Origin of the sequence: Nocardioides sp. PD653-B2, from assembly GCF_002117935.1 — a bacterium.
In the GTDB taxonomy this organism is placed as follows: domain Bacteria; phylum Actinomycetota; class Actinomycetes; order Propionibacteriales; family Nocardioidaceae; genus Nocardioides.
In genome coordinates this window covers 1-105,123 of record NZ_BDJE01000040.1, presented here as the reverse complement: position 1 = coordinate 105,123, position 105,123 = coordinate 1, and the positions used below count along the sequence as shown (strand labels likewise).

The window sequence follows — 105,123 nt, the reverse complement described above, 5'->3', positions numbered from 1 at the left end:
AACCGAAGGCGCGCCTTCCTCCACCACCGGGGGTGGTCTGGACTCTCAGCGAGATCTCAGGGGTCGGGTGCAACGTGGCGTCGAGTGGGTGCGTCTCACTGCTGGGCCGAGACACGGCCGGATGAGGAGGGTTCCGATGAGGATCGTTCAAGCGCTGCTCGGGTGCGTGGCCACCGGCCTGGTCGTGGCGGGGGTGCTGGTGGCCGTGCCGGCGACCGCCGACGGGCGGGACCGGGCGGTGGGGGAGTGCACCAACGCGGAGCTGACCGCGTCGTACCACGCCCGGGACGCCGCGATGAGCCACCGGTACGGGCGGATCGTGCTGAGGAACACCTCGGACCACGCCTGCCGCACGGGTGGGTACGGCGGGCTGTCGTACGTCGGCGGCGGGGACGGCACCCAGATCGGTGCCCCGGCCGACCGGACGAGGAGCCGGGTGCGCGAGCTGGTGGTGCGGCCCGGTCAGCGCGTGGTGAGCCCGGTCGTGGAGGTGGTCGCGGGCGCGTACGGCCCGCACCGGTGCCGCCCGGCGGAGGTCGACGGCTTCCGGGTCTACCTGCCCGACGAGACGCGCTCGCAGTTCGTCGAGCACCGCACCACGGGCTGTCGCAACCACGCCGTCCACCTGCTCTCGCACCGGGCCCTCCGTCGGCCCTGACCGGCCCTGGGTGCCTGATTCACGGCCGCGTGCCGCCGCCTGAGAGAATCGCGGGGTGAGCATCCCCGCGCAGACCGACGTCCTCGTCGTGGGCGCCGGCCCCGCGGGGTCGGCGGCTGCTGCGTGGGCGGCGCGCGCCGGGCTGGACGTCGTCCTGGCCGACGCCGCGGTGTTCCCGCGCGACAAGACCTGCGGTGACGGCCTGACCCCCCGCGCGATCGGCGAGATGCAGCGACTCGGGCTCGAGGACTGGCTGCGCGCCCACACCGTCAACCAGGGGCTGCGCGCCCACGGGTTCGGCCAGACGCTGCTGCTGCCGTGGCCCGGCGGCTCGCTGCCCGACTGGGGCTCCGCCGTCGCCCGCACCGAGCTCGACGACCACCTGCGCACGACGGCGATCAAGGCCGGAGCGGTGGCCGTCGACGGTGCCCGGGCGGTGGACGTACGGCGCGAGGGCGACCGGGTCGGCGCGGTGGTCTTCAAGACCGAGGCCGGACCCGTGGAGATCGCGTGCAAGCGGCTCGTGGTGGCCGACGGGGTGCGCTCGCCGCTCGGCAAGGTGCTCGGTCGGGAGTGGCACCGCGACACGGTGTACGGCGTGGCCGGCCGCTCCTACATCGCCTCGGAGATGTCCGACGACCCGTGGATCAGCTCGCACCTCGAGCTGCGCGGCGAGGGCGGCCCCGACGGCAAGGGACCGGTCCTGTCCGGCTACGGGTGGATCTTCCCGCTCGGCACCGGTGAGGTGAACATCGGCGTCGGCACCCTCGCCACCTCGAAGCGACCCGCGAACGTGGCGATCAAGCCGCTGATGGCGTTCTACGCCGAGCAGCGCCGCGAGGAGTTCAAGCTGTCCGGTGAGCTGCGGATGCCCACCTCGGCGCTGCTGCCGATGGGCGGTGCGGTGTCGCACGTCGCCGGGCCCAACTGGGCGCTGATCGGTGACGCGGCGGCCTGCGTGAACCCGCTCAACGGGGAGGGCATCGACTACGGCCTCGAGACCGGCCGGCTGGTGGCGGAGGTGCTGGCCGAGGGGGACGACCTCGCCCAGGTGTGGCCCGCGCTGCTGCGCGACCACTACGGCGAGGGCTTCTCGATCGCGCGGCGGCTGGCCGGCCTGGTGACCGTGCCGCGGCTGCTGCCCGCGCTCGGCCCGGCCGGCATGCGGTCCGACTGGCTGATGACGCTCGCCCTGCGGTGGATGGGCAACCTGGTCACCGACGAGGACCGCGACCGCGCCGCGCGGGTGTGGCGCTGGGCAGGCCGGCGCTCGCTCGCCCTCGACAACCGTCCGCCGTTCAGCTGATGGCCGGGGGGCTCCCGAAGCGCCAGCGGGTCGCGGCGTACGCCGTGATCCTGCGCGACGGGCGGATCCTGCTCAGCCGGCTCGCCCCGACGGTGACGTCCGAGGAGCTCTGGACGCTCCCGGGTGGCGGCCTCGACCACGGCGAGGACCCCCGCGACGCCGTGGTCCGCGAGATCCGCGAGGAGACCGGGCTGGACGCGGTCGTCGGTGAGACCGCGCGCGTCTACTCGGCGCACCTGCCGGGCGTGTGGCGCGACGGACGCCGGGTCGACGCCCACGCGTTGCGGATCGTGTACGACGGGTGGGTGCCGGTGGACGCGCCCGAGCCCCGGGTGCTCGAGGTCGACGGCTCCACGATGGAGGCGGCCTGGCTGACGGTCCAGGACGTCGTCGACGGCGGCGTCCCGGTGGTGCCGCTGGTGCTCGAGGCGATCGCCGACCACCAGCCGTTCCGCCACCAACGCCTGGGCGCCTACGCGCTCGCCGTCCGCGACGACAGCGTGCTCCTGGTGCGCATCTCGGCCCGCGGCTTCCACACCGGGTCGTGGACGCTGCCCGGCGGCGGCGTCGACCACGGCGAACCGCCGCGGGCGACCGTCATCCGCGAGGTCCGGGAGGAGTGCGGGGTCGACTGCACGGTCGGCGAGCTGGTCACCGCCCACGACGAGCATTTCAGCGGGACGGCGCCGTCGGGTCGCTACGAGGACTTCCACGCGGTCAGCCTGGTGTACGACGTGACCCTGGCCGACGGCGCCGAGCCCCACCTGGCCGAGGTCGACGGCACCACCGACGCGGTGGCGTGGGTGCCGATCGCGGAGGTCGAGTCCGGTGCTCGGCCGGTGCTCGACGTGGTCCGCCAGGCCCTGGGCCGCTGACGACCGGCTACGGGAGTCGCGCGGCCGCGACCTCGCAGGTGTTGAGGTAGGGCTTGGCGTCGTTGTTCGTGACCATGTAGGACGAGAGCACGTAGCCGATCTTGGGGCCGTCGGTGCCCTGCGGCGCGAACCACAGCCGCATCATCCCGTTGCGCGGCAGGTCCACGGGACCGATCAGGCCGGTCACCGGGTCGACGTCGAGGTCGTAGTAGCGCGAGATGTGGTCCGGGTCCGTGGTCCGGCCCTCGCCCTGGTTGTACTCGTAGTCCATGTAGGGCTCGGCGCTGCCGTCCGGGTCGGCGCCCGGGTCGTACGCCGGCGGGCGCAGGGCCACGCTCCGCTCACCGTTGCGCCCGGTCTCGCAGGTCACCAGCGCGTCGCCCAGCCCCGGGATCGAGGTGCTGCTGGTCGAGGTCGTCGCGGCCTCGTCGCTGCCGTGCCAGTTCAGCCCGAACTGCTGGTCGGTGTCGGTCTTCAGCGCGAGCGTCATCTTGCAGTACTGGCTGCCGGGATAGGCCATCCGCTCCCAGTACCAGGTCAGCTTGTAGGCCGCCGCGGGCACCGTGAGCGCGCCGCCGCCGGGCTGGTTGCGGCCCGGGCGCTGGCTGATCACGCCGTACGCCGAGCCCTTGGCGTAGTCCTCGATGCCGTGGGCGCCCTGGTTGAGGCCCTCGTGGGCCTGGGGACCGGTGCCGCCGGTGCCGTCGTCGGCGGCCGTGGCGTAGGTGTAGATGCGGACGTTCTTGACCGCGATCCGGTCGGTCCCGTCCTTCGTCTCGTACTTCGCCATCCACATCTGCGTCTCGGCCCGCCGGTCGTTGGCGCGGATCCGGAGCATCGTGTTGTTGGGTCGGCACATCAGCTCGATCTGGCCGATCCCGGGCAGGTCCGCGACCTTCTGGTACTTCGGGTACTTCTGGTAGCCCTCCCACTTCACGACGATCCGCTTCGACTGCTGGACGGACCTCTTCGCGGCCTGCCCGCCGGCGTACGTCGGAGCCACGCCGACCGCCGCGAGGGCGAGCAGCAGGGGCACGACGAGCGCCAGGACCCGGGCGGACCGCGATGTCATCGGGCAGGCTTCTCGCTCGCCACCGGCTCGGCCGGCGCGGTCACGTCGTCGTCGGGGGCGTAGAGCAGCGGTGCCTGCTCGCCGCTGAGCCAGGACTGCTCGAGGGCCACGGTCTCGGCCGGCAGCGCGACGAGGCGCGCGTTGGCGGCGGCCTCCTGCGCGTTGGCGAGGTAGTGGCTCATGAAGTCCCGGACCTCGGCCCGTGCCAGCGAGCGGGTGGTCGTGGTGATCAGCAGCTGGCGGGCCAGCGGGTATTCACCGCTGGTGATCGTGCGCTGGCTCGGGAAGATGCAGTTCATCTGGCCGTCGGTGGTGGTGATCTCGAACGGGCGCAGCTGGTCCTCGAACAGCTCGTAGTAGCTGAAGCGGAAGTAGGCGACGTGACCGCGGTAGGCCTCGTAGAGGCGACGGGCGCCGTCGGTGTTGCGGTAGAGCTCGTCGACCCTCTTGTAGCGGAGCTCGACGGCGTTCAGCCGGGTGCGGGCGGCGGCGCGGCGGTCGAACGCCTTGTCGACGCGCCGCTGGTCCTTGGCCTTGTCGGCCGGGCTCCGCTGGTCGCGGATGCCCTTCGCGCGCTCGGCCAGCGCCGTCGCCAGCTCCTGGCGCGCGGCCTGCATCTCGGTACGGGCGTCCTGGAGCGCCTGGTTGGCCTGCGTACGACGCCGGGTCACGTCCTCGAACCGGGCGGAGCGGAGCTCGAGGCGGCGCGTGCCGACCACGAACTGGCGGGCGAGCTCGTCGGTCCCGGCCTGGAAGTAGTCGGAGCGCAGGTCGACCTGGGACGGCTCGGGAGCACCGAGGACGTAGCGGCCGAAGAAGCCGAAGCCGTTGGCGTCGATGTTCGGGCCGCCGACCTTGAGCGGCACGTCGTCCATGCCGACCTGGCTCCAGTTGGTGACGGGCGAACCGGCGCGGTAGATGTCGCGCACCTGGTCGACACGCAGGCAGTCGCCGCCGACGTCGGTCTCGGACTTGATCGCGAGCACGATCGCCTCGGCGGCGACCTGGAACTGGACGACGTCGAGGCCGACCGCCTGGCAGGCCTCCCACTCGGCCCGGCTGATCGGTCGCGCGGAGTCGACCAGGTCGATCCGGCCGGCGCAGAGCTCCTGGAAGGCCTGGTCCTCGCCGTTGTTGCCGACGTTGATCTGCGCCGCGTTGGAGGTGCCGCCGTACAGCACCGCCTCCGTCGGGGTCAGCGAGCCGTCGGTCGAGCCGTCGACGTCGACCACGCCCGCGGGGCGTGTCGGCAGGTTGGCGTTCGCCTTGTCGATCTCCTTCTGGTCGGCGACCTCCTGGCGGTACTGGTCGGCCTGGCCCTGGCTGACCGAGTCGGTTGCCTCCTGGGACGGGTCGGAGCAGGCACTGAGCAGGCTGAGCGCGACCGTGGCGGTCACCACCGCCCCGATCAGGCTGGTGCGTCGGGTGTTCACTGCGCCTCCCCGGCGTCGGGCGAGCTGGACGGCGAGGCCGTCGGGCTCGCGCTCGGGTCGACCGTGATGTCGTCGGTCTCCGGGGGGTAGCGGTGCTTCTGGCCGAGGGGCATGACCTCGAAGTCGTCGAGACGGAGGCCCTGGAGCTCGTTGCCCTGGATCAGGCCGTCGGTGACGTCGCGCTGGGCGTAGAGGGTCGGGACCGCGGCCCGGTCGACGACGATGGCGCCGTAGGTGCGCAGGCAGGCCACGATCGCGTCGGCCAGGCGCTGCTGCTGCTTGGTGAGCTTGATCTTCCTGCCGGTGCGCGGGTCGACCGGCGCCGGCAGGATGACGTCGCGCTTGAGGCGGATCCGCGCACCCTCGGGGATCGAGCCGGAGCGGCCGGTGCCGTCGGTGGACGACGCAGGCTGCACGAACACGCCCGCCGCCGGGCCGGGCAGGCTGATGGCCAGCGCGTGCTGGATCTCGCCCGACTCGAGCTCGCCGGGGCGGATCAGGCCGGCGAAGAGCGGGAGCCCGGATCCCCGGGCGCCCTCGCGGTAGAGGTCGCTGAACCCGGGACCGTTGAGGTCCCACTTGCGCATGTAGTTGTAGGAGATCGTGTCGTCGTCCTCGCGGCGCGCGCGCCACAGGTCGTAGGCGACCGACGCCGAGGTGTCGAAGACGGTGTACCAGCCGTCGTAGCGCGGGTCCGGGTCGACGTCGTCGGGGATGTTGAGCACCGTGGTGTCGGCGCCGTCGCCGCAGACGAGCTGACGGCAGACCAGCGAGGTCGGCCGGCCGCCGGCCACGACCGGGACGGTCCACCGGGTGGTGTTGATGTAGAGGCCCTCGTCGACCATGTTGCGCGTGATCGTCGGGTTACCGCTGCCGGGCAGCTCGACGACGCCGACGCGCTCGTGGGCGAGCTCGATCATCCGGTTCGACTGGGGGTCGACCCGGGCGGTGTCGATCCGCTTGTTCCACGGTGAGCTGTCGTTGAAGAAGCGCCGCTCGGGCACCGGGATCGTGGTGGCTGCGGTGTCCGGGTTGACGGTGACGACGGCGTCCGGGGAGCGCCCGCTCCCACCGTCGCCCCCGCCGCAACCGGCGAGCAGCACGGCAGACGCGGTGACGAGGACCGCCAGGCACTGGGACCGGCGCAGACGAGTGGTGGACATGACCTTCACGACCCCGACGGGTGTTCGGGAGTCCGCCGGCGGGTGGCCAGCAGGGACTCGGTGGAGTCGGCGACACGGGAGACCGCGTCACCGAAGACGGCGAGCCGGTGACCGGTGTCGCCGGGATCGTCGTGGGGGTCGTCGATCTCGCCCGCGCGCATCCGCGCCGCGGTGACGATCGCGTGCGCCTCGCGGCGCGACTGCAGGCGGATCAGCTCCGCGTCCAGCTCGGCCTGGGCGGTGACCAGCTCGTAGCGGCGGGTGGCCTCGGTCTGCATCGCCTCGAGGTGGCGCAGGGTGGCCTCCTCGGCGGCGTGCATCCGGGCGATCACCCCGTCGGCGATCTGCTCGACCTCGCGGGCGACGTCGAGCTTCGGCGCGGCGGCAGGGACGGGTGCCGGAGCGGGAGCGGGGCCGGGAGCGGGGACCGGGTCAGGGGTCGCCACCACCACGGCCTCGACCGGGGCGGGTGCCGGCTCGGGCTCGGCGACGACGCGGGCCTCGGGCTCCGGCTCGGGCTCGGGCTCGGGCTCGGGGTCGGGCTCCGGCTCGACGGCGGCTGCGGACGCCTTGGTGACCTTGGGCAGCCGCACCTTCTTCGGCTTCGCGGGTGCCGGGGCGGGCTCCGCCTCGACGACGGGCTCCGCCGCGACGGGCTCCTCGACGACCTCGCCGATGACCACGTCCTCGACGGGCTCCTCGACGACGGGCTCCTCCGCGACGACCTCGGCCTCGACCGGCTCCTCGACCACGGGGGCCGGCGCGGGCTCCGGCGCGCTGGTGGTGTGGGAGGTACGGCGGGTGGTGGCGGTGCGTGCGCGGGCGTTGTCCGGGCGGTTCGCGCGCACGTCGTCCTTCGCCGCCGCCGAGGGTGGGTCCGGGGCCAGTGCGACGCTGAAGTCGACCTGGCCGATGCGGGACTCCTCGGTCAGCGACGAGAGCACGTCGTCGACCGAGGGCGGCGGCGTGATCCGCGGCTTCTGGTCGCCGATCACGACGACGTCCCCTGGACCTGGTCGAGCGTCGTCCCCACGGGACGGTAGCCGGAGGGCACGCTGACCAGGACGTAGCGCGGCGTGCGGTAGACGACCTGCAGCTGGGCGTCGGAGCCCGCCGCGGCGTCCGGGTAGAGCTTGGTGAGCAGGTCGCCGTTGTCGCTGGTCGACATGAGCAGGTAGTCGACGCTCTCGGCCGGGTTGCGTGCGGCTTCCTTCCACGGGCCGTCGCTCTTGTCGATCCGGTCGAAGAAGAACTCCGGGTGCCCGGTCAGCATCATCACGGCGTAGGTCTGGGCGTTGTCGGTGAGGATGGAGTTCGGGCGCGACACGTTGTTGTCGATGTACTCCGCCATGGCCTGCTCGGAGACGATGCCGACCTTCTCCCGGTTGAGGGTCTCGGCGCCCTCCTGGGACTCGCCGGTCGTCACCGCGGCCGCGAACGGCGCCTCGAGGTTCTGGTAGCGGTAGGTCTTCATCGCCTCGAGCGTCCACGGGATGCTCAGGAGAAGCCCGACGATCACCAACGCGGCCACGATCGTGCTGCCCTCGTCCGCAGATCGCGCCAACCAGACGGCGCCGATCATCGCGATCAGCAGGATCGGCAGCGCGTTGCGCATCAACATCGGCGAGTCGGTCAGCCGGAACGCGACCGCCATCGCCGGCGTCAGGATCGCGGCACCCAGGAGGACGCCGAGCCACAGCGCGAACGGGTTGCTCCGCGCGATGCCGGAGAAGAGCAGCGCCGGCAGCACGATGATCGCGATCGGTGCGCCGTACAGGACCAGCTCGCCGGTGCCGCGGAGCAGCTCGACGGCGGAGAACTGGTCGAGGCCCCCGGACGCGGCGGCGTCACTGCTGCGGGTGATCCACGCGAACGGGCGCAGCAGCAGGACCAGGTTGAAGACGGTCCACAGGGCGATCACGTAGACCGTGGGTGCGGCGAACCCGACCACGGTGCCCTCGACCTCGGTGCCGTCGGCGCCGAGGCGGGCCAGGATCGCGCCGACCATGATGGCGCTGAGCACGAAGAAGGTCAGGCTCGTGTAGCCGGACAGCGCGGCGACGGAGTAGGCGATGCCGCCGAGCATCACGAAGCGCACGTCGGCGGTGATGTACCAGGCGAAGAGCGCACCGAGCCCGGTGATCACGAAGGCGATCCACACGAAGTGGCGGGTGCCGGTCGACGCGTAGAGCAGCACGAGCGGGTTCGCCCCGAGGGCGAGCAGCAGGCCGAAGCGGAGCGGCGCGGCGATCAACGCCCGGCGCATCATGGTGTTGAACGCGACCATCGTGATGGCGGCGAAGATCGCGGACGCCACCGGCACCACGGCCATGGAGGTCACCGGGCCGCGGAGGATCGCCAGTGGGGTGATCAGCAGGGTGGCCAGCGGCGGGTAGTCGAACCCGATCGCGGACAGCTTGGCCGGGTCGTTGTGCCAGACCATGAGGGCACGGTTCAGCCGGTCGAGCGTCTCGAAGCCGACGACGTGCTTGTCGACGACCAGCCAGTAGCCGAACCAGCTGTAGGCGACGACGAAGAACAAGAAGACCCCGAGGGTCTCCCACGGGCGGCGCGGGACGTCACTCGGGCGTCGGCCGACGGACTGGACGATGCCGCTCAGACGGTCCTTCGTGTGGAGGACGGTGGTGGTGGTCATGAGTCACCGTGGTCGAGACCGTGTTCGGTCTTCTCCCAGTAGAAGGGGTTCGTGAAGAGCTGGATGAAGCCCTTCCAGGCGGCCATGCTCATCAGGCCCCAGTAGAGCGGGGACAGGAGCGCCGTCCGGGTGAGCCCGAACTCGCCGCGTTGGAGGCTGCCGGCGACGCTCAGGTAGACGAACACGAAGTTGCCGACGAAGAGCAGGAAGCTCGCGGCGTAGAAGATGATGCCCGGGAACAGCTGCTGGATGAAGCCCGCCTGGGTCAGCACGTAGAGCGTCGTCAGGCCCCAGAAGATCGGGTTGAGCAGCAGCACGAACGCGCTGCCCATCGTCAGGTTGAAGCTCATGAAGCCGTTGATGCCGGTCTGCGAGAGCAGCGTGAACGGGTGCCGCATGTGCACCAGCCAGGTCTGGATGTAGCCCTTGTTCCAGCGGCTGCGCTGGCGGATCCAGTTCGGGACCTGGGAGTTGGCCTCCTCGAGCGTGGTCGAGTCGATCATCGCCGTCCGGTAGCCCTCGCGGTGGAGGCGGATGCCGAGGTCGGCGTCCTCGGTCACGTTGAACGGGTCCCAGGCGCCGAGGTCGCGGAGCTTCGAGGTGACGAAGTGGTTGGACGTGCCGCCCAACGGGATCGGCGACTCGGCCGCGCCCATGGCGGGCAGCACGAGCTCGAAGTGCATGGAGTACTCGTTGGCGAACCAGGCCGTGAGCATGTTCTGGTCCTGGTTGAAGTGGTTGAGCTTCGCCTGGACGCAGACCACGTTGTTGGCGACCCGGCTGAAGGCGATGACGGCCTTCTTCAGCTGGTCGGGGTCGGGCCGGTCCTCGGCGTCGAAGATGACGCAGAAGGCGCCCGAGGCGAGCTGGAGGCCGTAGTTGCAGGCCTTCGGCTTGGTCTTGGGCTGGCTGTCCGGCACGACCACGAGGTGGAAGTGCGGCGGCAGGTCCATCGAGCGGATCTTGGCGACCGTCTCCTCGTCGTCCTCCTCGCAGAGCAGCTTCACGTCGAGGCGGGTCCGCGGGTAGTCCAGCGCGTTGATGTCGCGGACCAGGCGCGGCACGATGCCGGCTTCCTTGTAGAGCGGCACCAGGATCGTGTACACGGGCAGGTGCCGCTCGTCGAGGGAGGCGATCTCCTCGTCGGTGACGTCGGTCTCGAGGTGGGTGCCGAGAGCACGCAGGGTGAGGCGGAACTTGTAGAACGAGACGACGAGGTAGAGCACGCTGCAGGCCGCGACCAGGCCGATCAGCGTCGGCATCGGCCAGATCACACAGCAGACGACGACGAAGATCGACGCGATGACCAGGGCGGCCTTCTGCCCGCCCGAGACGACGACGTGTGCGGACTCCTCGGGGCGGGTCTCCATCAGCAGCCGGGTCGACACCTCGGCGTAGTGGCGGCTGTGGACCCGCTGGATCAGCTGGTCGAGCTCGGTGCGGTTGGCCAGGAGCTGGCGGAACGGCGAGCCGAGCGCCTCCTCGATCTGCGCCGACTGCTCGGCGTCGAGCGGGCGGGCGACGGCGAGCAGGACCAGGTCCTCGGTCGCCGCGACCGGCACCGTCTGGAAGGCCTGGGCCAGCGGCTCGGGCAGCCGCCGGGCGACCTCGATGTCCGGGGTGAACTCCGCGAGACCGACGCGCTGCATCTGGTACATCTCGGAGAGGGCCGCGACGAGGACGTCCTCGGAGATCGCCTCGTGCGAGACCAGGATGTCGCCGAGCGGGTCGCCCGTGCGGGAGTACTCGAGCATCGCGCGCTGCAGCTGGTCGTCGGTGATCAGACCGCTGCGGGTGAGCATCTGGGCCATCTGCATCCGGGACCGGCGGCCCTCGGGCGTCTCGACCTCGGTCTCCTGCGGCGGGTAGACCGAGTCGATGGCGGCGACGATCTCGTTGACCGTGTGGCGCACGAGCAGCACCGGGCGGTCGATCCGCTCGGCCACGACGTGGGCGGTGATGGTGTCGTCGGCGTCGGCCGCGGCGACCAGGACGGTGCCGTCGACGGAGGCGTAGGGCATCACCCGGAACGTGCGGCAGATGCCCTCGGGGATCAGGTGGCGCAGGTCCTGGTCGACACCGTCGGTCAGCCGCGGGTTGTGGCGGGTCTGGATGGCAGTCATGAAGTCCCTGCTCCGAAGCCGTGGGCGGCCGTGTCAGTCGCGCCGGCGCGGGGCGCGGAGCCGGTCCGCTTCTTCGCACGCGGTCGCATCGCGGCGTAGCAGAGGTAGGCGACCCCGAGCGCGAGCAACGGGGCGATGAGGAAGGCGAGGAAGGTGACCACCAAGATCACCAGCGTCAGGACCAGGTCGACGACTGCGGCGCCGATCGACTTCGTTGCCGGACGCGACGTACTCGCCTGCACCGACATGACGCATCCCCCCTGCTCAGGCACCGGTGTGTGCCGTTCACCCAATGATGGCCCGTGATCTGGTAAAAGACGGGCACTCTTCCCCAGTTGTGGATCCGGTCTGGTCCAGGGCGCCAAGTTGTTGATTTCGTGTAGCCCGGCTGTTGCCCACGTGTGGGGCGGATGTGGATTTGCAACGGCCGCCGAGGACGGTCAGCCGGCCGCCGGAAGATGCCCGGAGAGCCACTTGCGGGCTCTCAGGCCGTACGCCGTGGGCGTGCCCCGGTCGTCGGCGACCAGCGCCATCGGGTCGCCCGGGTGGTCGGCCCAGACCCAGAAGAGCGCGCCCTCGTGGTGCTGGTCGGCCCAGGCGAGGAAGGTGTCGACGTACCCGTCGCCGGGCTTCTGGGCGCCGAGCTCGGAGGCGAGCACCGGCACGCTGTCGGCGATCTCCCCGAGCACGTCGTTCCAGCAGGTCGCGTCGTTGCACTCCTTGAAGTCGTAGGAGTGGAACGACGCGATGAGCTGGTCGTCGTCGGGCGCGAACTCGAGCCAGTGGCGGAGGTCGTTGGCGTAGTCGAGGCCACCGAGCAGGATCGGCTGCGTCGCGCCGGCGCCGCGGATCGCGCCGACGACCGCGTCCATGCCGATGACCGGGTAGGTGACCCGGCCGACCGATGCCGTCTGGTCGTCCTCGACGGGCGCCTCGCAGCCGCCGTCGCGCCAGCACTTCCACGTCAGGTCGAAGAGGTAGCGGGTGCCGCTGGAGTTGTAGCGCGAGTACGGCTCGTTGAAGGCGTCGAACATCACCGACGGGTTGTCCTCGTACGCCGAGGCGACCGAGGTCCAGAAGGCGAGCGACTCGCCGTCGGGCATCGCCAGGTTGCCGAACTCCGGCTGGCCGATCCGCTTGCGGCTGTGGAGGTCGAGGATGACCACCATGCCGGCCCGGTTCAGGGCCGTGACGAACGAGTGGACGTCGTCGCGGTAGGTCTCGACGGTGCGTTCGTCGTACTGGTCGCTCACCGGGGCGCCGCGGGTGCCGAGCCAGCAGTCCTGGTTGAGTGGCAGGCGCACGGTGTTCGCGCCCCAGTCGGCGATCATCGCCGCTTCCGAGCCGTACGGGTCGCGGGCCACCATGGTGTCGAGCGCGGAGGTGCCCCAGCCCTGGGCGCAGGCGTACTCGAAGCTGCTCCAGTTGACCCCGCGCGGCACGAACTCGCGGCCGCTGCGGGCATCGACGATCCGGTTGCCGTCGACCACGGGGTGCGCCGCGCCGGTGTCGACCTCGCTGCCGGAGGCCAGGGGCGAGCGCTTCTGGGCATAGATCGCCCCGCCGGACAGCAGCACGACTGCTGCAGCCAGCGCGATCCAGCGCGCGTACCGCATGGAAGCCCCCCTCTTCGCTGGGAGAATCGTACGGGCCAGCGGGGCGGTTATGTTGGCCGAATGAGTGAGACCGTCTTCACCTACGCCGCGCCCGCGCTCAAGTTCGGGGCCGGCGCCTCCGCCGAGGTCGGGTACGACCTGCTGAACCTCGGCGCCCGGCGGGTGCTGCTGGTCACCGACGCCGGCGTCGCCGCCACCGGTCATCCGGCGCGGATCGCCGAGCAGGTCTCGGCTCGGGGCCTGCACGTCACGACGTACGACGGAGCGCGGGTCGAGCCGACCGACGAGTCGATGGCGGAGGCCGTCGCGTTCGCCCGCGACGCCGGCCCGTTCGACGCGATCCTGGCCGTCGGAGGTGGGTCGTCGATCGACACCGCCAAGGCCGTCAACCTGCTGACCACCAACCCGGGCGAGCTGATGGACTACATCAACGCGCCGGTCGGCAGGGCGCAGGCCCCGACACAGCCCCTGCTGCCGCTCGTCGCGATCCCGACGACCACCGGCACCGGCGCGGAGAGCACCACCATCTGCGTCCTCGACGTGCTCGCGCTGAAGGTCAAGACCGGGATCAGCCACCCGCGGCTGCGTCCGATCCTGGCGATCGTCGATCCCGTGCTCACCGCATCGCAGCCGGCGATGGTCACCGCGGCGTCCGGGATGGACATCCTCTGCCACGCGCTGGAGAGCTACACGGCGCGCTGGTACGCCGACTTCGACGCGAAGCAGCCCGAGCAGCGGGTGCCCTACTGCGGCGCCAACCCGATCGCCGACATGTGGTCGGAGAAGGCGATGTCGCTGCTCGCCGGCGCCTTCCGCGCGGCGGTCCGGGACGGCTCGGACGGGGTCGCGCGCGAGCAGATGGCGATGGCCGCGACGTTCGCCGGGCTCGGCTTCGGCAACGCCGGCGTGCACATCCCGCACGCCAACGCCTACCCGATCGCCGGCCGGGTCCGCGACTACCGTCCGGAGGGCTATCCGGCACGAGAACCCATCGTCCCGCACGGGATGGCCGTCTCGCTGACCGCGCCGGAGGCGTTCCGGTTCACGTTCGAGGCGGCCCCCGAACGACACCTGCACGCGGCCCGGCTGCTGGACCCGTCGGCGTCCGGCGACGGCCCCGACGTGCTGCCGACCGTGCTGGCGCAGCTGATGCGCGACGTCGGGATCCCGAACGGCCTGGCCGAGGTCGGCTACGGCGACGCCGACGTGGGGGACCTCGTCGACGGCGCCCTGAAGCAGCAGCGGCTGCTCGCGACGGCGCCGCGCAGTCCCACGGAGGAGGACCTCGCGTCGGTCTTCCGTGCGTCGATGGAACACTGGTGACGTGTCGGACACGTCCCGCCCACTGGTGGCAGCGCTGCGCCGGCGGGGCATCTCGGACGTCGACGACTCCACGCTGACCCGGGCGCTGTACTCGTCGGACGCCTCCCTCTACCGCGTCGTCCCGCAGGTGGTGGTCCGGCCGCGGCACCCCGACGAGCTGCTCGCCGTCCTCGACGCGTCCTGCGAGACCGGTGCGCCGGTCACGATGCGCGGCGCGGGCACGTCGATCGCGGGCAACGCGGTCGGCACCGGCATCGTCGTCGACACCCTCAAGCACCTCAACCACGTCGTCTCGATCGACGCCGAGGCGCGCACCGCCGTCGTCCAGCCCGGCGTCGTCCACGCCGACCTCCAGCGCGCGGCCGCGCCGTACGGGCTGCGCTTCGGGCCGGACCCCTCGACGCACACCCGCTGCACGATCGGCGGGATGATCGGCAACAACGCCTGCGGCTCGCGAGCGCTCGGCTACGGCCGCACCGTCGACAACGTGGTGGCACTCGACGTGGCGCACGGGCCCGGCGCGACCGACGTCGAGGCGCAGCTGGCCGCCCTCGCCGACCAGCACCTGGGGCACCTCCGGACGACGTTCGGGCGCTTCTCCCGCCAGGTCAGCGGCTACTCGCTCGAGCACCTGCTGCCCGAGAAGGGCCGGAGCCTGGACCGCTTCCTGGTCGGCTCGGAGGGCACGCTCGGCGTCGTCCTCGGCGCGACCGTCCGGCTGGTCGAGGACGAGGCGGACCGCCGGCTGGTCGTGCTCGGCTACCCCTCGATGATCGAGGCCGCCGACGCCGTGCCGACCCTGCTTGCCGCGACCGACGGCCGGATGATCGCCTGCGAGGGGCTCGACGCCCGGATCGTCGACCTGGTCCGGGCCAAGGGCAACGCCGTGCCGGAGCTGCCCCGCGGCGCCGGCTGGCTGTTCGTCGAGCTGGCCGGTGCGGACGCTGCGTCGCTGCTGGCCCGGGTGGTCTCCGAGGCGGGTGCACTCGGCCACCGGATCGTCACCGACGAGCGCGAGGCGGCCGCGCTGTGGCGGATCCGCGAGGACGGCGCCGGCCTGGCCGCGCGCAGCCTGTCGCGCCCGGCGTACTCCGGCTGGGAGGACGCGGCCGTGCCGCCCGAGCGGCTCGGCGCCTGGCTGCGCGACTTCGACGAGCTCCTGCGGGAGCACGACCTCGACGGGGTGCCGTACGGCCACTTCGGGGACGGCTGCGTGCACGTGCGGATCGACTTCCCGTTCGCCGAGCCCGACGGCGGTCAGGTCTTCCGTGACTTCCTCACCGCGTGCGCACACAAGCTGCGCGAGCACGGCGGCTCGCTGTCGGGAGAGCACGGTGACGGGCGGGCCCGGTCGGAGCTGCTGTCGGTGATGTACGACGAGGAGTCGATCCGGCTGTTCGGCGCGGTCAAGGCGATCTGCGACCCCGCCAACCTCCTCAACCCCGGCAACATCGTCGACCCGGTGCCGTTCGACGCCGACCTCCGGCCGACCCGCCCCCGGCAGCAGGTGCGCACCGCGCTCAAGCTGGTCCACGACGGCGGCTCGCTCGGCAACGCCGTGCACCGCTGCACCGGCGTCGGCAAGTGCGTCGCGCCGACCACGAACGGCGTGATGTGCCCGTCCTACCTCGCCACCCGCGACGAGAAGGACTCGACCCGGGGCCGCGCGCGGACCCTGCAGGAGGCCCTCGACGGGTCGCTCGTCGGGGGTCTCGGCGACCCGGCCGTCTCCGAGGCGCTCGATCTCTGCCTGGCCTGCAAGGGCTGCGCGTCGGACTGCCCCACGGGCGTGGACATGGCGACCTACAAGGCCGAGGCGCTCTACCAGAAGTACGACGGGCCCGACGCCACCGCGCGTCGACCCCGCAGCCACCGGCTGCTCGGCCAGCTCCCGAAGTGGGCCGCGCTGGCCGCTCCGATGGCGCCGGTCGCCAACCGGATGATGAGGCTCGGCCCGGTCGCCCGGCTCGCGAAGGCCACGGCGGGCATCGACCAGCGGCGCTCCATCCCGGCCTTCGCGCCGCGCACGCTCCGTCGGACGACGGGCGTCCCGGACGTCGTGCCGGACGTGTGGATCTGGGCCGACTCGTTCACCGACCACTTCTTCCCGGCCAACGCGCTGGCGGCGATGCGCTTCCTCGAGTCGGTGGGCGTCACGGCGCGGGTGATCGCCGACGACGCGTGCTGCGGCCTGACGTGGATCACCACGGGGCAGCTCGACCAGGCGCGCTCGATCATGGAGCGCACGGTGGCCACGCTGACGCCGTACATCGAGTCGGGCGTGCCGGTCGTCGGCCTGGAGCCGTCGTGCCTCGCGACGCTGCGCAGCGATGCGGCCGAGCTCACCGGGGCGAACCTCGACGTGCTGTCGTTCGCCGAGCTGCTCGAGCGGCTCGACGTGGAGCTGCCCTCGCTCGCGGGGGTCGAGGTCGTCGCGCAGCCGCACTGCCACCAGTCCGCGATCGTCGGCTGGGCAGCCGACAAGCGGCTGCTGGAGAAGGCCGGCGCGACCGTCACGCAGGTCGCGGGCTGCTGCGGCCTGGCCGGCAACTTCGGCATGGAGAAGGGGCACTACGAGGTGTCCGTCGCCGTCGCCGAGACGCACCTGCTGCCCGCCGTGCGCGCCAACCCGGGCGCGGTCGTGCTCGCCGACGGGATGTCCTGCCGGGTGCAGCTCGCCGACCTCACCGAGACCCCGACGATGCACCTCGCGGAACTCCTCGCATCTAAAGTGGAGCGGTGAATCCCCGCCATCGCCGTCTCGTCATCCCCGTCGCGCTGGTGGCGCTCCTGCTCGTGGTCGTGATCGCCGCGGTGGTCGGGAGATGAACGAGCCCCTGCTCCGCGCGCTGAACCGGATGCGCGGCCTCATCCTCGACCCCGACGTCCTCGTGAAGGCGGTCGGCTCGGGGCGCCAGAAGGGCGAGGTCCCGACGTGGAAGCGCGTCGAGATGCGGTACGTCGACCTCAAGGCCGGCCGGCACCTGCAGATCACGTCGTACGACCAGACGCAGGCGCACACCGAGAACCACGCGGTCGCCCCCTCTGATGGGTCGAGTGCGGCGCGCGACGCTGTCGACGCGCTGCTCGACGAGCCGTTCGGCAACTGGCACGTCGACACCACCACGCAGAGCCACCAGGTGCGGGTGACCAAGAAGCTGGAGGCGGTCGTGCACACGACCGACCGCGCCACCGAGGTCGAGGTCGAGCGCGGCCACGACCGCGACAAGGCCCGGCTGCTGCCCGAGTCCGACCCGGTGTTCGCCGCGCTGGGGCTCACGGACGCCGAGGGACGGCTGAAGCCGAGCCGGCAGGCGAAGTACCGCCAGGTCGAGGAGTTCCTCCGGCTGCTCGACTCGTCGATCACCGACGCACTCGACAAGGGCCACCTGCGCAGGCCCACGGCCGAGGAGCCGCTGCGGATCGCCGACCTCGGCTGCGGCAACGCCTACCTCACCTTCGCCGCGCAGCGCTATCTCTCCGGCGTCCGCGGGCTGCACGTGCAGCTCACCGGGGTCGACGTGAAGGAGCAGTCGCGCGAGCACAACGCGTCGGTGGCGGCCGAGCTCGGGGTGAGCGCCGAGTTCGTCGTCGGCACCATCGGCGGGGTGTCCCTGGACCCCGCCCCCGAGGTGGTCCTCGCGCTGCACGCCTGTGACACCGCGACCGACGAGGCCCTCGCCCAGGCCGTCGCCTGGGGAGCCCAGCTGGTGCTGGCCGCGCCCTGCTGCCACCACGACATCGCCGCCCAGCTGCGCCGGTCGCCGACCCCCGCGCCGTACGCCATGCTCACCCGGCACGGCATCCTCCGCGAGCGGCTGGCCGACACCCTGACCGACGGCCTGCGGGCCTCGCTGATGCGGCAGCAGGGCTACCGCGTCGACGTCGTGCAGTTCGTCGAGAGCCAGCACACCCCGCGCAACACGATGCTGCGTGCGGTGCTGACCGGCGGCAAGGTCAAGGGCGGCTCGGTGCGCAAGGAGTACGACGACCTCGTCGACACCTGGGGCATCTCACCTCGGCTCGCCCAGCTGCTCGACGCCTGATCGTGCTCGACCGGATCGTCGGCCTGGTCGCCGTGGTGCCGTTTGCGGTCGGCACGCTCGCCGGGGCGCCCGGACCGCACGCCGCCGTCGAGTTCTCCTACCGCGACCCGGCGATCGTCGAGTCCAGCGCGCTCGTGGTCGTCGACGACCTCTTCGTGACCGTGAACGACTCCGGTGACTCCGGCCGGGTGTTCGTCGTCGACCGCTCCGGCGCCACCGTCGGCGTGACGTCGTGGGACGGCGACCCCGTCGACGACGAGGCGTTGGCGCCGGCGGGCTCCGGATCGGTGTGGGTCGGCGACATCGGCGACAACGGCGGGTCCCGGGACTCGGTGGACGTCTTGAAGGTCCCGGTCGGGCGCGAGGACCAGCACGTCGACCCGGAGCGCTACGAGCTCGTCTACCCCGGGGGAGGCCGCGACGCCGAGACGCTGATGGCGAACCCGCGGACGGGCCAGCTCTTCGTGGTGTCGAAGAACCTCTTCGGCGGCACCGTGTACGCCGCGCCGCGGCACCTCTCGACCACCCACCCGAACCGGTTGCGGCCGGTCGCCGACAGCCTGGCCTTCGCGACCGACGGTTCCTTCTTCCCGGACGGGCGGCACTACGTCGTGCGTGACTACGCAGGCGCCACGGTCTACACGTTCCCCGGTCACGAGGAGGTCGGCTCCTTCACGCTGCCGAAGCAGAGGCAGGGGGAGGGCATCGCCGTCGACGGCGACGGCGCGGTCTTCGTCGGCACCGAGGGACAGTTCTCCGACGTGCTCCGGGTGCGCCTGCCGCGGGCCGTCGAGCAGGCGTTGGCGCCGCCGCCGTCCCCGTCGCCCACCGGTGGTGCCTACTCCTCGACGCTCACGCTCGACCAGGACGACGACGGGGCCGCGCCGCTGTGGCCGTGGCTGCTCGGCGGGGTGGTCGTCGTCGGGTTTGCCGCGGGCGCCGTGCGGCTACTGACCCGGCATGGTTCGGCTTCGTAGGACGTCTCCCGACCAGCCGGGCTGGACCCGGCGCCGGGCGGGCAAGGGGTTCGTCTACCTCGACGAGGCGGGCAACCGGCTGCCTGCCGACGACGCGCAGCGGGTGCGCGACCTCGTCATCCCCCCGGCGTGGGTCGACGTGTGGGTGACGCCGTACGCCAACGGGCACCTGCAGGCCGTCGGCACCGACGAGGCCGGGCGCCGGCAGTACCTCTACCACCCCGATTGGCGGACCCGGCGCGACGCCGAGAAGTTCGACCGGATGCTGGAGTTCGGCAAGGCGCTGGCCCGGGCGCGTGAGCTGGTGCTCACCGACCTGGGGCGCGAGGGCATGCCGCTCGAGCGGGCGTGCGCGGCGTCGGTCCGGCTCCTGGACCTCGGGTACTTCCGGATCGGCAACGACGTGTATGCCGACGAGAACGGCAGCTTCGGCCTGACCACGCTCGAGCGACGGCACGTGAAGCGACGTCAGGACCGCCTCGTCTTCGCCTTCACCGGCAAGTCCGGAGTCGAGCACGAGATCGAGATCGACGACGCCGTCGTCATCGAGGCGATCGAGATCATGCGCCGCCGGCGGGGTCAGGACCTGCGGCTGCTCTCCTACAAGGACGGCCGGTCGTGGCGTGCCGTGCTGCCCGACCTCGTCAACACCTACGTCCGCGCCTCCACCGGGCTCGAGGCCACCGCGAAGGACTTCCGCACGTGGCACGCCACCGTGCTCGCCGCCGCTGCGCTCGCCGAGACGCCCGAGCCGGGGGAGACGGCGGCCTCGCGCAAGCGCGCGGTCTCCGGCGCCATGAAGGAGGTCGCGTCGTTCCTCGGCAACACCCCGACGCTGGCGCGCTCGTCGTACGTCGACCCGCGGGTGATCGAGGCCTACGAGAACGGCCGGACCATCGCGCGCACCACCCGCCGTACCTTCGACAACCCCGACGAGCGCCAGGCCGCCCTGGAGCGTGCGACCCTGCGGCTGATCCGCGACACTTGAGCCGTGGACATCACCGTCGTCCAGGGCGACATCACCGCGCAGGACGTCGACGCCGTCGTCAATGCCGCCAACCGCGCCATGCGTGGCGGTGGTGGGGTGGACGGCGCCATCCACCGGGCCGGCGGGCCGGCCGTCCTCGAGGACTGCATCGCGCGGTTTCCCGACGGCCTCTCCACCGGTGACGCCGGCTGGACCACCGCGGGCCGCATGCCCGCCCGCTGGGTGATCCACGTCGTCGGGCCCAACCGCAACGCCGGTCAGACGGACCGCTCGCTGCTGCTCTCCTGCTACGCGCGGGCGCTCGAGGTGGCCGACGAGCTCGGCGCCGCCTCGGTCGCCTTCCCGCTGGTCTCCGCTGGCGTCTACGGGTGGCCCAAGGACGACGCCATCGCATGTGCGCTCGAGGTCTTCCGGTCCGCGGCGACCTCGGTCGCGCAAGCGCGGCTGGTGGCTTTCGACGGTCCGACGTACGAGCTGATCGGCTCGATGCTGTGAGGCTCCTGCTGGTGGCCCTGTTGCTCTCCCTCGTGGGGTGCTCGTCGCCCTCCGACGCGCCGGTCGCCGAGCCCATCGCGCCGCGCTCGTGGCTCGGGCTGGACCCCGGTGACGCCCGGGCCTTCCACGGACCCGCCGGCGAGCTGGTGCTCATCCCCGTGGACGAGACCTATGCGATCGACGGGGTCAATGCTTCCGCCGTCACCTGGGAGCTCGGCGACGACTACACCACCGACTACTACGTCGAGGACGCGGACGGCACGGTGTGGTGGTACGGGCGCCGGGGTTCCTGGCGCGCCGGCCGGCACGGCGAGACGCCCCGGGAGCTGCCGATCGTCGACCACCGGATCCGCTTCGGGGATCGCGTGATCACCCTGTCGGACGACGGCGGTCCCGTGCAGCTCGAGACGCCGGAAGGCGTCTTCACGCCCTGATCCACCCACGCTCCACCCACGAGAGGGACAGCCATGTACTTCGACAACCGGCCGTGTGACGTCTGCGGTTCCGAGGTCGAGCTCCGGCCCCACACCACGCTGAGCAAGGGCGAGGCCGACAGCGGTCCCGACGAGCGGGTCTGCACCAACGCCGAGTGCGAGACGAACACCTCCGACGACGTACAGCCCTGATCTGTTCCGCCACGCGGGGTGCTCGTATCCACGTCGCTCGTGGCGGCGAGCGGCGACCGATGCCTCCTCCTGCATGGCGACGAGATCGATCAGGTCGGCCTCGGTCGTTCGTCGGAAGCGCATGGCTCGACCATGCCGCTCGTGCCGCATGGCGTGACGGCATACCTACGGCCGTGGGGGCTGGTCCAGGTGTAGGTGCCGTCGGGTTCCCGGGTGTAGGACCAGATGCCTCGGGTCTTGTTGCGGTGGTGTCTTCGGCATGTCGGGGCGAGGTTGCCGGGGTTGGTCTGACCAGGCGGGCCACCCTTGTCGAGCGGGAGGTAGGGGGTGATGTGGTCGAGGTCGCAGGAGCGGGCGTCGGTGTGACACCAGGGGAAGACGCAGTGCTGGTCGCGCAGGATGACGTGTTCGCGCATCCAGGTGGGTGGGTCGTGGCGGTCGACGGCGTCGCACCTGTCCATCCGGAGCACGGGGAGGACGGTGACGTGGGAGTGGTCGACCCAGTCCTTGATCCTCGCCATCGACACGGGGCCGAGGCGTTCGACGGAGCCGGTGCCGATGGTCTCGTCGCTGAGAGCACTGAGGTCGGCGTGCACGATCAGCTTCGTCCGCGCGGGTCGCCCACCTCCGCTGCTGGTGGCGAGGTCGTGGATCGCGGCACCCAGGTCAGCGCTTCGAGTGAGCTGGTCGTGGATGCGGGTGAGGTCGTGGGTGTCGCCGGTGATCTCGAGGATGGAGGTGCCGGTCCAGCGGCCGGGGCCGGTGTGGGGTCCGTGGAAGATCCGGACCTCCCAGTTCTCCTTCGACAACTCCTCGTCGGCCTGCGGGGCCTCGGGGTCGGTGGCGGCGATGACCTGGGCGATGGTGCGGTCGATGAGGACGGTGCCGCAGGTCGCGGCCCGGTGTGCGAGCTCGCGGTCCACGAGGGCGGCTTGTTCTTGGGTGAGGTGGGCGGTGGCTTGGGCGATGCGCCGGGCGCGCCAGGCGGGGACGTTGAGGGACTCCACCCCGGCCCAGACCATCGGGAGGCGGTGACGGAGGTTCCAGGCGTCGGACATCAGCTGCCGGGCCGCATGCGTGGTGGTCTGCAGGGCGGCGCCGAGGGGTTCGGCGGCGAACACCGCCACCGGCGGGGTGCCGTGCCCGCCGATCGGGGCGTCCTCTTCGTCGTCGTGGGACTCGACGAGGTGCAGGCGGCACCACTGGGCGGCGTAGCGGAGCTTGCGGCGCTCCGCGATGCGGGACTGGGTCTCGGAGTCCTCGATCAGGGACAGCAGCCAGTCGGCGTCCAGGTCGTCGACCTGGATCGCGAACCCTCGGGTGTCTGTCTCGATCATGCTCACTCACCCAGCACAGCACGCAGGAACAGGGTCTGCACCTGGCCAGCCGATGACTGTGGACAGGGCTGCGCGATGCCGGCCCTGTGGATGCTGAGTGGGCTGGCTGCGGGGGTTTCGACACGGTCGCAGCGCGACCTGCTCGACCAACAGAGGGTGGTTTCGAGGCTCAGGCGCAGGGCGCCTTCGCACCTCAACCACCGTGGTGGTCACGGTCCTGCGTGGGCTGCGGGGTCCGTTGGTTTCGAGGCTCAGGCGCTGGGCGCCTTCGCACCTCAACCACCGTGGTGGTCACGGCCCGTCGTACGCCGGTGGTGGTTTCGAGGCTCAGGCGCTGGGCGCCTTCGCACCTCAACCACCGTGGTGGTCACGGCCCGTCGTACGCCGGTGGTGGTTTCGAGGCTCAGGCGCAGGGCGCCTTCGCACCTCAACCACCGTGGTGGTCACGGCCCGTCGTACGCCGGGGGTGGTTTCGAGGCTCAGGCGCAGAGCGCCTTCGCACCTCAACCACCGTGGTGGTCACGGTCCTGCGTGGGCTGCGGGGTCCGTTGGTTTCGAGGCTCAGGCGCTGGGCGCCTTCGCACCTCAACCACCGTGGTGGTCACCGAGACAGGACATCGCCCTTCCTCGACCGACGGGGGCCGCTGGTCAGAGGTGCTCGACCACGTAGTCGATCGAGGCGGTGAGGGCCTCGATGTCGGAGGGGTCGATGGCGGGGTACATCGCGATGCGGAGCTGGTTGCGGCCGAGCTTGCGGTAGGGCTCGGTGTCGACGATGCCGTTGGCGCGCAGGGTGGCCGCGATGGCCGACGCGTCGATGCCGTCCTCGAAGTCGATGGTGCCGATGACGAGGGAACGGTCGGCGGGGTCGGCGACGTACGGGAAGGTGTAGGACGTCTTCTCGGCCCACCCGTAGAGCGCGTCCGAGGACGCGGTGGTCCGCTCGACCATGGCGGACAGCCCGCCGGAGCCGTTCATCCAGTCCAGCTGCTCGGCCATGAGGAAGAGCGTGGCGAGCGAGGGGGTGTTGTAGGTCTGGTTGAGGGCCGAGTTGGAGATCGCCGTCGGCAGGTCGAAGAACGCCGGGATGTGTCGGTCGGAGGCCGCGATCGACGCGGCGCGCGCCAGGGCGGCCGGGGACATGATCGCGATCCACAGCCCGCCGTCGGAGGCGAAGCACTTCTGAGGAGCGAAGTAGTAGACGTCGGTCTCGAGCAGGTCGACGGGCAGTCCGCCGGCGCCCGAGGTGGCGTCGATCAGGACGAGCGAGTCGGCGGAGGCGCCGGCGGGGCGTACGACGGGCGCCATCACCGCAGTGGAGGTCTCGTTCTGTGCCCAGGCGTAGACGTCGATGCCGTCCTCGGCCACGGACACCGGCCGGGAGCCGGGCTCGGACTTGATCACCGACGGGTCGGCGAGCCAGGGCGCGGCGGCCGCGGCCGCGGCGAACTTCGACGAGAACTCGCCGAAGGACAGGTGCTGGCTCTTCTGCTCGATCAGGCCGCACGTCGCGACGTCCCAGAAGGCGGTCGCGCCGCCGTTGCCGAGCACGACCTCGTAGCCGTCCGGCAGCGAGAAGAGGTCGGCGAGACCCGAGCGGACACGGCCGACGAGCGAGCGCACCGGCGCCTGGCGGTGCGACGTGCCCATCAGCGACGTGCCGGTCGCGGCGAGCGCGTCCAGGTGGCTGGTCTGGATCTTGGAGGGTCCCGCGCCGAAGCGGCCGTCGGCCGGGAGGAGGTCAGCGGGAATCTTCAGGGCGTCGGTCATGAAAACCTTCCGAACGGGGTAGGTGGTGCTCCCTGACCACGCTGTCAGCGGTGCCCATTCTGGCATCGCTGTCCAACGACATTCTCGAGGAGTCCACGATGGCCGTCACTCCGGGTTTCGCCCGCCAGGCGCAGTACCGAACCGCCTTCCGTGTCCTCGGCGTCGTGCTGGCGATCGCCGGGCTCGCGGTCTTCGTCTGGGGCATCAAGTCGTTCATGGGCGCGACGGACATGCCCAGCTCGCTGTCGGTCGTCGCGTTCCTGGGCGGCTTCCTGGTCTTCGGCATCGGGTTGATGTGCCTCCAGATCGGCTTCGTGGGCGCGGCGGCCCGGTACGGCGCCGGCGAGACGATGCCGGTCGTGAAGGACTCGCTCGACTACCTGAAGTCGGGCCCCTTCTGCTCGAAGTGCGGCGAGCGCAACGACGCCGACGCGAAGTTCTGCGACTCCTGCGGGGCCACCCTCGGCTGAGCCGTCAAGCGACGACGACGTACCGCTCGTCCTCGATCCGCCTGCCCCAGTAGGCCGGGTCCGAGAGCGACGTGACCGTGCCCGGCCGCCCGGCCTGCTCCAGCAGTGCCAGCGTCTCGGCAGCGGTCAGCCCGGCACCGGTCGACCAGCTGCCCTCGATGAGCACCAGCCGGCCGGTCGGCGTGAGCAGGTCGACCCAGCGGGCCAGGGCCGCGGCCGGGTCGGGGAGCGCCCAGAGCACGTGCCGGCACAGGACGACCTCGTACGACGCGGCCGGCAGCCGCGGCTCGGCGGCGTCACCGACCACGAAGCTGGTGTCGGGGAACGACCCGACCTTCGCGACCGCGCGGCGCACCATCTCGGGGGAGAAGTCGACGCCGTCGACGGCGTGACCCTCCTGCACGAGCAGCAACGAGAGCGTGCCGGTGCCGCAGCCGAGGTCGGCGATCCGGGACGGGATCGGCGGGACGACCGACAGGAGCAGGGAGCGCCACGCCTCGTGCACGAGGGGGTCGTGCAGGCCGTGGTCGGGCTCGTCGTCGAACGAGGCGGCCTCCGTGTCCCAGAGTTCGCTCTCCCGAGGTGTCATCCCCCGACTCTAGGGGGGTCGGTGCTGCGGCCACCCGAGGTCGCCCGCGGCCTGGCCTATCCGGAGCGCACGCAACGGACGTCAGGTCCCCGCGGTCCTGGCGGCGGCGTGTCCCGCGACGTCGGCTGCGGTCACCCCGCCCACTCGTCGCGCCAGCCGTCGACGTCGGACGCCGGCCGCGCGGCCGGGCCGGTGTAGACGGCGGACGGCCGGATCAGGCGGCCCGTGCGCTTCTGCTCGAGGATGTGCGCCGACCAGCCGCCGGTGCGCGCGCAGGTGAACATCGACGTGAAGAGGTTCGCCGGCACCTCGGCGTAGTCGAGGACGATCGCGGCCCAGAACTCCACGTTGGTCTCGAGCACCCGGTCGGGACGGCGCTCGCGGAGCTCGGCCAGCGCGGCCTGCTCGAGCGCCTCGGCGACCTCGTAGCGCGGGGCGTCGAGCTCGCGCGCCGTACGGCGCAGCACCCGGGCGCGCGGGTCCTCGGCCCGGTAGACGCGGTGCCCGAAGCCCATCAGGCGCTCGCCGTTGTCGAGCAGCTCCTTGACGTACGACGCGGCGTCGCCGTCGCGCCTCTCGACCTCCTCGATCATGCCGAGGACGCGCGACGGGGCGCCGCCGTGCAGCGGGCCGCTCATCGCGCCGATCGCGCCGGAGAAGGCCGCGGCGACGTCGGCGCCGGTGCTGGTGATGACGCGGGCGGTGAACGTCGAGGCGTTCATGCCGTGCTCGGCCGCCGAGCTCCAGTAGGCGTCGATGGCCTTGACGTGCTTGGGGTCGGCCTCGCCCTTCCAGCGGATCATGAACCGCTCGGCGAGGGTCGTGCCCTCGTCGACGGCGCGCTGCGAGACGATCGGCTGGTTCAGGCCGCGGGCCGACTGGGCGGCGTACGACAGCACCATCACCGCCACCCGCGCGAGATCGTCGCGGGCCTGCTCGTCGGTGATGTCGTAGGTCTGCCGGAAGCCGAACGCCGGTGCGAGCATCGCGATCGCGGCCTGGACGTCGACGCGGACGTCCCCGGTGTGGACCGGCAGCGTGTAGGCCTCGGCCGGCGGCAGGCCCGGGTCGTAGGTGCCGTCGATGAGCAGGCCCCAGATGTTCTCGAAGGGCACCCGCCCGACGATGTCCTCGATGTCCACGCCGCGGTAGCGCAGCGCCGAACCCTCTTTGTCGGGTTCGGCGATCTCGGTCTCGAAGGCGACGACGCCTTCGAGTCCGTGGTGTACCTCGGTCATGGAGCTCCTTCGAACGGGGCGGGTCGGCGCGAGATGCGCCCGACGCATTCTGCACCGGGTCCCGACTAGGGTCGAGACCATGCCGCCCCTTGACCTCGCCGCGCTGCGCGAGGAGTACGCCCGTGCCGGCCTCGACGAGGCCGATCTCGCCGCCGATCCGGTCACCATGTTCGACCGCTGGATGGCCGAGGCGCACGACGCGATCCGCCACGACGCCAACGCGATGGTGGTCAGCACGGTCGACGCCGGCGGCCAGCCGTCCTCGCGGATGGTGCTGCTCAAGGGGGTGTCGGCCGACGGGTTCGTCTTCTTCACCAACGCCGGCTCGCGCAAGGGCGCCGAGCTCGCCGCCAACCCCCGCTGTGCCCTGCTCTTCCCGTGGCACGTGCTCGAGCGCCAGGTGCGCGTCGAGGGGACGGCCACCTCGCTGCCGCGCGCCGAGGTGGAGGCCTACTTCTCCAGCCGGCCGCACGGCTCCCAGCTGGGTGCGTGGGCCTCGCACCAGTCGCAGGTGGTGTCCGGGCGTGCCGAGCTCGAGGACGCGTACGCCGACGCCGCGGCGCGCTTCCCGGACGCCGTCCCGGTGCCGGACGAGTGGGGTGGCTACGTCGTACGCCCCGAGGTCGTGGAGTTCTGGCAGGGCCGGACGTCGCGCATGCACGACCGGCTGGTCTACCGGCGCTCCGTCACGGGTGGGGGCTCGACCTGGGTCACCGAGCGACTGGCTCCGTGAAACCAGTTGTGAGTGAGTGCTCACTCACTTAGGCTCGTGGGCATGTCCCCTCGCGCCCGCCCGATGTCACCCGAGGAGCGCCGCTCCGAGCTGACCGACGTCACCCTCCGACTGCTGCGGGTCCACGGCCGGGCCGTGACGACCCGCCACATCGCCGAGGCGGCCGGGATCGCCGAGGGCACGATCTTCCGGGCCTTCGTCTCCAAGGACGAGCTGATCGACGCAGCCATCGCCCGCGCCTTCGAGCCCGGCGACCTGGTCGCGCGGATCCAGGAGATCGACCGGGACCAGCCCCTGGGCGCCCGGCTCCTCAAGGTCGTCGCCATCCTCCAGCAGCGGTTCCGGGCCACCTTCGGGCTGATGCAGAAGATGGAGCTCGTCGGCCCGCCGACCCACGTGCACGACTCCGACGCCGTCATCGAGTGGCGGGCCCACCTCGGTGCGCTGCTCGCCGAGGTCGTGGGCGACGACGCCGACCAGCTGACGGTGCCGGTCGACCAGTTCATCCACGTGCTCCGGCTGCTCACCTTCGCCGGGAGCCACGACAAGATCGCCGACGGGCGGCTGATGACCCCCGAGCAGATCGTCGACACGGTCCTGCTCGGCCTCCAGAGGAGAGACTGATGCTGCTCCGCATGCTCCGCGAGCGACTCGCGCCCTACCGCGCCTGGCTGACGATCGTGGTCGTCCTCCAGTTCGTCGCGGTCGTCGCGATGCTCTACCTGCCGAGCCTCAACGCCCAGATCATCGACCAGGGCGTCGCGACCGGTGACACCGGCTACATCGTCCGCACCGGCGCACTCATGCTCGGGGTGTCGTTCGTCCAGATCATCTGCTCGGTGATCGCGGTCTGGTTCGGTGCCCGCACCGCGATGAGCCTCGGCCGCGACATGCGAGCCGCGCTGTTCCACCGGGTCGGCACCTTCTCGACCCGCGAGGTGCAGCACTTCGGCGCCCCGTCCCTGATCACCCGCAGCACGAACGACGTCCAGCAGGTGCAGATGCTGGTGCTGATGGCCTGCACCATCGCGGTCTCCTCGCCGATCATGATGGTCGGCGGCGTGATCATGGCGCTGCGCGAGGACATGGGCCTGGGCTGGATCCTCGCCGTCGTCGTGCCGGCGCTCTTCGTCTCGGTCGGCTTCGTGGTCAGCAAGATGGTGCCGAACTTCCGCAAGATGCAGGCCCGCATCGACGAGGTCAACCGGGTGCTGCGCGAGCAGATCACCGGCATCCGCGTGGTTCGCGCGTTCGTGCGCGAGCCGCACGAGGAGAAGCGGTTCGCGACCGCGAACGACGAGCTCACCGACGTGGCGGTCCGCGCCGGTCGCTGGATGGCGACCATGTTCCCGCTGGTGATGCTGGTCGTGAACGTCTCGAGCGTCGGCGTGATCTGGTTCGGCGGACACCGCGTCGACAGCGGCCAGATGGAGGTCGGCGCCCTGAGCGCCTTCCTGTCCTACCTGATGCAGATCCTGATGTCGGTGATGATGGCGACGTTCATGCTGATGATGATCCCGCGGGCCTCGGTCTGCGGTGACCGCATCGCCGAGGTGCTCGGCACCGACACCTCGGTGGTGCTCCCGGAGGACCCGATCGCTCCCGACCCGGCGCTGCGCGGGCACCTCGACCTCGAGCACGTCACGTTCTCGTACCCGGGCGCCGAGTCGCCCGTCCTGTCCGACGTCTCGTTCTCGGCGCGGCCCGGCCAGACCGTGGCGGTGATCGGCTCGACCGGCGCCGGCAAGTCCACGCTGGTCAACCTGGTGCCGCGGCTCTTCGACGCGACCGAGGGCGCCGTGCGTGTCGGCGGGCACGACGTACGACGCGTCGACCCGGACCTGCTCTGGGAGCAGATCGGGCTGGTGCCGCAGAAGGCCTACCTCTTCAGCGGCACGGTGCGCAGCAACCTGAGGTACGGCAAGCCGGACGCGACCGACGAGGAGATGTGGGCCGCCCTCGACGTGGCTCAGGGACGTGACTTCGTCGAGGCCCTCCCCGACGGCCTCGACAGCGCCGTCGTGCAGGGCGGCACCAACTTCTCGGGCGGTCAGCGGCAGCGGCTCGCGATCGCGAGGGCGCTGATCCGCAAGCCCGGGATCTACCTCTTCGACGACTCGTTCTCGGCGCTCGACCTGACCACCGATGCCCGGCTCCGCGCGGCCCTCCGGCCGACGACCCGTGACGCCACGGTGGTGATCGTGGCCCAACGGGTCTCCACGATCATCGACGCCGACCTGATCCTCGTGCTCGAGGACGGCCGGGTCGTCGGCCGCGGCACCCACCACGAGCTGCTCGAGAGCTCGCAGACCTACCGGGAGATCGTCACCTCGCAGATGACCGCGGAAGAGGCAGTCGCATGACGACCACCCCGGCACCGAAGAAGCAGGAGTTCGAGGCCACGGAGCGGATCGAGGCGCCCCAGGGCGGCCCCGGGCGCGGCCCGATGGGCGGCGGCATGGTCGGGCAGAAGGCGATGACCTTCGTCCCGTCCGGGAAGCGGCTGGTCGCCCGGATGCGCCCCGAACGCGTCCGGGCCGTCGCGGTCGTCGTCCTCGGCGTCGTCAGCGTCGCGCTGATGTCGGTCGGCCCGCGGATCCTCGGGCACGCGACCGACCTGGTGTTCGACGGCTTCATCGGCCGCAAGTTCCCGCCGGGCACGCCCGACTCCGCCCTGCCCGCCGCGGTCCAGGGCCGCGACGTCGTGCCGGGCGTCGGCGTGGACTTCGGCGCCGTCGGCCACGTGCTGCTGATCGTGCTGGCGATCTACGCTGCCGCGTCGCTGCTTGCCTGGCTCCAGGGCTTCATCCTCAACACGGTCGTGCAGAACACCGTCCGCCGGATGCGCGACGACGTCGAGGAGAAGATCAACCGGCTGCCGCTCGGCTACTTCGACCGGTCTCCCCGCGGCGAGCTGCTGAGCCGGGTCACCAACGACATCGACAACGTCAGCCAGACCCTCCAGCAGACGATGAGCCAGCTGCTCACCTCCTTGATGACCGTGATCGCGGTGCTCGCGATGATGTTCTGGATCTCGCCCCTGCTGGCGCTGGTCGCACTGGGGTCGGTGCCGATCTCGCTGCTCGTCACGAGCCAGATCATGAAGCGCTCGCAGGGCCAGTTCGTCGCGCAGTGGCGTCGTACGGGCAAGCTCAACGCGCAGATCGAGGAGGCCTACTCCGGCCACGCCCTGGTCAAGGTCTTCGGCCGCCAGGCCGAGGTCGAGCGGGCCTTCGCCGAGGAGAACGACGAGCTCTACGAGGTCAGCTTCGGCGCGCAGTTCGTCAGCGGGCTGATCATGCCGGCGATGATGTTCCTCGGGAACCTGAACTACGTCGTGATCGCCGTGATCGGCGCCCTCCGGGTCGCCAACGGCGCGCTCTCGCTGGGCGACGTGCAGGCCTTCATCCAGTACACGCGCCAGTTCACCCAGCCGCTCACCACGGTGGCCTCGATGACGAACCTGCTGCAGTCCGGGGTGGCCTCGGCCGAGCGGGTCTTCGAGCTGCTCGACGCCGACGAGGAGCCGGAGGACGCCGACGAGACGGCCACGCCCGCGGTACGCCGCGGGGAGGTCGCGTTCGAGCACGTGTCGTTCCGCTACGACGCGGACCGGCCGCTCATCACCGACCTGTCGCTGGTCGCCCGCCCGGGCCAGACGGTCGCGATCGTCGGCCCGACCGGCGCGGGCAAGACGACCCTCGTCAACCTGGTGATGCGGTTCTACGAGCTGGACGACGGCCGGATCACGATCGACGGGGTCGACATCACCGCCATGCCCCGGGCCGCGCTGCGCGGCCAGATCGGGATGGTCCTCCAGGACACCTGGCTCTTCGAGGGCACGATCCGCGACAACATCGCGTACGGCCGGCCGGACGCCACGGAGGAACAGGTCCTCGAGGCCGCGCGCGCGACGTTCGTGGACCGCTTCGTGCACTCGCTGCCCGAGGGCTACGACACGGTGATCGACGAGGAGGGCTCCAACCTCTCCGCGGGCGAGCGCCAGCTGGTGACGATCGCGCGGGCGTTCCTGACCGACCCGGCACTGCTGATCCTCGACGAGGCGACGAGCTCGGTCGACACCCGCACCGAGCTGCTGCTGCAGAAGGCGATGGCGGCCCTGCGCACCGACCGCACCAGCTTCGTGATCGCCCACCGGCTCAGCACCATCCGCGACGCCGACCTGATCCTCGTCATGGAGGACGGCGCGATCGTCGAGCAGGGCACCCACGACGGCCTGCTCGCGTCCGGCGGCGCCTACGCCCGGCTCTACAACGCCCAGTTCGCGGCCGCGATCGAGTGACGACGGATATCCCCTTGAACGGCCCTGCGCCTCGGCATACCGTGATCGGACACGGGAAAGGAGGTGGTCCGAAGAATGATCGATTCTTGGATGCGTGAGGTGGCTGCCCGCTAGCAGCCCCAGCAACATCGCGGGTGGAAGTGCCCGTGAAGGCTGCTGGTGAATCCATCGCAGTCACCCGACCCGCAGGCGATCCGGTCTTCACATCCACCGGAGCGGTCTCCCCGGAGGCCAGCGCCTGCGGGTCGCTGCATGTCAGGGCAGGTCGGTCGGGTCCTCGACCGGGATCTCCTCCGGCACGACGTTCGACCGGCTCGCGCTCTCCGCGAGCTCGACGACGAGCGAGACCGCGACCCAGACGCCGACCGCGCAGACGAGCAGCCGCACCAGGGCCACGTCCGGCGACAGCGTGCCCTCGACCTGGGCCGCCCACAGTGCGGGGGACCCGACCAGCAGGGTCCCGACCAGCACCGGCCACGACAGGGGGTTCACGCCCCGACCGCCATCCGCTGCTCAGCGCCGATCACGCCCTCGGACCGGATCTGCTCGGCGCCGGTGAGCTCCTGGTAGGACAGCACGGCCAGTCGCGGCACGATCGGGTGCACGAGCCGGTGCACCGCGGCCCGCACCTGCGGCGCGCAGACGAGCACCGGGCGGATGTTGCGGTTCTCGACCGAGGTGACGACGTGTGCCAGGTTCGACATCAGCGCCTGGCTCGTCTCCGGGTCGAGCGCGATCGAGTGCCCGAACTCCGAGGGCCGCAGCGACTCGAGGATCCGCTGCTCGAGCCGGGGCTCGAGCGTGATGGCGTGCAGTGCCTTGTCGACGAGGTACGGCGCGGCGATGGCCGGTCCGAGCGCCAGCCGCGCGGCCTCGACGAGCGGGTCGAGCTCCTTGGTCCTCGACGCCCGGAGCGACAGTGCCTCGAAGATGCGGACCAGGTCACGGATGGAGACGCCCTCGTCGAGCAGCGTCTGGAGGACCCGCTGGATCTCACCCAGGCTGAGCTGGGCCGGGGTGAGCTCCTCGACGACGACCGGGTGGGTGCGCTTCACGACGTCGGCGAGCATCCGGACGTCCTCGCGGCCCAGGAGGCGGGCGGCGTGCTGGGTGATCACCTCGGCCAGGTGCGTGGTGATGACCGAGGCGCGGTCGACCACGGTCGCGCCGCTCAGCTCGGCCTGGCTGCGCAGCTCGGCCGGGATCCACTTGGCCTCGAGGCCGTACACCGGCTCCTGGGTGGGCTCTCCCGGCAGCGACCCGAGGTAGTCGCCGATCGCGAGCACCGTGCCCGGGGGCGCCTCACCGCGGGCGACCTCGATGCCGAACAGCATGATCGCGTAGGTGCGGGTCGGCAGCTGCAGGTTGTCGCGGGTGCGCACCGGGGGCGCGACGATGCCGAGGTCGGTGGCGATCTTGCGGCGCAGCGCCTTGACCCGGTCGAGGAGGTCGCCGCCGCTGGAGGCGTCGACCAGATCGATCAGGTCGGCGGACAGCTCGAGGCCGAGCGGGTCGACCTGGATCTCGGCGGCCAGCAGCTCGGGGGTGTCGGGCGCGTTGCTCAGCGCTGCCGTCGCGGTCGCGTCGACCACCCCGTCGTCCTCGTCCTTGACCCGCGACGACGCCACCAGCATCAGGCCGCCCGCGATGATGAAGGGGATCTTCGGCAGGCCGGGGATCAGGCACAGCGTGAGGGCCGCGAAGCCGGCGATCCGCAGGGGCACCTTGTTGGCCGTGACCTGGCGCATGATGTCGGAGCCCATGTCGTCGTCACCGGTCGCCCGGGTCACGATCAGGCCGGTCGCGACCGACAGCAGCAGCGCCGGGATCTGGGAGACCAGGCCGTCGCCGACGGACAGGAGGCTGTACGTCGTCACCGCCTCGCTGAACGGCATGCCCAGCTGGCCGACGCCGACGGCGAAGCCACCGACCAGGTTGACCAACGTGATGATGATGGCCGCGATCGCGTCACCCTTGACGAACTTCGACGCACCGTCCATCGCGCCGTAGAAGTCGGCCTCCGCGTGCACGTCGGCGCGCCGGCGCCGGGCCTCGTCCTCGTCGATCAGCCCCGAGTTGAGGTCGGCGTCGATCGCCATCTGCTTGCCGGGCATGGCGTCGAGCGTGAACCGCGCGCCGACCTCGGCCACCCGCTCGGCGCCCTTGGTGATCACGACGAACTGGATGATGAGCAGGATCGCGAAGACGATGAGTCCCACGATCAGCGAGCCACCGACGACGAAGTGGCCGAACGTGTCGATCACCTTGCCGGCGAACCCGTCGAGGAGGACGAGCCGGGTGGCGCTCACGTTGAGCGCGAGGCGGAAGAGCGTCATCACCAGGATGACCGCGGGGAAGGCGGCGAAGTCGAGCGGCCGGCGGACGAACATCGCGACCATCAGCACGAGCAGGGCGCCGGTGATGTTCAGCGCGATCAGCAGGTCGAGCACCATCGCCGGCAGCGGGACGACCAGCATCACGATGATGCCGACCACGCCGACGGGCACGGCGAGCTGGCTCAGTCGCTTGAGGTCCACGGACGTCTCCCGGGGGTCGCAGGGGTGGGCGCCGTCCGTGGCACCGCGTTCCGACCCCGTCCTGGCGTCAGGGCCCTCATCGGCTGGCCGGGACCGGACCTGAGAGGTTGCGCCGGCGACGGCCGGCGACGGGCACGTCGGGGAGCTCGGTCTCGGGGCGCGGGCTCCGGTGCTCGCCGCCGCTCTGGCCCCGGCTCCGGCGGCTGATGACGTAGGCGAGCACCTGGGCGACCGCCGCGAACAGCTCGGCCGGGATCTCCTGACCCACCGTCGTCGACGAGTAGAGGGCGCGGGCGAGCGGTACGTCGCGCACCAGCGGGACCCGCGCCTCGCCGGCCCGCTCCCGGATCGAGGCCGCGATCACCCCCGCTCCGCGCGCCACCACCCGCGGCGCGCCGCGCTCGGCGTCGTACCGCAACGCCACGGCGACGTGGGTCGGGTTCACCAGCACGACGTCGGCGGTCATGACGTCGGCCATCATCCGGTTGCGGGAGGCCGCGAGCTGGCGGGACCTGATCGCGCCCTTGAGCTGCGGGTCGCCCTCGGACTGCTTGTGCTCCTGCTTGACCTCGTCCTTGGACATCCTGGTCTGCTTGCCGACCCGGTGCCGCTGCACGACGTAGTCGGCCGCGGCGAGCACGACGCCGGCGATCGCGACGTTGCGGACCAGCGCGAGGGCGTGTGCGCCGACGGCCTGGAGGACGACGTCCATCGGCACCAGCCCGCCGAGCAGGGGCATCATCGACTGCACGGCTGCCCAGACGAGCAGGGCGACGATGCCGCTGCGCAGCAGCATCTTGGCGCCCTCCCAGAGCACCTGGGGACCGAAGATCCGCTTGAAGCCGGGCAGCGGGTTGATCTTGGAGAGCTTGGGCTTGACCGACTTGCTCGCGACGTAGAAGCCGCCCTGGGCGAGCGCACCGGCGACGCCGATCACGGCCACCCCGGAGCCGAGCACGACCAGGGACAGCAGCACGTGCCAGAGCCCCTCGCCGAGCAGGTTCGTCGCGAGCCCGAGGTCGGCCTCCGGCGCGGAGCTCAGGCTGGTGGCCATCAGCTCCTGCAGGGACTGCAGCTCGCGGCCGAGCAGCTTCGGGAGCGCCAGCGACACCAGCGCCAGGGCCGACCAGGCGCCGAGCTCCTGGGTCCTCGGGACCTGGCCCTGCTTGCGGTTCTCCTTGCGTCGCTTGGGCGTCGCCTTCTCGGTCTTCTCCCCGGTCATCGGCTGCTCACCCCGCCCCGGACATCGTGGACATCGCCTGGGTGGAGAGGTCGACCAGCCGGTCGACCGCCTGGGGGAGGACCGGGAAGGACAGGCCGACGAGCAGCAGGGTGAGGCCGATCTTGACCGGGAACATCACGTTGATCGCGTTGAGCTGCGGCGCGACCTTGGTCAGCAGCGCGAGCCCGAGGTCGGAGATGAAGAGGACCGCGATCATCGGGAGCGCGATCTGCACCGCGGTGGTGAAGAACAGGCCGAACGCCGTCATCAGCACGTCGGGGAAGCTGCCCCACTCGGGCGAGGTGCCGAGGGGCAGGAAGTGGAACGTGCGGAGCAGGCCGCCGATCACCAGCAGGTGGCCGCCGCTGACGAACAGCAGCACCGTCGCCAGCATCTGGTGGAACTTGCCGAACACCGTGTTGGAGTTCATCGACAGCGGGTCGAAGCCCTGGGCCAGTGAGAAGCCACCGAAGACGTCGATCAGGGCGCCGGCGGCGGCGATGGCGCCGAGCAGCAGCTGCGTGATGAAGCCCATCGCGAGCCCGATGAGGACCTGGGTGCCGACGTTGAGCACCAGGCTGATCGTGTCGACCGGGATCGTGCCGCTGTCGGGCACGGCGGCGAACGCGAGACCGAGCCCGAGGACGACCTTGGCCATCGTCGGCACGGTCCGGCCGGAGAACGGCGGGACGACCGCGAGCCAGGCCACGATCCGGACCGAGGCCAGCAGGTAGGCGACGAGCGGCTCGCCCGAGACCGTCAGCGTCATCGGGCCGGCCTAGCCGAGCAGGGCGGGGATACCCGCGAAGAGGTCGCTCGTGAAGCTCACCAGCGTGTGCATCATCCAGTTGCCGCACAGCAGCAGGGCGACGCCGACGCCGACGACCTTGGGCACGAACGCGAGGGTCGTCTCCTGGATCTGCGTCAGCGACTGGAAGAGCGAGACCACGAAGCCGATGACCAGCGACGTGACGAGGATCGGGGCGGAGAGCTTCAGGGCCACGACCATGGTGCGCAGGGCGATCTCGATGATGGCGGTGTCGGACATGGTGTCGGCCTAGGTCCCGTAGCTCGCGACGAGTGACTTGATGACGAGGGCCCAGCCGTCCACGAGGACGAAGAGCAGCAGCTTGAACGGCAGGGACACCATGACCGGCGGCATCATCATCATGCCGAGCGCCATCAGCGCCCCGCTGACCACCAGGTCGATGACCAGGAAGGGGATGAAGACGATGAAGCCGATGATGAAGGCCTGCTTCAGCTCGGTGAGCACGAAGGCGGGGATCAGGGTCGCGGTCGAGACGTCGCTGCGGTCGTCGGGGAGGTCCCGGTCGGCCACGCTGGTCAGCAGCATCAGCTCGTCGTCGTCGGTGTTGTCGAGCATGAAGTCGCGCAGCGGCGCCATGCCGTCCTCGATGGCCACGGACGTCGTCTTGTCGCCGTCGAGGTAGGGCTGCAGCGCGTTCTCGTTGATGTCCGAGAGCACCGGGCCCATCACGAAGAGGCTGAGGAAGAGCGCCAGCCCGGCGAGGACCTGGTTGGGCGGGGTCTGCTGGAGGCCGAGGGCGTTGCGGGTCAGGCCGAGCACCACGAAGATCTTCGTGAACGCCGTGCAGCTGAGCAGGATCGCGGGCAGCAGCGAGATCAGGGTGAGCCCGATCAGCACGGTGACCGAGGAGCTCGGGCTGTTGGTGAGACCGTCGAGGCCGATGGTGACGCTGGAGGAGCCGCCCTGGGGCCCGGCCGGTCCGGTGGGTCCGGCCGGGTCGGCGTACGCCGCGACGGGCGCCGCGACGACGGCGGTGAGGACCGTGACGAGGACGGAGCCGGTCAGCAGCAGCGCGCGGCCGAGTCCGCGCCCGCTCATGACGCCCGCCGGGTGGCGGCTGCGAGGGCCTGGCGCCAGGTGTCGGGGCTGAGGACCGAGCCGGTCAGCGGACCGTCCGGGCGGCGATCGGCGCGCCGAGCGCCCGGACCGCGATGGGTGCCGGGCACCGGTGCGGGCGTGGGGGCGGTGGCCTCGCCGGACACGAGCGAGAGCACGTCGCCGTCGGCGTGCGGGGCCCCGGGCACGCCCTCGGGGTCGAGCTCGGCGAGCACCCGGACCTGCTGGTCGGTGGTGCCGAGCACCAGCACCCGGTTGCCGACGGCGACCACGGCGACCGCGGTGCTGCGGGACAGGTGCTGACGGTGCAGGACCCGCACCATCGCGTCGTTCTTGCCCTTGAACCGGCGCCCGCCGACGCGGGCGAGCAGCAGCAGGAGGCCGACGACGAGGGAGAGGGAGAGGACCAGCCGGACGGTGAGCTCGACCACGTCAGCCCGCCGCGGCGTCGGTGACGATCTCGGTGATCCGGAGGCCGAAGTCCTCGTCGATCACGACGACCTCGCCGCGAGCGATCAGGCGCCCGTTGACCAGGAGGTCAGCAGGGCTGCCGGCGGCGCGGTCGAGCTCGAGGACGGCGCCGGGGGAGAGGTCGAGGAGCTCCCGCACGGTCATCCGGGTGCGGCCGATCTCGACCGTGACCTCCATGTCGACGCCGTGCAGCAGCTCGATCCCGCGGCGCCGGCCCTCGATCGGAGCCGGCGCGGGTGCCTCGAGCGCCTGCGGGGCCGGCACGAGCACGGTCTCGGGGATCAGGATCGCGGCCACCGGGCCGGACCCGGCGAGCGGGACGGCGACGAACGCGCCGCCGAGGTCGTGGACGACCAGGCCGAGGTCGACCTGGCGGGCGGCGCCGACGCGGGCACCGAGGCCCTCGGCGACCGCGTCCAGCGTCGGCTGGAGCGCGGCGGCCAGGTCGAGCCCGCCGAGCGGGCTGCCGGCGAGCGCGGCGACCAGGTCGTCGCCGACGAGCACGGCGATCCGTCCGGCGACCGAGCCCTCGAGGTCGGCGAGCACGGCGCCCGCGAACGGCTCGGCCGCGGCGGCGTCACCCGGCACGGGCGCGCCCGCGGCCAGCGGCTCGGACGCGGGGAGCACCCGGGCTCCGGCAGTGGCGGCGGCGAGGGCGAGCTGGGTGTCGACCGTGGTCGAGACGATGGTCATGGTGTCTCCTTCGGGGTGCCCACGATGAGGGCGGCGAGCCGGAACCCACTGGTCCCGGCGGTGGCGTGGGCGAAGCTGATGCCGTCGGCGACCACCTCGAGGGGCGCGGCGGCGGGGTGGTGCAGCCGGATCGCGTCACCGGGCTGGAGGGCGGCCAGGTCGCCCGGGCCCAGGGTGGTCGGGCGGAGCCTGACCGCGACGTCGACGGGGACCCGCTGGAACTGGTCGTGCAGCTCGGCGGCGGAGCGCGCGCGCTGCTCACGCTCGCGATCGGAGACCGGCGACGGGGCCGCGGCGCGGATGAGGTGCGGCAGCAGGCCGGAGAACGGCATGCACATCGTCATCCGGAACGTGCGGTCGTTGATCTTCAGCTCCAGGCTGGCTGCGACCATCACGTCGGAGGCGCCGGCGACCTGGGCGAACTGGGGGCTGTACTCCACACCGCGGACGACGGGGTCGAAGGACACGATGGTGGCCATCGAGTAGCGCATCTCGCCGAGCAGGCGCTCGACCATGCCGCCCGCGACGCCGCCCTCGATCTCGGTGAGCGGGCGCTGCGGCTGTTCGAGCCGGCCCGGGCCACCGAGCATGTGGTCGACGCAGGTCATGATCGCGACCAGCGGGATCTCGAGCACGCCCTGGTTGAACAGCGGCTCCGCGGAGAAGACCGTGAGGTACGTCGAGTTGTCGAGCGAGTCGATGTACTCGGCGTACGTCCGCTGCTCGATCGACGACAGCGTGACCGAGCAGACGGTGCGCAAGGACGACGTGAAGACGGTCGTCGCCTGGCGGCAGAAGCCGTCCAGGGTCAGCTGCAACATCCGCGAGTGCTCGCGCGAGAGCTGGATCGGACGACGGAAGTCGTACGGCAGCGGCTCGGCGCCGGCGAGCGCGCCAGGAGCGTCGGAGGAGGGCACGCCAGACTCGATCGGCGCGCCTGCGCCGAACCTGAAGGAAATGGGTGAGCGAACCGGACCGGTCAGGTCACCGGGGCACTCGCTGGGTCACTCACTGGGTCACTCACTGGGTGACGAACTCGGTGAAGTAGACGCTCATCACCTCGCCCTCGTAGGCCTCCTCGAGCTCGGCGTTCAGCTTCTCCTTCAGGTGCTTGCGGTTCGCGGCCTTGGACACCTCGTCGATCGACCGTCCGCTGAAGAGGTCGATCGCGGCGTCCAGCGCCTTGCTGCCGTCCACCTCCTCGGCTCCCGCCACCAGCTGCAGCGCGATCCCGAGCTTGAGGTAGTGGCCGGAGGCGAGGTTGATCTGGGTCGACTCGAGCGGGAGGATCGCGCCCGGCTCCGGCTCGGTCGGCCCGCTGGGCCTGAGGAGGAACCAGTAGCCTGCGGCCGCCACCAGCAGCAGGGCGACGGCGAGGACCACGAGCTTCTTCTTGCCGCCCTTCTTCTCCTCGGTGACGTCGCCGCCCGGGCTGTCCGTCTGGTCCGGCTTGATCGTCGTCACGCTCATCCTTCTGCTCCCGCGCGGTCGGTCGGTCTGGCTTGCATCACGTCGTCGATCAGCGCGCTCGACTCGACGTCGGTGTCGGGCAGGACGACGATGTCGACGCGCTTGTTCACCTGCTGCGAGTCGGGCAGTCGGGGGTCCACGAGCGGCCGCTCGTGGCCGAACGCCGACAGCGAGAGCCGCTCCTGGGGCACGCGGCCCTGCTCGTTGAGCCGGCGCAGCACGGTCACGGCGCGCGCCGCCGAGAGGTCCCAGTCGGTGGCGTAGAGGCGCGGCTGCACGGGCTCCTGGTTGGTGTGTCCGTCGATGCGCAGCGCGTTGGGCACCTCGCGCAGCACCGGAGCCAGCGTGTCGACCACGGCGCGCCCGCGCTCGCTCAGCTCGGCGATGTCGGCCTGGAAGACGACGTGCCGCGAGACCAGGCTGACCACGAGCCCGCGCTCGTCGATCGTGGTGCGTACGTCGTGCTCGAGACCCGCCCGGACGAGGGCCGCCATCAGCTTCTTGCGCACGATCTCGAGCTTGTCCGCCTCGGTCTCGGCCTCGGCGTAGGTCCGCTGCACCCTCCGGGTCTCCTCGGCGTTGACCGCGTCGACCACGAGCTGGCGCTGCTCGTCGGGCAGCGCCTGGAAGATCTGGCTGGAGATCAGCTCGGGACCGGCAGCGGGCGGCCGGTCCTCGAGGATCGAGTCGGTCCCCGACATGGTGGAGCTCTCGGCGCCGAAGCCCTCGGCGAGGCCGGACCTCAGCGCGGCGTACTTCCTGTCGTCGACCTGGCTCATCGCGAACATGACGATGAAGAGCACCATCAGGAGCGTGAGCATGTCGGCGTAGGTGACCAGCCAGCGCTCGTGGTTGTCGGGCTCCTCGGGCTCCTCGTGCCGGCGGCGACGGGCGGTCATCAGGCCGCCTCCTCGTCACGCTGGGCGGACGGGAGCAGCGAGCGCAGGCGCTGGGCCACGAGCCGGGGGTTGGATCCGGCCTGGAGCGCCGAGACGCCCTCGATGACGAGCTCCATCCGGGCCACCTCGAGCTCTCCGAGGCGCTGGAGCCGGGCGGCGATGGGGAGGAAGAGCAGATTGGCCGACAGCACGCCCCACAGCGTCGCGACGAACGCCCCGGCGATCAGGTGGCCGAGCTTCTCCGGCTCCGCCAGCTGCTCGAGGACGTGCACGAGGCCCATCACGGTGCCGACGATGCCGATCGTCGGGGCGTAGCCGCCGGCGGCGGCGAAGAACTTGGCGGCCTGCTTGGCCTCGGCCCGCTGGGCGACGACCTCGGACTCGAGGATGTCGCGCAGCTCCTCGGGGTCGGTGCCGTCGATGGCGAGCGTGAGCGCCCGGACGAGGAAGGGGTCGTCGAGGCCGGCGACCGCGTCCTCGAGGGCCAGCAGACCCTCGCGGCGCGCCTTCTCGGCGAGGGTGACCAGCTCGGGGACGAGCTGGTTGGCGGTCGGGGCCTTGCCGGTGAAGGCGTGCTTGAGGCCGCGGAGCGCGAGCTTCGCGTCGGCGACGGTCCCCCCGGCGAACGACACCAGCAGGGTCGCCCCGAACACCAGCAGCAGCGGGGGCAGCAGCACGAGGCTCATCGGGTTGCCGCCCTCCATCACGTTGGCGACGATCACCACGAGGAAGGCGAGCAGCACCCCGATCAGGGTTGCCGGATCCATCAGGAGTCCGCCCGGTCGAGCTGGGGGACCGCGCCGAGGCGGAGCCTGGGTGCCGCCCGTGGCTCGAGGTCGGCGAACGTGCTCAGCGCGAGCACCTCCCCCCGATGCCGGCGGACCGCCGCGACGATGTCCTGGAGGCTGTCGGTCACGACGTACTTCTTGCCGTCGACCAGCGTGACCACGGTGTCCGGCGTGGCGTCGACGCGCTCGATCAGGTCCGAGTTGAGCGCGAACGTCGTCCCGGAGAGTCGCGTGAGGGTGATCATGGGTGCACCGTCCTTGTGCCAAGTACCGAGCTGCCGTCCGTGGCGGCTCGCAGGGACTGATCGGCGGTCCGGCTCCGGACCTGAGGAACGTCGCGCAGGCAACGGGCCCGGCACCTGTCCCCCGAGTGGGTCAGGTGCCGGGCCCGTGCCGGGCGGGTCAGCGCTTGATGTTGACCAGGTCCTCGAGCACCTGGTCGGACGTGGTGATCACCCGCGAGCTGGCCTGGAAGCCGCGCTGGGCGAGGATCAGGTTCGTGAACTCGGCGGCGAGGTCGACGTTCGACATCTCCAGCGAGCCCGGGTTGAGCTCGCCCAGGCGGCCCTCGCCGGACACGCCGAGGGTCGCCCCACCCGAGCTGGCGCTCGCGACGAAGCTGGTCTCGCCGGCCTTCGACAGGCCCATCGGGTTCGCGAAGTCGGCCATCGCGATCTGGCCGATCACCTGCCTGCTGTCGTCCTCGAACGTGCAGGTCACCTTGCCGTCGCGGCCGATCTCGTACGACGCGAGGTCCTGCGGGGGCGTCGCGCCGTTGTCGGTCGGCAGCTTGATGTCGCCGACGGCACCCGTGTGGGTCCCGGTGGCGTCGAAGGTGGTGTAGCCCTGCACCCGACCGCCGCCCGGGCTGACCAGCGTGCCCGTGTCGTCCCAGCCGAAGGCGCCGGCGCGGGTGTAGCTGGTCTGGCTGCCGTTCCTGACGACGAAGAAGCCGTCGCCCTGGACCATCAGGTCGGTGGGCCGGCCCGTCGTCTCGTTCGAGCCCTGGGTGAAGTTGGTGGTGGTCGCGGCCACCTGCACGCCGAGGCCGACCTGGACCGGGTTGGTGCCGCCACGGCCGCCGTTGTTGGCCGAGCCCGCGGTGAGCATCTGCGACAGGGTGTCCTGGAAGACGGTGTTGCTCGACTTGAAGCCGACGGTGTTCGCGTTGGCGATGTTGTTGCCGGTCACGTCGAGCATGGTCTGGTTGACGCGCAGGCCGCTGATGCCGGCGAAGAGGGAGCGAAGCATGGTGGTCTCCTGATCAGGGGGTGGTGGGTGCGGGAGTGGTGGGCGCGGGGGTGGGCGCGGGGGTGGGCGTCTTGGCGACCGCGTCGACGGACGTGACCTGGCCGAGCGTGACCTGGGCTCCGTCGACGACGAGCATCGGACCGCTCGCGTCGTAGGTCACGGACTGCACCAGCCCCGAGACGGAGGTCCCGTCCTCGGCGAGGTAGCTCACGTTCTTGCCCACCAGGCCGGCGGCGCCGAAGGTCACCTGGGCGGACAGCAGGGCGGCGGTCTGGTCGGCGACGTCCTGCATCTTCTCGAGCGCCGTGAACTGGGCGTTCTGGGCCAGGAACTCGCCGGAGTCGGCCGGGTTCATCGGGTCCTGGTAGCGCAGCTGCGCGACCATGAGGTCCAAGAACATCTCCTTGTCGGTGGTCGAGCCGGGGCTGGTCGCCGGCTGGTACATGCCGGCCGGGGTGACGGCCTCGGTTGCCGATACGGACACGGTGTCTCCTCACATGGTCACGTCGAGGCCCGTGCGGACCCCCGTGACCGTCTCGGTGCGCCGCGACGGGGCCGTCGGGGCCGGGGTGCCGTCCATGGCGGTGCTGCTTCCACGGGGGTCTTCCTGCGTGCCGGCCTCGCCACCCGAGGGTCCGGTGCCGCTGCCGGTGCTGGTGCCCGAGCCGCCGGCGAGGTCGGCCGAGAGGCCGGTGGCTGCGGTCGGCGGCTGGACGACCGGTGCCAGGGCCGTGGCCGGCACGGGCACGCCGGCGAGGTCGCGGACCGTGATCCGCGCGTCGCCCCGGCCGATCGCCTCGAGCAGGCGTTGCAGCTCGGGGGCGCCCTCGGCGAGCGCGCGCCGGGCCTCGGCGCCGCCCGCGAGGCTGACGTCGAGCCCGCCGCGACGGCTGGTCAGCACCACCCGCACCTCGCCGAGCGACTCGGGGTCGAGCCGCACCGTCACCCGGCGCGGCCCGTCCGGGTCGGCGACGACCCGGACGACCTCCGAGAAGACCTGCCGGCCGATCCGGTGGATGTCGGTCGGGGCCGTCGGGGCCGTCGGGGTGGACGCCACCGGCGCGGCCGCGCCGGCGGTCGGGACCGGGGTGGTCGACGACTCCGGGGCGGTGCCGGCGACGGGCTCCGGGGGCGCCGGGGGAGCAGGGGCGGAGGCGGCCGGGTCCGGGTCCGTGCCGGGGTCGCCGATGTCGGCCCGCACCGGAGCCGGGGTCGCCGTCCCGGCCGGGATCTCCGCAGCCAGGGGGAGGGGCGACCCGTCCGAGGGAGGAGCGGCCGGCTCGACGGCAGCCGGGACGACCGCGGTCGTCACCGCGACCTGGACCAGGGGAGGGACCATCGGCGCGACCACCAGCCCGGCCGCGGCGGCCTCGGTCGCGGTGTCGGCGGTGGCGGAATCAAGGGCGGCGTCAGGGGCGGAGTCGGTGGCGGTCGCGTCGGCCGGCACCTCGGGCATCGGCGGGGCGGTGGCCGCGGCCTGGCCGGACGTCTCGTCGAGCAGGCCCAGCACGAGGGCGAGGAACGCGTCGCCGGCGTCGCTCCCGGCCGGGGGCGCGGTCGTTGCGGTGCCCGGCGCCGCAGACGGGACCGGGCCGAGGATGGGCGTGGACATGGTCATGCGGCCTCCACCATGGACATGACGGAGCGGACGTAGTTCGTCGTCTCCGGGTAGGGGGGCACGCCGCCGTACCGCAGCACGGCACCCGGGCCGGCGTTGTAGGCGGCGAGCGCGAGCGGGGTGCTGCCGAAGCGGTCGAGCAGGCTGCTCAGCAGGCGGGCGGCGCCGTCGACCGCCTGGGCGGGGTCGAACGGGTCGCTGACGCCGAGGCCCCGGGCCGTCGCGGGCATCAGCTGCATCAGGCCCTGCGCACCGGCGGGGCTGGTCACGGTCGGGTCGAAGCCGGACTCCTGGCGGGCGACCGCGGCCAGCAGGGTCGGGCTGACGCCGTACTTCTGCGCGGCCGCCTCGAACAGCCCGGAGTACGGCGTGCCTGCGGCGACGCGTGCCGTCGGGGTCGCCCACGCCGGGGTGACCGCGCTGGTGGCGTCGGGGACGATCCGCCGGATCGCGGACGGGGTCTCGTAGACCGGGCCGACCCGCACCTCGAGACCCGGGCGGGGTGCCTCGATCATCTGGTTGTCGCCCAGGTAGATGCCGACGTGGTGGACCGGCGAGCCGAAGGCCAAGATGTCACCCGGCTGTGCCTGGGCGAGGCTCGCGACCGGCCGGCCGGCCGTCGCCTGCTCGTAGGAGACGCGGGGCAGGTCGTAGCCGAGGTCGGCGTAGGCACGCTGCACGAGACCGGAGCAGTCCAGGCCCGACGCCGGGTCGGTGCCGCCCCAGACGTAGGGGACGCCGAGGTACTTCTTCGCCGAGGCGACCACGGCCTCGCCTGCGGTGGTTGCGTCGGCGGCCGAGGTGGCGCCGGCGGCCGAGACCGCGCTCATCGAGGTGGCGAAGGCCGCGGAGGAGGCCGCGCTCCCCCCGGTGGGGGCGAGCAGGGCCAGCTGGGCCTGGATCTGACCGATGCGGGAGGTGACGTCCGCGATGCTCACGACGCCTCCTCGTCGGCCGCGGCGTGCTGGCGGCGCCAGAGCTCTCCGGCGATCTCGTCGAGCTCGCGGTTCTCCTGCCGGCGGCGCTCCTCGCGGACCGCCGCCGCACGGCGGGCCACGAGCGACTCGACGGCGGCGAGCCGGCTGCGGTCCTCGATCCAGCGGGTGCGTGCCTCGAGTGCGATCTGCCGGGCCACCTCCTGGCCGGTGCGGGCGTCGACCAGGGCCACGCCGAGCGTCTCGACCCGGTGCTGGAGGGCCCGGAACGTCGCGAGGTCGGTGGAGACCGGGGCCGGCAGGGCCAGGAGCCGGCGCTCGAGCTCGGCCACCGTCGCCGTCACGGCCCGCTCCTCGGCGAGGGCGGTGGCCAAGCCGATCCGGCTGTCCCGCTCACGCACGCCGCGCAGCCGGACCAGGCCGCCGAGGCTCCCGTGCCGGGTCACGGGGTCACCAGCTCGTGCAGCGCGGACCAGGTGTCGGCCGCGTCGGTGCTGTCGTCCATGTCCTGGCGCAGGAAGGCGTTGATCCGCGGCATCAGCGCGAGGGCCTGGTCGGCGTCCGGGTCGGTGCCGGCGACGTAGGCGCCGATCTCGACCAGCTCGCGGACCGAGCGGTGCGCCGCGAGCAGCCGGCGCAGGTGCTGGGCGTCCTGGCGTGCGGTCGGTTCGATGACCGCCGACGCGACGCGGGAGATCGACTCGAGCACGTCGATGCTCGGGAAGTGGCCTGACGTCGCGAGGTCGCGGGAGAGCACGACGTGACCGTCGAGGATCGACCGGACGGAGTCACCGATCGGGTCCTGCAGGTCGTCGCCCTCGACGAGGACGGTGTAGAGCCCGGTGATGCTGCCGGCCGGGGAGGTGCCCGCGCGCTCGAGCAGCCGGGGGAGCAGCGCGAAGACGCTCGGCGGGAAGCCGCGCGTGGCCGGAGGCTCGCCGGCGGAGAGGCCGATCTCGCGCTGGGCGAGGGCGACGCGGGTCAGGCTGTCCATCATCAGCACGACGTGCCGGCCGCTGTCGCGGAACCACTCGGCGATCCGGGTCGCCACGAAGGCGGCCCGGAGGCGGACCACAGGCGGCTCGTCGGAGGTGGCGACGACGACGATCGAGCGGCGCAGGCCCTCCTCCCCGAGGTCGTTCTCGAGGAACTCGCGGACCTCGCGGCCGCGCTCGCCGATCAGCGCGATCACCGAGATCTCCGCGTCGGTGCCGCGGGCGATCATCGACAGCAGGCTGGACTTGCCGACGCCCGAGCCCGCCATGATGCCGAGCCGCTGGCCGCGGCCGCAGGAGATGAGGCCGTCGAGGGCGCGCACGCCGAGGCTGAGCTGGCGGTCGATCCGTGGTCGGCTGAGCGCGGCCGGGACGACGTGGTCGACGACCACGGACTCGAGGTCGTCGAGCGACGGGCCGTCGTCGACGGCCCGGCCGAGGCCGTCGAGCACGCGACCCCGGAGCGCCTCGCCGACCGGGATCCGCAGGCCCTCGCCGAAGTCGTGGACGTGGTCGCCGGCGCGCAGCCCGGTGGTCTCGGCGAGCGGCAGACAGGTGAGCACGCCGCCGCCGCTGGCGACCACCTCGACCGGCACCGGACCCGCGGCGCCGTGCACCTCCAGGAGGTCGCCGAGGGCGGCGGTGATGCCGGAGACGGTGACGCGCAGGCCGAGCAGCCCGACGACGCGCCCCATCCGGACGGGCCGGACGGCGGCGCGGGCACGCTCGCGGTGGGCATCGGTCAGCACGCTCATTGCAGCACCTCCGCGAGCCGGGTGAGCGCGGTCGAGACGCGCAGGTCGATGGCCGCGGTGTCGGTCTCGACGACGGCGTCGGCGGGGGCGAGCGTGGGATCGACGACGACGCGTACGCCGCGCTCGTCGAGCAGCCGGGCGGCGTCCGTGCCTGCGGTGTCGGGGTGCAGGCGCACCAGCGTGGTCGGGCCCTCGGGCAGCACGGCCAGGACGCGGGAGACCACGCCGGCGCCGGGCTCCGCGGCGACGGCCAGCTCGTGGCCGACCAGGGAGCGGGTGAGCTCGAGGGCGAGCCCGGTGGCCTGCTCGGCCACCCGGGCGGACACCTCGGCGGTGGCCGCCTCGAGGGCCGCGGCCGCGCGCGCCAGCCCCGTGACGGCGGCGGCGTGCTCACGGGCCCGGCGCTGCTCCTGGAGCCGGACCTGGTCCTCGGCGCGGGCGGCGGTCTCGGCCGCGCGGGTGAGCGCCTCCTGCCGGCCCTCGGCCCAGCCGACGGCGTAGCCCTGGGCGCGCGCGGCGCGCTGGGTGCGCTCGGCGAGGCCGCCGAGGGCCGCCTCGGTGGCCTCGTCGCCGAGCACGGCGCTGCCGCCCAGCCGGGTCCAGAGGCCGGTGCGCAGGTCGGGGCGGTCGGCCGTGCGGTAGCCGGCCGGCCGCACCTCAGACGACGAGCTCATCGTCGTTCCCGCGGTGGATCAGGATCTGGCCCTGCTCCTCGAGCTGGCGGATCGTGCGGATCACCGCCTGCTGTGCCTCCTCGACCTGGGCGAGGCGGACGGCGCCCAGCAGCTCGACCTCCTCGAGCAGGGTCTCGGCGGCCCGGGCGGACATGTTCGTGGTGATCTTGTCGCGGACGGCGTCGCTGACTCCCTTGAGTGCGAGCGCGAGGTCCGTGGACTCGACCTGGCGCAGCACCAGCTGCACGGAGCGGTCCTCGATGGAGAGGATGTCCTCGAACATGAACATCCGGCTGCGGACCTCGTCGGCCAGCTCGGCGTCGAGCGCCTCGAGGCCCTCGACGATCTGGCGCTCGGTGATCCGGTCGGAGCGGTTGATGATGTTGACCAGGGGGTCGACGCCGCCGACCCGGGACATCTCGCTCGGCTGGAGCACGGACGACAGCTTCCGCTCGAGGCTGGCCTCGACGGCACGGATGATCTCGGGCGAGGTGCGGTCCATGACCGCGATCCGGTGCGCGACCTGGGCCTGGAGGTTCGACGGCAGGCTGGAGAGCACCAGCGACGCCTTGTCCGGGGTCATGTGGGCGAGCACCAGGGCGATCACCTGCGGGTGCTCGTCGGCGATGAAGGTCCGGACCTGTGCCGGGTCGGCCCGGTGCAAGAACTGGAACGGCATCTGGATCGCGGCGGCCTGCAGCCGCTCGATGATCTCGTGGGCCCGCTCGTGGCCGAGCGACTGCTCGAGCATGGTGCGGGCGAACGCGAGCCCTCCTTGGGCGATGTTGGCCCGCGCGGTCGCCATCTCGGTGAACTCGGCGAGCACCGCGCTGCTCTCGGTGCCGTCGACGTACTCGAGCCGGGCGATCTCGGCCGAGATCGCCTCGACCTCGGCGTCGGAGAGGTGGTTGAGGACGGCGGCGGCGTTGTCGCGGCCCAGCTGGATGAGCACGATGGCCGCCTTGCGGATCCCCATCGTGGCGAGGTTCATCGTCATCACGAACGCTCCACCAACCAGCCGCGGAGCAGCGCGGCGACGTCGTCGGGCTGCCTCTCGGCGAGGTTGGCGAGGTCGCGGCGCAGCCCGTCGGCGGCCACCTGGTCGGCACCCTCGAGCGCGGTGAGGGCCGGGGAGGTCTCGAGGGCCGCGGCCGCGGCCGCCCGCTCGAGGGCGTCGTTGCGCAGCTGCTCGACGAGGTACGTCGTGGTCTCCTCGCGGAGCCGGCCGCGACGGCGTGAGCGCAGCCAGGCCAGCAGCAGCATCGCCAGCACGGCGACCGCGATGCCGATGTTGCGGACCAGCTGCCACATCTGCTCGGTCTTCGCGGCCTTGGCCGCAGCGGCCAGCTCGGCGGCGGCCGCCTGGTCGGCGGTCCGGTCGAAGGGCATCGTCGTCACCTCGACGGTGTCACCCCGCTGGGGGTCGATGCCGACTGCGGAGGCGATCAGGCTCTGCACGTCGGCGGTGTTGATGTTCTGGGCCGCGGCGCTGTCGAGGACGACGCCGACGTGCAGCGAGTTGACCGCGCCCGGCGCCGTCTCCCGGTGCTCGACGGTGGTCTCGACGGCGTTGTCGGAGGTCTCCGACTCCTTGGTGTAGCGGGAGCTGCCGGAGCCCCCGCCGGTGAGGGAGTCCATCTGGCCGTCCGGGCCGACGACGCCGCTGGCTCCGCCGCTGCCCGCCGGGCCGTCGTACTTCTCGGTGCTGATGCTCGACGAGAGCGGCGGCACCTTCGTGTTCTTGCCGTACGTCGTGGACTCCGAGACCGACTTGTCGAAGTCGAGGTCGGCCGTCACCTGGACGGTCGAGTTGCCGGGGCCGAGGACCCGGTCGAGCATGCTCTGGATCTGCTGGCTCTTCTGCTGCTGGAACTCGGTGACCTGCTGGTCGCGGGCGCTGGCGCCGAGGCCACCGGTCTCCCCGCTCGACAAGACCTTGCCGGACGAGTCGGCGACCGTGACGTCGTCGGGGTTGAGGCCGTCGACGCTGGCGGCGACGAGGTGCACGATCGCCTGGACCTGCTCGGCGTCGAACGTCGTGCCGGCGGAGGTGTCGATCAGCACCGAGGCGGTCGGCGGGTCCTGCTCGTCGGCGAAGACCTTCGTCGGCGGCAGCGCCAGGTGGACGACGGCGGTGTTGACACCGTCGACGGCCTCGATGGTCTTCGCGAGCTCGCCCTCCATTGCGCGCTTGAAGTCGGTCTGCTCCTGGAACTCCGAGGTGGAGATGTCCTGGTTGTCGAGCAGCGAGTAGCCCTCGTCGGCGCCCTGCTGGGGCAGGCCCTGGCCGCTGAGCGCGATCCGGGTCGAGTAGACCTCGTCGCGCGGGACCATGATCGTGCTGCCACCGTTGGCGAGCTGGTACGGCGTCCCCTGGGAGTCGAGCTCGTCGACGATCGCCGAGGCGTCCTCGGAGGCCAGGTTGCTGTAGAGCGGGGCGTAGTTCGGCGTCGAGACCCACCGGAACACCATGAAGGCGGCGAGCACGAGGGCCGCCGTGCCGATCACGGCGACGACGCGCTGCCCGGGCGTGAAGGACAGGAAGGTGGTCCGCAGCCTGGTCAGCGTGCGGGTCAGGTTCTGCTTCATCCGATCGGCATCCGCATGATCTCGTTGAACGCCTCGAGGGCCCGGTTGCGCACGGCGACGGTCAGCTGCGCGGTGACCGACGCCTCGGTGGCAGCGATCGTGTAGTCGTGGATGTTGTCGAGGTTGCCGGTGGCCGCCTGCACGGCGAGCCGGTCGGACTCGTCCTGCACGGACTCGAGCCGGTCGAGACCGTCGAGCACCAGGTCGCCGAAGGCGGCACCGGCCGTCGAGCTGCCGGCGACGCTCGGGGCGCCGGTCGGCAGCTGCGGCGCGACGTACGGCGTGAAGCCCGCGGCCTCGATCCCGCTGACGCTCATCAGGCACGACCGATCTGCAGGGCGCTCTGGTAGCTCTCCTGGGCTTCCTTGGTGACCTGGACGGAGGCCTGGAAGCCGCGCTGGGCCATGATCAGCTGGGTCATCTGGCTGGACAGGTCCATGTCGGGGGCCCGGACGTAGCCGTCCGCGTCGGCGAGCGGGTTGCCCGGGTCGGACACGAGTCGGCCGGCCGGGTCGCTCTGCGCGATGCCCGCGACCTCCACGCCCCCGCCGGGGGCGGAGCGGATGATCAGCATCTGGGCCTGGAAGGCGTTCTGGCTGGTCGGCGTGACGGTGTTGACGTTGGAGATGTTCGACGCGAGCGTGTCGAGCCACGTCTGGTGCACGCCGAGCGCGGAGCCGGCGATGCTGAGCAGGTCGAAGGCGCCCATCAGGAGCCCGCCACGGTCTTGATGAGGTCGAAGCGGTCGCTCGTCGCCCGCGTGATCATCTGGTACTGGAACTGGGACTGCACGGCCGCCAGCGTCTCCTTGCGGAGGTCGACGTTGTTGCCGTTGGCGCCGACGGGGGTGTCGGTGGCCACCAGCTCCGGGGCGCCGACGACGCTCGGGTCGCCGGACGCGATCGCGGCCCGCAGGCTGCTCTCGAAGTCGACGCTGCTCGCCCGGTAGCCGGGGGTGTCGACGTTCGCGATGTTGTCCGCGATCACCCGCTGTCGCAGGGCGATCCCGTCCAGGGCCGAGCTCAAGATGGCGCCGACAGGGTCTGGGTGCACGAACGACACGCCTGGCCTCCGAGTAAGACGAGGTGGGGTGCCGTTCCGTCGGCGGGGGGCGAGCCGTCCATGTGCTCGCAGTGTCCTTCGGCGACGAGCCGGTCGACCTGAGGGAAACGCGGACGACTTCGGGTCAGGCCTCGAGGTCGACGTACACCGCGTGGTCGAGTCGTCGTCCGGTCGCCCGGTCGACCCGGTCCGCGAACCGGTGCTGGCGCCGGGTCGCGCTCAGCGCGGCGACCAGCTCGGCCTCCACCGCCCGCTGTCGGCCGCGGATCGCGTTCGCGCGCTCGGCGAGGCCGGCCGGGATCGGACCCTCGAACTGGGGCTCGTCCCACGGCTCGTGGTCGGGCACTGGCTCGCCGGTGGGATCGGCCAGGAGCCGCTCGGCGAGATCGACCTCGAGCTCGAGCCGGTCCAGCGCGTTCTCCCAGTGCAGGTGCCGCCGGGCGGCGACGTCGTGCCCCGTCGGGGCACTCATGCCGACGCGGCCAGGAGCGACCCCGCGGCGTCGCGCCAGGTGTCGCGCAGGTTGCTGACGACGTGGAGGCAGAAGTCGGTGATGGTCGGGTCCTTGGCGAGGTTGGCCTTCACCAGCTCGCTGTGCAGGTAGTCGTACAGCGACGCGAGGTTCGCGGCGCCCTCCCACGCGTCGACCTTGAGGCTGGCGTTCAGCTCGAGCACGATCTCCTGTGCGTGCAGCAGCGGCTCGTGGGCAGCGCTCGGCCGGCCGTCGCGGAGGGCGTCGGACGCACGCTGCAGGTCGAGCGTGAGCCGGTCGTACAGCATCACGAGGAGCTGAGAGGGCGTCGCGGTCGAGACCGTGGCGGCCAGGTAGGTGTCGCGGGGGTTCATCATCGGTTTCCTTCCGTGGTCACGATGAGTACGAGGGCAACGAGGCGATCTGGCTCGCCAGCCAGGTCCCCTGGCTCTGCAGGCTCGAGAGCGCGGTCTCGAGCGACGTGTAGGTCCGTTGCAGCGAGGTGCGCCGCAGCTCCAGCCGGCCGTCCCAGTCCTCGATGCTCTTGGTCAGCCGATCGATCGTGGAGGTGCGCCCGGTGATCGCCGACGCGATCGTGCCGGTCGTGGGGTCGCTGGCGCCGGTGGCGACGGCGGCCAGCCGGGCCGCCCAGCCGTGCTCGGCGGGGGTGGCGCCGGATGTGAACTTCGCGGCCACGCCGGCGGGGTCCGCGGCGTAGGCGGTCGCGAACTTCTCGGCGTCGAAGACGAGCTTGCCGTAGCGGTCGGTCTGGATCCCGAGCGACGCCATCGACGTCGGGGTGGTCGACCCGAAGACCGTGTTGAGCAGCTCACTGCGCAGGCTTCGCGCGGTCGAGTCGCCGGCCAGCACCCCGGCGGCGGCGGTCGCGGTCTTCGCGGCGGTCTGGGTGTCGATCGAGCTCAGCAGCGAGTTCAGCTGGTCGACGAGCGCGCCGACCGAGGCCTTGACCGCGGACGGGTCCTGGGCGACCTTGACGGTCGCGGTGGAGCCCACCGTGGCGCCCGTGGCGAGCGTCACCGAGACCCCCGGGACGAGGTCGGTGAACGTGTTGGTCGAGGAGGTCGCGGTGATCCCGAGCCCCAGGCTGACCTGCGCGTCGGATCCGGGTCGCACCGCGGTGCCGCCGAGCAGGTCGGTGCCGTCCGCGCGCGTCAGCGTGAACGACGAGTCCGCGCCGGTGGCGGCCGACTCGGTGAGGAGGCGGTAGCTCCCGTCGGCCACCTTGACCGCGATCGCGGTGACGCCGGTGTCCGCGGTGGACGCGTTGATGGCGCTGACCACCTCCGCGAGGGTGCCCCCGCCGGTGCTGATGGTGTGCACGGTGCCGTCGTGCGAGGTGAGCTTCACCCCGGAGCCGGTGGTGACGACGTCGGTGAGGGCCGCCGGGTCGGTGAAGGCCACCTGGTGGGTGGCGGCCACCTTGTCGACGGTGACCGAGAAGCTGGTGGCGGACGCGGTGGAGCCGACGGCGACGGTCACGCCGGAGCCCGTCACGGTCCCCTTGAGGGTCTGCCACGTGCTGGCCTTGGCCAGGGTGGTGGCCTTGCCGGCGAGCAGGGCGCTGTCGGTGTTCAGCGCCCGCAGCGCGGTGAGCACCGACTTCTCGGCGTCCTGCTGGGTCCGGAGGCGATCTTGGGGGACGGCCTCCAGCCGCATGAGCTGGTCGATGATCGACGCGGTGTCGAGACCGCTGACGAGACCGCTGACGCTGCTGGTGGCCACGGGATCCTCCGGTCGGTTCACGGACCGGGGCCGAACGACCCCGGAGGCCCCGGGAGAGTGGTCGGGCACTCTCCCGGGGACGGGTTTCGTCGGTGGGTCAGCCTCCGGCCGACCCACCGGCGAGGTCAGCGCAGGAGCGAGAGAACGCCCTGCGGGGCCTGGTTCGCCTGGGCGAGCATGGCGGTGCCGGCCTGCGACAGGATCTGAGAGCGGGTGAAGCTCATCATCTCCGACGCCATGTCGGTGTCCCGGATGCGGCTCTCGGAGGCCGAGAGGTTCTCCTGGGTCACGTTCAGGTTGTTGATGGTGTGCTCGAACCGGTTCTGCATCGCACCGAGGTTCGCTCGGGCGGTGGAGACCGACTTGATGGCGGTGTCCAGCTTGTCGGTCGACGCCTTGGCGTTGGTCGCGGTGTCGAGCAGCAGGCCGCTGACGCCGAGGTTGCCGGCCGAGAAGCCGCTGCTGCCGGCGGCCTGGGCGGTGGCGGTGTTGGCGCCGCCCAGACCCGTGCCGGTGATCGCGATGGAGCCCGCCACGGCGGCGTCCTTGGCCGCGATGACCAGGCCGCCCTTGTCGTCCACGGAGGCCGTGAACTTGTCGTTGAACGCCGAGTCGTTGTTGAGCTGACCGGCGATGTTGTTGGCGTCCGTGCTGGCCACCAGGGTGCCCGTCGTCGCGGTGACCGCGCCGATGGTGAACGTCGCGGTGGCGGCCGTGGTCGACGCCGCGCCGTTGGCGAAGGTGTTGTACGCCGCCGCAGAGCCGGTCTGGGTGATGCTCACCGCGATGGAGTCGGTGGGGCCCGTGCTGTAGCCGACCTGGAAGTTCTTGTTGGTGTAGTTGCCGTCGAGCAGCTTGACGTTGTTGAACGTCGTCGAGCTCGCGATCCGGTCCAGCTCGGACGCCAGGGCGTCGTTCTCGGACTTGATCGCGTTGCGCGAGTTGGTGTCGTTGCTGTCGTTCGACGCCTGGACGGACAGGTCGCGCATGCGCTGCAGGATCGAGTGCGTCTCCGTGAGCGCGCCTTCAGCGGTCTGCACGACCGACACGCCGTCCTGGGCGTTGCGGACCGCGACCTTGATGCCGCCGACCTGCGAGCGCAGGCCCTCGGAGATCGCGAGACCGGCAGCGTCGTCGGCGGCGCGGTTGATGCGGTAGCCGCTGGAGAGCTTCTCGAGCGACTTGCTCATCTGGCCCTGGGTGACCGACAGGTTGCGGTACGAGTTCAGGGCGTCGATGTTCTGGTTGATGCGGAGACTCATGGTGATTCCCTCCTGGATTCGAGTCAGGTCTGGAACCCGTCCGTGGGTTCCGTCACCGGCATCGATCGGCGCGGAGTGGACCGGCCTGAGCGGTCTGCGCAGAAAACTTGGGGGAATTGCTGCGCAGACCGCTCCGGCGGGCTGAGTCGTTCAGGCCCGCTGGGTCAGGCGGAGGCGTTGACCTCGGTGTCGGGAGCGCCGTACCGGCGCACGCCGGCAGCGTGGCGGGCGGCCACCGCCGCGAAGTAGGCCTCGCGGCGCTTCGAGGCGCACCCGTTCGGCCGGGCGGGCGCGGAGACCAGGTCGGGATCGAGCTCGTGGTTGAGCGCATCACGCAGGAGCACGAGCGCTTCGGCGCGCAGCTGGGAGATCCGCGACTCGCTGACGCCGAGGGTGGCGGCGATCTCAGCCATCGGCCGTTCGGCCAGGAAGTACTGCTCGACGACCAGACGCAGTCGTTCGGGCAGCTCGGCCACCGCCTCGGTCAGGTACGTGAGGCGCTCGCGGTGCTCGAGCGCGGCCTGGGGATCGGGCGTGGAGCTGACGAGCGTCTGCTCGATCCCGTCGTCCTCGGACGCATGCAGCGAGAGCACCTGGGCGCGTGCCACGTCCTCGTCGTTGGCGGCGACCTCGTCGAGGCTGAGGCCCACGGCCTGGGCGATCTCCGCCGCGCTGGCCGGGCGGCCGAGCAGGGTGGCGAGCCGGGCGCGGGTGGCGTCCAGCTCCCGTGCGCGGCGACGCACCGAGCGCGAGGCCCAGTCGATGCTGCGCAGCTCGTCGACGATGGCGCCGCGGATCCTGGTTGCTGCGTAACGGTTGAACGGCACTCCCCGAGAAGGTTCGTACGCGTGAGCGGATTGGACGAGGGCTGTCAGTCCGGCGGAGCTGAGGTCGTCGCGGTCCACGTGGGACGGCACTCGGGACATGGTTTCGCGGACAATGTGCCCAACCAGTGCCATGTGCTTCACGATCAACGCCTCGGAGCCCGGCGGGACGTCGTTGTGCAGGGTCACGAGAGCAGAGTGTGCACGGGCGGTGGGTAGTTGTCCGGTAAATCAGAAAAATATGCAAGCACCCTTGCGGTTTATGCATGTGGCGCTCGACACACGCGCTCGACACGGGCGCTCGAGACGGCGATCCCGAACTCCTCAGCAAGCGTGAACGCCGTCCGATTGGCAAGGGCGGACCCCCACTGAGAGCGGGTCTAGACCGGTTCGACACCGGGCGTCGACCGTGAGGGGAGCAACGCATCGTGGAGAAGCTGACGTGGGTCCTGTGGCGGGAGCGGGAGCTCCTGGAGGGCCTGCTCCACCGACTCGAGATGGAGGAGCTGGTCATGTCCAGCGGACGCGCGCGGTGGCTGCCCGCTGCGTCGCGTGACGTCGAGGAGGCGGCCCGCCAGATCCGCGAGATCGAGCTGCTCCGCGCCGTCGCCGCCGACGAGGCCGCGGCCGCCGTGGGCCTGGATCCCAATCCCAGCCTGAGTGCCCTCGTGGCCGCCGCCGACGAGCCCTGGAGCACGATCCTCGCCGAGCACCGCGAGACCATCACGGCCCTGAGTGAGGAGATCGTCCGCGCCGCTGCGACGACCCGGAGCCTGATCGCCGCCGGTCTGCGAGCCGCCCACGAGACCCTGCTCGACCTCGGCACCCCGGCGACGACGTACTCGGCCGCCGGCGCGGTGACCGTCGGCGCCACCCGCACGGCCGGCCTCGATCGGAGCCTGTGACATGAGCGGCTCCTTCGGCTCCATCAACACCGCACTGACGGCGCTGCGCTACCAGCAGGCCGCCCTGGACGTCGCGAGCACCAATGTCGCGAACGTCGGCACCGACGGCTACGTCCGGCGGCGGGTGGTCGGCGAGACGCTCGGCTCCGGGACGACGCCGGTGCTCTGGTCGCGGCCCGACGGCCTCGGCAGCAACGGGGTGCAGGCCGGCCGGCTGGACCGGATGACCGACGCGCTGCTCGACAGCCGGGTCCGACGTGAGCACGGCCGCCAGTCCTTCCTCGATGCGCGGGCGGCTGCTCTGGCGCGGGTGGAGACCGGCCTTGCCGAGCCCGGCGACTCCGGCGTCGCGGCCGCGCTCACCGACTTCCGCAAGTCGTTCCACGACCTCGGCAACGCGCCCGGAAGCGCCGCGGCGCGCAGCCAGGTCGTGTCCGCCGCCGAGACCGTGGTGGACGCCGTCAAGCTCCAGGCCCACCATCTCGCCGATGAGGCGTCCGACCAGCGGTCCCACGCCCTGTCGGCCGTCGACGAGGTCAACTCCCTCTCGACGCAGCTCGCGGCCGCGAACCGCACCATCGCGACCGCCCGGGCCGGCGGCAGTGACACCAGCAACCTGATGGACCAGCGCGACGCCCTCGCCCTGCGGCTCTCCGAGATGACCGGCGCGACCGCCACCGAGAACGCGCAGGGCGGCATGGACGTCGTCCTCGCCGCCGAGAATCCGCCGGTTGCGCTCGTCACCGGGTCGAAGGCCGCCGCCTTGACCATCACCGGCGGCATCGCCGCGGGCGGGAGTGCCACCTCCGGCACCGTCGCGTTCACCCTCGACCCGGACACCACCGGCGGGACCACCGCGCTGGCGGCGTCGCTCGGCGGCGACCTCGGAGCGACCGCCCGACTCCTCGACGTGGACCTCCCGGCCTACATCGCCGGGCTCGCCGACGTGGTCGACAGCCTCGTGTCCCGGGTCAACACCGCGCACCAGGCCGGGTACGACGCGGCCGGCACCCCGGGCGGCGCCTTCTTCGACCTCGACACGACCGCCGGTCTCGACCCGCTGGCGAAGCTCGACAGCTTCGGCGTCGCCGTCACGGCGGCGCAGGTGGCGGTCTCCTCGGTCGCCGACGCGAGCAGGGACGGGGGCAACGCCGGCCCGCTCGCGGACGCCACCAACGTCGACGACCGCTACCAGCGGCTGGTCAACGGCTTCGGCAGCACCGTGGCCGGGGCCCAGGGCCTCGTCGACAACCAGGCCGCCCTCACCGCGCAGGTCGACTCGGCGCGCGAGCAGCTGGCCGGCGTCTCGCTCGACGAGGAGACCGTGAGCATGCTCGCCGCGCAGCGCGCCTACGAGGCGGCCGCCCGGGTGATGACCACCGTCGACTCGGTGCTCGACACGCTCATCAACAGGACCGGAGTGCGCTGATGGGTACCGTGCGGATGACCCAGGGGATGTTGAGCAACCAGGCCCTCACGGGCATGCAGACCGGCCTCAACCGCCTGGCCAAGGTGCAGGAGCAGCTCACCACCGGCCGCATCATCAACCGGCCCTCGGACGACCCCACCGGCGCGACGTCGGCGATGCGGATCCGTGGGTCGCTGGCCGACCAGGGCCAGTACGTCCGCAACGCGGACGACGGGCTGGGCTGGCTCAACCAGATCGACTCCTCACTCTCGAGCGTCACCGACCAGGTCCGCCGGGCCCACGACATCGCGCTCCAGGGCGCCAACACCGGCTCGCTCGGCCCGGCTGCGCGCGAGGCGCTGGCGACCGAGGTCGACCAGATCCGGGCCGGGCTCGCGTCGACCGCGAACTCGACGTACCTCGACCGGCCGGTGTTCGGCGGGATCACCGCCGGCTCGGCGGCCTACGCGGTCGACCCCGGCACCGGGGCGGTCACCTACCTGCCCACGGTCGTGACGACCGGGGGCGTGGGTCGCATCGTCGCCGAGGGCGCGAAGATCCGGGTCGACGTCGAGGGGCCCACGGCGTTCGGGCCTGACGGCGACTCCGTCTTCGACCACCTCACGGCGCTCGCCACGGCGCTCCGGGCCGGGGACACGAGCGCGATCATCGGCTCGGTGAGCACGATCGAGGCCGACGGCAAGCGGATCACCAACGTGCAGGCCGACGTCGGTGCCCGGACCAAGCGGATCGAGCAGGCCCGGACCGCCGCGAGCGACGCCCAGCTGGGCCTGACGTCCTCGCTCTCCGAGGTCGAGAACACCGACATCGTGCGGGCCACCGTCGACCTGAAGCTCCAGGAGGTCGCCTACCAGGCTGCCCTCGGCGCGACCTCCCGCGTCATGCAGCCGAGCCTGATGGACTTCCTGCGATGATGGGCGCGCCCGGTACGACGATGGCCCGGACGACCCGACCCGCTGGAGACCCCGTGACCGACGTCCCCGTGATCGAGCTGGTCCGGCCGCTGCCCGGCTTCCCCGAGCTGACCCGCTTCGCGCTGGTCCAGCTCGACGACGCCGGCGAGCTCTGCAGCCTGACGTCCCTCGACCAGCCGGGGCTGCGCTTCCTCGTGGTGCCGCCGGACCGCTTCTACCCCGACTACGCACCCGTCGTCGACGACGCGATCGTCGCCGACCTCGAGATCGGCTCCGTCGAGGACGTGCTGGTCCTGGTCGTCCTGACCGCCGGACAGTCGCTCGCCGACACGACCGCCAACCTCGCCGCGCCGGTGCTCGTCAACACCGCGACCCGTCGTGCGGTGCAGGTGGTCCTCGACGAGCCGGGCCTGCCCGTCGCGGCCCCGCTGCTGGGCTGATCGGGCGCCAGCCCGTACCGTGATTCCATGCTCGTTCTCAGTCGTCGCGCCGGTGAGAGCATCGTGCTGGGTGACGACATCACCGTCACCGTCCTCGAGGTGCGCGGTGACGTCGTTCGGATCGGCATCGACGCGCCCCGCTCGCTGAAGGTGCACCGGGCCGAGCTGCTCGCCCAGCTCGAGGAGAGCAACCGGCAGGCCGCGTCGCCCAGTGAGGACGTCGTCGCCGAGCTGTCCCGCGCTCTGGGGCGCGAGCGCGACTGACCCGCTCCACCTGCGCCGATGGGGGGTGTCCTGCGTCTCATCGGTTGCCGATGTCAACCGTTCGGGAATATAGTTGTCCGCGACAACCTTTTACCGATCGTGAATCGAGCTTCCGTGTCCCAGGCGTCACCCGCCCCCGTCGCTGCCCCGCCCTCGGGTGAGGCCGGTCAGATGACCCACCGCCAGATCCTCGAAGCCCTCAGCGGCCTGCTCCTGGCCATGTTCGTCGCGATGCTGTCGAGCACCGTGGTCACGAACGCGCTTCCCCGCATCGTCAGCGACCTCGACGGCAGCCAGACCGGCTACACCTGGGTCGTCGTCGCCACCCTGCTGGCGATGACCGCCACCACCCCCATCTGGGGCAAGCTGTCCGACCTCTTCAGCAAGAAGCTGCTGGTCCAGCTCGCCCTGGTGATCTACACGATCGGCTCGTTGATCGCGGCCCTCGCTCCGAGCATGGGGGTCCTCATCGGCGCCCGCGTGGTGCAGGGCCTCGGGGTCGGCGGCCTCACCGCCCTGGTCCAGGTCGTCATCGCGACGATGGTGTCGCCGCGCGAGCGCGGCCGGTACTCCGGCTACCTGGGCGCCGTCTTCGCCCTCGCCACCGTCAGCGGGCCGCTCATCGGCGGCGTCATCGTCGACTCGGCCCTCGGCTGGCGCGGCTGCTTCTTCGTCGGCCTCCCGTTCGCGGTGGTCGCCTTCTTCCTGCTCCAGAAGACCCTGCACCTGCCCGTGGTCAAGCGTGAGGTCCACATCGACTACCTCGGTGCCACGCTCATCGTGGCCGGCGTCTCGATCCTGCTCGTCTGGGTGAGCCTCGCGGGCAACCAGTTCGCCTGGGCGTCGGGCACGACCGCGCTCCTCGTGGCCGCCGGGATCGCGGTCATCGCGGCCGCGATCTACGTCGAGGCCCAGGTCGCGGTCGAGCCGATCATCCCGCTGCGCCTCTTCAAGGACCGCACCATCGCCCTGGCCACGACCGCCTCGGTGATGATCGGGGTCGCGATGTTCGGCTCCACCGTCTACCTGAGCCAGTACTTCCAGACGGCGCGCGGCATGAGCCCGACCGCGGCCGGCCTGATGTCGATCGCGATGGTCGGGGGCCTGTCGATCTCCAGCGTGGTGAGCGGCCGGGTCATCAGTGCGACCGGTCTGTGGAAGCGCTGGCTGGTCGGCGGCATGGCCCTGGTCGTCGTCGCCCTCGGCCTGCTCGGCACCATCGACGAGACCACCAGCCTGGTGGCCATCGGGGCCTTCATGGCGATGCTCGGCATCGGCCTCGGTGCGACCATGCAGAACCTCGTGCTGTCGGTGCAGAACAACGTCAAGATGGCCGACATGGGATCCGCCAGCTCGGTCGTCGCGTTCTTCCGCTCGATGGGCGGCTCGATCGGAGTCTCGGTGCTCGGCGCGCTGCTGGCCTCGCAGGTCGCGGCCAACGTGGCGTCCGCGACCGGCGGGTCCGTCGACCACGAGAGCCACGAGGTGCCCGACATGAGCACGCTCTCGGGGCCGGCCCGGCGGATCGTCGAGCACGCGTTCGGCGAGTCGTTCGGCAACATCTTCATGATCGCGGCGCCGTTCGCGCTGATCGCGCTCGTGTGTGTCCTCTTCATCCGCGAGGTGCCGCTGCGCACGTCGAACCTGGACGCCGAGGCCGTGGCCTCGCCCGAGGTGGCGGCCGAGCTGCACGATGCGAACGTGAGCAAATGAGCGCGGCGATGCGCACGGCGACGACCGCCCGGGCCGACCTGCTCGGCGGCCTCGAGGAGGAGGTCGGCGTGATGATCCGCCGGATCCGGCGGGTCATCGGCGAGCGGGCCCGCGCCGTGCACCCGGACCTGCAGTCCTCGTCGTACCTCATGCTCTCCTGGCTCGCCCAGCGCGGACCGCAGCGGTCGTCCGCGATGGCGGAGGCCTTCGGCATCGACAAGGGCGCGATCAGTCGCCAGGTCCAGCACCTCGTCGACCTCGGCCTGGTCGACCGCACGCCCGACCCGGCCGACGGCCGCGCCACGCTCGTGTCGGCCAGCGTCGACGCGGGCGCCCGCCTCGCCGAGGTCAAGGACGACCGCCGCCGCTGGCTCGACGACCGCCTGGGGGACTGGCCGGACGCCGACCTCTCCGAGTTCGTGCGGCTGCTCGGCCGCTACAACGCGGCGCTCGACGCCTGACCGATCAGGTCAGCCAGACGGCGGTGTCGGCCGGCAGCTCGGCGTCGACCGGGCCGCTGGCCATCAGCACCTCACCGGACGGCAGTGCCACCGGCTCGGTGCCGCAGTTGAGGACGACCGTGACCGGCCCGCGCCGGAAGGCGAGCACGTCGTCGCCCGCGTCGAGCAGCTCGATGTCGTCGCCGGCCGTCGTCGCGAACGTCCGCCGGGCCGCCAGCGCCGCCCGGTAGAAGGACAGCGTGGAGTCGGGATCGGCCGTCTCCGCCTCGACGGTCAGCTCGGCCCAGTCGTCCGGCTGCGGGATCCAGGGCTGGCCGGTGCCCGGACCGAAGCCGTACGGCGGGGCGGTGCCGCTCCACGGGATCGGGACCCGGCAGCCGTCGCGGCCGGGCTCGCCGGTGCGCAGCCAGAGCGGGTCCTGGCGGAACTCGGGCTCGACCTCGACCTGCTCGAGCCCGAGCTCCTCGCCCTGGTAGACGTAGGCGGACCCCGGCAGCGCGAGCATCGTGAGCGTGGCGGCCTTCGCGCGGGCCAGCCCGACGGCGCCGCCGCCGTACCGCGTGGTGTGGCGCACCACGTCGTGGTTGGACAGCACCCACGTCGGCGAGGCGCCGACGGGCGCGACCGCCGCGAGGGTGCCGGTGATGACGTCGGAGAAGGCCTGCGCGGACCAGGGCGCGAGCAGCCAGGCGAAGTTGAAGGCCTGGCTGAACTCGTCGGGGCGGACGTAGCGCGCCATCGACTCGGGTGTCTGGGTCCACGCCTCGGCCACCATCATCCGGTCGCCGTCGTACTTCGCGAGCACCTCGTGCCAGCGGCGGTAGACCTCGTGCACCTCGGGCTGGTCCCACATCGGCTCGTCGACCTCGGTGAGCTCGACCATGGACTCGCCGGCGGACGCGTCCCGGACCGGCTCCTCGCCCGCGGCGCGCACCTGGTCGCGCAGGGACTCCACCTTGAACAGGCCGTGGGCGACGTCGACGCGGAAGCCGTCGACCCCGCGGTCGAGCCAGAAGCGGAGCACGTCGACGAACATGTCGCCGACCTCCGGGTTGCGCCAGTCGAGGTCGGGCTGGCTGGAGTCGAAGAGGTGGAGGTACCACTGGCCGTCGGGCACCTGGGTCCAGGCGGGGCCGCCGAAGACGGACTTCCAGTTGTTGGGCGGGTTGTCGTCGACGCTGTCGCGGAAGAGGTAGCGCGCACGCTCGGGGCTGCCGGGCCCGGCAGCGAGGGCCGCCTGGAACCAGACGTGCTCCTCCGAGGTGTGGTTGGGCACCAGGTCGACGATCAGCTTGAGGCCGTGCTCATGGGCGCGCTCGACGAGCTCGTCCGCGTCGGCGAGCGTGCCGAACAGCGGGTCGATGTCGCGGTAGTCGGCCACGTCGTACCCGTGGTCGCGCTGCGGTGACGTGTAGAAGGGCGACAGCCAGATCGCGTCGACGCCGAGGTCGCGCAGGTAGGGCAGTCGTGCCGTGACGCCGGGCAGGTCGCCCACGCCGTCGCCGCTGCCGTCGGCGAAGCTGCGGGGGTAGATCTGGTAGGTGACGGCGTTGCGCCACCACTCCTGCGCGTCCATTTGATCGTTCAAACTCATGCCTCCCATCGTAGATCAGGCGAAGGCGGCCGGGTCGACGGCCACCCACACGTGCTCGGCCCGGGCGACGACCCGGCCGTCCGAGTCGTGCAGCGTCGACGCGGTGAAGGTCTTGCGGCCGTCGCTGCCGAGGGCGAGGCCCACCACCACGTGCTCCTCGCCGACCACCGGCAGGGCGTCGACCCGCGCCGTCATCCGGGCCAGCACCATCAGCCGCTCCTCCAGGTCGCCGGCCCAGCCGCCGATGCAGTCGAGCGCGGCCCAGGTCACCGCGAGCGACGCCCGCGGCGTGTCGTCGAGAGGGCTGGGGACGTCCTCCGCGACCGTCGGGTCGGGGGTCCACGTCGCCGCGACCCGCGCGGCGCCGTCCTGGTCGTCGACCCGGCCCGGGAAGATCCGCAGCCCGTCGTCGCGGTCGACGCCACAGGCGAAGCAGGTCGGGAACGGGTGGAAGGACAGGCCGGCGTACGACGCCTCCGCGGCCCGCGCCACCTCGACCGGGACCGGCTCCACCAGCGTCGGCTCGGCGTCGGTCGGCTCGGCCCGGGCGACCACCTCGCCGTCGAGGGTGGCCTCGGTGGCGCCGTCGCGGGTGACCACCGGCATCGGGGTGTCCAGCGGCGGCGGCTTGCGCAGCGACACCGAGACTGCCGGCCACGGCTCCGCGCTGTCGTCGGGAACGGCGGCGCCGACCAGCGCGGCGAGGGCGCCGGCCGTCCAGCCGCCGTTGCCGGAGGACGGAGGGCCGCAGAAGCGGCGGGGCACCAGCAGTTCGGGCATCTCGCACACGCTGGCATGCCGACCCGCCTCAGGTCCACCCCGTCGGCGCACGCGGTCGGCCGTCGCGGACCAGCGTCAGCGGATCTCCTCCCAGCGGGCCAGGGCCTCGAGCCGCTCGGCGGCGTGGTCGACGACCGGTGCGGGATACCCGGCGGTCGCGCGGTCGTCGGGGCTCGGGTCGTGCGGGTCGCGGACGTCGGCGAGCTCCGGGACCCAGCGGCGTACGTAGCGGCCGTCGGGGTCGAACTTCTTGCCCTGCGAGGTCGGGTTGAAGACCCGGAAGTACGGCGCCGCGTCCGTGCCGCAGCCGGCCGTCCACTGCCAGCCGTGCTGGTTGGACGCGAGGTCGCCGTCGACCAGCCAGCGCATGAAGTGGCGGGCGCCGTGCTGCCACTCGACGTGGAGGTTCTTCACCAGGAAGCTCGCGACGATCATCCGCACCCGGTTGTGCATCCAGCCGGTCGCGAGCAGCTGGCGCATCCCGGCGTCGACCACCGGGAAGCCGGTCCGGCCCTCGCGCCACGCAGCGAGCCCCGCGCCCGGCTCGTCGTACCGCATCCGCGCGAAGGCGGGCTTCAGGTAGTCGCGGGCGGTCTCCGGGCGCGCAGCCAGCACCGCGGCGTAGAACTCGCGCCAGGCCAGCTCCTTGCGGTACGTCGCGGCGCCCGTGCTGCGGAGCCTCGCGAGGTCGGCGAGCAGCGTGCGCGGGTGGACCTCGCCCCACTTGAGGTGCACCGACATCCGGGACGTGCCGTCGACGCCCGGCCGGTCGCGGTGCTCGTCGTACTCCGCGACCCGGTCGAGGAAGTCCGCCCACCGCGCGCGGGCCGCGTCCTCGCCGGCCTCGGGCAGCGCCAGCCCCTCCGGCAGGTCGGGGTCGGGGATCTCGACGGTGCTGCGGTCGGTGAGCCCGACCCAGGTCGCCCCGGACGGCGGGTCGACCGGGGCGCGCCAGCCGTGCTCGGCCCAGGCCCGGTGGAAGGGCGTGAAGACCTGGAACGGGTCGCCCGCCCCCGTTGTCACGCGGCCGGGCGCGACGGCGTACGGCGACCCGGTGCGCACCAGCTCGATCCCGTGCTCGGTCAGTGCCCGCTCGACGGCCGCGTCGCGCACCCGGCCGTAGGGGCCGAAGTCGGCCGCCACGTGGACGCGCTCCGCGCCGACCTCCCGGGCGGCGTGCACGACGGCCCGGACGGGGTCACCGCGCACGACCGACAGCCCGGCGCCACCCAGGGAGGCGTCGAGCGCGCGCAGCGAGGCGCCGAGGTAGGCGCGGCGGCTCGGTCCGGCCGGCTCCCAGAGGGCCGGGTCGAGCACGAAGAGGGGGAGGACGTCGCCGTCGGCGCACGCCTCCAGGAGGGCGGGGTTGTCCCCGAGTCGCAAGTCGCGTCGGAACCACATCACGGCAGGCATCGCGCTCCAGCCTGCCAGCGCCGTGGGTGAGCGGCCCGCTCTCAGGTTCGATGCGCAAGAATGTGCAGGTGAGCGACCTGATCGACACCACCGAGATGTACCTCCGGACCATCTATGAGCTGGTCGAGGAGGGCATCGTCCCGCTGCGTGCCAGGATCGCCGAGCGTCTCCACCAGAGCGGCCCGACCGTCTCGCAGACCGTCGCCCGGATGGAGCGCGACGGCCTCCTCACCGTCGAGGGCGACCGGCACCTCCAGCTCACCGACGAGGGCCTGCGGCTCGCGACCCGGGTGATGCGCAAGCACCGCCTCGCGGAGCGGCTGCTGACCGACGTGATCGGGCTGGAGTGGGAGCTGGTGCACGAGGAGGCGTGCCGCTGGGAGCACGTGATGTCCGAGACGGTCGAGCGGCGGCTGCTGCAGCTGCTGGACCACCCGACGGAGTCGCCGTACGGCAACCCGATCCCCGGTCTCGACGAGCTCGGCGAGATCGAGGTCGGCGAGGAGTTCATGGAGGGCGTCGAGCCTCTCTCACGGGCGGCGGGCCCCGACGAGGGCCGGGTCCTGGTCCGCCGCATCTCGGAGGAGATGCAGAAGGACGAGGTGCTGATGAGCGCGATGCGTCGGGTCGGCGCGCTGCCGGACAAGACGATCACGGTCGTCTCGACCGCCGAGGGCGTGCTGGTCGGGTCGGGCGGCGAGACCGCGGAGATCGTGCCCGAGGCGGCAGACCACATCTTCGTGCGCAAGCTCTAGCGCCGCTGCACTAGTCAGGTCCCGCCTCAGGAAGTGACTCGCATCACGAGATGTCGGCATTTTGTGGACATTTCTTTCACATTTTGTGGATATTGAGAGGCCGCTCGCCGCTTAGGGTCTTCTCGGCTGCTCTCGGGGACAGACAGCCACACCGTCGGTCGGGCGCTGACGTAGGGGGATCATGATGGAGTTTCTCGAGCTGAACGGGCCTGCCCGTGTGGAAGGAAACCACTTGCTGGTCGTGGCTCACACGCGGACCAAGCTGACGCGAGGACTCGACCACGGCGAGGCTGTCGTGGTGCGGACGTCGACAGGCGAGCTCCACGCTGCGCGCGTGCTGGACATCGGGTTCGAGCCCGAGGACACCATCTACACCCTCGACGTGGGCGCGCGCCTGCCCGAGGACCTCGCCCGCGAGCGGGTGGCCGGCCTCGACGCCGACGTCCACGACCTGGCGCTCCACGAGCTGGTCGACCTGCTCGGCGAGCTCGTCCACGACTAGAACCTCTGCGGTCAAGGCCCCGGACACAGCCGCTGACGCCCCGGACGACGCTGCCGCTCCGCGGAGGCGTACGTCGAGGCCCGACCGGGTAACGACGGGGGATGTCCCCCGAGATCATCGCCGGCCGCTACCGCGTCGAGCGTGCCGCCGGCCGCGGCGGCATGGGCACCGTCTGGCTCTGCCGCGACGAGGTGCTCGGGCGTGACGTGGCCGTCAAGGAGGTCGGGGTGTTCCCCGGCGAGTCGGTGCCGGACCTGGCCCGAGCGCTGCGCGAGGCCCGGTCGTCCGCGGTCCTGAACCACCCGCACGTGGTCTCGGTCTACGACGTCGTCGAGGCCGACGACCAGATCTGGCTGGTCATGGAGTTCGTGCCCGGCACCACCCTCGCCGAGCTGATCGCCCGTGAGGGCCGGGTGGACCCGGCCCGGGTCGCGGCCATCGGAGCGCAGGTCGCGGACGGGCTGGCCGCCGCGCACGCGCGTGGCACGGTCCACCGCGACGTCAAGCCCGGCAACGTGCTGGTCGACGGCGACACGGCGAAGATCAGCGACTTCGGGATCGCGCGCACCGACGGTGACGCCCAGCTCACCCGGTCCGGACTGGTGACCGGGACGCCCCTCTACTTCTCGCCCGAGCTGGCTCGCGGCGAGGACGCCACGCCCGCCTCGGACGTGTGGGCGCTCGGCGCGACCTTGTACGCCGCGGTCGAGGGCACGGCGCCGATCGCGGACCGGGGCAACGCGATCGCGACCCTGACGGCCATCGCCGGGGGGCGGCCGGCGCTCCCGGAGCACGCGGGCTTCCTCCGGGACGCGATCGGCCGGATGCTCGACCCCGACCCGCAGTCGCGCTGGTCGATGGCGGACGCCGCCCACGCGCTGCAGCGCCTGCACCGCCAACACCGCCCGCCCGGCACCTTGGAGACCACGGCCCCCGTCGCCGCCGCGATAGTCCCTGACGATCCCGGGGTCGTCGAGCCCGTGACACCCCCGGAACGTCAGGGAGTATCGGCCCGGCCGGTCGCCACCTCGCCGCGGCGGCGCTCCCGGGGTCCGCTGCTGGTCGCCGGGGCCGTCGTGCTCCTCCTCGCGGTGATCGTCACGGCTGTGCTGCTCGGTCGTCCGGACGACTCCGCCGACGTCTCCGCACCCGGCGCGCCCGACAGCAGCCGTAGCCCGCGCGCCGAGAAGCCCGACCCGACCACGAGCGCGCCGACCGAACCGGAGACGACGGCCACCGCCTCGGCCGAGCCGTCGGTCACCCCGCCCGCTCCGGCCGAGAGCGCCGGGAGCGCCGAGCAGACGGTCGTCGACTACTACGCCCTGCTGCCCGACGACACCGAGGCCGCCTGGGAGTTCCTCGGGCCGAAGGCCCAGGACAGTGCCGGTGGGTACGGCGGGTACTCGGGCTTCTGGGAGGGCGTGGACAGCGTCACCGTCGACGGCACCCGTCGAGACGGCGACCTCGTCCTCGTCGACCTGACCTACAACGGCGACGACCCGGAGACCCGGCAGCTGGTGGTCACCCGCGCCGGCGACGGCTGGCAGATCAGCGAGGACCGGGGGCCCCTCTGACCTCCGCCAGCTCGCTCAGCAGCTCGCTGCACCCGACGTCGAGCTTGTACGTCGCGAGCTCGTCGCCGCGGGTCTGCCCGCGGTTGACGATCACCACCGGCACGCCGGCCTTCGCGGCCCGCCGCACGAACCGCAGGCCGGACATCACCGTCAGGCTCGAGCCGGCGACCAGCAGCGCGCCGTGGGTGTCCGCGAGCGCGTCGACGGCGGCGTAGCAGCGCTCGACCCGGGCGGGCGGGACGTTCTCGCCGAAGAACACGACGTCGGGTTTGAGGACGCCGTCACAACCGGGGCAGTCCGGCACCACGAACCCGGCCGTGTCGTCGAGCTCGACGTCGCCGTCGGGGCGCACCTCGACCTCGAGGTGCCGCTCGGCGAAGCCGGGGTTCAGCCGGGTGAGCCGCTCCTGGAGGTCGGCCCGGGTCGAGGTCGCCCGGCAGCCCAGGCAGACCACGTCGGCGATCCGGCCGTGCAGGGCGACCAGCCGCGGCGTCCCGACCCGCTCGTGCAGGCCGTCGACGTTCTGCGTGATCAGCAGCCCGGGCGCGATCCGCGCGAGCGCGTGATGACCCGGGTTCGGGTCGGCGCGCCTCATCCGGCTCCAGCCGAGGTGGCTGCGTGCCCAGTAGCGCTGCCGGGCCGCCGGGCCGGAGACGAACTCCTGGTAGGTCATCGGACTCGGCCCCCGTGAGGTTGAGCCGGCGGGCCTCGGGCCCCGGTAGTCGGGGATCCCGGAGTCGGTCGACAGGCCGGCGCCGGTCAGCGCCACGAGAGGCCGCTCGCGCAGCAGCGCGAGCGCCTCGCCGTACGCCGTGGTCGAGGGGGCGAGCGTCAACGCGCGTACCGGAGCTCGGCCCGGGCGCGGGCCTTGGCCGCCTCGACCTCGCGGTCCTTGGGTGGCGCGGTCGTCACCAGGTCGTCGAGCAGGTGTTCGGTGATGTGCGCGATCTCGCGCACCGCGCGGTCGAACACCTCCTGGTTGGCCTGGGACGGCTTCGTGGTCCCACTGACCTTGCGGACGTACTGCAGCGCAGCGGCGGTGACCTCGTCGCGGGTGGCCGGCGGCTCGAAGTTGTTGAGCGGGCGGATGTTGCGGCACATGGTCCGAGCCTACGTCGCTCGATCATGCGTGGGGTCGCCTGAGAGAGTGGCCGCATGGCTGACGCACGCGACTTCGACCTGGTCCTCTTCGGGGCCACCGGCTTCACCGGCGGTCTCACCGCCGAGTACCTCGTCCGGCACGCGCCCGCCGGCCTGCGCTGGGCGCTGGCCGGACGCAACCCCGAGAAGCTGGAGTCCGTCCGGCACCGGTTGGCCGCGATCGACCCCGCGGCGGCGGACCTCGCGCTGCTGCACGCCGACGTCACCGACGCCGCGTCACTGGCCGACGTCGCCGCCCGGGCCCGCGTCGTGATCACGACCGTCGGCCCCTACCTGGCGTACGGCGAGCCGCTGGTCGCCGCCTGCGCCGGCGCCGGCACCGACTACGTCGACCTGACCGGTGAGCCCGAGTTCGTGGACAGGATGTACCTCGCCCACCACGCCACCGCTGAGCGCACCGGCGCCCGGATCGTGCACGCCTGCGGCTTCGACTCGATCCCGCACGATCTCGGCGCCATGTTCACCGTCCAGCAGCTCGCGCCCACCGGGCCGGTGCAGGTGCGCGGCGTCGTCCGCGCCGCCGCGATGTTCTCCGGCGGCACCTTCCACTCCGCGATGGGTGCGTTCTCCCGGGTGCGCCGCTCGAGCGCGGTCCACCGGGAGCGGCGCCGGGCCGAGCCCCGTCCCGAGGGCCGCCGCTCGCGCGCGGTCGCGGGCAAGCCGCACCGCGACGCGCAGCTCGGCTACTGGCTGCTCCCGCTGCCCACGCTCGACCCGATGGTCGTCGCCCGCAGCGGCGCCGCCCTGGCGTCGTACGGCCCCGACTTCACCTACTCCCACTTCGCCGGCACCAAGACGCTGCGGTACGCCGCCGGCGCGGCCGGCCTGGTCACCGCCATGTTCACGGCCGCGCAGGTGAAGCCGCTGCGCAACGTCCTGCTCGGCCGGATCAAGCAGGGCGCCGGCCCCGACGAGAGCCGCCGGGCGAAGTCGTGGTTCACCGTCGACTTCGTCGGTGAGACCGACGGACGCAGCATCCACACCCGCGTCTCCGGCGGCGACCCCGGCTACGACGAGACCGCGAAGATGCTCGCCGAGTCGGCGCTGTGCCTGGCCTTCGACGACAACCCGACCACCGCCGGGCAGGTCACCACCGCGCAGGCGATGGGTGCCAACCTGCTGGCCCGGCTCCAGGCGGCGGGGATCACGTTCGAGGTCGTGGAGTGACGGCTGGTCCGATGCTCCGCCTGGTCAGGACGCGTCACGAGGTCGCGACCGGAGGTCGACGGCTCGGTCGTCGCGGTCCGGGGCGTCCTCGAACGCGGCGAGCTCCACCTGCCGGGCGAACTCCTCGAAGGTGAAGCCCCCGACGTCGAGGCTGTCGATCACCCGTCGGGCGCGCAGCAGCGCGGCGTGTTCGTTGTAGAGGCACAAGCGCCGGAACTCGGCGTCGCGCAACTCGGGCGGCACCTCGCGCTCCCACTGGTTGTAGAAGTTCAGGCACTCGTGTCCCCGGCGGATCACCCAGCCGTCGCCTGCGTCGGCCACGGTCAGGCACCATCGCGACCGGCTGGGATCCTCGACCTTGTCGTACCCGGACGGAAACACGGTGTACGTGCTGACCCGGTAGGTCGGCGTCGGGGGAGCAGGTGGCATCCCCGAGGATCCTCGGGGCCGAGGACGTCTGTGGCCGATGATCATCGTCTTCTCCGAATCACGGGACACGCGGCGAGAACGGATTGCCCACCCGGCCGCCGCGCTCTGACACCCGCTTCCTCCCATCGAGGGCGGGAAGGGCCCGCGCCGTGAGCCGCGGCGCCTTGCTGCCTGTGGGGGGACAGGAGCAAGGCGCCACGAGGGTCGGCTGGCAACCCGACCTCGATGGTGACACCGGGAGCGCCCGCCCCGGCCCACCTCGGCGCGACTTTGCGCAATTCGGCCTCTCGACCGCGCTCCGCGGCTCATCGAGCGCGATCCGGGTGACCCGGCCCACGGTCCATCCGTGCAGCGGACCCGGTTGGTGGCCCAGGTAGGAGTCGAACCTACGACCTTTCACCTACGGTTCTGGCAGCCACCCCGAGGGGCGGCACGGGCGGTGGGGCTACGGCGCCGATCGCACCCGGACGCCAGAGACCGGGACGGTCACGGCACCTGAGGGGGGCGGTGGAGGAGTCGCCGCCCTTGGCGCGACCGTCTCAGGCGCTGCCGCTCCAGGGCGCCGGCAACAGCACCCACACGATCTCGGCGGCCCGCGAGCTGCTGGGGTTCTCCCAGGTGTGGGGCTCGCCTCCGCGCATGGTCAGCGCGTCCCCGGCGGCCAGCCGCTCACGCCGGTCGGCGAACACGACGTCGATGCTCCCCTTGAGGATGTAGACGACCTCGATGTCGCAGTTGATCGTGTAGAGGTCCGGCCCGCCGGTCGCGCCCGGCTCCGCCGTGGTGTGCACCAGCTGGACGCGGGGCTGACCGCGGGGCGTCATCAGCTTCTCGCTCACCCCCGTGCCGCCGAGGTTGATCGCAGGTGCGGTGTCGCGGCGGATCAGGTCGACGTCGGGCGCGGTGAACAGCGATCCGGGGTTGATGCTCATCACCTGGCAGAGGGTGATCAGCGACGCCACGCTCAGCGACGTCTCGTCGCGCTCGACCCGGCTGACGAAGCCCTTGGTCAGCCCGGCCGCGGTCGCCAGCTGGTCGAGGGTGTAGCCGTGTGCCTTGCGGGCCGCCCGCAGCCGTGCTCCGAGGCGCGCGCCGTCGGAGGTCGGGGAGACCGGCAGGGGTCGCAATCGGGCTCCTCGGTCTCGCTGGGCTGATGATCTACGGCTGGGGGAGAGGCTATCCGGACACGCCGTCGGCGACCTGCAGGGCCACCGCCCGGACCGGGGCGCCGTCGGCCGCCTCGAGCGCGATCGGGAAGCAGGACACCACGGGGTCCGGCCAGTCGATCGCGCCGACGTTGCGGAAGTTCTCCCCGATGACGCCGCCGGCCTCGGCGATCAGGTGGTGCACGGGGAAGCCCTCGCCCGGGTGGTCGTCGTCGGGCGTCTCGTCGATGTTGATCGCGTCGATGCAGATCGTCCGCACGCCCGCCTCGAGGATGCGGCGGGCGGCGTCGGCGTCGAGGAAGGGGTTCTCGAAGTAGGTCGCCGTGCCGTAGTGCTCCGACCAGTCGGTGCGCAACAGCACGATGACGCCGGGCGCCAGCCGGTCGGCGATCGGCGCGACGTGCTCGTCCCACGTGATCCGCCCACGCGGGCCGGCGCCGGTCGCGTCCACCACGACCGCGGGCCCGAAGAAGCGCGCCAGCGGGAGCTCGTCGATGCGTGGGGTGTCCTCGTCGAAGTGGTAAGGCGCGTCCACGTGGGTGCCGGACTGCGAGCCCATCGAGACCGAGAGCAGGTTGAACCCGTCGCGCTCGACGGTGCTGTGCACCGTCAGCCGCGGCTCCGGGTCTCCGGGGTAGACGACCGTGCCCGCGCCCACTGGTACGGACAGGTCGACGAAGCGAGTGATCCTCACGGGCAACAACTATTGCATGTGACGAAACCTGTGGCTAGCCTCACTGATCGTTCGGCGCACCGACGCGAGCCGACGACCAGACACCGGGAGGGCCTGATGGAGATCGACGAGCAGCAGTACGACGTGGGCCGTGGGAGCACCCCCGCGATCGAGCGCCCTCGTATCACCGAGGTCGAGCAGCACGGCATCGACACGATCCCCGCCGAGCACCGGCACTCGCGGCCGCTCGACCTGTTCCGCATCCAGTTCGGCGGCGCGAACACGTTCGCCACCGTCATCCTCGGCACCTTCCCGGTGCTGCTCGGCCTCTCGCTGGAGCAGGCCCTCCTGGCCACGATCACCGGCGTCGTGGTCGGCACGCTGTTCCTGGCGCCGATGGGCCTGTTCGGGCCGCTGACCGGCACCAACAACGCAGTGAGCTCGGGCGCTCACTTCGGCGTCCGCGGCCGGGTCGTCGGCTCGTTCCTGTCGCTGCTGACGGCGGTCGCGTTCTACTCGATCTCGGTGTGGGTGAGCGGCGATGCCGTGGTCGGGGCGCTCGTCCGGCTGACCGCCGTCGAGGACTCCGACCTGCTCCGTGGCGCCATCTACGCGATCCTCGGTGCGATCGTGATCGTGGTGGTCGTCTACGGCTACGCCTTCATGCTGCTGGTCAACAAGGTGGTGGTCTTCGGCAACACGGTGCTGATCCTGCTCGGCGTGCTCGCCTACTACGGGCAGATCGACTGGGGCTACGACCCCGGCCCGTCGGCCTACGCCCTCGGCTCCTTCTGGCCGACCTTCGTCCTGTCCGCCTTGATCGTGATGGGCAACCCGATCTCGTTCGGCGCGTTCCTCGGCGACTGGTCGCGCTACATCCCCGCCGGCACGCCCGCGAAGCGGCTGCTCGCCGCCACCTTCGGCGCCCAGCTGATGACGCTGGTCCCGTTCTTCTTCGGCGTGGTCACCGCGACGCTGGTCGCCGGGCAGGTCGACTACATCATCGCGCTGATCAACATCTCGCCCGCCTGGTACGCCGCCCTGCTGATCCTGGTCGCGTTCCTCGGCGGCCTCTCCACCGGCATCACGTCGCTCTACGGCACCGGCCTGGACTTCTCCTCGGTGTTCCCGCGGCTGTCGCGGGTGCAGGCGTCGCTGTTCATCGGCTCCATCGCGTTCGTCTTCATCCTGGTCGGCCGGCTGGCCTTCAACCTGATGGACAGCGTGAACGCGTTCATCGGCGCGATCGTCATCTGCACGACGCCCTGGATGGTGATCATGACGATCGGCTACATCGTGCGTCGCGGCCACTACAGCCCGAGCGCCCTCCAGGTGTTCAACCAGGGCCGGCGCGGCGGCGCCTACTGGTTCCACGGCGGCGTCAACTGGCGCGGCATGGCCGCCTGGATCCCCGCGGCGATCCTGGGCTTGCTGTTCGCGAACTACCCGCCGCTGATCGAGGGCCCGTTCCGCAACGCCGCGGGCGGAGTCGACCTCAGCCTCGTGGTGGCGATCGGCGTGGCCGCCGTCTCCTACCTCGCGCTGATCGTGATCTTCCCCGAGCCGCGCTACGTCTTCGGCCCCGAGGGCCCGCGCGGCGTACCCGCCACCGACGCCCCCATCCCGGAGGTCGTCGACGACCACGGGGCCTCCGTGCACCGGGCCAGCCGGCGCACGACCCTCCTCGAGGACTGACGGCCACCGCCGTTCCTCGCCCCTGCAGGTCTCGGAAAGAGAGGCAATCCTCCGTGTCACAACCGCCCCGCATCACCACCGGCGGCCGCGTCGGCCAGGTCGACGCCACCGTGGTCCCGCGCTTCGCGGGCCCGGCCACGTTCGCGCGGCTCCCGCGCATCGACGAGGTGTCCGACGTGGACGTCGCCGTCGTCGGCGTGCCGTTCGACGCGGGCGTCTCCTACCGGCCGGGCGCCCGCTTCGGGCCGGCCCACGTGCGCGAGTCGTCGCGGCTGCTGCGGCCCTACAACCCCGCGGCCGACGTCGAGCCGTTCGCCACCCAGCAGGTCGTCGACGCCGGCGACATCGCGGTGAACCCCTTCGACCTCGAGACCGCGATCGGCCAGATCGAGGCGGGCGCCCGGGATCTGCTCGAGCGCAGCGATCGGCTGGTCGCCATCGGCGGCGACCACACCATCGCGCTGCCGCTGCTGCGCGCCGTCGCCGCCAAGCACGGCCCGGTCGCCGTGGTCCACTTCGACGCCCACCTCGACACCTGGGACACCTACTTCGGGGCCGCCTACACGCACGGCACGCCGTTCCGCCGCGCGTCGGAGGAGGGCCTGATCGACCGCAGCGGCTGCCTGCACGTGGGGACCCGCGGTCCCCTCTATGCCCGCCAGGACCTGGTCGACGACCGCGAGCTCGGCTTCCACATCGTGCCGAGCGTCGAGATCGACGACATCGGTGCTCGCGGCATCGCGGAGCGGATCCGCGAGCGGGTGGGGGAGCGCCCCGTCTACCTCTCCGTCGACATCGACGTGCTCGACCCGGCGTTCGCGCCGGGTACCGGCACGCCCGAGGCCGGCGGGATGACGAGCCGGGAGCTGCTGGCGGTGCTGCGCGGCTTCGCCGACCTGAACCTGGTCGGCGCCGACCTGGTCGAGGTCGCGCCGGCCTACGACCACGCCGAGGTCACCGGCATCGCGGCGGCCCACGTCGCCTACGAGATGCTGTCCGCGCTCGCGCCGCGCGGGGAGGAGGGCCGGTGAGCGTGGAGAACGCGGTGCTCGACTCGGCCCGGGTGCTGGTCGAGGCGTTCGGCGCCCACGACACCGAGGCGTACTTCGCGAGCTTCGCGCCCGACGCGACGTTCGTGTTCTACACGCACGACGCGCCGCTGCGATCGCGCGCGGCGTACCGGGAGCTGTGGACCGGTGGGGAGCAGGACGGTTTCCGGGTCCTGTCCTGCGCCTCGTCCGACCAGCACGTCCAGGTGCTCACCGACGACCTCGCGGTGTTCACCCACCAGGTGCGTACGGTGGTTCGGACCGGATCCGCGGAGGAGTCGCTGGACGAGCGCGAGACCATTGTCTTTCGCCGCGAGGCCGGCGGGAGCTGGGTGGCCGTCCACGAGCACCTGTCGCCCGCGGCCCCCGACACCGCCGAGGCACGATCCGACAAGGAGCAGTGATGACCCAGTCCGCACTCCAGTACGCCGTCGTCGATCCCGCGACCGGCGAGCAGGTCAAGGTCTATCCGACCGCCACCGACGCCGAGGTGGTCGACGCCGTCTCGCGCGCCCACGAGACGTTCCGCTCCTGGGCGCGGAAGGCGAGCGTGGCGGACCGCGCGGCGCTCGTCGGCCGGGTCGCGGAGCTGCACACCGAGCGGCGGCAGGAGCTGGCCGAGATCATCGTCCGGGAGATGGGCAAGCCCCTGGAGGACGCCCTGGGCGAGGTCGACTTCAGCGCCGCGATCTACGCGTTCTACGCGGAGAACGCGGAACGGTTCCTGGCCGACGAGGAGGTCGGCCTCCTCGAGGGCGAGGGCAGCGCGGTGGTGCAGCGGCGCCCGCTGGGGGTGCTGCTCGGGATCATGCCGTGGAACTTCCCGGTCTACCAGGTCGCCCGGTTCGCCGGCCCGAACCTCGCGGCGGGCAACACGATCGTGCTCAAGCACGCGCCGCAGTGCCCGGAGTCGGCGGCCGCGCAGGAGCAGCTGTTCCGCGACGCCGGGTTCCCCGAGGGTGCCTACGTGAACGTCTACGCCACCAACGAGCAGGTCGAGACGATCATCGCCGACCCGCGGGTGCAGGGCGTGTCGCTGACCGGCTCCGAGCGCGCCGGCGCGGCCGTGGCCGAGATCGCCGGGCGGCACCTGAAGAAGGTCGTGCTCGAGCTCGGCGGCTCCGACCCGTTCATCGTGCTGAGCACCGACGACCTCGACGCGACCGTGGAGGCCGCGGTCGCCGCGCGGCTCGACAACACCGGCCAGGCCTGCAACGCCGGCAAGCGGGTCATCGTCCACGAGAGCCTGTACGACGACTTCGTCGCGAGGTTCACCGAGCAGATCCTGGCCACGCCCCCGGCCCCGCTGTCCTCGGAGGCCGCCGCCGCGCGGCTCGAGCAGCAGGTCGGGTCGGCGGTCGCGGAGGGTGCGACGCTGGAGACCGCCGGCGAGCGCAGGGGCGCCTGGTACGCGCCGGGGGTTCTCACCGGCGTCCGCCCCGAGCACGCGACCTACCGCGAGGAGCTGTTCGGCCCCGTCGCCATGGTCTTCAAGGTGCGCGACGAGGACGAGGCGGTCGAGGTCGCCAACGACACGCCGTACGGTCTCGGGTCCTACGTGTTCACCACCGACCCGGAGCAGGCCCGCCGGGTCGCGGACCGGATCGAGGCCGGCATGGTGTTCATCAACGGCGTCGGCGCCGAGGGCGCCGAGCTGCCGTTCGGTGGCGTCAAGCGCTCGGGCTTCGGCCGCGAGCTCGGCCGGTTCGGCATCGAGGAGTTCGTGAACCGCAAGCTGGTGCGCACCGTCCGCTGATGCCCAGGACGCCGAGTCGGCGCTGTCTGATCGACGACGGCGCCGACTCGGCGTTCCTGCGCAGCACACCTACCCGTAGCGCTCCGTGGTGAAGGCCGCGATCCGTTCGGCCATCTCGCGCAGCGTGGGGGCGGCGGGGTGGCGGCGGTCCCAGACCGCGTGCAGGTCGAAGCGCAGAGGCGTACCGGCGGCGTCGACGACCGGGAGCTGGTGCAGGTCGAAGCGGGGGTCGTCGGAGACCAGGGCGACGCCACGACCGGCGGCGGCCAGGGCCTGTGCGACCGTCCCGTCGCTGGCCTCGACCTGGGTGCTCCAGGCGAGCGCCGCGCCGGCCGCACCGGCGGCTTCGATGGCGGCGCGAGCCAGGAAGCCGCGCGGCGGCACGATCACGGTGGTGGCGCCGAGGTCCTCGAGGGTCACGGTGGCCCGCTCGGCCCAGGGATGGGACGCCGGCACGTACGCCCACACCGGGAACGAGCCAACCCGCGCGCTGTCGAGGGCGCCGACCCCGGAGGCGGCGCTGATGACGAGGTCGGCCCCGCCCTCGACGGCGCGGGCCGCGTCCTGCCCCTCGGTCGTGCGGAGGTGCGGCGTCGGGTCGTCCTCGCGGAGGGTGGCGACGAACGGCGAGATGACGTCGGCCAGCGTGGTGGCCGACGCGGCGATGGTGATGTCGTGGAGCCGCCCCGCCGCGATGTAGCTGGCCGCGGACTGCAGCTCGGCCGCGTCGTCGAGGCAGCGGCGGGCCAGCGGCAGCAGCTGCCGGCCGGCAGCCGAGAGCGCCAGCCGGCCGCGGGCCCGGTCGAAGAGGGTGACGCCGAGCTCCGACTCGAGCTGCTGCAGCGTCCGTGACAGCGCGGGCTGGGCGACGTGCAGGCCGGCGGCCGCGGCACTGACGGTGCCCCGGTCGGCGACGGCGACGAACGCCCGCAGGCTGCGCAGCTCCATGGCGCCCTTCTATGCCGTTTCGGCATGGGATCTAGTCCCAACCAGTGTTGGACAGTCTAGGCCCGGCGGGCGGACCATGGACCGGACACCCGCAGGAACATCGCCGGCATCCGCGCCGAGGACACCCACCGGGCCGCCGCAGCACACCGAGGAGCAGCACGTGACCATCGCCCAGGAACGCCGACTCGTGACCCCGATCCCGGGACCGGTGTCCCAGGAGCTCGCCGCCCGCAAGCAGGCGGCGGTCGCCACCGGTGTGGGTGCGACCATGCCGGTCTTCGTCGCGGAGGCGGCCGGCGGGATCGTGGTGGACGTCGACGGCAACCACCTGATCGACCTCGGCTCCGGCATCGCCGTGACGACCGTCGGCAACAGCGCACCGCGCGTGGTCGACGCCGTCCGCGAGCAGGTCGGCCGGTTCACGCACACCTGCTTCATGGTCACGCCGTACGAGGGCTACGTCGCGGTCGCCGAGAAGCTCAACGAGCTCACCCCCGGCGACCACGAGAAGGCCACCGCGCTGTTCAACTCCGGCGCCGAGGCCGTCGAGAACGCGGTCAAGATCGCGCGCGTCCACACCGGCAAGGACGCGGTCGTCGTGTTCGACCACGCCTACCACGGCCGCACGAACCTCACGATGGCGATGACCGCCAAGAACATGCCCTACAAGCAGGGCTTCGGCCCGTTCGCCGGCGAGGTCTACCGCGCGCCGCTGTCCTACCCCTACCGCGACGGCGAGCTCGCCGACGGCGCGGCCGCGGCCCGCCGGGCGATCGACGTGATCGAGAAGCAGGTCGGTGCGGACAACCTCGCCGCGGTCGTCATCGAGCCGATCCAGGGCGAGGGCGGCTTCATCGAGCCGGCCACCGGCTTCCTGCCGGCGCTGGTCGAGTGGTGCCGCGCCAACGGCGTCGTGTTCGTGGCCGACGAGGTGCAGACCGGCTTCGCGCGCACCGGCGACCTGTTCGCCTGCGACCACGAGGGCGTCGTCCCCGACCTGATCGTCACCGCCAAGGGCATCGCGGGCGGGCTGCCGCTCTCCGCGGTCACCGGTCGTCGCGAGATCATGAACGCCACCCACGTCGGCGGCCTCGGCGGCACCTACGGCGGCAACCCGCTCGCCTGCGCCGCCGCGCTGGGCGCCATCGAGACGATCGTCGAGGACGACCTGGTCAACCGCGCCGGCAAGATCCAGCAGCTCATGGTCGGCCGGCTGCGCGACCTGCAGAGGCGCGATGACCGCATCGGCGACGTGCGCGGCCGCGGCGCGATGATCGCGGTCGAGCTGGTCCGACCGGGGACCACCGAGCCCGACGCCGACCTGGCCAAGAGCATCGCCGCGCACGCCCACTCGCGCGGCGTGATCGTGCTGACCTGCGGCACCTATGGCAACGTGATCCGCTTCCTGCCGCCGCTCAGCATCTCCGACGAGCTGCTGGACGAGGGCCTGGACGAGGTCGAGGCCGGCCTCGCGGCGGTGCCCCGATGACGATCGCACCGCCCGCGCCGACCGCGGCGAGCGACCAGTACGGCGCGGTGCGCGCTGCCGGCGGCCTGGACCTGCCCGCCCTCGAGGCGCACGTCGACGAGCACGGCACGGTGGTCGGGTTCTCCGGCTCCGAGCCGATCCCGGGCGACGACCTGCTCGAGCTCGACGTCGACCTGCTCGTGCCGGCCGCCGTCGAGGGCGTCCTGCACGCCGACAACGCCGGCAACGTGTCCGCGCGCGTCGTCGTCGAGGGTGCCAACGGTCCCACGACGGCCGACGCCGACGAGCTGCTCCGGGACAACGGCGTCCTGGTGGTGCCCGACATCCTCGCGAACGCCGGAGGCGTGCTCGTCTCCTGCTTCGAGTGGGTGCAGGCCAACCAGGCCTACTGGTGGAGCGAGACCGGGGTCGAGGCGCGCCTCGCCGACCGGATGACCGCCGCCTGGCACCACGTCCTGACCGAGGCGGAGCGGCGTCGTACGACGCTGCGCACCGCCGCCACCTGCCTCGCGGTCCACCGGGTCGCCGAGGCGCACCGCCAGAGAGGGCTTTACCCGTGACCGACCGGGCCCAGCAGATCGACAAGCTCGACCCCGCCCTCGCCCTCGTCATCGGCGGCGAGCGCCGCGCCGGCGCCGACGGTACCTTCGAGGTCGACGACCCGGCGACCACCGCCGTGATCGCGACCGTCGCCAACGGCGACGTCGCCGACGCGACCGCCGCGGTCGACGCGGCCGCGGCGGCGTTCCCGGAGTGGAGCAGCACCTCGCCCCGGCAGCGCTCGGACGTGCTCCGCCGCGCGTACGAGGCGATGCTCGACGACAAGGACCGGCTGGTCGAGCTGATCAGCGCCGAGAACGGCAAGTCGCGCGCCGACGCGGCCGGCGAGGTCGTCTACGCGGCCGAGTTCTTCCGCTGGTTCAGCGAGGAGGCCGTCCGCCACGACGGCGCGTACGCCGAGGCGCCGGCCGGCGGCGTCCGCAACCTCGTCACCCACAAGCCCGTGGGCGTGGCCGCGCTCGTGACCCCGTGGAACTTCCCGGCCGCCATGGCGACCCGGAAGCTGGCCCCGGCCCTCGCCGCGGGCTGCACCATGGTGCTGAAGCCGGCCGCCGAGACCCCGCTGACCGCGCTCGCCGTGAGCGACCTGCTGCACGAGGCCGGCGTGCCGGCCGGTGCGGTCAACCTGGTCCCGACCCTCGACGCCGCGGGCGTCGTGAGCACCTGGCTGTCCGACGAGCGGGTCCGCAAGATCTCGTTCACCGGCTCGACCGGCGTCGGCCGGGTGCTGCTGCGCCAGGCCGCCGACCGCGTCGTCAACGCGAGCATGGAGCTCGGCGGCAACGCGCCGTTCGTCGTCGCGGACGATGCCGACCTCGCTGCCGCTGCCGACGGCGCGATCATCGCCAAGTTCCGCAATGCCGGCCAGGCCTGCACCGCCGCCAACCGGTTCTACGTGCACGAGTCGGTCGCCGAGCAGTTCCTCGAGGAGCTCACCGCGCGCACCGCGAAGCTGCGCGTCGGGCCGGCTGAGACCGGCGCCGACCTGGGCCCGATGATCACCCGCCGCGCCGCCGACCGCGTCGAGGCGGCCGTCGAGCAGGCCGTCGCCGAGGGCGCCACGGTGCGCTTCCGCGGCGAGCGGCCCGACGCCGAGGGCTACTTCGTCCCGCCGGTCATCCTCGGTGACGTGGCTCCCGAGGCCAAGATCGTGGCCGACGAGATCTTCGGCCCGGTGGCGCCGGTCGTCGTGTGGCGCACCGAGCAGGAGCTGCTCGAGATGACCAACGCGACCGAGTACGGGCTCGCGGCGTACGTCTTCTCCCGCGACCTCCAGCGGGCCATCCGGATCGCCGAGCGCCTCGACGCCGGCATGATCGGCGTCAATCGCGGTTTGGTGTCGGACCCTTCCGCGCCGTTCGGCGGCGTCAAGCAGAGCGGCCTGGGCCGGGAAGGTGCCCGCGAGGGGCTCAAGGAGTTCCAGGAGACGCAGTATCTCAGCGTCGGTTGGTGACCGGCGCGCTCCGGATGGTGCTGGACTACGCGGTCGACGACGACATGCTGCTGCTGAACCCGGCTTGTCGCGTGAACGTCCGTCGTCTGCCGAAGCCAGCCGACATGGCCGAGCACGAGCGCAAGCGCGACCGCCTCACGACCACCGATGTGAGCGCATAGCAGTTGTCGCAGCCTGCCGAGACGCGGTCACAACCCGTCGTCGGGTTCCACGTGGCCTCGGTCCACTCGATGGCGCTCTTGTCGGACATGTGCGCACGGTAGCCCGTTCGAACAAGTGTTCGATATAACTAGCGGCGGCGCGTCCCTCCGGCGCGCTGCGGGGTGGGGAGCCGGGATCGGGCCTCTGAGGGGTCCGGGCAGGTGAGAGGGGCGTTGCACGCCCATGCAGGGGCCTCTCCCAGTCCCGGAGACGGCCCGAACGGCGCTCGACTCGACCCGTTCGGGGAGGCCGTTCCGGAGGGCTCTACCGCCGTGGCCCGCTCGTGGACCGGGGTGACCCGACGAGGCGTTTCTCGGTGCCCCAGGTAGGAGTCGAACCTACGACCTTTCGCTTAGGAGGCGGCTGCTCTATCCACTGAGCTACTGGGGCGGGTGATGTCGGCGCACAGTGTTTCACGCTGGTCGCTCGGCCCGCTGCCCTGCCTCCGTGAGCCGCCGTTTTGATTCGAGAGGTCGCTCACAGGGACACTTAAGGTTCGAGACGTACGCTCGCCGTGCCCTCTCCGAACCGATGCCGAGGTACCCCTGTGTCCGACCCCGCGCCCGACGGTGCCGAGCCGGACACCAGTGCGCCCAAACGTCGGGGCAAGGTCCGCAAGCGACACACGATCGGCAAGATCGTGCTCGCGACCGTCCTCGTCATGGCGATGGCGACGGGGCTCGGCACCATCTGGCTCTACCGGCACCTGAACGGCAACCTCAACGTCGTCGACGTGACCGGCCAGCTGACCAACCGGCCGGACAAGATGGAGGTCGAGGGCCCGCAGGAGCCGCTGAACGTCCTGGTGATGGGGTCCGACAGCCGCGACTGCGAGGGCTGCAACATCGACAACCTCACCGGCGGCGGGCAGCGCTCCGACACGACGATCCTCTTCCACCTCTCCGCGGACCGGGAGCGTGCCTACGGCATCAGCATCCCGCGCGACCTGATCGTCGACCGACCCGACTGCGTGGACGAGGACGGCACCACCATCGCGGGTGCCGACGGCGTCATGTGGAACGAGGCCTTCTCGGTGGGCGGCCCGGCCTGCACCATCCAGCAGGTCGAGCAGCTCACCGGCATCCCGATGGACCACTACGTGGTCGTCGACTTCGAGGGCTTCAAGGGCATGGTCGACGCCATCGGCGGCGTCGAGGTCTGCATCCCCGAGCCGATCGTCGACCCGGCCCACGGCATCAACATCGAGGCCGGCACGCGCAAGATCAAGGGCGCCGAGGCCCTCAACTACGTGCGCGAGCGGTACGTCGTCGGCAACGGCTCCGACATCGGCCGGATGAAGCGCCAGCAGGCGTTCATCGCGTCGATGGCCCACCAGGTCGTGACCGCCGGCACGCTGGCCCGGCCCGACCACCTGGTCGGCTTCCTCAACGCGGCGACCAAGTCGCTGACCGTCGACGACGGCCTGGGCAGCATCGTCAAGCTGGCGCAGCTCGGCGGCCAGTTCCAAGGCATCGGCCTCGACAACATCCAGTTCCTCACCATCCCGAACATCCCGGACCCCTCGGACCCCAACCGGCTCGTCTGGAAGCAGCCCGAGGCCAAGAACGTCTGGGACAAGATCGCGCACGACGAGCCGCTGACCAAGAAGCTCAGCGAGGACGTCATCAGCGCGGGCAACGTGCCCGGGTCCAGCTCCTCGTCCGGCTCCGGGAACGGCAACGGTGGCTCGTCCAACGAGGCCGACAAGCAGGCGCTCGCAGACGCCGGGCTGTGCACGTGAGCGGGGAGCGCAAGCCGGAGACCGACTGGGAGCGCCGCAGGCGCCTCGCCGAGGTGTTCGGCGACGCTCTCCCCGACACCACGCGCGACGACCGCGACGACGACGCCCCGCGGGAGTCCGGCACCGACGCGTGGCTGCGCGCGCAGGTGCCGCCCCACCACGGGGGCTGACCGCTACAGGTCGGTGGACGCCGGCTTGCCCTGCTGCGTGGCCAGCAGGTCGCGGATCTCCTGGAGCAGCTTCACGTCTTCCGGCGTGCCCGGCTGGGGGCTCGGGAAGAAGCGCTCCTTCGCCTTGGTGTACGGCATCACGACGAAGAAGTAGACGACCGTCGCGAGGATGACGAACGAGATCACCGCGGTGATCCAGGCGCCGACGGAGACCCCGCCGGGGTCGTAGCTGGAGAAGTCCTTGGCGCCGCCGACCTTGCCGATGAGGTCCATCAGGAGGGTGACGGTCGCCGTGACCACGGCCGCGAACGCGGCGGCCATGATGAAGGCGACCGCGAGCTCGACCAGGTTGCCGCGGAGGATGAAGTTCTTGAATCCGGTCATCCCGGCACGTTAGTCGGCGAAGGCAACCGTCACGAAGGTGCGCACCGCGGCGTCCGCGATCCGGGCGACGTCCGCCGGGTCGGCGCCGATCACCACCAGCCGCCCGGTCAGGCCGGAGCCGCTCGTGTCGGCGGCGGCCGGGATCGCCAGCACCGGTACGGCGCTCGCGACCACCTCCGCGCCGCCGCCCTGGGGGTCCGCCGAGACCAGGTCGACCCGGTCGCCGACCCGCAGCAGCTCGACCATCCCGGCGTCGGGGAGCCGGACCGGGACCGCGGCCAGCCCCGGGTAGCCGTCGGTCAGTGCCGGTCCGACCAGCCGGAGGTCGGCGACCGGCTCGCCGGCCCGGAGCGGTGCGGCGAGGGTCCGCCCGGCGGCGTCGGCGGCGAGCCCGTCGGGGACGGAGCCGGGCGCGAACCCGACGGTGCGCAGGTCGTCGGCGCCCAGCACCGCACCGGCCGGCAGGTCGCGCGCGGCGACCCGCACCGGCACCTCGGCCGGCGGCGGGGAGGCCGCGGCGTGGATCCCGGCCGCGACCGCGACCGCGGTCAGGACGGCGGCGAGCAGCCGCCGCCGGGCCAGCACGGCGCGTCGTACCGGACGGAGGGTGGCAGCGAGACGGTCGCGCGAGGACATGCCTCGACGCTAGGAGAGATCAGCGGAGCCGGCGCGGGCTCTCCACAGGGCTCAGTCGGAGGACGACGAGGCCGAGGCCGACGTCGTCGCGGCGGGCTTCGACCCGGACGTGGTCTCGGACTTCTTCTCGCCCGTGCTCTCGGTCTTCGTCTCGGTCTTGGCGGCCTGGGCGTCGGTAGCGGTCGAGCCGGAGCGGCTGTCGGTGCGGTAGAAGCCGGAGCCCTTGAAGACGACGCCGACGGCGTTGAACACCTTCCGCAGCCTGCCGTGACACTGCGGGCACTCGGTGAGCGCGTCGTCGGAGAAGCTCTGGAACTGCTCGAAGGCGTGGCCGCACTCGGTGCAGGCGTACTGATAGGTGGGCACGGGTCTCCTCGGTGGTCTCCCCGGGGCGAGGAAACTGGCACTCGGCCCCGACGACTGCCAATGGTACGACACGGCACAATGACCAGCACCATGACGGACGAGAAGCGGCCAGGCCCGTGGCAGAGGTTCCAGGCGTGGCCCCGCTTCGCCCGGATCGCGGGGTACGTCGCGGCCGCCCTGGTGATCGTCCTGGTGGCGGGGTCGATCACCGCGGTGCAGCTGGTGCGGCGACCGTTCCCGCAGGTCTCCGGGTCGGCCGGCCTGCCGGGCCTCGAGGGCGAGGTCGAGGTCGTGCGCGACGCGCAGGGCATCCCGCAGCTGTACGGCGACTCCGTCGAGGACCTGATGCGCGCGCAGGGCTACGTGCACGCGCAGGAGCGCTTCTTCGAGATGGACGTACGCCGGCACGCGACCGCCGGCCGGCTGGCCGAGATGTTCGGCGAGGACGCGCTCGAGAGCGACGAGTACATCCGCACGATGGGCTGGCGCCGGGTCGCCGAGAAGGAGCTGGCGCTGGTCAAGCCGGAGACCCGCGCCGCGCTCGAGGCCTACGCCGACGGGGTCAACGCCTACCTCGACAGCCACTCGTCGAGCCGGATCGCCGTCGAGTACACGGTCCTCAACGCCGGCGGCCTGCACTACCAGCCCGAGCACTGGACGCCGGCCGACTCGGTCTCGTGGCTCAAGGCGATGGCGTGGGACCTGCGCGGCAACATGACCGACGAGATCGACCGGGTGCTGGCGCTCGCCGGGCACAGCGCGGCCGAGGTCGCCGAGCTCTACCCGGAGTACCCCTACGACGAGCACGCGCCGATCGTCGGCCAGGGCGCGGTCGTCGACAACGTCTTCGAGCAGGACGCCACCGCGCCCGGCACCCGCAACCCGCAGCGTCCGCCGTACACCGCCGACATGCGGGGCGTGCTCACCCGGCTGCGCGACGGCATCGCGAAGATGCCGTCCCTGCTCGGCCGCGGCGACGGCATCGGCAGCAACAGCTGGGTCGTCGACGGCGACCACTCCGTCACCGGGTCGCCGCTGCTCGCGAACGACCCGCACCTCGGCGTCAGCCTGCCCGGCGTCTGGATGCAGATGGGCCTGCACTGCCGGACCATCTCGGAGGCCTGCCCGCTCGACGTCGCGGGCTTCACGTTCTCCGGCGTGCCCGGCGTGATCATCGGCCACAACGCCGACATCGCCTGGGGCTTCACCAACCTCGGGCCCGACGTCAGCGACCTCTACCTCGAGCGGATCGAGGGTGACCGGTGGCGGTACGACGGCCGGTGGCGACCGCTGCGCAGCCGCACCGAGACGATCGAGGTCGACGGTGGCGACGACGTCACGATCACGGTCCGGTCGACCGCGCACGGCCCGATCGTGTCCGACGTGTCCGAGGAGCTCGAGGACGTGGGGGAGGACCCTCCGGGCGTGCCCGCCGGTGACTACGCGGTCGGGCTGCAGTGGACCGCGCTGCGACCGGCACCGACGGCCGACGCGATCCTCCAGCTCGACCTGGCGACGGACTGGGACTCCTTCCGTGAAGCGGCGGCGACGTTCGGTGTCCCGGCGCAGAACATGGTCTACGCCGACCGTGCCGGCCACATCGGCTACCAGGCGCCGGGCCAGGTCCCGATCCGGAAGTCCGGCAACGACGGGTTGCTGCCGTCGGCCGGCTGGAAGCCCGAGAACGACTGGACCGGCGACTACGTCCCGTTCGCCGCGCTGCCCAACGTGCTCGACCCCGACGACGGCTTCGTGGTCACCGCCAACCAGGCCGTCATCGGTCCGGACTACGCGCCGTTCCTCACCGACGACTGGGACCGTGGCTACCGCTCGCAGCGGATCCGCGACCTGATCGAGCAGCGGGTCGACGAGGGCGCCGACCTGTCGGTCGACGACATGGCCGCCCTCCAGCTCGACGACCTCCACCCGCTGGGGCCGGTGCTCACGCCGTACCTCCTCGACATCGACCTGCACGGCTACTACGCAGCCGGCCAGCGCAAGCTCCGGCACTGGGACTTCCACCAGGACGCCGACAGCGCCGCCGCTGCCTACTTCAACGTCGTCTGGCGCAACCTGCTCGCGGACACCTTCCACGACGACCTGCCCGAGGAGATCTGGCCCGACGGCGGCCAGCGGTGGTACGCCGTGGTCGGCAACCTGCTCACCGAGCCCCGCTCGGCGTGGTGGGACGACACGTCCACCGACGGCGTCGTCGAGACCCGCGACGACATCCTCGCGCGGGCGCTCCGCGACGCCCGCGACGAGCTGACCCGGCGCCAGTCGCTCGACGCCGACGAGTGGACCTGGGGACACCTGCACCGCCTCGACCTGCACAGCCCGACCCTCGGGGAGTCCGGCGTCGGCCCGGTCGAGTGGCTGGTCAACCGCAACGGCTGGCAGGTCGGCGGCGGCAGCTCGACCGTCGACGCCACGTCCTGGGACGCGTCGGAGGGGTACGGCGTGGTCAGCGCCCCGTCCATGCGGATGGTCGTGTCGCTCGGTGACCTCGACGACTCGCGCTGGATCAGCCTGACCGGTGTCTCCGGGCACCCGTTCGACCAGCACTACACGGACCAGACCGACCTCTGGGCCGCCGGTGCCACGCTCCCGTGGGCGTTCACCCGCGACGCCGTCGACGCCGCCGCCGAGGACGTGCTCACCCTGGAGCCGGTCGCCGAGGACTGACCGCTCCACCTACCGCAGTCGGATGACGCCCGACGGGGTGGCGGCCGCGAGCACGGGGCGGTCGTGCGGCTCGGTGGGGACGTCGCGGCCGACCTCGTCGTCGTAGAGCAGCACGCAGGTGAAGGTGCCGACCGGCACCCGGCCCAGGGCGCGGTCGTAGGAGCCGCCGCCGCGACCGAGCCGCATGCCGGTGGGCGAGACCGCCAGGCCGGGCACCAGCACGACGTCGGCGGTCGCGACGGCGTCCACGCCGAGGGGCTCGCCGTCGGGCTCGAGCAGGCCGCGGCGCGCGGAGACCAGGTGGTCCGGACCGCCGTACACCGCCCAGTCGAGGTCGTCGTCGGGCAGCAGCACCGGCAGCAGCACCCGCTTGCCCGCGGCCCGGAGCGCGTCGAGCAGCGGTCCGGTGCCGGGCTCGCCGTTGAGGGAGACGTACGCCGCGACGGAGGCCGCGCGGCGGAGGTCGGTGGTGGCCAGCAGGTGCTCGGCGATCGAGCGGGCCGCGTCGCCGACCTCGGCCAGCGACCGACGGCTGCGGGTGGTCAGCAGCCGGTCGCGCACGGCCGTCTTGGCGGGTGATTGCCCGGGTGATTGGGGAGCGGCCACACGGGAAGCCTACGATCGTGAACATGGGTAGCGCTGGCTTGAACCGAGCGCGCGACAAGATGGCCGCCGCGGGAGTGGACGAGATCGCCATCGAGACGTTCGCGCACTACTTCCGTCTGCTCGAGCACGGCGAGACCGGCATGGTGCCGGAGTCCTCGATCGAGCCGGTCGAGATGGAGTCGCTGACGAGCGTCGAGGTCGACCCCGACGTCGCCGCCGAGGCGGTCCGCTCGACCGCGGTGATCAAGCTCAACGGCGGGCTCGGCACCTCGATGGGCATGGACCGTGCCAAGTCGCTGCTGTGCGTGCGCCGTGGGCTGTCGTTCCTCGACATCATCGCCCGGCAGGTGCTGCACCTCCGTGAGGAGTACGACGCCACGCTGCCGCTGATCTTCATGAACAGCTTCCGCACCTCGGCCGACACCATGGCCGCGCTGGCCCGCTACGAGAGCCTGCCGGTCGAGGGCCTGCCGCTGGAGTTCCTGCAGAACAAGGAGCCCAAGCTGCTGGCGAAGGACCTCTCGCCGGCGAGCTGGCCGAAGGACCCCGACCTCGAGTGGTGCCCGCCCGGCCACGGCGACCTCTACACCGCGCTGCGCGGCACCGGCCTCCTCGACCGGCTCATCGAGGCCGGATACGAGCGGGTCTTCGTCTCCAACTCCGACAACCTGGGCGCGGTCCCGGACGCCCGGGTGGCCGGCTGGTTCGCCGAGTCCGGCGCGCCGTTCGCGATCGAGGCCGTGCGCCGTACGCCGTCGGACCGCAAGGGCGGCCACTTCGCCCGCCGCAAGTCCGACGGGCGGATCGTCCTGCGCGAGAGCGCGCAGACGCTCGACGCCGACAAGGACGCGCTGGCCGACCTCGATCGTCACAAGTACTGCTCGACCAACAACCTGTGGTTCGACCTGGCCGCGATGAAGCATGCGCTCGACGTCCGTCAGGGCATCCTCGGCCTGCCGCTGATCCGCAACGTCAAGACCCTCGACCCCGGCGACAAGAGCACGCCCGAGGTGATCCAGATCGAGACCGCGATGGGTGCCGCGGTCGAGGTGTTCGAGGGCTCCCGGCTGATCGAGGTCGGTCGCGACCGGTTCGTGCCGGTGAAGACCACCAACGACCTGCTGGTGCTGCGCTCCGACGTCTACGACATCGGTCAGGACTTCGTGCTCGACCAGACGGCGGTCGAGATCCCGTTCGTCGATCTCGACGACGACTTCTACAAGCTGGTCGGCGACTTCGACAAGCGTTTCCCGCACGGCGCGCCGTCGATGAAGAAGGCCAGCTCGCTGCGGGTCGAGGGCGACTGGACCTTCGCCGGCGGGGTGCAGGTCGTCGGCGACGTGACGCTCGAGGCCGCGTCGGCCCAGCGCGTCGACCCCGACACCGTCCTCTCCGATGGCTGACGCCCCCGCCGGTCCCGCCAGCAGCACCGTCACCTCCGTCGACGACCACCTCGCGCGGATCCTCGACGGCGTCGAGGCGCTCCCCGACTTCCCGCAGCCGCTGATGGAGTCGCTCGGCCTGGCCGTGGCCGAGGACGTGGTCGCCCCGATCGCGCTGCCGTCGTTCGACAACTCCGCGATGGACGGGTACGCCGTCTGCCTCGCCGACGTCGCGTCCGCCACCGAGTCGTCGCCGGTCCAGCTGCCGGTCGTCGGCGAGATCGGCGCCGGGCAGGCGCAGCTGCTGGCCATGTCGCCGGGCACCGCCGTCAAGATCATGACCGGCGCTCCGATGCCGGTCGGTGCCGACAGCGTCGTGCCCTACGAGTGGACCGACCGGGGCGTCGCCCAGGTGCGGATCGACCGGGCACCCACGCTCGGCCAGCACATCCGCGCGGCGGGTGAGGACGTCACCGCCGGTGACGTGCTCGTCGAGCACGGCACGGTCCTCGGGCCGCGTCACCTCGGCCTGCTCGCGGCGGTCGGCCGGGCCACCGTGCGCTCGCGCCCGCGCCCCCGGGTGGTCGTCATCTCCACCGGCTCCGAGCTGCGCGAGCCCGGCACGGAGCTCGGCCACGACTCGATCTACGACGGCAACTCGTTCCTCCTCGCGGCCGCGGCGCGCAAGGCCGGGGCGATCGCCTACCGGGTCGGGATCGTCCCCGACGAGCCCCGCGCCTTCCTCGACGCGCTCCACGACCAGCTCGTGCGCGCCGACATCGTCATCACGAGCGGCGGTGTCTCGCAGGGCGACTTCGACGTCGTCAAGGAGGCGCTCCTGCCGCTCGGCACGGTCTGGTTCGGCGGCGTCGGCATGCAGCCCGGCAAGCCCCAGGGCTTCGGCCACGTCGGCGAGGACCGCACCCCGATCTTCACGCTGCCGGGCAACCCGGTGTCGTCGTACGTCTCCTTCGAGCAGTTCGTGCTGCCCGCGATCCGCAAGATGATGGGCAAGCTGCCGTACTCGCGCCCGACCACCCCGGCCCGGCTCACCCACACGATCTCGTCGCCGGAGGGGCGCCGTCAGTTCGTGCGCGGGGAGTACGCCGTCGACAGCGCCGGCCCGCACGTCGCGCCCGTCGGCGGACACGGTTCCCACCTGATCGGCGATCTGGCATCGTCCAACGCGCTGGTCGTGGTGCCCGAGGACGTCACCTCGGTCCCGGCCGGCGAGCTGGTGCCGGTGCTGAGGCTCGACGAGGAGTTCTAGAGATGAGCGAACCGCGGCTGACCCACGTCGACGAGTCCGGGGCGGCGCGGATGGTCGACGTCTCGGGGAAGGACGTCACGGCGCGCACGGCGTCCGCGTCCGGCCGGGTGCTGGTCTCCGCCGAGGTGGTCGCGCTGCTGCGCGGCGAGGGCGTCCCGAAGGGCGACGCGCTCGCGGTCGCGCGGATCGCCGGGATCATGGGGGCCAAGCAGACCCCCGCACTGATCCCGCTCTGCCACCCGCTCGCGATCTCGGGCGTGACACTCGACCTCTCCATCGCCGATGACGCCGTCGAGATCGTGGCGACGGTCCGCACCACCGACCGCACCGGCGTCGAGATGGAGGCGCTGACCGCGGTCTCGGTCGCCGCGCTCACCGTGGTCGACATGGTCAAGGCCGTCGACAAGGGCGCGGTGATCACCGACGTCCGCGTCGAGAGCAAGACCGGCGGCAAGTCCGGCGACTGGGCGCGCGCGTGATGCGCGCCGAGGTGGTCGTCGCCTCCAACCGTGCCGCGGCCGGGGTGTACGACGACACGACCGGCCCGCTGATCGTGGACTTCCTCCGCGAGCTCGGCTTCGCCGTCGACCCGCCCGTCGTGGTGCCCGACGGTGACCCGGTCGGCGCCGCGATCGCCGCCGCCGCCGAGGGCGGCGCCCGCGTCGTCCTCACCACCGGTGGCACCGGCCTGACCCCCACCGACCGGACGCCGGAGGTCACCCGCCCCCTGCTCGACTTCGAGGTGCCGGGCATCGCGGAGGCCATCCGTGCCCACGGCGTCGCCCAGGGCGTGCCGACCGCGGTGCTCTCGCGCGGCCTGGCCGGCGTGGTCGGCAGCTGTCTCGTGGTCAACCTGCCGGGCTCGCGGGGCGGTGTGAAGGACGGCCTGACCGTGCTCCGGCCGGTCCTCGTGCACGCAGCAGAACAGGTCGTCGGGAGCGACCATTGAGCCGGAGCGTCGGGAGCGACCATTGAGCGGGTGGCCGGTCTGGCTGTCCTCGGAGGACGTCACGGTGCGCCCGCTCGCCTACTCCGACGCCCGCGCCTGGCGTGAGTCCCGGCGCCGCAACGCCACCTGGCTCCGGCCCTGGGACGCGACCGTCCCGCCCGGCTCCGACGCGCGGCCGTCGACGTTCCGCTCGCTGGTCTGGCGGCTGCACAAGCAGGCCCGCGCGGGCACGACGTACCCGTTCGCCGTGGAGGTGGACGGCCACTTCGCGGGGCAGATCACCGTCAACAACATCGTGCGCGGGTCGGCGCAGTTCGCGTCGATCGGCTACTGGCTCGACCGCGAGTACGCCGGCCGCGGGGTGATGCCGCGCGCGGTCGCGATGGTCATCGACCACTGCTTCGTGATCGCCAAGCTGCACCGGATCGAGATCGCGATCCGGCCGGAGAACTCCAACTCCCTGCGCGTCGTGGAGAAGCTCGGCCTGCGCGAGATCGGCTACGCCCCGCGGTTCCTGCACATCGACGGGTCCTGGCGCGACCACCGCATCTACGCCGTCACCGTCGACGAGTGTCCCGAGGGCATGTTGGCGCGGCTCAAACCACACGAGTCACACGAGTGATTTTGCGACACACCTGTGGACATCCGCGGCCGGGTCGGGTATCGCTCATAACCTCTGTCTCGTGGACCTGAGCGCTCTGATCTTCGTCGCCCTCGCTGTGGCGTGGGCCGTCTACCTCGTCCCGAAAGCGCTCAAGCACCACGACGACGTGGTCCGGAGCCGTTCGGTCGACCGGTTCTCGCACACGATGCGGGTGCTCGCGCGCCGGGAGCCCGTCAACCGTCGCAGCGCCCGCCTCGTCGTCACGCCCGGTCGCCCGTTCTCGCAGGCCACCGTCGTCACCAAGCCCACCTCCCGGCCCGAGCCGGTGGCCGAGGCGCCGGCTCCGGAGCTCACGCCGGGCCAGCTGCGCGCCCGCCGCGCCGCCGCGTCGCGCGCCACGAAGCGCCGCCGCAACGTGCTCGCCCTGATCCTCGTCGCCACGGTCGCGGTCGTCGCGGTCGCGGCCTTCGCGGTCATCAGCTGGGCGTACGTCGCGATCCCGGTCGGCGTCCTGGTCGCCTGGCTGGTCGCCTGCCGGATCATGGTCAAGGGGGAGCGCAAGGCGCTCCGCCCGGCCGGCCGGATGCCGGTGGAGGTGCCCGGGACCGAGGAGCCGGTCGAGGCTCCCGAGGACGCCGCCGCCTCCGTCGAGGACGCCGACGACCTCGGCGAGGTCGACCCGATGGCCGACACGTCCGCCGGCATCGCCCCGGTCGACCCGGCCCTGTGGGACCCGGTGCCCGTCACGCTCCCGACGTACGTCACGAAGCCGGCGGCGGCCCGTCGCACCGTCCGCACCATCGACCTCGACGACACCGGCGTGTGGACCTCCGGTCGCACCGACGCCGACGCCCAGATCGCCCGCGAGGCCGACGCCGCCGAGAAGGCCGCGCGCAAGGCCCGCCGCGACGGCGACGAGCACCGCGCCCTCGGCTCGTAATCTGGCGGCATGGTCCTCGAGCTCGCGTCGTCCCGCACCTACCCGGTCAGTGTCGAGCACGCCTACGACATCGTGCTGCCGATGCCGCTGGCGGAGCTGCTCTCCCAGCGGTACGCCGTGTTCCCGGCGGTCCGCGAGGTCCGCGACCAGCAGGGCGCCTGGGGCAGCGTCGGCCAGACCCGGACGATCGAGCTCGCCGACGGTGGCAGCATCCGCGAGACCCTCACGCGCGTCGAACGCCCGCACTCCTTCGGCTACCGGCTCTCCGACGTCACCGGCCCGATGAAGCCGTTCGTCACCGAGGTCGCGGGGAGGTGGAGCTTCGAGCCCGCGGGCACCGGCGTCCGCATCACCTGGGCCTGGACGGTGCACCCGCGCGGCCGCCTCGGCAGGCTCGCGATGCCGGTCTTCGCACGGATGTGGACGGGCTACGCACGCCACGCCCTGGAGCGGATCGAGGGCGTCCTGGTCCCCTGAGACACGGTGCTCCGAACCGATTCGGTGGACCCGCGGGGCGGGTGCTAACGTTTCCCACCGCGTCCCTCGGGGCGTGAATCTGGGGCTGTGGCGCAGTTGGTAGCGCGTCTCGTTCGCAATGAGAAGGTCAGGGGTTCGAATCCCCTCAGCTCCACCAAAGAGATCCTCCGGGTGATCAGCGCAAACGCACGGATTGCCCGGGGGATTCGTCGTTGCTACTCGCTTGTGCGTCCGGCGGATGGCCCCCCGGTGGCCCCCGGCGCCCTGTTGAGCCGCTCGACGATCGGGAGAACGCGGTTGGCGATCGGGACGCGCCTAGATCGTGAGATCCGTTGGCGGTTCGAAGACGGCTCGACCATGCTCGGCCGCCACGTCGAATTGGACCCGCCGCGACGGGTGGTGATGCGTCACGGCTGGGAGCGCAGCCAGATGGGTCGTCGCGCAGGCCTTGGGCGTGGGGGCGCACGCCGCCCCGTATACCGGGACGCTCCGCCCGTGGAGCAGCGGCGACGGAACCGCGAGAAGTTGAATCGATGCTTGAGCGGCCCCCACGCCGAGAGCGAGCGAACTTGGCGCCTCGACGTTTGTCGAGGCGCCAAGCAAGGGTGGGGGTGCCTATTCACTCCAAGCTGGGGCCTGTCAGGAGAACCCTCCGACCCATGAGCCGCAGCCGACGATCACGCCGCCGCTACGACGGCATGCCCGGATTTCGATTGCGGCATCTTCGGTGATGCCGGAGAAGGTCTGCGAGTTGCTGGTTCCGGATCCCCCAGATGCGACCACGGTCTCGATCGTGCCGTTGGGTCGACGCAGCTGGGCAACGGCCGCATCTCCGTCCCCGGCAGTGTCGGTAGCGGTGAGCCGGTCTGGTGCATCGGTCCAATTGGCTCGAGCACCGGTGGTCGTGGCCTGGAAGTCGTTGGCCCATGCCGGGTTGGCACTGAGGGCGAGGAACATGCTCACTCCGAGCACGACTGCTGCGCGAACTGCTTTCATTGTTGATCCCTCCCGAGTGGGTTTCACGTGGCCGCGTTCCCGATGATCGCGGCTGTGGGCAGCATCACATTTTGTGATGCTCTTGCCAACGACGTCCGCGCACCTTCGCAATGAGAAGGCCAGGGGTTCGAATCACTCAGCTCCACCAGGACACGCTCACTCCGAGAGGGCGGGTCGCCAACTCGTTGGTGAGGGATGTTCGCTGGCGCGGACCGCGTCCGGGTCGTGCCGAGCCTCGAGAGGTTCTGGTGCCTCCGGTGCGCGGCGATCGCGTCGGGGGACTCGTCGACGACGCCGCGGATAGGCTGCGGTCGTGGTGGGGACAAACGGGAGCATCTACGTCCACGTCGGCATGCCGAAGACGGGGACGAGCTACCTGCAGTCCGTCTATCACAACTCAGCGGAGCAGCTTTCTCTCGAGGGCCTTGCGCTCGCGCCGCCCACTCGACGCGAAGCCTTCTGGCTTTCTCTGGCAATCCGTGACGGGCTCCATCCCGAGCGCGATCCAGCCGCCGCACTGCACGTGCTCGAGAGATTCGCGGAGCAGGTCAAAGACGCGGAGGCGGAGAGGTTGCTGGTCTCTGATGAGCTACTGGGGGCAGCCTCACCGGTGCAGATCGAGCGACTGCTGGAGGCTTGTCGTCCCCGGGAGGTCCACCTGGTGCTGACGGTTCGGAGCCTGGCTCGACTGCTTCCCTCGACCTGGCAGCAGCGAATCCAGCAGGGGAGTGAAGCCCCGGCCCTTGACGACTTCCTCGATGCGGTCGTCGACAGGCAGGGCCGCATCGGAGCGCGGTGGTGGGATGAACGGGGCGTCCAGAACGTGATCGAGAGATGGTCACAGTACGTGCCACTGGATCGGGTGCACGTCGTCACCGTTCCCAGTGGCCCTTCATCCGAGGAGCTCCTGCAGCGCTACTCCACGGTGCTCGGCGTGAACCCGGCTCGGCTGTCTACCGGCGCACCCCGCGAGAACGCCTCACTCGGGTATGCGGAAGCCGAGTTGCTCAGACTGGTGCGCGACCGGATTCCCCGTGGCCTGCTCAACCGTCATGAATATGTGCCGGTGGGCAAGCGTTGGCTGGCGCAGCGACACCTTGCGCCCCTGGGAGGACCGCCGCCGCGCATGCCGTTGCGGCTGCGCACCTGGTGCGAAGCGGAAGCGCAATCGACGATCGACTACGTGCGTCACCATTCCCTCGAGGTGGTCGGCGATCTGGAGGATCTACGACCGCTCCCTGAGGACTTCCACGACGGCTCTTCCGTTTCTTCGGACGAGTTGGTCGAGGTTGCCGTCCGTGCGTTGGCTTCGATTGCCCTCGAGCGTCTCGACGATCAGCGAGAGGAGCGCCCGACGCCCCGGGTGGAGGGCGGTTCCCTAGCCCGATGGCGGCAGAGGGGACGACGCAGGTTCAGGACGGGTCGGTTGAAGCGCAAGCGCCCGTAGCTCGGCGTGCGGTTGCTGCTGGAGACGTGCCACCTGCTGGCCAGCCTCACGCGACAAGCCGTCCGGTAGCGCGCTGGTCAGCTCGTCCGGCTTGTCAGATCTCGGGCCCTAGGACCCTGGTGCCGGCCCTCCCGCGCGAGCAGCATGGATCGTGAGGAGGCTCCGATGACGACCACGATGACGGGTGATCCCGTCGAGTTGCTGTACCGCGCCACGACGACGCCTCGGTTGGTGGAGGTGCCCGCGCTGACGTTCCTGTGCGTCGACGGGCACGGAGACCCGAACACCAGCCCGGCGTACGCCGAGGCGATCCAGGCGCTCTACGCGGTGTCGTACGCCGCGAAGTTCGCCGTGAAGAAAGAGACCGGCCAGGACGTCAAGGTCTCGGCCCTCGAGGGCCTGTGGTGGGCCGACGACGTGAGCACGTTCCTGACCGGCGACAAGTCCGCGTGGGACTGGACGATGATGATCCGCCAGCCGGCCGCCGTCACGGCCGAGCTCGTGGAGCGACTCGCGGCCGAGGTGGCTGACAAGAAGCCGCTCCCCGCGGTCGCGAAGCTCCGGCTGGTGACCTTCGAGGAGGGGCCGGCCGCCCAGGTGCTGCACGTGGGGCCGTACGCCGCCGAGGGGCCCACCATCGAGCGGCTGCACGCCTTCCTCCGCGACCAGGGCCTCGCCCTGGGCGACCCGGAGGAGCACAAGCACCACGAGATCTACCTCGGAGACCCGCGCCGGGCCGCGCCGGAGAAGCTGCGCACGATCATCCGGCAGCCCTACGCGCCGTCGCTCAGCCGCCACCCGCGGGCAACGCCTCGAGCATGATCTCCGGGTTGTCGCGAGCGGTGACGTTGGCCCGCCACTGGTCGACGAAGAGCGCCAGGTGGGTGCCGTCGGAGCGCTGCAGCACCTCGACGCCGCGCATGCCGGACAGGGCGACGGCGCCGTCGGCGTCGGTGCGTCGCGCGACCTGGTAGTCGAGCCGGGACAGCCGGATCGGTGAGTTGAACTCGTTGGTCATCCGCTCCTGCACGACCTCGAACTGCATCGGGCCGACCGCGGCGAGCACCGGGCTCTGGTCGCCGCGCAGGTCGGAGCGCAGCACCTGGACGACGCCCTCCTGGTCGATCTGGTCGATGCCCTTGCGGAACTGCTTGTAGCGACCGATGTCGGCCGCGGTGGCCGTCATGAAGTGCTCGGGGGCGAAGCTCGGGACGGGCGGGTACTCGATCGGGTCGCCGACGTACATCGTGTCGCCGACCCGCAGCGCCTGGGCGTTGACGAGGCCGATGATGTCGCCGGGGTGCGCCTCCTCGATCGAGGAGAGCTCACGGCCGAAGACGGCCTGGGCGTACTTCGTCGCGAACGGCCGGCCGCTGGCGGCGTGGGTCACGATCATGCCGCGCTCGAAGGTCCCCGACACGACGCGGGCGTAGGCGAGCCGGTCGCGGTGGGCGGCGTTCATGCCGGACTGCACCTTGAAGACGAACGCGCTGAACTCGTCCTCGACCTGGCGGACGGAGCCGTCGACGCCGGGCGTCGCGTGCGGCGCGGGGGCGAGGTCGAGGAGGAGGTCGAGGAGCTGCGCGACGCCGAAGTTCTGGAGGGCGGAGGCGAACATCACCGGCGTGGTCTCGCCGGCCAGGAACCGCTTCTGGTCGTGGTCGGCGTCGTCGGCCGACAAGAGCTCGTGCTCCTCGACCGCGGCCTCCCACACCGACGCGTCGTCGGGACCGACCTCGGCCGCGGGCATCCGCTTCTCCGGGGCGCGGGTGGCCCCACCGGCGGTGCGGGTGTACTTCACGAACTCGCCCGTACGGCGGTCCAGAACGCCCCGGAAGTCACCCGCCTCGCCGACCGGCCAGGTCAGCGGCGTCGGGCGCAGCTTGATCTGCTGCTCGATCAGGTCCATCAGCTCCAGCGCCGACAGGCCCGGCCGGTCCCACTTGTTGATGACGGTGATCACCGGGATGCCGCGCAGCGCGCAGACCTTGAAGAGCTTGAGCGTCTGCGGCTCGAGCCCCTTGCCCGCGTCGACCAGCATCACGGCCGAGTCGACCGCGGAGAGCACCCGGTAGGTGTCCTCGGAGAAGTCGCTGTGGCCCGGGGTGTCGACCAGGTTGACGACGTGGTCGCGGTAGACGAACTGCAGCGCGGCCGAGGTGATCGAGATGCCGCGGGCCTTCTCCATGTCCATCCAGTCGGACACGGTGGCGCGGCGCCCGCCCTTGCCGTGCACGGCACCGGCCTCGGTGATCACCCGTGCGTGCAGGGCGAGGGCCTCGGTGAGCGTGGACTTGCCGGCGTCGGGGTGGCTGATCACCGCGAAGGTACGGCGAGGGCGGGTGTCGGACACCCGGAGAACTTACCGGCTCAACCCGCGGTTGACCGCTTCCGGAGCAGCCAGACGGTGTTGGTGCCCGCGGTGTGCCGGGCGGCGACGGAGCGCAGGTTCGCGCGTTCGAGGCGGACCGCGGTCGGCAGCGGGCACACGTAGCAGCGCTCGTCCGATTGGGGGAGCACGCCCAGCGAGCGCCGGCCCACGACGCTGAAGCCGCGGTCGAGGAAGGGTCCGACGATGCTGCGGTTGGTGGCACCCGGGGCGTCCCGTCCGGAGCGGGCGCGCCGCACCACGTAGGACGACGACCAGAAGTTGCGGTGGTTGTTGAGCAGGAGGTGGCCGCCCGGTCGCAGCACCGCGTCGAGCGCCGCGACCGAGCTGCGGCGCAGCGCGGGGTCGGCGTTCGGGAAGAACCGGAACGCCGTCGCCAGGTCGACCGACCCGGCGGGCACGACCGAGGTGAGCTCGCGCCCGTCGAGCTCGACGAAGGTGGCTCCCGGCACCCGCCGGCGCGCCACCTCCAGCATCGACGCCGCGACGTCGACGCCGGTCACCTGGGCGCCCGGCAGCTCGTGCACGAGCCGGTCGGTGATCCGGCCGGTCCCGCAGGCGAGGTCCAGCACCGTGGCGGCCTCGATCGGGGCGAGCAGGTCGTGCAGCACCGCCTGCTCCATCTCCCACATCATCGCCCGCAGCGGTGCGGTCGCGAACCCCTCGTCGTAGTCCTCGCCCCGCCCGAGGTGGCTGGAGGTGTAGTCGGTGGTCGGTTCGGGACGGCGCCGCAGCAGGCTGTGCATACCCGCCTGTGCCCGGCGACCGTCCTCCCCAACCCGGCAGGGGCCCGGGTCAGGCCGGCCCGCCGTGGCGTCGGGCGCTGCGCTGCTCCTGACGAGCGGCGCGGCGCCGGCGCAGGCGGCGCACCAGCCGCGGCGCGTGTGCCTCGGCGGCGGGCAGGTCGATGATCGTGTTCAGCAGCTGGTGGTAGCGGGCCGACGTGAGGTCGAACCTCTCGCGGAGCGCGGTCTCCTTGGCCCCGGCGTGCTCCACCCAGTCACGCTCGAACTCGAGGATCTCGCGGTCGAGGTCGTCGAGCTCGGGCTTGTCCGCGTGCATGGGGACAAGCCTGTCATCCGGCGGTCGACGGCGCGAAGGCGGCCGAGACGAGGAACCGCTCGACCTCGATCCGGACCGCGACGCGGCGCGGGTTGGGCTGGGGCGTCCGGTAGCGGCTGGCGTAACGCTCCTCGGCTCGCCGTACGGACGTCTCGTCGGTGAGCACCGCGCCGGTGCCCTCGATCGTCGACCAGCGGCGCCCGTCGACCTGGCAGGCGGCGAGCATCCCGGAGTGCGCGAGGTTGCGGACCTTCTGGGAGGAGTCGAACGTGATCACCCACGCGCAGCGCTCCTCGGGGTCGAGCGCGACCCCGACCGGGACGACGTGCGGCCGCCCGTCGGCGCGCAGGGTCGTGAGCGTGCACAGGTGCCGCTCGGTCCAGAAGTCCAGCAGTTCTTGGGGGAACGCGTCCCACACCGGTCGCCACGAGGTCACGACGCATGCTTTCACGTGCCGACGGCTACGTTCGAGGCATGCGTCAGCTTCCGATCTCGACCCGGGTGGCCTCCGGCATCGACACCCTCCTGGACCGGACCGTCGTGCCCGGTTACACCGTGATCGGGCCGGCCGTACGCCGGCGGCTGCGCACCTGGCCCGACGACCCGAGGCCCGGGTCGATGGCCGGCAAGGTCTCCGTGGTCACGGGGGCGACCTCCGGGCTCGGGCGCGCGACCGCCGAGGGCCTGGCCGACCTGGGCGGGACGGTGATCCTCGCCGTCCGGGACACCGACAAGGGCGCGCGGGTGCTCCGCGAGATCGCCGCCACCCGGCCGCTGGCGACGCTGGAGGTGCGCCGCTGCGACGTGGCCGACCTCGACGACGTACGCCGCTTCGCGGCCGAGCTCGCCGCCGAGCTGGGTGACCGCTCCCTCGACGTCCTGGTCCACAACGCCGGGGCGATGCCACCCGAGCGCACCGAGTCGCCGCAGGGCCACGAGATGGCGATGGCGCTGCACGTGCTCGGCCCGGTGCTGATGACCGAGCTGCTCAAGCCGCAGCTGCGCGGCGGACGGGTCATCTTCGTGACCTCGGGCGGGATGTACACCCAGCGGCTCCGCGACGACGACCCGGAGTACCTGAAGGGCGAGTACAAGCCCGCCACGTCGTACGCCCGCAGCAAGCGCGCGCAGGTCGAGCTGCTGCCGATCCTCCAGCGCCAGTGGGCGTTCGAGGGCGTCGACGTGCACGCCACCCACCCCGGCTGGGCGGACACCCCGGGCGTGACCGAGTCGCTGCCCACCTTCGACAAGGTGATGGGCCCGCTGCTGCGCGACGCGGCGGGTGGTGCGGACACCACCGTGTGGCTCGCCGCGACGCAGCCCGCTCCCACCGGTGGCCGCCTCTGGCACGACCGGCACCCGCGACCGACGCAGATCCTCAAGAAGACCCGCACCGGCGAGGCCGAGCGCCAGCACCTCTGGACGTGGGTCGTCGAGCAGCTGGGACTCGACGAGTAGTCCTGACGGCCGTCGGACCGTGCCTCGTGGTGTCTGCGGCTATTCGAAGTCTGTCTCGGCGGTGTCAGACCGGCTTTCGTTCTTCCTTCTCGGATCGATCCCCAACATGTCTTCGAACCCGAGCATGTCCGTCCACTGGCTGCGGCCCGCGGCGTCTCGGAGCAGCGCGAACTGCACCCTTTGTGCGATGTCCGAAACCTCGCGTGGTGTCAGCCCCAACCTGTCCGCAGCGACATTGATCGACCTGTTTGAGTCCGCAAGAGTTTGAAAGGCGGCGATGTCCTCGGGTTCCAAGTCGAGTTGCTGGGCGATCTTGATACGACGTTGACGATCCCGCTTCGCGCGGACGCCGGCGTTGTGCACCGCCTCGACCAGGTTGCCTGTGGGCGGGCGCTCGTCGCTGTGGCGCTGCTCGTTCGCGCGAAGCAGCGACCTGATCTCCTCGAACATGGCGAAGATATCGGCATCGGGGCCTGTCATCGGACCGGCACTCCCATCATCCAGTCTCGGAGGCGGCGGTGAGCCCTCGCCTTTCGATCGGCCACGGTCGAGATGCCGCAGCCCAGAGCCTCGGCGGTCTCTTTCAGAGTGAAACCCCACAGGTCAACCATCAAGACTGGCAGGTATTCGTTCACCGGAAGGTCGGGGATGTGATTGAGGAGTCTCCGAACCTCTGACGATACGCCGGCATTGGTTCGTAGTGCGTCGATGGTTGCTTGGGACTCGGCGAGTACGCGTGCACGCTCTGTCTTCAGCATCCGGAGGGCCGCATTCCGGACCGTCGTCATGACGTACGCCTCCAGCTCGCTGGGCAGCGACGGGAAGCGACCACCGCGCGCGTACCTCTTGATGAGGTGGTCGATCGCCATCGCCACAGCGTCCTCAGCCAGATCAAACGAACCGGTCACTCGTTGTGCCACGCGGGTAGCTCGTGGCAGACGGTCGATGAGGAAGTCTGCGAACCGGTCGATCTCGTCGTCGGTGGGTAGTTCGACCAACCCTGAGCCACCTCCCATCGAGATTTTCTTCGGTGATCCGGAAATCGCCTGCCTCTGCGGACTTTAGAGGTTGAAGGGCACACACGCCCGACAACCTGGGAGGTAGAAATGTTGAGCACGATGAAGACGACCTGGCGATCAGCGATCGTCACGCTGATCGCCTTGGCGAGCGTGGTTGTCGCCTCGCCCACGCCCTCGCAAGCCGCCGCCGACACGTCGCCGGGAAGCGGTTCGACCATGCACGCTGCACGAGCGTCTTACCTACCCGTCTCCGGTGTCACGGTATGTCGCAGCCAAGGCCACTTCGGCGGCTCGTTCTGGTGGTACTGGAACCCGGCAAGCTGGTACTGCTACGACCTGTCGATCCCATGGGGCATCTCGATCGCGGGGTCGCCAAACTTCGGCGCCTACTGTCGAGCCCGCGGTTACCCAATTGCCGAGGCGTATCCCTGGAACACGATGTCCTGGCGTTGCTATCGGCGGTGATGGTGAGAGGGATGCTCAGCCAAGGAGGAAGTGCTTGGCTGAGCATCCCTCTTGGTGATTTGTCGGCAGCCGCCCTCCTGGCGCGGGCTGCGGGTCGCTTCGGGTTGCGGCCGACAGGCTGACAACGGGGCCAGGTGGGACCCGGTTCGTGTGTGGGTGCGGGGGTTGGGGCGGTCGGCCTATTGGCGCCGGGTGAAGGCGACCTTGCCGCCGGGGAGCTTGGTCATGGTGTAACTGGGGTCGTGTGCCCTGGTGTGGTGCTTGGGGCAGAGCAGTCGCCCGGTTTTCGCGCTCGTGCCTCCGCCCTTCGACCAGGGGTGGTCGTGGTGGGCGTGGCACAGGCCGGGTGGCCAGTCGCAGCCGGTGGTGGTGCAGCCCTGGTCTCGGAGGGCCATGGCGATGCGCATGGGGGTGGTGTGGAAGCGGGTTTTGCGGCCGACGTCCAACACCTCGGAGGGTCCGCCGAGGACGGCGGGGATGATGCCGGCTTCGCAGGCGAGGCGTCGGGCGAGTCCGGGGGAGAGGTGTTCGCCGGTGTCCAGGTGGGCGGCCTGCAGGCGGCCCTCCAGGGTCTCGAGGGTCATGGTCACGACCACGGTGGCGTTGAGGCCGCCCGTGTTCGGGAGCTGGTCGACGGGGTAGCGCTGGATGAGCTCGGCGAACGCCCGGCCCATGCGTTCGGGTCCCGGTCGTCGCTCACCGAGGGGGCCTTGGGTGGCTTGGTGTTTGGGTGCGGCGATCGCGAGGAGTGCTTTCTTGAGCATGGCGCCGGTGAGGGCGTCGAGGGTGAACCGGCCGTGCACGCGGCCGTGGCCGTCCTCGGCCATCGTGAACCGGAGCGACTCCTGGGCCGCGCGTTCTTCGCGTTCCAGCAGTTTCGCTTCGCGTTCGTCGGCCTGGTCGGGGGCGATGACCTCGAAGAGCCGCCGCCCGAGGATGCGCAGCGTCTTCGCGTCGTGGTGGCGTGCTTCGGCGACCAGGTGCCGTTCGGCCTGTTCGACCAAAGCGGTGTCGAGGTCGGCGGGGAGCTGCTCGACCGCGTGGACGATGACCTGGGCCTGCTCGAGGACCAGATCACCGGCGGCCAGCGCCACCCGCACGGGTTCGTGACCGGCAGAGAGCGCGGCGGCGAGACCCATCTGCCGGATCGCCTCACGCCGGGTCTGGTGGGTGGCGTGCGCCCACCACACGGCCGTCGAGGTCGCACCGGAGGCCTCGCCGACCTGGGCTTCGTCGGCGTGGGCGGCGACGCGGAGCTTCAGCTCGGTGACTCGGGCTTCGAGCTCGGTGTAGGCGATCAGGGTCGCGGCGGCCTCGTCCGGGTCCATCGACCACATCGGTGTCTGGGTCACCTCGTCGATGAGGGCACTCAGCCGCACGGCAGCCCGCGACACCGGGTGTCGTGGTGCGGTGTGCGTGCTGGTCGCCATACCCATCACTCAACCAGGGACCACCGACAATCAGGCCCTGAAATCCTGTGGACAACAGGGGTTGGGGGTAACGGTCTGGTAACAGTGTTTCGCCTTTGTCCACAGGGGTTTCGAGAGAGTATCGGTGGTTGAGGAGGTTGCGCAGCAACCGTCTCGAAACCCCCGCAGCCCCCGCGCCTGCCTGGGTCCCCGGGGTTTCGAGACAGGCGCCAG

Annotated in this window: 112 protein-coding genes and 2 tRNA genes; 49 read left to right on the top strand and 65 right to left on the bottom strand. The window is 71.7% G+C overall.

Annotated features, from left to right (window positions below; translation table 11 throughout):
* The first annotated feature begins 136 nt into the window (after positions 1-136).
* From PD653B2_RS17500 to PD653B2_RS17490, 3 genes are read left to right on the top strand one after another with little or no spacing between them, the layout of a single operon-like run.
* Complete coding sequence (locus PD653B2_RS17500; protein WP_165763523.1) at positions 137-658, top strand: DUF4232 domain-containing protein; 522 nt, start codon at positions 137-139, stop codon at positions 656-658.
* 55 nt (positions 659-713) lie between these two features.
* On the top strand, positions 714-1,964 hold the full coding sequence (locus tag PD653B2_RS17495; RefSeq protein ID WP_085873673.1) for a geranylgeranyl reductase family protein: 1,251 nt from the start codon (positions 714-716) through the stop codon (positions 1,962-1,964).
* On the top strand, positions 1,964-2,839 hold the full coding sequence (locus tag PD653B2_RS17490; protein WP_085873672.1) for an NUDIX hydrolase: 876 nt from the start codon (positions 1,964-1,966) through the stop codon (positions 2,837-2,839). The genes PD653B2_RS17495 and PD653B2_RS17490 overlap by 1 nt, the downstream gene beginning before the upstream one ends.
* A gap of 7 nt (positions 2,840-2,846) precedes the next feature.
* Here PD653B2_RS17490 and PD653B2_RS17485 read toward each other — a convergent pair whose 3' ends face one another.
* The 8 genes from PD653B2_RS17485 to PD653B2_RS17445 all read right to left on the bottom strand — a co-directional run bounded on the left by PD653B2_RS17485 (position 2,847) and on the right by PD653B2_RS17445 (position 12,902).
* Positions 2,847-3,911 (bottom strand): hypothetical protein, encoded by a 1,065-nt coding sequence (locus tag PD653B2_RS17485; protein ID WP_085873671.1) that lies wholly within the window; start codon positions 3,909-3,911, stop codon positions 2,847-2,849.
* A complete protein-coding gene (locus PD653B2_RS25110; protein ID WP_085873670.1) occupies positions 3,908-5,344 on the bottom strand; it encodes a substrate-binding domain-containing protein in 1,437 nt (478 codons plus the stop codon). Before PD653B2_RS25110 ends, PD653B2_RS17485 begins: the two co-directional genes overlap by 4 nt.
* Positions 5,341-6,507: a hypothetical protein gene (locus PD653B2_RS25105; RefSeq protein ID WP_165763522.1), complete on the bottom strand. Its 1,167-nt coding sequence runs from the start codon at positions 6,505-6,507 to the stop codon at positions 5,341-5,343. The genes PD653B2_RS25110 and PD653B2_RS25105 overlap by 4 nt, the downstream gene beginning before the upstream one ends.
* A gap of 5 nt (positions 6,508-6,512) precedes the next feature.
* On the bottom strand, positions 6,513-7,502 hold the full coding sequence (locus PD653B2_RS17470; protein ID WP_085873668.1) for a hypothetical protein: 990 nt from the start codon (positions 7,500-7,502) through the stop codon (positions 6,513-6,515).
* Entirely contained in the window at positions 7,499-9,163 is a 1,665-nt protein-coding gene (locus PD653B2_RS17465) for a hypothetical protein (protein ID WP_089504004.1), read from the bottom strand. The genes PD653B2_RS17470 and PD653B2_RS17465 overlap by 4 nt, the downstream gene beginning before the upstream one ends.
* Entirely contained in the window at positions 9,160-11,286 is a 2,127-nt protein-coding gene (locus tag PD653B2_RS17455) for a glycosyltransferase (protein WP_085873665.1), read from the bottom strand. The genes PD653B2_RS17465 and PD653B2_RS17455 overlap by 4 nt, the downstream gene beginning before the upstream one ends.
* Positions 11,283-11,534: a hypothetical protein gene (locus PD653B2_RS17450; protein WP_085873664.1), complete on the bottom strand. Its 252-nt coding sequence runs from the start codon at positions 11,532-11,534 to the stop codon at positions 11,283-11,285. The genes PD653B2_RS17455 and PD653B2_RS17450 overlap by 4 nt, the downstream gene beginning before the upstream one ends.
* 192 nt (positions 11,535-11,726) lie before the next feature.
* A complete protein-coding gene (locus tag PD653B2_RS17445) occupies positions 11,727-12,902 on the bottom strand; it encodes a cellulase family glycosylhydrolase (protein WP_085873663.1) in 1,176 nt (391 codons plus the stop codon).
* Between the two features lie 60 nt (positions 12,903-12,962).
* Here PD653B2_RS17445 and PD653B2_RS17440 point away from each other — a divergent pair, with 60 nt between their 5' ends.
* The 8 genes from PD653B2_RS17440 (at position 12,963) to PD653B2_RS25100 (ending at position 21,357) form a co-directional block, all read left to right on the top strand.
* Positions 12,963-14,225 (top strand): hydroxyacid-oxoacid transhydrogenase, encoded by a 1,263-nt coding sequence (locus PD653B2_RS17440; protein ID WP_085873662.1) that lies wholly within the window; start codon positions 12,963-12,965, stop codon positions 14,223-14,225.
* 1 nt (position 14,226) lies between these two features.
* The gene (locus tag PD653B2_RS17435; RefSeq protein ID WP_085873661.1) at positions 14,227-16,968 is read left to right on the top strand and encodes an FAD-binding and (Fe-S)-binding domain-containing protein; all 2,742 of its coding nucleotides are present in this window, start codon (positions 14,227-14,229) and stop codon (positions 16,966-16,968) included.
* A gap of 82 nt (positions 16,969-17,050) precedes the next feature.
* Positions 17,051-18,271 carry a class I SAM-dependent methyltransferase gene (locus tag PD653B2_RS17430; protein ID WP_085873660.1) on the top strand — a complete coding sequence of 407 codons (1,221 nt, stop codon included), beginning with the start codon at positions 17,051-17,053 and terminating at the stop codon, positions 18,269-18,271.
* A gap of 2 nt (positions 18,272-18,273) precedes the next feature.
* Complete coding sequence (locus PD653B2_RS17425) at positions 18,274-19,248, top strand: hypothetical protein (RefSeq protein WP_085873659.1); 975 nt, start codon at positions 18,274-18,276, stop codon at positions 19,246-19,248.
* Positions 19,232-20,236, top strand: coding sequence for a DNA topoisomerase IB (locus PD653B2_RS17420; RefSeq protein WP_085873658.1), 1,005 nt, complete (start codon positions 19,232-19,234; stop codon positions 20,234-20,236). The genes PD653B2_RS17425 and PD653B2_RS17420 overlap by 17 nt, the downstream gene beginning before the upstream one ends.
* A 3-nt stretch (positions 20,237-20,239) precedes the next feature.
* Positions 20,240-20,731 (top strand): macro domain-containing protein, encoded by a 492-nt coding sequence (locus tag PD653B2_RS17415; protein WP_207559497.1) that lies wholly within the window; start codon positions 20,240-20,242, stop codon positions 20,729-20,731.
* Positions 20,728-21,165, top strand: a complete 438-nt coding sequence (locus PD653B2_RS17410; RefSeq protein WP_085873657.1) for a hypothetical protein — start codon at positions 20,728-20,730, stop codon at positions 21,163-21,165. The genes PD653B2_RS17415 and PD653B2_RS17410 overlap by 4 nt, the downstream gene beginning before the upstream one ends.
* A 33-nt stretch (positions 21,166-21,198) precedes the next feature.
* On the top strand, positions 21,199-21,357 hold the full coding sequence (locus PD653B2_RS25100; protein WP_165763521.1) for a hypothetical protein: 159 nt from the start codon (positions 21,199-21,201) through the stop codon (positions 21,355-21,357).
* An 89-nt stretch (positions 21,358-21,446) separates the two neighbouring features.
* Here the strand turns inward: PD653B2_RS25100 and PD653B2_RS17405 are convergent, their stop codons facing one another.
* Together PD653B2_RS17405 and serC are read right to left on the bottom strand one after the other, a co-directional pair.
* Positions 21,447-22,694 (bottom strand): HNH endonuclease signature motif containing protein, encoded by a 1,248-nt coding sequence (locus tag PD653B2_RS17405; RefSeq protein ID WP_133059086.1) that lies wholly within the window; start codon positions 22,692-22,694, stop codon positions 21,447-21,449.
* A gap of 648 nt (positions 22,695-23,342) precedes the next feature.
* Positions 23,343-24,464 carry a phosphoserine transaminase gene (gene serC / locus PD653B2_RS17400; RefSeq protein WP_085873655.1) on the bottom strand — a complete coding sequence of 374 codons (1,122 nt, stop codon included), beginning with the start codon at positions 24,462-24,464 and terminating at the stop codon, positions 23,343-23,345.
* 50 nt (positions 24,465-24,514) lie between these two features.
* On the opposite strand from serC, the gene PD653B2_RS17395 reads away from it, so the two are divergent.
* Positions 24,515-24,934, top strand: coding sequence for a zinc ribbon domain-containing protein (locus PD653B2_RS17395; protein WP_133059085.1), 420 nt, complete (start codon positions 24,515-24,517; stop codon positions 24,932-24,934).
* Positions 24,935-24,938: 4 nt separating this feature from the next.
* On the opposite strand, the gene PD653B2_RS17390 is transcribed toward PD653B2_RS17395, so the two are convergent.
* The gene (locus PD653B2_RS17390) at positions 24,939-25,523 is read right to left on the bottom strand and encodes a class I SAM-dependent methyltransferase (protein ID WP_085873653.1); all 585 of its coding nucleotides are present in this window, start codon (positions 25,521-25,523) and stop codon (positions 24,939-24,941) included.
* A gap of 131 nt (positions 25,524-25,654) precedes the next feature.
* On the bottom strand, positions 25,655-26,761 hold the full coding sequence (locus tag PD653B2_RS17385; protein ID WP_085873652.1) for a citrate synthase 2: 1,107 nt from the start codon (positions 26,759-26,761) through the stop codon (positions 25,655-25,657).
* Positions 26,762-26,840: 79 nt separating this feature from the next.
* Here PD653B2_RS17385 and pdxH point away from each other — a divergent pair, with 79 nt between their 5' ends.
* From pdxH to PD653B2_RS17365, 4 genes are read left to right on the top strand one after another with little or no spacing between them, the layout of a single operon-like run.
* On the top strand, positions 26,841-27,494 hold the full coding sequence (gene pdxH / locus PD653B2_RS17380) for a pyridoxamine 5'-phosphate oxidase (protein ID WP_085873651.1): 654 nt from the start codon (positions 26,841-26,843) through the stop codon (positions 27,492-27,494).
* A 42-nt stretch (positions 27,495-27,536) separates the two neighbouring features.
* Positions 27,537-28,118 (top strand): TetR/AcrR family transcriptional regulator, encoded by a 582-nt coding sequence (locus PD653B2_RS25380; protein WP_085873650.1) that lies wholly within the window; start codon positions 27,537-27,539, stop codon positions 28,116-28,118.
* Positions 28,118-29,857, top strand: coding sequence for an ABC transporter ATP-binding protein (locus PD653B2_RS17370; protein WP_085873649.1), 1,740 nt, complete (start codon positions 28,118-28,120; stop codon positions 29,855-29,857). Before PD653B2_RS25380 ends, PD653B2_RS17370 begins: the two co-directional genes overlap by 1 nt.
* The gene (locus PD653B2_RS17365; protein ID WP_089504003.1) at positions 29,854-31,797 is read left to right on the top strand and encodes an ABC transporter ATP-binding protein; all 1,944 of its coding nucleotides are present in this window, start codon (positions 29,854-29,856) and stop codon (positions 31,795-31,797) included. The genes PD653B2_RS17370 and PD653B2_RS17365 overlap by 4 nt, the downstream gene beginning before the upstream one ends.
* Positions 31,798-32,052: 255 nt before the next feature.
* Here the strand turns inward: PD653B2_RS17365 and PD653B2_RS17360 are convergent, their stop codons facing one another.
* The 30 genes from PD653B2_RS17360 to PD653B2_RS17215 all read right to left on the bottom strand — a co-directional run bounded on the left by PD653B2_RS17360 (position 32,053) and on the right by PD653B2_RS17215 (position 56,086).
* Positions 32,053-32,289 carry a hypothetical protein gene (locus PD653B2_RS17360; RefSeq protein ID WP_085873648.1) on the bottom strand — a complete coding sequence of 79 codons (237 nt, stop codon included), beginning with the start codon at positions 32,287-32,289 and terminating at the stop codon, positions 32,053-32,055.
* Positions 32,286-34,334: a flagellar biosynthesis protein FlhA gene (gene flhA / locus PD653B2_RS17355; RefSeq protein WP_085873647.1), complete on the bottom strand. Its 2,049-nt coding sequence runs from the start codon at positions 34,332-34,334 to the stop codon at positions 32,286-32,288. Before flhA ends, PD653B2_RS17360 begins: the two co-directional genes overlap by 4 nt.
* 76 nt (positions 34,335-34,410) lie before the next feature.
* Complete coding sequence (locus PD653B2_RS17350; protein WP_085873646.1) at positions 34,411-35,556, bottom strand: EscU/YscU/HrcU family type III secretion system export apparatus switch protein; 1,146 nt, start codon at positions 35,554-35,556, stop codon at positions 34,411-34,413.
* Positions 35,557-35,563: 7 nt separating this feature from the next.
* The gene (locus tag PD653B2_RS17345; RefSeq protein ID WP_085873645.1) at positions 35,564-36,325 is read right to left on the bottom strand and encodes a flagellar biosynthetic protein FliR; all 762 of its coding nucleotides are present in this window, start codon (positions 36,323-36,325) and stop codon (positions 35,564-35,566) included.
* A 9-nt stretch (positions 36,326-36,334) separates the two neighbouring features.
* Entirely contained in the window at positions 36,335-36,604 is a 270-nt protein-coding gene (fliQ, locus tag PD653B2_RS17340; protein WP_085873644.1) for a flagellar biosynthesis protein FliQ, read from the bottom strand.
* 9 nt (positions 36,605-36,613) lie between these two features.
* Positions 36,614-37,423 carry a flagellar type III secretion system pore protein FliP gene (gene fliP / locus PD653B2_RS17335; protein WP_085873643.1) on the bottom strand — a complete coding sequence of 270 codons (810 nt, stop codon included), beginning with the start codon at positions 37,421-37,423 and terminating at the stop codon, positions 36,614-36,616.
* Positions 37,420-37,872, bottom strand: coding sequence for a flagellar biosynthetic protein FliO (locus tag PD653B2_RS17330; RefSeq protein ID WP_085873642.1), 453 nt, complete (start codon positions 37,870-37,872; stop codon positions 37,420-37,422). Before PD653B2_RS17330 ends, fliP begins: the two co-directional genes overlap by 4 nt.
* A gap of 1 nt (position 37,873) precedes the next feature.
* On the bottom strand, positions 37,874-38,605 hold the full coding sequence (fliN, locus tag PD653B2_RS17325) for a flagellar motor switch protein FliN (protein WP_085873641.1): 732 nt from the start codon (positions 38,603-38,605) through the stop codon (positions 37,874-37,876).
* Positions 38,602-39,522: a flagellar motor switch protein FliM gene (locus PD653B2_RS17320; protein ID WP_242665331.1), complete on the bottom strand. Its 921-nt coding sequence runs from the start codon at positions 39,520-39,522 to the stop codon at positions 38,602-38,604. The genes fliN and PD653B2_RS17320 overlap by 4 nt, the downstream gene beginning before the upstream one ends.
* 103 nt (positions 39,523-39,625) lie before the next feature.
* Positions 39,626-40,075: a flagellar basal body-associated FliL family protein gene (locus PD653B2_RS17315; RefSeq protein ID WP_085873639.1), complete on the bottom strand. Its 450-nt coding sequence runs from the start codon at positions 40,073-40,075 to the stop codon at positions 39,626-39,628.
* On the bottom strand, positions 40,072-40,974 hold the full coding sequence (locus PD653B2_RS17310) for an OmpA/MotB family protein (RefSeq protein ID WP_085873638.1): 903 nt from the start codon (positions 40,972-40,974) through the stop codon (positions 40,072-40,074). Before PD653B2_RS17310 ends, PD653B2_RS17315 begins: the two co-directional genes overlap by 4 nt.
* Positions 40,974-41,741, bottom strand: coding sequence for a motility protein A (locus PD653B2_RS17305; RefSeq protein ID WP_085873637.1), 768 nt, complete (start codon positions 41,739-41,741; stop codon positions 40,974-40,976). Before PD653B2_RS17305 ends, PD653B2_RS17310 begins: the two co-directional genes overlap by 1 nt.
* Entirely contained in the window at positions 41,741-42,007 is a 267-nt protein-coding gene (locus PD653B2_RS17300; RefSeq protein ID WP_085873636.1) for a flagellar FlbD family protein, read from the bottom strand. The genes PD653B2_RS17305 and PD653B2_RS17300 overlap by 1 nt, the downstream gene beginning before the upstream one ends.
* Positions 42,008-42,164: 157 nt before the next feature.
* The gene (locus PD653B2_RS17295; RefSeq protein ID WP_085873635.1) at positions 42,165-43,013 is read right to left on the bottom strand and encodes a flagellar hook-basal body complex protein; all 849 of its coding nucleotides are present in this window, start codon (positions 43,011-43,013) and stop codon (positions 42,165-42,167) included.
* A 13-nt stretch (positions 43,014-43,026) separates the two neighbouring features.
* A complete protein-coding gene (locus tag PD653B2_RS17290) occupies positions 43,027-43,497 on the bottom strand; it encodes a flagellar hook capping FlgD N-terminal domain-containing protein (RefSeq protein WP_085873634.1) in 471 nt (156 codons plus the stop codon).
* Positions 43,498-43,506: 9 nt separating this feature from the next.
* On the bottom strand, positions 43,507-44,631 hold the full coding sequence (locus tag PD653B2_RS17285; protein ID WP_133059084.1) for a flagellar hook-length control protein FliK: 1,125 nt from the start codon (positions 44,629-44,631) through the stop codon (positions 43,507-43,509).
* A complete protein-coding gene (locus PD653B2_RS17280; protein WP_165763520.1) occupies positions 44,628-45,569 on the bottom strand; it encodes a transglycosylase SLT domain-containing protein in 942 nt (313 codons plus the stop codon). Before PD653B2_RS17280 ends, PD653B2_RS17285 begins: the two co-directional genes overlap by 4 nt.
* On the bottom strand, positions 45,566-46,012 hold the full coding sequence (locus tag PD653B2_RS17275) for a flagellar FliJ family protein (protein WP_165763519.1): 447 nt from the start codon (positions 46,010-46,012) through the stop codon (positions 45,566-45,568). The genes PD653B2_RS17280 and PD653B2_RS17275 overlap by 4 nt, the downstream gene beginning before the upstream one ends.
* On the bottom strand, positions 46,009-47,316 hold the full coding sequence (locus PD653B2_RS17270; protein WP_085873631.1) for a FliI/YscN family ATPase: 1,308 nt from the start codon (positions 47,314-47,316) through the stop codon (positions 46,009-46,011). Before PD653B2_RS17270 ends, PD653B2_RS17275 begins: the two co-directional genes overlap by 4 nt.
* On the bottom strand, positions 47,313-47,990 hold the full coding sequence (locus PD653B2_RS17265; protein ID WP_123061250.1) for a FliH/SctL family protein: 678 nt from the start codon (positions 47,988-47,990) through the stop codon (positions 47,313-47,315). Before PD653B2_RS17265 ends, PD653B2_RS17270 begins: the two co-directional genes overlap by 4 nt.
* On the bottom strand, positions 47,974-48,987 hold the full coding sequence (gene fliG, locus PD653B2_RS17260; RefSeq protein WP_089504001.1) for a flagellar motor switch protein FliG: 1,014 nt from the start codon (positions 48,985-48,987) through the stop codon (positions 47,974-47,976). The genes PD653B2_RS17265 and fliG overlap by 17 nt, the downstream gene beginning before the upstream one ends.
* Positions 48,987-50,579, bottom strand: coding sequence for a flagellar basal-body MS-ring/collar protein FliF (fliF, locus tag PD653B2_RS17255; protein ID WP_085873628.1), 1,593 nt, complete (start codon positions 50,577-50,579; stop codon positions 48,987-48,989). The genes fliG and fliF overlap by 1 nt, the downstream gene beginning before the upstream one ends.
* Positions 50,576-50,896: a flagellar hook-basal body complex protein FliE gene (gene fliE, locus PD653B2_RS17250; RefSeq protein ID WP_085873627.1), complete on the bottom strand. Its 321-nt coding sequence runs from the start codon at positions 50,894-50,896 to the stop codon at positions 50,576-50,578. The genes fliF and fliE overlap by 4 nt, the downstream gene beginning before the upstream one ends.
* The gene (locus tag PD653B2_RS17245; protein WP_085873626.1) at positions 50,896-51,288 is read right to left on the bottom strand and encodes a flagellar basal body rod protein FlgC; all 393 of its coding nucleotides are present in this window, start codon (positions 51,286-51,288) and stop codon (positions 50,896-50,898) included. The genes fliE and PD653B2_RS17245 overlap by 1 nt, the downstream gene beginning before the upstream one ends.
* On the bottom strand, positions 51,288-51,632 hold the full coding sequence (locus tag PD653B2_RS25925) for a flagellar basal body rod protein FlgB (protein ID WP_278247510.1): 345 nt from the start codon (positions 51,630-51,632) through the stop codon (positions 51,288-51,290). Before PD653B2_RS25925 ends, PD653B2_RS17245 begins: the two co-directional genes overlap by 1 nt.
* Before the next feature lie 133 nt (positions 51,633-51,765).
* Entirely contained in the window at positions 51,766-52,113 is a 348-nt protein-coding gene (locus PD653B2_RS17235; RefSeq protein WP_085873624.1) for a hypothetical protein, read from the bottom strand.
* Entirely contained in the window at positions 52,110-52,490 is a 381-nt protein-coding gene (gene fliS, locus PD653B2_RS17230) for a flagellar export chaperone FliS (protein WP_085873623.1), read from the bottom strand. Before fliS ends, PD653B2_RS17235 begins: the two co-directional genes overlap by 4 nt.
* 16 nt (positions 52,491-52,506) lie before the next feature.
* Entirely contained in the window at positions 52,507-53,856 is a 1,350-nt protein-coding gene (gene fliD, locus PD653B2_RS17225) for a flagellar filament capping protein FliD (protein WP_085873622.1), read from the bottom strand.
* Between the two features lie 125 nt (positions 53,857-53,981).
* Complete coding sequence (locus PD653B2_RS25920; RefSeq protein WP_085873621.1) at positions 53,982-55,118, bottom strand: flagellin; 1,137 nt, start codon at positions 55,116-55,118, stop codon at positions 53,982-53,984.
* A gap of 164 nt (positions 55,119-55,282) precedes the next feature.
* The gene (locus tag PD653B2_RS17215) at positions 55,283-56,086 is read right to left on the bottom strand and encodes a sigma-70 family RNA polymerase sigma factor (protein ID WP_278247511.1); all 804 of its coding nucleotides are present in this window, start codon (positions 56,084-56,086) and stop codon (positions 55,283-55,285) included.
* 284 nt (positions 56,087-56,370) lie between these two features.
* On the opposite strand from PD653B2_RS17215, the gene flgN reads away from it, so the two are divergent.
* The 7 genes from flgN to PD653B2_RS17180 all read left to right on the top strand — a co-directional run bounded on the left by flgN (position 56,371) and on the right by PD653B2_RS17180 (position 62,068).
* Positions 56,371-56,847, top strand: a complete 477-nt coding sequence (gene flgN, locus PD653B2_RS17210) for a flagellar export chaperone FlgN (RefSeq protein WP_242665330.1) — start codon at positions 56,371-56,373, stop codon at positions 56,845-56,847.
* 1 nt (position 56,848) lies between these two features.
* On the top strand, positions 56,849-58,276 hold the full coding sequence (gene flgK / locus PD653B2_RS17205; RefSeq protein WP_085873619.1) for a flagellar hook-associated protein FlgK: 1,428 nt from the start codon (positions 56,849-56,851) through the stop codon (positions 58,274-58,276).
* 14 nt (positions 58,277-58,290) lie between these two features.
* Positions 58,291-59,190 (top strand): flagellar hook-associated protein FlgL, encoded by a 900-nt coding sequence (flgL, locus tag PD653B2_RS17200; protein WP_165763518.1) that lies wholly within the window; start codon positions 58,291-58,293, stop codon positions 59,188-59,190.
* A 53-nt stretch (positions 59,191-59,243) separates the two neighbouring features.
* Complete coding sequence (fliW, locus tag PD653B2_RS17195) at positions 59,244-59,630, top strand: flagellar assembly protein FliW (RefSeq protein WP_242665329.1); 387 nt, start codon at positions 59,244-59,246, stop codon at positions 59,628-59,630.
* Between the two features lie 27 nt (positions 59,631-59,657).
* On the top strand, positions 59,658-59,894 hold the full coding sequence (gene csrA, locus PD653B2_RS17190) for a carbon storage regulator CsrA (protein WP_085873617.1): 237 nt from the start codon (positions 59,658-59,660) through the stop codon (positions 59,892-59,894).
* A 171-nt stretch (positions 59,895-60,065) separates the two neighbouring features.
* Positions 60,066-61,607 carry an MDR family MFS transporter gene (locus tag PD653B2_RS17185; protein WP_085873679.1) on the top strand — a complete coding sequence of 514 codons (1,542 nt, stop codon included), beginning with the start codon at positions 60,066-60,068 and terminating at the stop codon, positions 61,605-61,607.
* A complete protein-coding gene (locus tag PD653B2_RS17180; RefSeq protein WP_242665328.1) occupies positions 61,604-62,068 on the top strand; it encodes a MarR family winged helix-turn-helix transcriptional regulator in 465 nt (154 codons plus the stop codon). The genes PD653B2_RS17185 and PD653B2_RS17180 overlap by 4 nt, the downstream gene beginning before the upstream one ends.
* Before the next feature lie 4 nt (positions 62,069-62,072).
* Here the strand turns inward: PD653B2_RS17180 and PD653B2_RS17175 are convergent, their stop codons facing one another.
* The 3 genes from PD653B2_RS17175 to PD653B2_RS17165 all read right to left on the bottom strand — a co-directional run bounded on the left by PD653B2_RS17175 (position 62,073) and on the right by PD653B2_RS17165 (position 65,855).
* Positions 62,073-63,662 carry a glycoside hydrolase family 13 protein gene (locus PD653B2_RS17175; protein WP_085873616.1) on the bottom strand — a complete coding sequence of 530 codons (1,590 nt, stop codon included), beginning with the start codon at positions 63,660-63,662 and terminating at the stop codon, positions 62,073-62,075.
* A 15-nt stretch (positions 63,663-63,677) separates the two neighbouring features.
* Positions 63,678-64,442: a hypothetical protein gene (locus PD653B2_RS17170; protein ID WP_085873615.1), complete on the bottom strand. Its 765-nt coding sequence runs from the start codon at positions 64,440-64,442 to the stop codon at positions 63,678-63,680.
* A gap of 75 nt (positions 64,443-64,517) precedes the next feature.
* Entirely contained in the window at positions 64,518-65,855 is a 1,338-nt protein-coding gene (locus PD653B2_RS17165; protein WP_085873614.1) for a cryptochrome/photolyase family protein, read from the bottom strand.
* A gap of 68 nt (positions 65,856-65,923) precedes the next feature.
* Between PD653B2_RS17165 and PD653B2_RS17160 the strand changes: the two genes are divergently transcribed.
* The 3 genes from PD653B2_RS17160 to PD653B2_RS17150 all read left to right on the top strand — a co-directional run bounded on the left by PD653B2_RS17160 (position 65,924) and on the right by PD653B2_RS17150 (position 68,686).
* Positions 65,924-66,610: a metal-dependent transcriptional regulator gene (locus PD653B2_RS17160; RefSeq protein ID WP_085873677.1), complete on the top strand. Its 687-nt coding sequence runs from the start codon at positions 65,924-65,926 to the stop codon at positions 66,608-66,610.
* Between the two features lie 298 nt (positions 66,611-66,908).
* The gene (locus PD653B2_RS17155) at positions 66,909-67,112 is read left to right on the top strand and encodes a hypothetical protein (protein WP_133059083.1); all 204 of its coding nucleotides are present in this window, start codon (positions 66,909-66,911) and stop codon (positions 67,110-67,112) included.
* Between the two features lie 101 nt (positions 67,113-67,213).
* Positions 67,214-68,686: a serine/threonine-protein kinase gene (locus PD653B2_RS17150; RefSeq protein ID WP_085873612.1), complete on the top strand. Its 1,473-nt coding sequence runs from the start codon at positions 67,214-67,216 to the stop codon at positions 68,684-68,686.
* Here the strand turns inward: PD653B2_RS17150 and PD653B2_RS17145 are convergent.
* Positions 68,661-69,521, bottom strand: coding sequence for a Sir2 family NAD-dependent protein deacetylase (locus PD653B2_RS17145; RefSeq protein WP_085873611.1), 861 nt, complete (start codon positions 69,519-69,521; stop codon positions 68,661-68,663). The genes PD653B2_RS17150 and PD653B2_RS17145 overlap by 26 nt on opposite strands.
* On the bottom strand, positions 69,518-69,787 hold the full coding sequence (locus PD653B2_RS17140) for a DUF2277 domain-containing protein (protein WP_085873610.1): 270 nt from the start codon (positions 69,785-69,787) through the stop codon (positions 69,518-69,520). Before PD653B2_RS17140 ends, PD653B2_RS17145 begins: the two co-directional genes overlap by 4 nt.
* Positions 69,788-69,841: 54 nt before the next feature.
* Between PD653B2_RS17140 and PD653B2_RS17135 the strand changes: the two genes are divergently transcribed.
* Positions 69,842-71,014, top strand: coding sequence for a saccharopine dehydrogenase family protein (locus tag PD653B2_RS17135; protein ID WP_085873609.1), 1,173 nt, complete (start codon positions 69,842-69,844; stop codon positions 71,012-71,014).
* A 24-nt stretch (positions 71,015-71,038) separates the two neighbouring features.
* Here the strand turns inward: PD653B2_RS17135 and PD653B2_RS17130 are convergent, their stop codons facing one another.
* From PD653B2_RS17130 to PD653B2_RS17120, 3 genes are all read right to left on the bottom strand, one after another.
* Positions 71,039-71,443, bottom strand: coding sequence for a hypothetical protein (locus tag PD653B2_RS17130; RefSeq protein ID WP_085873608.1), 405 nt, complete (start codon positions 71,441-71,443; stop codon positions 71,039-71,041).
* Positions 71,444-71,982: 539 nt separating this feature from the next.
* Positions 71,983-72,570 (bottom strand): cupin domain-containing protein, encoded by a 588-nt coding sequence (locus tag PD653B2_RS17125; protein WP_085873607.1) that lies wholly within the window; start codon positions 72,568-72,570, stop codon positions 71,983-71,985.
* A 49-nt stretch (positions 72,571-72,619) separates the two neighbouring features.
* Positions 72,620-73,303: a cyclase family protein gene (locus tag PD653B2_RS17120; protein ID WP_085873606.1), complete on the bottom strand. Its 684-nt coding sequence runs from the start codon at positions 73,301-73,303 to the stop codon at positions 72,620-72,622.
* A gap of 96 nt (positions 73,304-73,399) precedes the next feature.
* On the opposite strand from PD653B2_RS17120, the gene PD653B2_RS17115 reads away from it, so the two are divergent.
* From PD653B2_RS17115 to PD653B2_RS17100, 4 genes are read left to right on the top strand one after another with little or no spacing between them, the layout of a single operon-like run.
* A complete protein-coding gene (locus tag PD653B2_RS17115; protein WP_085873605.1) occupies positions 73,400-74,977 on the top strand; it encodes a purine-cytosine permease family protein in 1,578 nt (525 codons plus the stop codon).
* A gap of 53 nt (positions 74,978-75,030) precedes the next feature.
* On the top strand, positions 75,031-76,008 hold the full coding sequence (gene speB, locus PD653B2_RS17110) for an agmatinase (protein ID WP_242665327.1): 978 nt from the start codon (positions 75,031-75,033) through the stop codon (positions 76,006-76,008).
* On the top strand, positions 76,005-76,430 hold the full coding sequence (locus PD653B2_RS17105) for a YybH family protein (RefSeq protein WP_165763516.1): 426 nt from the start codon (positions 76,005-76,007) through the stop codon (positions 76,428-76,430). Before speB ends, PD653B2_RS17105 begins: the two co-directional genes overlap by 4 nt.
* A complete protein-coding gene (locus tag PD653B2_RS17100) occupies positions 76,430-77,782 on the top strand; it encodes an NAD-dependent succinate-semialdehyde dehydrogenase (protein ID WP_085873603.1) in 1,353 nt (450 codons plus the stop codon). Before PD653B2_RS17105 ends, PD653B2_RS17100 begins: the two co-directional genes overlap by 1 nt.
* A gap of 69 nt (positions 77,783-77,851) precedes the next feature.
* Here PD653B2_RS17100 and PD653B2_RS17095 read toward each other — a convergent pair whose 3' ends face one another.
* Entirely contained in the window at positions 77,852-78,730 is an 879-nt protein-coding gene (locus PD653B2_RS17095; protein ID WP_085873602.1) for a LysR family transcriptional regulator, read from the bottom strand.
* 160 nt (positions 78,731-78,890) lie between these two features.
* On the opposite strand from PD653B2_RS17095, the gene gabT reads away from it, so the two are divergent.
* The 3 genes from gabT to PD653B2_RS17080 are packed head-to-tail and all read left to right on the top strand — an operon-like array spanning position 78,891 to position 82,233.
* Entirely contained in the window at positions 78,891-80,219 is a 1,329-nt protein-coding gene (gene gabT / locus PD653B2_RS17090; protein WP_242665326.1) for a 4-aminobutyrate--2-oxoglutarate transaminase, read from the top strand.
* Positions 80,216-80,779: a Glu/Leu/Phe/Val family dehydrogenase gene (locus PD653B2_RS17085; RefSeq protein WP_085873600.1), complete on the top strand. Its 564-nt coding sequence runs from the start codon at positions 80,216-80,218 to the stop codon at positions 80,777-80,779. Before gabT ends, PD653B2_RS17085 begins: the two co-directional genes overlap by 4 nt.
* Positions 80,776-82,233 carry an NAD-dependent succinate-semialdehyde dehydrogenase gene (locus PD653B2_RS17080; protein ID WP_085873599.1) on the top strand — a complete coding sequence of 486 codons (1,458 nt, stop codon included), beginning with the start codon at positions 80,776-80,778 and terminating at the stop codon, positions 82,231-82,233. The genes PD653B2_RS17085 and PD653B2_RS17080 overlap by 4 nt, the downstream gene beginning before the upstream one ends.
* Before the next feature lie 25 nt (positions 82,234-82,258).
* On the opposite strand, the gene PD653B2_RS25720 is transcribed toward PD653B2_RS17080, so the two are convergent.
* Positions 82,259-82,483: a DUF5131 family protein gene (locus PD653B2_RS25720; RefSeq protein WP_242665325.1), complete on the bottom strand. Its 225-nt coding sequence runs from the start codon at positions 82,481-82,483 to the stop codon at positions 82,259-82,261.
* A 268-nt stretch (positions 82,484-82,751) separates the two neighbouring features.
* Positions 82,752-82,824: transfer RNA gene (locus PD653B2_RS17070), tRNA-Arg, on the bottom strand.
* A gap of 157 nt (positions 82,825-82,981) precedes the next feature.
* On the opposite strand from PD653B2_RS17070, the gene PD653B2_RS17065 reads away from it, so the two are divergent.
* On the top strand, positions 82,982-84,175 hold the full coding sequence (locus PD653B2_RS17065; protein ID WP_085873598.1) for an LCP family protein: 1,194 nt from the start codon (positions 82,982-82,984) through the stop codon (positions 84,173-84,175).
* Complete coding sequence (locus PD653B2_RS17060; protein WP_242665324.1) at positions 84,172-84,345, top strand: hypothetical protein; 174 nt, start codon at positions 84,172-84,174, stop codon at positions 84,343-84,345. The genes PD653B2_RS17065 and PD653B2_RS17060 overlap by 4 nt, the downstream gene beginning before the upstream one ends.
* A 3-nt stretch (positions 84,346-84,348) precedes the next feature.
* Here PD653B2_RS17060 and PD653B2_RS17055 read toward each other — a convergent pair whose 3' ends face one another.
* The 3 genes from PD653B2_RS17055 to PD653B2_RS17045 are packed head-to-tail and all read right to left on the bottom strand — an operon-like array spanning position 84,349 to position 85,731.
* On the bottom strand, positions 84,349-84,729 hold the full coding sequence (locus PD653B2_RS17055) for an MscL family protein (RefSeq protein WP_085873596.1): 381 nt from the start codon (positions 84,727-84,729) through the stop codon (positions 84,349-84,351).
* 9 nt (positions 84,730-84,738) lie between these two features.
* On the bottom strand, positions 84,739-85,365 hold the full coding sequence (locus tag PD653B2_RS17050; RefSeq protein ID WP_085873595.1) for an SAF domain-containing protein: 627 nt from the start codon (positions 85,363-85,365) through the stop codon (positions 84,739-84,741).
* A 51-nt stretch (positions 85,366-85,416) separates the two neighbouring features.
* Positions 85,417-85,731 (bottom strand): FmdB family zinc ribbon protein, encoded by a 315-nt coding sequence (locus PD653B2_RS17045; protein WP_085873594.1) that lies wholly within the window; start codon positions 85,729-85,731, stop codon positions 85,417-85,419.
* A 78-nt stretch (positions 85,732-85,809) separates the two neighbouring features.
* On the opposite strand from PD653B2_RS17045, the gene PD653B2_RS17040 reads away from it, so the two are divergent.
* Positions 85,810-88,416, top strand: a complete 2,607-nt coding sequence (locus PD653B2_RS17040; RefSeq protein ID WP_207559496.1) for a penicillin acylase family protein — start codon at positions 85,810-85,812, stop codon at positions 88,414-88,416.
* A 9-nt stretch (positions 88,417-88,425) separates the two neighbouring features.
* Here PD653B2_RS17040 and PD653B2_RS17035 read toward each other — a convergent pair whose 3' ends face one another.
* Positions 88,426-89,022, bottom strand: coding sequence for a 5-formyltetrahydrofolate cyclo-ligase (locus PD653B2_RS17035; RefSeq protein ID WP_085873592.1), 597 nt, complete (start codon positions 89,020-89,022; stop codon positions 88,426-88,428).
* A 23-nt stretch (positions 89,023-89,045) separates the two neighbouring features.
* Between PD653B2_RS17035 and PD653B2_RS17030 the strand changes: the two genes are divergently transcribed.
* The 8 genes from PD653B2_RS17030 (at position 89,046) to PD653B2_RS16995 (ending at position 94,801) form a co-directional block, all read left to right on the top strand.
* Complete coding sequence (locus tag PD653B2_RS17030) at positions 89,046-90,425, top strand: UTP--glucose-1-phosphate uridylyltransferase (RefSeq protein WP_085873591.1); 1,380 nt, start codon at positions 89,046-89,048, stop codon at positions 90,423-90,425.
* Positions 90,418-91,674 carry a gephyrin-like molybdotransferase Glp gene (gene glp / locus PD653B2_RS17025; protein ID WP_085873590.1) on the top strand — a complete coding sequence of 419 codons (1,257 nt, stop codon included), beginning with the start codon at positions 90,418-90,420 and terminating at the stop codon, positions 91,672-91,674. Before PD653B2_RS17030 ends, glp begins: the two co-directional genes overlap by 8 nt.
* Before the next feature lie 2 nt (positions 91,675-91,676).
* A complete protein-coding gene (gene moaC / locus PD653B2_RS17020) occupies positions 91,677-92,153 on the top strand; it encodes a cyclic pyranopterin monophosphate synthase MoaC (protein WP_085873589.1) in 477 nt (158 codons plus the stop codon).
* Positions 92,153-92,623 carry a MogA/MoaB family molybdenum cofactor biosynthesis protein gene (locus PD653B2_RS17015; protein ID WP_207559498.1) on the top strand — a complete coding sequence of 157 codons (471 nt, stop codon included), beginning with the start codon at positions 92,153-92,155 and terminating at the stop codon, positions 92,621-92,623. Before moaC ends, PD653B2_RS17015 begins: the two co-directional genes overlap by 1 nt.
* Before the next feature lie 22 nt (positions 92,624-92,645).
* Positions 92,646-93,245, top strand: coding sequence for a GNAT family N-acetyltransferase (locus tag PD653B2_RS17010; protein ID WP_085873587.1), 600 nt, complete (start codon positions 92,646-92,648; stop codon positions 93,243-93,245).
* Positions 93,246-93,306: 61 nt separating this feature from the next.
* Positions 93,307-94,167, top strand: coding sequence for a hypothetical protein (locus PD653B2_RS17005; RefSeq protein WP_085873586.1), 861 nt, complete (start codon positions 93,307-93,309; stop codon positions 94,165-94,167).
* A 9-nt stretch (positions 94,168-94,176) separates the two neighbouring features.
* Positions 94,177-94,644 carry an SRPBCC family protein gene (locus PD653B2_RS17000; protein WP_085873585.1) on the top strand — a complete coding sequence of 156 codons (468 nt, stop codon included), beginning with the start codon at positions 94,177-94,179 and terminating at the stop codon, positions 94,642-94,644.
* An 81-nt stretch (positions 94,645-94,725) separates the two neighbouring features.
* Positions 94,726-94,801: transfer RNA gene (locus tag PD653B2_RS16995), tRNA-Ala, on the top strand.
* 482 nt (positions 94,802-95,283) lie between these two features.
* Here PD653B2_RS16995 and PD653B2_RS16990 read toward each other — a convergent pair.
* Positions 95,284-95,601, bottom strand: coding sequence for a hypothetical protein (locus PD653B2_RS16990; protein ID WP_242665323.1), 318 nt, complete (start codon positions 95,599-95,601; stop codon positions 95,284-95,286).
* A gap of 352 nt (positions 95,602-95,953) precedes the next feature.
* Between PD653B2_RS16990 and PD653B2_RS16985 the strand changes: the two genes are divergently transcribed.
* Complete coding sequence (locus PD653B2_RS16985) at positions 95,954-97,087, top strand: hypothetical protein (RefSeq protein ID WP_085873583.1); 1,134 nt, start codon at positions 95,954-95,956, stop codon at positions 97,085-97,087.
* A gap of 165 nt (positions 97,088-97,252) precedes the next feature.
* Positions 97,253-97,909, top strand: coding sequence for a GyrI-like domain-containing protein (locus PD653B2_RS16980; RefSeq protein WP_242665322.1), 657 nt, complete (start codon positions 97,253-97,255; stop codon positions 97,907-97,909).
* Here the strand turns inward: PD653B2_RS16980 and PD653B2_RS16975 are convergent.
* Genes PD653B2_RS16975 through PD653B2_RS16960 form a run of 4 tightly spaced genes read right to left on the bottom strand, consistent with a single transcriptional unit; the run spans position 97,875 to position 100,974 of the window.
* Positions 97,875-99,440, bottom strand: a complete 1,566-nt coding sequence (locus PD653B2_RS16975) for a peptide chain release factor 3 (protein WP_085873582.1) — start codon at positions 99,438-99,440, stop codon at positions 97,875-97,877. The genes PD653B2_RS16980 and PD653B2_RS16975 overlap by 35 nt on opposite strands.
* A gap of 17 nt (positions 99,441-99,457) precedes the next feature.
* The gene (locus PD653B2_RS16970) at positions 99,458-100,222 is read right to left on the bottom strand and encodes a class I SAM-dependent methyltransferase (protein WP_085873581.1); all 765 of its coding nucleotides are present in this window, start codon (positions 100,220-100,222) and stop codon (positions 99,458-99,460) included.
* 49 nt (positions 100,223-100,271) lie between these two features.
* On the bottom strand, positions 100,272-100,538 hold the full coding sequence (locus tag PD653B2_RS16965; RefSeq protein WP_085873580.1) for a DUF3263 domain-containing protein: 267 nt from the start codon (positions 100,536-100,538) through the stop codon (positions 100,272-100,274).
* 13 nt (positions 100,539-100,551) lie between these two features.
* Complete coding sequence (locus PD653B2_RS16960) at positions 100,552-100,974, bottom strand: PPOX class F420-dependent oxidoreductase (protein ID WP_085873579.1); 423 nt, start codon at positions 100,972-100,974, stop codon at positions 100,552-100,554.
* Between the two features lie 38 nt (positions 100,975-101,012).
* Here PD653B2_RS16960 and PD653B2_RS16955 point away from each other — a divergent pair, with 38 nt between their 5' ends.
* On the top strand, positions 101,013-101,996 hold the full coding sequence (locus PD653B2_RS16955) for an SDR family NAD(P)-dependent oxidoreductase (protein ID WP_207559495.1): 984 nt from the start codon (positions 101,013-101,015) through the stop codon (positions 101,994-101,996).
* Between the two features lie 39 nt (positions 101,997-102,035).
* Here PD653B2_RS16955 and PD653B2_RS16950 read toward each other — a convergent pair whose 3' ends face one another.
* Both PD653B2_RS16950 and PD653B2_RS16945 read right to left on the bottom strand, forming a co-directional pair.
* Positions 102,036-102,446: a hypothetical protein gene (locus PD653B2_RS16950; RefSeq protein ID WP_133059082.1), complete on the bottom strand. Its 411-nt coding sequence runs from the start codon at positions 102,444-102,446 to the stop codon at positions 102,036-102,038.
* A 26-nt stretch (positions 102,447-102,472) separates the two neighbouring features.
* Positions 102,473-102,994: an RNA polymerase sigma factor gene (locus PD653B2_RS16945; protein ID WP_165763515.1), complete on the bottom strand. Its 522-nt coding sequence runs from the start codon at positions 102,992-102,994 to the stop codon at positions 102,473-102,475.
* Positions 102,995-103,114: 120 nt separating this feature from the next.
* On the opposite strand from PD653B2_RS16945, the gene PD653B2_RS24625 reads away from it, so the two are divergent.
* The gene (locus PD653B2_RS24625) at positions 103,115-103,480 is read left to right on the top strand and encodes a hypothetical protein (RefSeq protein WP_133059081.1); all 366 of its coding nucleotides are present in this window, start codon (positions 103,115-103,117) and stop codon (positions 103,478-103,480) included.
* A 179-nt stretch (positions 103,481-103,659) separates the two neighbouring features.
* Here the strand turns inward: PD653B2_RS24625 and PD653B2_RS16940 are convergent, their stop codons facing one another.
* A complete protein-coding gene (locus PD653B2_RS16940) occupies positions 103,660-104,910 on the bottom strand; it encodes an HNH endonuclease signature motif containing protein (RefSeq protein ID WP_085873575.1) in 1,251 nt (416 codons plus the stop codon).
* Positions 104,911-105,123: the final 213 nt, after the last annotated feature.

Bases quoted from the DNA above. Each gene is read 5' to 3' on its own strand.
- PD653B2_RS25380 (WP_085873650.1), top strand. From the start codon at position 27,537: ATGTCCCCTCGCGCCCGCCCGATGTCACCCGAGGAGCGCCGCTCCGAG.
- PD653B2_RS17265 (WP_123061250.1), bottom strand. From the start codon at position 47,990: ATGAGCTCGTCGTCTGAGGTGCGGCCGGCCGGCTACCGCACGGCCGAC.
- PD653B2_RS17370 (WP_085873649.1), top strand. From the start codon at position 28,118: ATGCTGCTCCGCATGCTCCGCGAGCGACTCGCGCCCTACCGCGCCTGG.
- glp (WP_085873590.1), top strand. From the start codon at position 90,418: ATGGCTGACGCCCCCGCCGGTCCCGCCAGCAGCACCGTCACCTCCGTC.
- PD653B2_RS17040 (WP_207559496.1), top strand. From the start codon at position 85,810: ATGACCAGCACCATGACGGACGAGAAGCGGCCAGGCCCGTGGCAGAGG.
- PD653B2_RS16955 (WP_207559495.1), top strand. From the start codon at position 101,013: ATGCGTCAGCTTCCGATCTCGACCCGGGTGGCCTCCGGCATCGACACC.
- PD653B2_RS16940 (WP_085873575.1), bottom strand. From the start codon at position 104,910: ATGGCGACCAGCACGCACACCGCACCACGACACCCGGTGTCGCGGGCT.
- PD653B2_RS25100 (WP_165763521.1), top strand. From the start codon at position 21,199: ATGTACTTCGACAACCGGCCGTGTGACGTCTGCGGTTCCGAGGTCGAG.
- PD653B2_RS17465 (WP_089504004.1), bottom strand. From the start codon at position 9,163: ATGACCACCACCACCGTCCTCCACACGAAGGACCGTCTGAGCGGCATC.
- PD653B2_RS17490 (WP_085873672.1), top strand. From the start codon at position 1,964: ATGGCCGGGGGGCTCCCGAAGCGCCAGCGGGTCGCGGCGTACGCCGTG.
- PD653B2_RS17180 (WP_242665328.1), top strand. From the start codon at position 61,604: ATGAGCGCGGCGATGCGCACGGCGACGACCGCCCGGGCCGACCTGCTC.
- PD653B2_RS17030 (WP_085873591.1), top strand. From the start codon at position 89,046: ATGGGTAGCGCTGGCTTGAACCGAGCGCGCGACAAGATGGCCGCCGCG.
- fliS (WP_085873623.1), bottom strand. From the start codon at position 52,490: ATGATGAACCCCCGCGACACCTACCTGGCCGCCACGGTCTCGACCGCG.
- PD653B2_RS17420 (WP_085873658.1), top strand. From the start codon at position 19,232: ATGGTTCGGCTTCGTAGGACGTCTCCCGACCAGCCGGGCTGGACCCGG.
- PD653B2_RS17390 (WP_085873653.1), bottom strand. From the start codon at position 25,523: ATGACACCTCGGGAGAGCGAACTCTGGGACACGGAGGCCGCCTCGTTC.
- PD653B2_RS25720 (WP_242665325.1), bottom strand. From the start codon at position 82,483: ATGTCCGACAAGAGCGCCATCGAGTGGACCGAGGCCACGTGGAACCCG.
- PD653B2_RS17235 (WP_085873624.1), bottom strand. From the start codon at position 52,113: ATGAGTGCCCCGACGGGGCACGACGTCGCCGCCCGGCGGCACCTGCAC.
- PD653B2_RS17115 (WP_085873605.1), top strand. From the start codon at position 73,400: ATGGAGATCGACGAGCAGCAGTACGACGTGGGCCGTGGGAGCACCCCC.
- flgK (WP_085873619.1), top strand. From the start codon at position 56,849: ATGAGCGGCTCCTTCGGCTCCATCAACACCGCACTGACGGCGCTGCGC.
- PD653B2_RS17285 (WP_133059084.1), bottom strand. From the start codon at position 44,631: ATGACCATGTCCACGCCCATCCTCGGCCCGGTCCCGTCTGCGGCGCCG.
- PD653B2_RS25105 (WP_165763522.1), bottom strand. From the start codon at position 6,507: ATGTCCACCACTCGTCTGCGCCGGTCCCAGTGCCTGGCGGTCCTCGTC.
- PD653B2_RS17345 (WP_085873645.1), bottom strand. From the start codon at position 36,325: ATGACGCTGACGGTCTCGGGCGAGCCGCTCGTCGCCTACCTGCTGGCC.
- PD653B2_RS17350 (WP_085873646.1), bottom strand. From the start codon at position 35,556: ATGACCGGGGAGAAGACCGAGAAGGCGACGCCCAAGCGACGCAAGGAG.
- PD653B2_RS17245 (WP_085873626.1), bottom strand. From the start codon at position 51,288: ATGGGCGCCTTCGACCTGCTCAGCATCGCCGGCTCCGCGCTCGGCGTG.
- pdxH (WP_085873651.1), top strand. From the start codon at position 26,841: ATGCCGCCCCTTGACCTCGCCGCGCTGCGCGAGGAGTACGCCCGTGCC.
- PD653B2_RS17295 (WP_085873635.1), bottom strand. From the start codon at position 43,013: ATGCTTCGCTCCCTCTTCGCCGGCATCAGCGGCCTGCGCGTCAACCAG.
- PD653B2_RS17015 (WP_207559498.1), top strand. From the start codon at position 92,153: ATGCGCGCCGAGGTGGTCGTCGCCTCCAACCGTGCCGCGGCCGGGGTG.
- PD653B2_RS17055 (WP_085873596.1), bottom strand. From the start codon at position 84,729: ATGACCGGATTCAAGAACTTCATCCTCCGCGGCAACCTGGTCGAGCTC.
- fliP (WP_085873643.1), bottom strand. From the start codon at position 37,423: ATGAGCGGGCGCGGACTCGGCCGCGCGCTGCTGCTGACCGGCTCCGTC.
- PD653B2_RS17385 (WP_085873652.1), bottom strand. From the start codon at position 26,761: ATGACCGAGGTACACCACGGACTCGAAGGCGTCGTCGCCTTCGAGACC.
- PD653B2_RS16950 (WP_133059082.1), bottom strand. From the start codon at position 102,446: ATGTTCGAGGAGATCAGGTCGCTGCTTCGCGCGAACGAGCAGCGCCAC.
- PD653B2_RS17270 (WP_085873631.1), bottom strand. From the start codon at position 47,316: ATGAGCGTGCTGACCGATGCCCACCGCGAGCGTGCCCGCGCCGCCGTC.
- PD653B2_RS17450 (WP_085873664.1), bottom strand. From the start codon at position 11,534: ATGTCGGTGCAGGCGAGTACGTCGCGTCCGGCAACGAAGTCGATCGGC.
- PD653B2_RS17310 (WP_085873638.1), bottom strand. From the start codon at position 40,974: ATGACCGCCCGTCGCCGCCGGCACGAGGAGCCCGAGGAGCCCGACAAC.
- csrA (WP_085873617.1), top strand. From the start codon at position 59,658: ATGCTCGTTCTCAGTCGTCGCGCCGGTGAGAGCATCGTGCTGGGTGAC.
- PD653B2_RS17085 (WP_085873600.1), top strand. From the start codon at position 80,216: ATGACGATCGCACCGCCCGCGCCGACCGCGGCGAGCGACCAGTACGGC.
- PD653B2_RS17095 (WP_085873602.1), bottom strand. From the start codon at position 78,730: ATGGAGCTGCGCAGCCTGCGGGCGTTCGTCGCCGTCGCCGACCGGGGC.
- PD653B2_RS24625 (WP_133059081.1), top strand. From the start codon at position 103,115: ATGAAGACGACCTGGCGATCAGCGATCGTCACGCTGATCGCCTTGGCG.
- PD653B2_RS16965 (WP_085873580.1), bottom strand. From the start codon at position 100,538: ATGCACGCGGACAAGCCCGAGCTCGACGACCTCGACCGCGAGATCCTC.
- PD653B2_RS17440 (WP_085873662.1), top strand. From the start codon at position 12,963: ATGAGTGAGACCGTCTTCACCTACGCCGCGCCCGCGCTCAAGTTCGGG.
- PD653B2_RS17000 (WP_085873585.1), top strand. From the start codon at position 94,177: ATGGTCCTCGAGCTCGCGTCGTCCCGCACCTACCCGGTCAGTGTCGAG.
- PD653B2_RS25920 (WP_085873621.1), bottom strand. From the start codon at position 55,118: ATGAGTCTCCGCATCAACCAGAACATCGACGCCCTGAACTCGTACCGC.
- fliQ (WP_085873644.1), bottom strand. From the start codon at position 36,604: ATGTCCGACACCGCCATCATCGAGATCGCCCTGCGCACCATGGTCGTG.
- PD653B2_RS17165 (WP_085873614.1), bottom strand. From the start codon at position 65,855: ATGCCTGCCGTGATGTGGTTCCGACGCGACTTGCGACTCGGGGACAAC.
- PD653B2_RS17135 (WP_085873609.1), top strand. From the start codon at position 69,842: ATGGCTGACGCACGCGACTTCGACCTGGTCCTCTTCGGGGCCACCGGC.
- PD653B2_RS17315 (WP_085873639.1), bottom strand. From the start codon at position 40,075: ATGAGCGTGACGACGATCAAGCCGGACCAGACGGACAGCCCGGGCGGC.
- PD653B2_RS17305 (WP_085873637.1), bottom strand. From the start codon at position 41,741: ATGGATCCGGCAACCCTGATCGGGGTGCTGCTCGCCTTCCTCGTGGTG.
- PD653B2_RS17150 (WP_085873612.1), top strand. From the start codon at position 67,214: ATGTCCCCCGAGATCATCGCCGGCCGCTACCGCGTCGAGCGTGCCGCC.
- flgL (WP_165763518.1), top strand. From the start codon at position 58,291: ATGACCCAGGGGATGTTGAGCAACCAGGCCCTCACGGGCATGCAGACC.
- fliN (WP_085873641.1), bottom strand. From the start codon at position 38,605: ATGACCATCGTCTCGACCACGGTCGACACCCAGCTCGCCCTCGCCGCC.
- PD653B2_RS17100 (WP_085873603.1), top strand. From the start codon at position 76,430: ATGACCCAGTCCGCACTCCAGTACGCCGTCGTCGATCCCGCGACCGGC.
- PD653B2_RS17175 (WP_085873616.1), bottom strand. From the start codon at position 63,662: ATGAGTTTGAACGATCAAATGGACGCGCAGGAGTGGTGGCGCAACGCC.
- PD653B2_RS17500 (WP_165763523.1), top strand. From the start codon at position 137: ATGAGGATCGTTCAAGCGCTGCTCGGGTGCGTGGCCACCGGCCTGGTC.
- PD653B2_RS17445 (WP_085873663.1), bottom strand. From the start codon at position 12,902: ATGCGGTACGCGCGCTGGATCGCGCTGGCTGCAGCAGTCGTGCTGCTG.
- PD653B2_RS17300 (WP_085873636.1), bottom strand. From the start codon at position 42,007: ATGATCACCCTCACGCGACTCTCCGGGACGACGTTCGCGCTCAACTCG.
- PD653B2_RS16990 (WP_242665323.1), bottom strand. From the start codon at position 95,601: ATGTTCCTCGCCCTCAGTGCCAACCCGGCATGGGCCAACGACTTCCAG.
- PD653B2_RS17455 (WP_085873665.1), bottom strand. From the start codon at position 11,286: ATGACTGCCATCCAGACCCGCCACAACCCGCGGCTGACCGACGGTGTC.
- PD653B2_RS17185 (WP_085873679.1), top strand. From the start codon at position 60,066: ATGACCCACCGCCAGATCCTCGAAGCCCTCAGCGGCCTGCTCCTGGCC.
- fliE (WP_085873627.1), bottom strand. From the start codon at position 50,896: ATGAGCGTCAGCGGGATCGAGGCCGCGGGCTTCACGCCGTACGTCGCG.
- PD653B2_RS17430 (WP_085873660.1), top strand. From the start codon at position 17,051: ATGAACGAGCCCCTGCTCCGCGCGCTGAACCGGATGCGCGGCCTCATC.
- moaC (WP_085873589.1), top strand. From the start codon at position 91,677: ATGAGCGAACCGCGGCTGACCCACGTCGACGAGTCCGGGGCGGCGCGG.
- PD653B2_RS16980 (WP_242665322.1), top strand. From the start codon at position 97,253: ATGACGACCACGATGACGGGTGATCCCGTCGAGTTGCTGTACCGCGCC.
- PD653B2_RS17485 (WP_085873671.1), bottom strand. From the start codon at position 3,911: ATGACATCGCGGTCCGCCCGGGTCCTGGCGCTCGTCGTGCCCCTGCTG.
- PD653B2_RS16970 (WP_085873581.1), bottom strand. From the start codon at position 100,222: ATGCACAGCCTGCTGCGGCGCCGTCCCGAACCGACCACCGACTACACC.
- PD653B2_RS17405 (WP_133059086.1), bottom strand. From the start codon at position 22,694: ATGATCGAGACAGACACCCGAGGGTTCGCGATCCAGGTCGACGACCTG.
- PD653B2_RS17050 (WP_085873595.1), bottom strand. From the start codon at position 85,365: ATGTCCTCGCGCGACCGTCTCGCTGCCACCCTCCGTCCGGTACGACGC.
- serC (WP_085873655.1), bottom strand. From the start codon at position 24,464: ATGACCGACGCCCTGAAGATTCCCGCTGACCTCCTCCCGGCCGACGGC.
- PD653B2_RS17365 (WP_089504003.1), top strand. From the start codon at position 29,854: ATGACGACCACCCCGGCACCGAAGAAGCAGGAGTTCGAGGCCACGGAG.
- fliG (WP_089504001.1), bottom strand. From the start codon at position 48,987: ATGACGATGAACCTCGCCACGATGGGGATCCGCAAGGCGGCCATCGTG.
- PD653B2_RS17170 (WP_085873615.1), bottom strand. From the start codon at position 64,442: ATGCCCGAACTGCTGGTGCCCCGCCGCTTCTGCGGCCCTCCGTCCTCC.
- PD653B2_RS17140 (WP_085873610.1), bottom strand. From the start codon at position 69,787: ATGTGCCGCAACATCCGCCCGCTCAACAACTTCGAGCCGCCGGCCACC.
- fliF (WP_085873628.1), bottom strand. From the start codon at position 50,579: ATGAAGCAGAACCTGACCCGCACGCTGACCAGGCTGCGGACCACCTTC.
- PD653B2_RS17130 (WP_085873608.1), bottom strand. From the start codon at position 71,443: ATGCCACCTGCTCCCCCGACGCCGACCTACCGGGTCAGCACGTACACC.